Consider the following 115,343-nt stretch of genomic DNA (forward strand, 5'->3'; position numbering starts at 1 on the left):
GTGGCCGCGGCCCTGCGGACCGCCGCCACCGGCGGGGTCCTGCGCGGCGGCGACCGGCTGCCCTCCACCAGAGCGCTGGCCGAACGGCTCGGGGTGAGCCGAAGCGTGATCGCGGCCGCCTACGACCAGTTGCACGCCGAGGGCTGGATCGCGGGCAGGCGCGGCTCCGGCACCTACCTGACCGCCGCCCCCGCCGCCGCGCCCGAACGCCGTCCCACCGGACCCGGCGACGGCGCGCGTACGGCATCACACGATCTCGGTCCCGGCGCACCGTGCGTGGCGGCCATCGACCGGGCGGCGTGGCGGCGGGCATGGCGCACGGCGGCGGACCGTTCGCCGATCGTGCGCAAGGATCGCGGCGGGGACCCCGCGTACGTGGCGGCGGTCGCCGAGCATCTGCTGCGCCATCGCGGCCTGCGCGCGGGTGGGGACACCGTCGTCCTGGCGACCGCGGGAACCAGCGCGGCCGTCGCCGAACTCGCGGCCGCGCTGCTGCGCCCCGGCGACGCGGTGGCCGTCGAGAACCCCGGCTACCAGCGCGCGGTGGGCGCGTTCCGTGCCGCGGGAATCACGGTGCGGCCGGTACCGGTGGACGCCGCCGGGCTACGGGTGGATCTGATCCCGCCGGACGTACGCGCGGTGTATTGCACTCCGGCCCACCAGTTTCCGCTGGGTGCGCGCATGCCCGCCACACGCAGGGTGCAGCTGATCGAGCACGCCAGGCGACACGGTCTCTTCGTCATCGAGGACGACTACGACGGCGAACTGCGCTACGACACCGCGCCGCTGCCCTTGCTGGCCGCACTCGCGCCCGATGTGGTCGTGCATCTGGGCACGACGAGCAAGATCCTGTCCCCCGCGCTGGGCGTCGGCTGGCTGGTCGCGAGGCCGGAGGTCACGGACGCGATAGTGGCCCACCGCGAATACACCGGTACCACACCGGCACCGGCCGGGCAGATGGTGCTCGCCGATCTCGCCGGGCACGGCGACCTGGCCCGGCACCTCCGCCGCTTGCGCCGCATGGTGGCGCCCCGGCGCGAACTGATGGTCACCGCGCTGCGTGAGCGCGGGCTCGAGGTGCTCGGCGACGACGCGGGCTCCCACGTCGTGGTCCCGCTCCCCGGGGCGGCGGCCGAGCGCGCGGCGGTGCGCCTGGGCCGCGTCGTCGGCCTCGACCTCGACTCGCTGGGCCGCCACCACCTCCCCACCACCGCGCCCGGGCAGCACCATGCGCACGTCCGACTGCACGAGCCCGATCGGCACCGGCAGGCCGATCTGGGCTGGCAAGCTGACCTGGGCCGGGCGGCTGATCCGCACCGCGAGCGCCGCAACGGCGGACTCGATTCGCTGCGCGACACATGTCCCCGCGGTGAAGCGCACATCGAACCGCTCCGACTTCTCGAAGACGCTCCGCGCAGCTACGGCATCCCGCTCGGCTATACCGCGCCGGGCCTGCCACAGCTACGAATCGCGGCGAGGCTGGCAGCGGACTGCCTCGCCCGCGCCCGCGACGAACATCCAGGCGACCCCGCGCGCCGAGCTGACGGGCCCGCGTGAGGGCCGGAGAAACACGCTCGAACCGGCGGACGCCGTCCCGCGAGATGCAGACCTGCCGGTCCGTCCGGCAGCTGAAGCGGCCCCGAGGGGAACCGGATGCGGGCGTCGAACGTGGCACCGGCCGCGCCGATACGCCCCCGGCACCACGCGTCCGGATGCGACCGTGCCCTCGCCTCCTGGCCACGAGCACGGCCGCCTGGATCCGCGCGACGCGGGCGCGTTGTCCGTAGCATGGGAGCATGAGCGATCAGGATCTCCTGGCACGCATCAAGAAGCTCGTCGACGACGAACACCGGCTGCGTGCGAAAGCGGTTGCCGGTGAGGTGGATCCGGTCGACGAGCGCAAACGCCTGGCCGAGATCGAGGTGATGCTCGATCAGTGCTGGGATCTGCTGCGTCAACGTCGCGCCCGGCAGGATTCGGGCGGGTCGCCGGAAGAGGCGCAGATCAATTCCCCGCGCCAGGTCGAGGGATATCTGCAGTAGCCGAACGGCACCGCGTGCCGCAGGCGGACGAGTCTCCGAGCAGCCGCTGTGACCTCGCTCGGGAGCGCCACCGGTGGTTACCATCGACTGATGGTGGCAACGATCGACATCACGACCGACGACGGTGTAGTCCGGGGTCGACGGGGCAAGCGGGTGCTGCGCTGGCGCGGCCTGCCTTATGCCGCGCCCCCGGTCGGTGAGCTGCGGTTCCGCGCGCCGCAGCCGGTGCAGCCCTGGTCGGGTGTGCGTGACGCGACCGAGTTCGCCGCGGCCTCCTTCCAGCATCGGAGCGGCGCCAGGATCGGCGCGCGGGTCTACCAGCCGACCAGCGAGGACTCGCTGACACTGAATGTCACCGTCCCCGCCACGCCGTCGATCACCCCGCGCCCGGTGATGGTGTTCATCCACGGTGGCGGTTACGTGATGGGCACGTCGGCGCTGAACCTGTACTCGGGGGCTCGGTTGGCGCAGCGCGGCACGGTCGTGGTCACGCTCAACTACCGGCTCGGCGCGTTCGGCTACGTCGATTTCAGCCAGTTCGCCACCCCCTCCCGGCCGTTCGACCACAACCTCGGCTTGCGCGACCAGGTCGCCGCACTGGAGTGGGTCCAGCGCAATATCGCCGCGTTCGGCGGCGACCCGGGCAATGTCACCATTTTCGGCGAATCCGCGGGCGCGCACGCCGTGCTGTCGCTGATGGCGGTCCCGGCCGCGCACGGGCTGTTCCATCGGGCGATCGCCCAGAGCCCGCCGGCCGACTGGGGTCTGTCGGCCGAGGACGCCGCCGAGTTCGCCCGTCTGCTGGTCGGCAAACTCGGCATCGCCCCGGCCGATGCGGCGAAGGCCTTGCAGGAGCTGCCCGCCAACGAGATCCGCAAGGCGGCCGACCGCACGATTGCCGCCGCCGGGCGCCTGCGCCCCGGTTTCTTCCCGATCTGCCCGGTCGCCGACGGCGAGTATCTGCCGCAGGCACCGGTCGACGCGATCCGCGACGGCAACGCGGCCGCCGTGCCGTTGATCATCGGCACCTGCCGCGACGAAGGCGAACTGTTCGCCCGGTTCGCCGACTACCTGCCCACGAATCCCGAACGGCTGCAGATCCTGCTCGACGCCGCCGGTCCGGAGGTCGAGAAGCGCGTGCGCGCGGCCTACCCGCGGTACCCGGAGAGGCGGACGGCGGTGCGGATGGGCGGCGACTACGTCTTCTGGCGTCCGTCCGTGGCGGTGATGGAGGGCCACAGCAGGCACGCCCCCACCTATGCCTACCGCTTCGACTACGCCCCGCGCGCGCTGAAGCTGGCGGGCATCGGAGCCACCCACGCCACCGACCTGTTCCCGGTCTTCGGCGTCGGCGACGGCCCGATCGGGCGGGCGCTGACGGCGGCGGGTGGCGCGCGCAGCATGCAGGTCGTGACCAGGCAGTTCCAGGACAACTGGCTGGCGTTCGCACGCACCGGCGCGCCGCTGCCGTCGTGGCCGGCCTACACCGAGACCGACCGGCTCACCCTCGTCATCGACGACCCGGTCCGCGTACTGCCGGACCCGGACCGGCAGCGACGGCTGGCGTGGGCAGGCGTGCGGGCGCCGAGCCTGACCTGAGGATGTCCGATCGGCGCGGTGCGGCCCCGAACAGCGCCCCCGGCGGCTGAGGCTGCCCGCTCGCGGGAGCGCCACAGGCCGGTGTCTGCCCAGCTGCCCGGAGTCGCGCTTCCGTGTCGGCGCCGGTCGGCGGACGTGTGCCCCTCACTTGAGCAGCCGCGACATCCTGCGGTCGGCGAGTACCTTGCCGCCGGTCTGGCAGGTAGCGCAGTACTGGAAGGACCGTTCGGCGTAGGAGACCTCCCGGACGATGTCCCCGCAGACCGGGCACGGTTGCCCCGTCCTGGCGTGCACCCGCAGCCCGGAGCGCTTCTCGCCCTTGAGCCGGGCGGCGTCCTGACCCACCGACCGGGCGACCGCGTCGGCGAGCACGGTGCGCATCGCCGCGTACAACTCGGCGACCTTCTGCGGGGGCAGCGTCTTGGTGTTCGCGAAGGGCGAGAGCATGGCGGTGTGCAAAATCTCGTCGGAGTAGGCATTGCCGATACCCGCGAGCAGCGTCTGATCCACCAGCACGGTCTTCACCCGGCCCGAGGCCCCGCGCAGGATCTCCTCGAACTGCGGCTCGCTCACTGCCAGCGCGTCCGGCCCGAGCCGCGCGATGCCGGGCACCCGCGCCGGATCGTCGACGACGTAGACCGCGAGCCGCTTCTTCGTCCCGGCCTCGGTGAGATCGATCGCCGGGGTCGCACCCGCGGGGGTGAAGAAATGCACGCGCAGCGCCAGCGGGCTCTTACCGCCCGGCCTGGGCGGATTCGGGTTGGGTTCGTCGACCCAGCGCAGCCAGCCCGCCCGCGACAGATGGGTGATCAGCCAGCGCCCGGAACAATCCAGGCCGAGGAACTTGCCCCAGCGCGCCGCGCCCGTGACATCGCGGCCGGACAGGGAGGTCACCGGCGGGTCGAAGGTCTTGACCGCGCTCAGCGCGGCGACATCGACCCGGCCGACCACCGCGCCGACCGCGTGTTCCCGCAGGAACTGGGCCAGCGCTTCCACTTCCGGCAGTTCGGGCACGGAGTACCTCCGCTGGTTCGGCTGGTTCGGGCTCAGGCCCGAGGCTACCCGGCGACCCCGACACTTTCCGGCGCGCGACGCAGCAGGTAGATGTCCATGATCCAGCCTTTCTCGGCGCGCAACCGGGAGCGCACGTCGACGATGCGGTCGCGCACGTCGCGCAACCGCCCGGCGATCAGAGTCTCGTCGGGCATGCCCAGATAGGCGCCCCACCAGATGTGCGTGTCGCCGGGGACCTCGGTGAAGGCACAGTCGCCGTCGAGCATGACCAGCGTCGAGCCCGGCCCCAGTCCCTCGTCGCGCACTTTGCGCCCGGTGGTGATGTGCACGGGTTCGCCGATGTCGTGCAGCACTATGCGATGGCGCGCGGCCAATGCCTGGGCGCTCGTGACACCGGGGATCACCTCGTAGTCGAAGTCGAGCGTGCCGCGGCGCAGTACCCGCTCGATCATCCGCAGGGTGCTGTCGTAGAGCGAGGGATCTCCCCACACCAGGATGCCGCCGATGCCGTCGACCTCGGCGAAGGACTGTTCGAGCAGTTCCGCGCGGCGCTCGTGCCAGTCCTCGACCACGCCGCGGTAGGCGGGCGCGCTGCCGGGGGTGCGTTCCCGCGGCGGGTCGGCGATCTCCACGATCCGGGGTGCGGAGTCCAGATGGGCGCGCAATATCTCGGTGCGGACCTCGACGAGCTCGCGTTTGGCCTCGCCCTTGCCGATCACGAAGAACACCTCGACCTGCCGGATGGCCTCGACGGCCTGCATCGTCACCTGCCGCGGGTCGCCCGCGCCGATGCCGATCACGTAGAGCTTGCGCATCCGCCGAGCATGCCAGGATGCCCGTGACGGTCCCTGCTCGACCCGATCGAGCATGTCCTCGCGGAGCCCGATCCCGCTTTCGCGCGGACAGCCCGAATGGATTTCCCCACGCGCGGCCCGACTAAGCTCTCCGACGTGGAGACGGACACGGAAGTTCCACCGAATCGCCAGTACGAGGACCTCCTGCGGCTCGTGCTCGAGACCGGCACACCGAAGGGCGACCGCACCGGCACCGGCACCCGCAGCGTGTTCGGCCATCAGCTGCGCTATGACCTGTCGGCCGGTTTTCCGCTGATCACCACCAAGAAGGTGCACCTGAAGTCGATCGTCTACGAGCTGCTGTGGTTCCTGCGCGGCGACTCCAACGTGCGCTGGCTGCGCGAGCACGGGGTGACGATCTGGGACGAATGGGCCGCGCCCGACGGCGAGCTGGGCCCGGTCTACGGCGTGCAGTGGCGCTCCTGGCCGACCCCCGACGGCAACCACATCGACCAGATCTCGCAAGTGCTGCACACCCTGCGCACCGACCCTGATTCCCGGCGCATGATCGTCTCGGCCTGGAACGTCGCCGAACTGGACAAGATGGCGCTGGCGCCGTGCCACGCCTTGTTCCAGTTCCACGTCGCCGACGGCAAGCTGTCCTGCCAGCTCTACCAGCGCAGCGCCGACCTGTTCCTCGGCGTGCCGTTCAACATCGCCGGCTACGCGCTGCTCACCCACCTGGTCGCCCAGCAGGTCGAGCTCGAGCCCGGCGAGTTCATCTGGACCGGCGGGGACTGCCACATCTACGACAACCACGTCGAGCAGGTCCGCGAGCAGCTCACCCGCGAGCCCTACCCGTTCCCCCGGCTGGAGCTGCGCCCGGCGCCTTCGCTGTTCGACTACGGCTACGAGGACATCTCCGTGACCGGCTATCGCCATCACCCGGCGATCAAGGCTCCGGTGGCGGTGTGAGCACGATCGTGTCCACCCGCACCATCGGCCTGATCTGGGCACAGAGCCCCGAGGGCGTCGTCGGGTTCGAGAACACCATCCCCTGGCGCGTGCCCGAGGACATGGCCAACTTCCGCACCGTCACCTGGGGGCACCCGGTGATCATGGGGCGCAAGACCTGGGATTCGCTGCCGCCGAAGTTCCGCCCGCTGGCCGGTCGCCGCAATATCGTGCTCACCCGGCAGCCGAACTGGTCCGCCCCCGGCGCCGAGCGCGCGAGTTCGCTGACCGAGGCGCTGGCGATGACCGAGCCGGAATCGGTATGGGTGGCCGGTGGCGCGGAGATCTATGCCACCGCAATGGATTTCGCGACGGAACTGCTGGTCACCGTGGTCCAGGTCAGCGTCCAGGGCGACGCGCACGCCCCGGTCATCGGCCCGGAATGGCGGCTGCTGGAATCCGAGCCCGAACGGGTCTCGGCCACCGGACTGCGCTTCCGGATCGATCGCTACGTGCGCCGGACCCGAACCTGAGCGGGACCGACACGCGAGCGGTCGCGGACGGGTCGGCAAAGCGGACACGCCCGACCGAACGGTCCGGCATACTCCAAGGACACCGGTGGCGCTGCCCCGTCGCCGGCCGATCTGGACGCGACCGCACCTCGCGAAAGGCACTCCCATGGACAAGAAGTCGCTGACCGCCCTGGCCCGCCAGCAGCTCAAGCTGGCCGCCACCGCGTCGAGCGGACGCAGTTCGCAGACCGTCTACGGTGGGCACACCCACTCGCTGCGTCAGACTGTCGTGGCCCTCACAGCGGGGCAGAGCCTGGCCGAGCACGACAACAGCGGCGATGCCACCATCCATGTCCTGTCCGGCACGTTGACGCTGATCAGCGGCGTCGACGAGTGGAAGGGATCTGCCGGTGACCTGATCGTGGTGCCCAAGGCCAGGCACAGCGTGAAGGCCGACGACGATGTGGCTTTCCTGCTGACTGTCGCGATATAGCCCTAGGCTGTCGGGCATGGGTGAGCCGCAGCCGATCCTCGAACCGCTCACGCCCGCCGCCATCTTCCTCGTCGCCACCATCGACGACGGCGGCGAGGCGACCGTACGCGACCTGCTCGCGGATCTGCCGGGGCTCCGCCGGTCGGTCGGGTTCCGGTTACCCGGGGCGAACCTCAGCTGCGTGGCATCGCTCGGCTCGCGGGCCTGGGATCGGCTGTTCACCGGGCCCCGCCCGGCCGAACTGCACGTGCTGCGCGAATTCGCCGGGAAGGTCCATCGCGCGCCGTCCACCCCGGGGGATCTGCTCTTCCACATCCGCGCCGAGGTCCAGGACGCCTGCTTCGAACTCGCGATGGCCATCGCCGACCGGCTGGCCGGGGCGGCCACCATCGTCGACGAGACCGTCGGCTTCCGGTACTTCGAACAGCGCGACCTGCTCGGCTTCGTCGACGGCACCGAGAATCCCGAAGGACGCGAAGCCGTCGAGCACACCCTGATCACCGAAGCCGACGACCCCGCCTTCGCCGGCGGCAGCTATGTGATCGTGCAGAAATACCTGCACCCGATGCGCGAGTGGCGGGCGCTGTCGGTGGAGGAGCAGGAACGGGTCATCGGGCGCACCAAGCTCGACGATTTCGAACTGCCCGACGAGGTGAAACCGGCCGATTCGCACGTGGCGGTGAACTCGGTGGTCGACGAGAACGGCGCCGAACGCAAGATCACCCGCGCCAACATGCCCTTCGGCAGCGTGCGCGACGGCGAGTTCGGCACCTACTACATCGCCTACGCCGCCACCCCCACGGTCACCGAGACCATGCTGTCGCGGATGTTCGAGGGCACCGAGGACGCCCCTTACGACCGCATTCTCGATTTCTCCACCGCGATCACCGGCACCCTGTTCTTCACCCCGCCGCTGGACTTCTTCGACGACCTGCCCGATCCGCCCGGCACCGCCGCGACCCAGCAGGCCGACACCCAGGCGCGCCCGCTCGGCGCCAACTCCGACGGCTCACTCGGTATCGGCACACTGAAAAGGAGCACCCCGTGAACAATCTGCATCGCGAACTCGCGCCGATCACCGCCGAGGCGTGGGCGGCCGTCGAGGAAGAAGCGACCCGTACCTTCAAACGCCACATCGCGGGCCGCCGGGTGGTCGACGTGTCCGGTCCGCACGGCGTGGACTACTCCGCGGTCGGGCTCGGCCGCGCCACCTCCATCGAGGCGCCCGACGACGGCGTGCAGGCCCGTCAGCGCCTTTTCGCCCCGATGATCGAACTGCGGGTGCCGTTCACGCTCTCGCGCGAGGAACTCGACAATGTGGAGCGCGGCGCCGAAGACGCCGACCTGGACCCGGTGAAGGAAGCCGCCCGGCGCATCGCCTTCGCCGAGGACCGCGCGATCTTCGAGGGCTACGCCGCCGCGGGTATCACCGGCATCCGCGCCGCCGCCTCCACCACTCCCCTCACCCTGCCCGCCGAGTCGCGCCTGGTCCCCGAGGCCATCGCCCGAGCGCTGACCGCACTGCGGCTGGCCGGCGTCGACGGCCCCTACTCCGTGCTGCTCAGCGCCGATCTCTACACCGAGGTCAGCGAGACCTCCGACCACGGCTACCCGATCCGTGTCCACATCGAGCGCATGTTCCCCGACGGGGAGATCATCTGGGCGCCCGCCATCGACGGCGCCTACGTCGTCACCACTCGCGGCGGCGACTTCGAACTCATCCTCGGCCAGGATCTGTCCATCGGTTATCTCTCCCACGACGCCGACACCGTCGAGCTGTACTTCCAGCAGACTCTGCAGTTCCGCGTCCACACCGCCGAAGCCGCTGTCGCCCTGCGTCGATGAGTGACCTGCCTCTGACACCTCGCGGCACCGAGGCGATCGACGGCGGACGCGATGCGGGCGGGACAGCCCCTCCGGCCGAGGGCACGGTCGCGCGGGGCCTCGGCAGCCGAGTTCACGCACGGTTCGGTCAGGCGGCCGGTGCGCGGCTCGGTCTGCCGACGCGCGATGAGGCTCCGCGCTACGCCGATCTGACGTAGCCGGTCCGGGCGCGGGCGACTCCGCAGGATCGCCGGGGCCGGACAAGCGCATCTCCCAGGCGGTCTGCCCCGGGCGCCCCCTGGATCCAGGCGCCCACTCGTCGTCTTCGCGGGTGCGCCCCGATGCTATGAGCTCGACGGACGTCCGATACGAGGCCGGGGCCGGGACGCGGTAGCGTGGCGCTCGAGAAGGCGGGAGGCTGATCGGATGGCGATGGTTCGGGCCGGTGTGGTGCCGGGGCGACGCACGGCGATCTACGGCGGGATCGGGTTCGCACTGGTGGTCGTGGTGACGCTGGCGATGGTGGCCGGGTTCGGCTGGGGCCGGGTGTTCACCGGGTTGCTGGCCGGGATCGTCGTGGGGGTGGCGGCGCTGGTGGCGTTGTACAAGCGCGACGCGGTGGTGCTGACAGAGGAGGCCATCGAGTTGCGTACCCCCTTGACGCACCAGGTCGTCAGATGGGATCGGGTGGTCGCGGCTCGGTTCGCGCTCGACGAGCGGGCGCGGTGGTCACTGGCGCTGGATCTCACCGGCGGGGACGAGGAGCACGGGGAACTGGTGCTGTTGTCGATTCCGCCGGTGCGGCAGCCGGTGTCGGGCGCCTACGATATGCGCAAGCGTGAGCAGGTGAACGAGGTCCGGGAGTTCCTGCGTCGCAAGCGGATCGCGGTGACGGTGTTGCCGGAGATTGCGGGCGCGCTGAGCGAGCACTGGAAGATCGCACCACCGACGCGCTGAGACGGCCCCCGGATGCCCGGCCGCGCTCGGCATCCGCGTGACGGGTCGGTGCCCACTCGTATACGTTGGTTCGCGTGTCGATGATGAAGGGCGCCAATGTAGCGGTGCCGATGTCCGCGGTCCGCATCGAGCTGGGGTGGCAATCGGGTCCGGGTGTGCCGGACGCCGACGCGTCCGCGTTGTTGCTGGTGAGCGGGAAAGTCCGCTCCGACAACGACTTCGTGTTCTACAACCAGCCCACGCATCCCTCGGGGGCAGTCCGGCACGAGGGCAAGCAGCAGGGGCCGACAGTCCTCGACGTGCTCTCGGTGCAGTTGTCCGCCGTCGAACCGCAGGTCGAGACGATCGTGATCGCGGCGTCCACCGACGGCGGCACCTTCGGACAGTTCCACGGACTCTACGTGCGCGTGCTCGACGCGGCGAGCGGCGCCGAAGTGGCCCGCTTCGACAGCACCGGCGCGACCACCGAGACCGCGTTCGTACTCGGCGAGCTCTACCGCCGCCAGGGCGCCTGGAAGTTCCGTGCCGTGGGCCAGGGCTACGACTCCGGATTGGCCGGACTGGCGACCGATTTCGGTATCTCGGTCGACGAGCCCGCTCCGGCCGCCGCCCCGCGGCAACAGCAGTTCACCCCACCGCCGCCTCCGCCGCCCCCGCCGACGCAGCAGTTCACGCCCCCACCTCCGCCGCAACAGCAGTACGCGCCGCCGCCCAACCAGCAGTTCGCGCCACCGCCGCAGCAGTTCGCGCCGCCCCCGCCGAACCAGCAGTTCGCCCCACCGCCCCCGCAGCAGTTCGCCCCACCGCCGAACCAGCAGCAGCAGTTCGCGCCACCGCCGCCCCCGCAGCAGCAGTTCGCGCCACCGCCGAACCAGCAGTTCGCGCCACCACCCGCCGGTGGCGGCGCGCCGGTGAACATGAGCAAGATCTCGCTGACCAAGGAATCGCCCTCGGTCTCGCTCACCAAGCAGGGCGCCACCGGCGGCACCATGCGGATCAACCTGAACTGGACCTCCCAGCACCAGCAGCGCGGCGGCCTGTTCGGCCGCAGGCGCGGCGGCGGTGGTCTGGACCTGGACCTGAGCTGCTTCTTCGAGCTGGCCGACGGCCGGATCGGCTCGGTGCGCGCGCTGGACCGTTCCTTCGGCGCGCTGGATCGCCCACCGTTCATCCGGCTCGACCAGGACGACCGCACCGGTTCCAGCGCCACCGGCGAGAACCTCGACATCAACTTGGATTTCGCTCGCGAGCTGCGACGCATCCTGGTGTTCACCTCGATCTACGACGGCGCCAACGATTTCCGCGGCGTGCACGCCACCGCGACGCTGTACCCGCTGAACTGCCCGCCCATCGAGATGACCCTCGACGGCTGCGTGGACGACTCCCGTGACGCCGTGCTCGCCCACATCGAGAACATCAACGGCGAACTCGTGGTCCGCCGCGAGGGCACCTTCATCCGCCCGCCCGCCGGGCGTCCGGGCGGCGGCATCATCGAGATCGCCCAGCGCTACCACTGGGACTTCGGTTTCAAGGCGGGTCGCGGCAAGGACTGACCGGCATGTCACGCAGAACGGCCGTGTCGAGAATCCTCGGCGCGGCCGTTCTCGTGCACCGACCCGGAGTCCGGAAGTGCGTGCGCCGATCGGTCGGCCGGTTCAGTCCGGACGCAGCCCGCGCAGCACGATCGCCAGACCGCCGCGGAATTCCTCCTCGGCCGACACCGTCGTCGCCGACCGGGCGGTCGCGACCAGGTTCGGGAATTCGTCGGCGGACATCGCGGCCAGAGCAGCTGTTCCCTGCCCGTCCAGCGCGGCGTAGTGGGCGTTGTGCAAGAAGCCGAACAGGAAGCCGACGATGGTGCGCTGGGCGATCACACGATCGGTACCGTCGAAACCCGCGTCCGTGAGCACGGCCAGCATGGCCTCCATCCACCGCAACCCACTGCGCGCGGACTGCCGGTGCGCGAGGAGCAGCGGCACGGTCTGCGGATGCGCGCCGACCGCCGCGCAGACGCGCTCGGCCAGCGTCTGGATACGCCGTGCCCACGGCAGGCCGGCGGGCAGCGCGACATCGACCACATCGAAAACGCTTTCCACCACGAGCACTTCGAGGCCCTCGCGATCGGGGACATAGCGGTACAGCGCCATTGTCGCCATGCCCAGTTCGCGGGCGACGGCGCGCATGGTGAGCGCGTTCAGCCCGTCGCGGTCGATCACCGTGAGCGCTGCGGCAGCGAGATCGTCGCCGGTCAGGGAACGAGGACGGGGCACGGATTGACAGCGTACAAGATACGCGCATACTGATTTTAGGCGTACTGCGTACACCAACAAAGGAGTCAGTCATGCCCCTCATCTCGACAGTGCCCCCACGGACGCTGACCAGCATCACCGGCGCCGACGTGCCCGTCCCCGCCCCCGACAGGCTCGTTCACCTCCAGTTCCGCCGCTTCGCGGGCTGCCCGGTCTGCACCCTGCACCTGCGCTCGATCGTCGCCCGCGGAGACGAGATCGAAGCCGCCGGAATCCGCGAAGTGGTCGTCTTCCATTCCGGCGCCGACACATTGCGCAGGTACGAAGCCGACCTGCCGCTGGACGTGATCGCCGACCCGCGGCGAGTCCTCTACCGCGAATTCGGCGTGGAGACCGCACCGCGCGCGGTTCTCGATCCACGGGCCTGGCCCGGCATCGTCCGCGCGGTCGCTCACGCCGCTGTCGCCACGGCGCGTGGGCGTCGCCCGGTCCCGCCGCTGCGTCCCGACGGCGGCAGCCTCGGCCTGCCCGCGGACTTCCTCGTCGCGCCGGACGGCCGCGTGCTCGCGGCGAAACACGGCGCCCACGCCGACGATCAGTGGTCGGTCGACGAACTGCTGTCCTTGCCACCGGTCACCCATCCGATGCGGTGATCAGGCACCCATTCGAGGCGTTCGGCACCGCGACGGGTTCGCCCTGCCAGCCAGTGACCGGCGGAACCGTCGGCCAAGCCATCGACGGGCAACCCGCAATGGCCGCCACGACGACTCAGCGCTTGCGCCCGGTCACCGAGAGATAGGAATCGACCAGCACGGGAGCGCCGGCCTCGAAGCGGGCGCACCTGTCGAGATATTCGTCCAGCCGGGCACTCGCCCGGCGCCACCGATCGCACGCCTCCAGTCGCGTTCGCATAGCCGCCAGCGCCCCCATCCACTCGGTGACCTGATCACCGAGGCCACGCCGACCATCCAGCGGCAGCCGCAACAGGCGGGACCGAACCTCGATCGCTACCAACCCAGCTTTCGCGGCCGCCCGCTCGGCGGCGTCGGGATCGCTCCACACGGTCGGAAAGGACGGAGGCGGTGCGTTCAACTCGTGTAGTCCAGATACCCGAACGGCTGGATTGCCGCTACAGTCAAATTTAACTAGAGTAGCGCTTCAGTCAACTAGGATCGAGGCATGACGGGAAAGAGCTCCGGCGTACGGGCGGCCAGAACAACAGCGAACCGAGCCAAGATGCTCGCGGCTGCGCGGGAACTGTTCACCACCCGCGGCTACACGCAGACCACGATGAAGGCCATCGCCGATCACGCGGGGATGGCGGTGCAGACGCTGTACTTCACCTTCGCCACCAAACGCGCGATCCTGTCCGAACTCCTCGACATCGAGATCGCCGGCGACACCGAGCCGGTCGCCACCATGGACCGGCCCTGGTTCGCGGCGGCGCTCGCGGCGGCGCCCACCGAGCAGATCCGGCTCCAGGTCGCCGCCGCGGCGACGATCTACGCCCGCGTCAGCCCGCTGCTCGAGGTGATCCGGTCGGCCGCGTCGGCCGACCCCGAACTCGCCGAACTCTGGCAGACCAACATCGCCCAGCGGCACCTGGTCCAGCTCCGCTTGGCCGAGGCCCTCGCCGCCAAGACACCGCTGCGCGCAGGTCTCACCGCCGCCCGCGCCGCCGACATCGCCCTCGCTGTGCTCGCCCCCGAGACCTACCGGCTCCTCGTCCACGAGCGCGGCTGGACCGGCGCGGAGTGGGAGTCCTGGGCCACCGACGCGCTCGCGTTGCAGCTGCTCCCGGCGAAATCGTCCCGCGAGGAAGCCGTCGCGACGCCCGGTTCGGAGGAGGTCCGATGAGGGTCCTGGTGCTGGGCGGGTACGGAGCCGTCGGCGCTCACCTCGTGCGGCAGCTGCGGTCGCACGACATCCCGGCGCTCGCGGCCGGACGCGACGCCGCGCGCGCGGACCGGGTGGTCGACGTGACCGTGCCGGACAGTGTCGACACCGCGCTGGCCGGGATCTCGATCGTGGTGAATTGCGCAGGGGTGGAGGACATCCGGCTTGCCGAGGAGTGCGCCCGCCGCGGCATCGTGTTCGTCGAGATCTCGGCGACCTCACCATACGTGCGGGCATTGGAGCACGTCGAAGGACCGGTGGTGCTCGGAGTCGGGTTGGCGCCCGGTCTGACCACCCTGCTCGCCGTCGACGCGCTCTCCCGCGACCCCGGCCCAGTCGACATCATGATCGGACTCGGTTCCGGCGAGCAGCACGGCCCCGCTGCCACGGCCTGGACCTACGGACTGCTGGGGCAGCGCTTCACCGACCCCGACGGCACCGACATCCGCAACTTCACCCGGCCCGCGCGCTTCACGATTCCCGAACAGGCCGGGTACAAGCCGTTTCCCGCGTTGCGTGCCGACTTCGCCGATCAACACCGGCTCACCCGCGAATTCGCGGTCCCCGTGCGCACCTATCTGAGACTGGACTCCCGTCTGGCCACCGCCGGGCTGGCCGCGCTCACGTGGGCACCGGCGCTGCGGGCGCTCGCCCCGCGGCACATGCCGGGCAGCGACAGGTGGGTGGTACTCGCCCGGCCTGCCGACGGACCACCGCGGTGGGCCACCGGCCGCGGACAGTCCCTGGCCACAGCCGCGGTCGCCGCGTGCACGGTCCGGGAGATCACGCGTCGCCGAATCGCCGGACCCACCTGGATCCACCAGTTGCTCGAGATCGATTCGCTGCGGCACGACCTGTCGGCGGCAGGCATCAGGCTCTGACCTCAGAGCCCGCCGAACAGCTCCGCTACCAGCCGAAGAGTTCGGCGAGTTCGATGGATTCGTCGTCCCAACGTCGCTCGATGCACTCACGCTCGGCGTCGGGCAGCTCCGGTGACCACCCGCACCGACGCCAGAAATCCTCTCGGCGCCCTTCGGACATCCGCCACGGTTCGCTCACGGCGACCCCTCCTCTTCGCAACCGCCTGTGGGAGCGATGGTGCCGGAGCCCGGACGGCGACACGCCGTTGCGAACGCGCGCGTACACAATGCCGGAAACGACAGTGGCCGCTGCCGGTCACCGGCAGCGGCCACTGTCGTTCGTGCGCGCTCTACTTCGCGTGAATCACCCGTACCGCGTCATCGGCCGCGTCGGAGCTCTCACCGGCGGCGAGGAACCAGTGGGTGACCTCGCCTTCGGTCAGGTCGTCGGCGACCGAACCGGTCGGCAGCACCGAGAGCGCGCCCGCGATGGAGGTCGCGAGGAACTCGTTCAGCGCGGCCCGCCCGGTGTCGGCGGTGGTGTAGGTCGTCGACTCGTAGTCGATGTCCTCGCTGCGGCGCAGGCTGTCGCCGAGATCGAGCGCCTGCTCCTGGCTCAGCGGCACCGCGACGCCGTCGATCAGCTCCACGAAGGCCGGGTGCTCCTCGCCGAGCGGGCGGACCCGGTCGGCGTAGGACACCGGATGGCCCGCCGCGGCCGCGATCTCGTCACGCACCGACTGCTCGGCCAGGGACACCCAGGTGATTCCGGCGTCCTCGCGGGCCTCGCGGGTGACCCCGAAGCGAGCTCCCGCCGAGGCCAGTGCCGCCGCGTCGAGTCCGGCGGCGAACAGCACCGCCGCACCGGCCTTCTGAGCCGCCCAGACCGCGACCACCGAGTCCACCGACCGGGGCAGCGCCACCGCGACCACGTCGCCCGGGCCGACACCGCGCCCGATGAGCACCCGCGCGAGCTGCGAGGAGCGCCGGTCCAGCACGTGGTAGGCGATCTCGTTGTCGCCGTCGAGCAGCGCCGGAGCCTCCGGATCGGCTTCGACGACCTCGGCGAGTACCTTCGCGACGGTCCTGGCACCGAGGCGACCGGCCTCGGCGGCCTGGGCCGCACCCGGATCACCCAGCAGCGCAGCGCGTTCGGCCTCGTCGAGGATGTCGATGTCGCCGACCGCGCCGACCGGATCGCCGAGCAGCGCGTCGAGCACGCGCAACATGCGCGCGGCCAGGGTGCTGACCTCGTCGGCGGTGTAGCGGCTGGTCAGGTACTCGAAGGTGATCTCGAGCTTGCTCTCCAGCAGCACCTGCAGGGTCAGCGGGTAGTGCGTGGAGTTGCTGACGCCGACGCCGGTCACCGACATGCCGTCGATATCGGAGGCCGCGGCGATGGCCGCGCGATCCACCGGGTAGGACTCGAAGACGTACAGGGTGTCGAACTGCGAGGCCACCCCGGCGGCGCGCTGGATGTCGGCCAGACCGATGTAGTGGTGGTCGAGCAGATCGGCCTGTTCGCGCTGCATGCGGCGCAGCTGGTCGCCGATGGCAGCGTGCTCGTCGATGCGCATGCGCACCGGCAGGGTGTTGATGAACAGACCCACCATCGTCTCGACGCCGGGCAGCTCGGCCGGGCGGCCGGAGACGGTGGTGCCGAACACCACGTCCGAGCGGCCGACGAGCCGGCCGACCAGGATGCCCCAGGCCGAGGAGACCAGCGTGTTCACGGTGATCCCCAGTTCGGCGCAGTGCTTGCCGAGCCTGCGGGTCGCCTCTTCGTCGAGCTCGACGGTGACCTTGCCGGTTTCGTATTGCTCGACACCCTTGGCGGGCGGCGCGAACTCGGTCGGCTCGGACAGCCCCTCGAATGCCTGCGCCCAGATCCGCAGAGACGCCTGCGGATCGCGGCCGGCCAGCCACTCCAGGAAGGTCCGGTAGGAGGCCACCGGCGGCAGTGCGGCGACGTCGCCGCGTACCGCGTAGAGCACCAGCAGATCCTGCATGAGCAGCGGCATCGACCAGCCGTCCAGCAGCACGTGGTGGGTGGTGATGGACAGATGCCACTGGTCGGCGCCGGTGCGGTACAGGGCGTAGCGCACCAGCGGCGGGGTGGCCATGTCGAACCGTTCGGCCTGGTCCTGAGCCAGCAGCTTGCGCAGCTGACCCATCCGCTCGTCCTGCGGCAGATCGGTGAGATCCACTTCCTGCCACGGGACCTCGACGCCGTCGAGGACCACCTGCACCGGCTGACCGTCGGAGTCGGTGACGAACGCGGTCCGCAGGTTCGGGTAGCGGTCCAGGATCGCCTGCGCCGAGGCGTGCAGGCGGTCGGCGTCCACCGTGCCGGAGAGGTCGACCACGGCCTGCATGGTGTAGACGTCCACCGTGGCGGTGCTCATCAGCGCGTGGAAGAGCAGGCCGGACTGCAGCGGCGTCAGCGGCCACACCTCGGTCATGCCGGGGTAGGTCCGCTCCCACAGGTCGATGTCGGTCTGGCCGACGCGCACCAGCGGCATGTCCGACGGGGTGAACCCACCGGCATCGGGCCGCCGTGCGTGCGTGGCGAACGCGGCCAGCGCGTCGCTCCACAGGCTCGCCAGTTCGCGCACCCGGTCCTCGGTCAGCACGCCCGCGGGGAAGCCGAAGGTGGTGACCAGGTCCGAGTCGATCCACGCCGCCTCGATGTCGAGGACACCCGCGGCGGGCAGGTCGCCCGAGCGCGCGTCGACGATCTCGGCGGGCAGCTCGCCGCGATAGCGGAAGCCGACCTGGGCCGGGTCTGCCAGCCCGAGCCGCGCGTGCCCGACGCCGTGGCCGGGCACCGCCAGCAGCTGTTCCTTGACGGCCTTGACGAGCCCGCCGAGAGCGGAACCGCCCGCGAAGGCATCGTCGACCTCGGCGGCCGAGAACCCGGCCGCGGTCAGGTCCAGACGCGCCGGGTAGGCGGTATCGAACCAGCCGACCGTGCCCGCCAGGTGCGCACCCGGCACGGACTCCTCGGCGCGGCCCCGCGCGTCCAGGCGCAGCACCGGCAGTGCCGCCGTGCCGCTCCACCGCACCAGCGCCAAGGCGAGCGCGGACACCAGCACGTCGTGCGCGGTGCTGCGGTACTTGCCCGCGAGTCCGGCGGACCCACCGACCACCGCGGAGCCGTTGACGGTGCCGGAGTCGATCGCACCGCCGAGCACCGCGAGGCCGATGTCGGCGGGGGTCCGCACCCGCACCCGGCGCACGGTCGCGGCGATGTCGACGGCCGGGTTGAACGCCCGGGCACCGATCGGCGCCTCGTCGGTGGCCGAAACACCCTGCCAGTAGGGCAGTTCCGCACTGTGGTCGAGCTCGGCGGCGTGGTGTGCCCAGCGACGCAGTGTGGTGCCGGGCGCGGGCAGCTCCAGCGGCGCGTCGACACCGAGACGTGCGACCGCCTCGGTGATCTCGGCGCCGAGGATCCGCCAGGACGGCCCGTCCACCACGAAGCGATGCGCCACGACGAGCAGTTCGTCGGTGCGGTCGTCTTCGAAGGTGAACAGCACGAACTGGGTCATCACCCCGGCGGCCGGATCGAGACGATCCACCGCCGCGGCCAGCTCGTCCTCGCGCAGCCAGTCGCCATCGGTGCCGCGGGCCACCCGGACTTCCCGGACGAGCGGTTCGACATCGACCACCGCCATGGCCTCGAACGTCCAGTCGCCGCCGTTGTCACGCACCCGGGTGCGCAGCGCGTCGTGGCGTTCGAAGATCGCCTCGAGCGCTTCGAGCAACGTCCACCAGTCCAGAGCCTGCGGCATCTCCAGCGTCATGGCCTCGGCCAGCCCGTCGAAACGGCCCCGCGCCAGCAGCGCCGCCATCGCCGCAGAGATCGGGATCTCGCCGACGCCGCCGCCGGGCAGCTCCCGCAGCCCGGTGTCGGTGGCGCCGGTGAGGGTCGCGACCTCCGCCAGCGCCGCCACAGTGCGCTGGTCGAAGACCTCGCGGACACTGAACGCCGCGCCCGCGGCCTTGGCGCGAGCCACCAGCTGGATGGACAGGATGCTGTTGCCGCCCAGGGCGAAGAAGTCGTCGTCCGCGCCGATCCGGCCGGACTCGCTCTTCTCGATGCCCAGGACATCGGCGAACACCTCGGCCACGATCCGTTCGGCCGGGGTCGCCGGCGCGCGGAAGGCGGCCTGCTCGAAGCTCGGCGCGGGCAGCGCCTTGCGGTCGAGCTTGCCGTTGGCGTTGAGCGGCAGGGCGTCGAGCACCACGAAGGCGCTGGGCACCATGTAGGACGGCAGATCCTCCGACAGCGCCGACTGCAGCGCCCGCTTGTCGAATTCGCCGGTGACGGTGGACGCCGGGACCACGTAGGCGACCAGGCGATCGCCCAGGTTCGGGTCGTTGTGCGCCAGTACCGCCGCCGCCGACACCGAATCCCGGCGCAGCAGCGCGGCTTCGATGTCGCCGAGCTCGATGCGGAAACCGCGGATCTTCACCTGGAAGTCGGTGCGGCCCCGGTAGTCGAGTTCACCGTTCGCGGTCCAGGCGACCAGGTCGCCGGTGCGGTACATGCGTTCGCCCGCCGCGCCGAACGGGTCGGCGACGAACCGGTCGGCGGTCAGATCCGGTCGCGCGAAGTAGCCGCGCGCCAGCTGCTCGCCCGCCAGGTACAGCTCGCCCGCCACACCCACCGGCACCGGACGCAGGCGCGCGTCCAGCACATAGACCCGGCTGTTCCACTCCGGCGCACCGATGGACACCGAGGCGGTGTCGTGGTCGTCGACGCGGTGGCTGGTGATGGAGACCGCGGCCTCGGTGGGGCCGTACAGGTTGAACAGCTCGCCGGAGCCGGCCGCGCGGAAGCGCTGGGCGGTCGCGGCGGGCAGCGCCTCACCGATGGCCAGGACCCGACGCAGGGACGCGGGCGGCTGATCACCGGACTCGGTGAGCAGCGCGTCGAGCATGGACGGCACCACGTGCAGCGTGGTGACGCCGGTCTCGCGCATCAGCGTGTTCAGGTACGACGGATCGCGGTGACCGTCGGCGGTGGCGATCACCAGCGTGCCGCCGCTGACCGCCGCCGACCAGAACTCCCAGACCGAGAGGTCGAAGGTCGCCGCCGTCTTGAGCAGCACGGCGTCGTCCGCGCCGAGGCCGAATTCGGCGGTCTTCCACTGCAACTGGTTCGCGATCGCCGCGTGCGGCACCGCGACGCCCTTCGGCACACCGGTCGAGCCGGAGGTGAAGATGACGTAGGCGGTGTTCGCCGGGACCAGCGGGCGGACCCGCTCATCGTCGGTGATCGGTCCCTCGGCGTAGCCGGACAGATCCAGCTCGTCGATGCGCACCGACGGCGCGGCCTCGTGCTCGAAGCCGTCCCGCGCGGTGGTGAGCACGCGCACCGGTGCGGCCGTGCCGAGGATGTAGCCGACACGCTCGGCAGGCTGATCCGGGTCGATCGGCACGTATGCCGCACCCGCCCGAGCCACCGCGTACATCGCGATCACCAGATCCGCGCTGCGGCGGATCGCCAGCGCCACCCGGTCCTCGGTCCCGATGCCCGACGCGATCAGGTGCCGCGCCAGGCGGTTCACCCGCGAGTCCAGCTCGGCCCAGGTCAGGGTCACCCGCACACCGGCCTCGTCGGCGATCACGGCGACAGCACCCGGCTCGGCGGCCGCCACGGCCGCGTCGAACAGCGACACCAGGGTCGCCTCGAGGTCGGTCGCGTGCGCGGTGTCGTTCCACGCCCGCAGGATCCGCTCGGACTCGTCGGCGGCCAGCAGGTCGATGTCGCCCACCGGCACCGTCTGGTCGGCGACCACGGTGTCGAGCACCCGCAGGAACCGGTCCACGAAGCCGCGCACCGTCGATTCGTCGAACAGGTCGGTGGCGTAACCGAATTCGGCCACGATCTCGGCCGGGGCGCCGTCGGCGGCGTACCGGTCGAAGACGGTGACGTGCAGGTCGGTCTTGGCCAGCTGCGCGCCGAAGTCGACCGCGCTCACCGACAGGCCGGGCAGCTCGAACGCCTGCTCGGCGAGGTTCTGGAACGACAGACCCATCTGGAACAGCGGGTTGCGCGCGGTCGAGCGCACCGGGTTGAGCACCTCGACCAGGCGCTCGAACGGCACGTCGGCGTGCGCGAACGCCTGCAGGTCGCGTTCCCTGACCTCGGCGAGCAGGTCGGCGAAGCTGTCCGCGGGCCGGACCTGGGTGCGGAAGACCAGCGTGTTCACGAACATGCCGATCATGTCGTCGAGTTCGCGTTCACCGCGACCGGCGATCGGGGTGCCGACCGCGATGTCCTCGGTGCCCGACAGCCTGGCCAACAGCACTGCCAGGGCCGCGTGCACGACCATGAACAGCGAGGCGTTGTTGGCCCGCGCCACCTCGTGCAGCTTCGCGTGCTTGTCCGGGTCGATCTCGAAACGCACCGCGCTGCCCCGGAAGGACTGCATCGGCGGACGCGGCCGGTCGGCCGGAAGTTCCAGCTGATCGGGCAGACCCGACAGCGCGGACTTCCAGTACTCGACCTGCTGCGCTGCCACCGATTCCGGATCGTCCTCGGTGCCGAGCACTTCGCGCTGCCACAGGGCGTAGTCGGCGTACTGCACCGGCAGCGGCGACCACTGCGGCGCCTCGCCCGCCGCGCGCGCCATGTAGGCGGTCATCAGGTCGCGCGCGAGCGGACCCATCGACGCGCCGTCGGCGGAGACGTGGTGGGAGACGAAGGCGATCACGTGCTGATCGGCCGCCAGACGGTACAGCGCGACCTTCAGCGGCACCTCGGCGGTCACATCGAAGGTGGTGAGCACGAACTCGATCACCGTGGCGATCAGCTCGGACTCGTCGATGTCCACCGGCCGCAGCGACGGCGTCGACTGCGAGGCGGGCAGCACGACCTGCACCGGCTCGCCGTTCACCGTCGGGTAGACGGTGCGCAGCGATTCGTGGCGGGCGAAGATGTCGGCCACCGCGCGTTCGAGCGCGGCCACATCCAGCGTGCCGGTCAGGCGCACCGCGAAGGGCACGTTGTCGACCGCCGAGGCGCTGGTGTCGAACTGGTTGAGGAACCAGTAGCGCTGCTGCGCAGGCGAGAGCGGGATGTGCTGCGGACGCGGCCCCGCGGTCAGCGCGGGACGGGCCCGGCCGGTGCCGGACGCGCGTTCGGCCCGCGCGGCCAGCGCCTCGACCGTGGACGCCTCGAACAGGTCACGCACGGCGAGCCGGGTGTCGAGCGCCTTGCCCAGCCGCGCGGTGACCTGGGTGGCCACCAGCGAGTTGCCGCCGAGAGCGAAGAAGTCGTCGTCGGCGCCGACCCGTTCCAGGCCGAGCACGTCGGCGAACACACCCGCCACGATCTCCTCGATCGGCGTAGCCGGTGCGCGGAACTCCTTGCTGGAGAACACCGGTTCGGGCAGCGCCTTGCGATCGAGCTTGCCCGAGGCGTTGAGCGGGAAGGCGTCCAGCACCACGATCGCGGCCGGAACCATATAGGCGGGCAGCGATTCGGAGATCGCGGCCAGCAGCGCGTGCTGCTCGGCCACCTGCCCGGGTCGCGGCACCACGTAGGCCACCAACTGGTCGCCCAGCGACGACGGCACCACGAGCGCGACGGCCTGGCTCAGCGATGGCTGTGCCAGCAGCGCGGTCTCGATCTCACCCAACTCGATGCGCTGGCCACGGAATTTCACCTGGAAGTCGGTGCGGCCGATGTACTCCAGACGCGGCCGCTCGGCCCTGTCGGAACGCCACAACACCAGGTCACCGGTGCGGTACATCCGCGCACCCGGCACGAACGGGTTCGCCACGAAGCGGTCCGCGGACAGGTCCGGGCGCGCCACGTACCCGCGCGCCAGCTGCTCACCGGCGAGGTACAGCTCACCCGCGACACCGTCCGGAACCGGCTGCAAACGCGAATCCAGCACGTAGACACCGACATTCCACTGCGGCAGGCCGATCGGCGTCGTCCGCTCGTCTTCACCACGTGCGGGCCAGTAGGTGACCGAGACGGCTGCCTCGGTCGGGCCGTACAGGTTGTGCAGCACGGCATCCGACACCTGGTACCAAGCGGTGACCGTCTCCGGCGGCAACGCCTCACCGATGACGAACACATCGCGCAGGGTCGGCACCGAACCGGCCGCCAGGTTCGCGGCGAACACGCTGAGCATGGATGGCACGAAGTCGGTCATCGTCACCTGGTGGCGGACGATCATGTCCGCCACGTACGCCGGGTCGCGATGGCCGTCGTGGGTCGCCACGACCAGCTTGGCGCCCGTGCGCAGCGGCATGAAGTAACCCCACAGCGACACGTCGAACGTCGTCGCGGTCTTCTGCAGGTACACATCCCCCGGACCCATCGGGTACTCCGACAGCATCCAGCTGGTCTGGTTGTCGATCGCGCCGTGCGAAACCGCCACACCCTTCGGACGACCCGTCGAACCAGAGGTGAAGATCACGTAGGCCGGGTTGTCGCGCCGCACCGGGCGCAGCAGTTCGCCCGCCTCGACCGGCGCGGTCGAGTGGCCGCTCAGGTCGGCGGTGTCCAGCAACACCACGTCGGTGCCCTCGGGCACCGGCACGGCGTCGGCCGTGGTCGACAGCACGCAGGCGGGCTGCGCGGTGTCGAGGATGTGCGCGATGCGCTCCGCCGGGTGATCCGGGTCCAGCGGCACGTACGCGCCACCGGCGGTCACGATCGCGTACATGCCGACCACCAGGTCCAGCGAACGCCGGACCGCGAGGCCGACCAGCGATTCCGCGCCGACGCCGCGCGAGATCAGCAGGCGCGCGAGAGAGTTCACGCGCTCGTCGAACTCACGGTAGGTCAGCGAGGTGCCCTCGTAAGAGATCGCCACCCGGTCGGCGTGCTCGGCGACGGCCACGCGGTAACCGTCGAGCAGCAGCGCGGGTGCGAGCGGGTGAGCGGTGTCGTTGCGGCTGGAGACCAGCTCCAGACGCTCCCGCTTCGCCAGCAGCGGCAGATCGCCCACCGGGGTGGCCGGTGCCGCGATCACCGCGTCGATCAGGCGCAGGAACCGCTCGGCGAACACCTCGACGGTCGACCGGTCGAACAGGTCGCTCGCATAGGTGAACACACCCGCGATACCGGTCGGCGCGCCCTGCTCGTCGTAGGTGTCGGTCAGGATCAGATGCAGATCGAACTGCGACATCTCGGTATCGAAGTCCACCCCCGAGACCGTCAGGCCGGGCAGCTCCAGCGATGCCTTGGTCTGGTTCTGGAACGACAGACCCACCTGGAACAGCGGGTGCCGCGCCTGCGAGCGGGCCGGATTGAGCACCTCCACCAGCCGCTCGAACGGCACATCCGCGTGCGCGAACGCCTGGATGTCGATCTCGCGCTGTCGGGCCAGCAGCACATCGAACGGCTCGCCCGCGTCGACCCGGCTGCGGAACACCAGCGTGTTGATGAAGGTGCCGATCAGGTCTTCCAGCGCCGCCTCGCCACGACCGGCGATGGGCGTGCCGATGGCCAGATCCTCCGCACCCGACAGGCGCGAGAGCAGCACCGCCAGCGCGGTGTGCACGACCATGAACAGCGTCGCGCTCTCGCCCTGGCCCACGCCGATCAGCGCGCGGTGGGTGTCGGCGTCGATGCGCACCGGCACCATGCCGCCGCGGAACGACTGGGTCGCCGGGCGCGGACGATCCGTGGGCAGGTCCAACTGCTCGGGCAGATCGGCCAGCGCGGTCCGCCAGTAGGCGAGCTGACCGGACATCAGCGAGTTCGGATCGGCTTCGCTGCCGAGCAGTTCGCGCTGCCAGATGCTGAAGTCGGCGTACTGCACGGCCAGCGGGGTCCAGTTCGGGGCCTCGCCGGAACGACGCGCCACGTAGGCGGTCATCAGGTCACGGACCAGCGGCGCGAACGACGAACCGTCGCCGGCGATGTGGTGCACGACCATCGCGATCACGTACTCGCGCAGCGCGGATCCGTCGTCGTCGACAGCGTCGGTGATCTCGAACAGCGCCACGCGCACCGGCACTCGCTCGGTGACATCGAAGGGCAGCCCGACCAGTTCCACCACGGCCCCGGCGATCTCGGCCGAGCCGATGGCGTGGGTCTCCAGCGGCACCTGCGCCTGACCGGGGGCCAGGATGAGCTGCACCGGCTCGCCGTCGACCTCGGGGTAGACCGTCCGCAGCACTTCGTGGCGGGCGATCAGGTCGGCGATGGCGGCGCGCAGCGCGGCCGCGTCCAGCTCACCGGTCAACCGCACCGCGATCGGCACGTTGTAGGCGGCCGAACTCGAGTCGAACCGGTTGAGGAACCACATGCGCTGCTGCGCCAGCGACAGCGGGATGCGCTCCGGGCGCGGACGGGCGGTCAGGGCGAGCCTGCCCGCGCCCGCCTGCTGCTCGACCCGCACCGCGAGCGCGGCCACCGTCGGTGCCTCGAACAGCAACCGGACCGGGACACGGGTGTTCAGCGCAGCGCCCAGCCGGGAGGCGACCTGAGTGGCCAGCAGCGAGTTGCCACCCCAGGCGAAGAAGTCGTCGTCCAGACCGATCCGGGCGCTCTGGTCCAAGCCGAGCACCTCGGCGAAGACGGTGGCGACGATCTGCTCGATCGGTGTGGTCGGCGCCCGGAAGACCGCCTTCTCGAAGGTCGGTTCCGGCAGCGCCTTGCGATCGAGCTTGCCGTTGACGTTCAGCGGCAGCTCGTCGAGCTGCACGAACACCGACGGCACCATGTACGACGGGATCTCCGCCGACAGCGCGGCCTGCAGTGCGCGCGTGTCGATCTGCTGCCCCGCGCTCGCGGGCACCACGTACGCCACCAGGCGATCACCCAGGGCCGGATCGGTCAGCGCCAGCACAGCGGCCGCCGCGATCGAGTCCTGGCTCAGCAGTGCCGATTCGATCTCGCCCAGCTCGATGCGGAAGCCGCGGATCTTCACCTGGAAGTCGGTGCGGCCCCGGTAGTCGAGTTCACCGTTCGCGGTCCAGGCCACCAGGTCACCGGTGCGGTACATGCGCTCGCCCGGGGTGAACAGGTTGGCCACGAACCGGTCGGCGGTGAGGTCGGGCCGGGCGAAGTACCCGGTCGCCAACTGCACGCCGCCCAGGTACAGCTCGCCGGACACGCCGACCGGCACCGGACGCAGACGCGAATCCAGCACGTACACCTGGCTGTTCCACTGCGGCGAGCCGATGGACACCGCGACGGCGTCTTCATCGCTCACCTCGTGGGTGGTGATCGAGACGGCGGCCTCCGTCGGGCCGTACAGGTTGAACAGCGTCGCGGCGTTGTTGCGCCGGAACCGCTGCGCGGTCGCGACCGGCAGCGCCTCGCCGATGGCCAGGACGCGCCGCAACGTGGCGGGCATCCGGTCGCCGGACTCGACCAGCAGCGCGTCCAGGGCCGAAGGCACCACGAACAGGGTGGTGACGCCGGTGTCGGCGATCAGCGCGTTCAGATACGCCGGGTCCCGATGCCCTTCCGCGGTGGCCACGACCAGGCGACCGCCGCTGATCACCGGAGACCAGATTTCCCACACCGACACGTCGAAGGTGGCCGCCGTCTTGAGCAGCACCACGTTCTCGGCGTCGAGCCCGAATTCGTCGGTGACATAGGCCAGCTGGTTGGCCGCGGCGCCGTGCGGCACCGCCACGCCCTTCGGCCTGCCGGTGGAACCGGAGGTGAAGATGACGTAGGCGGTGTTGCCCGCGCGCAGCGCGCCGTTGCGGTCGGCATCGGTGACCGCGGTCGCGGGCAGGTCGTCGAGGTCGAGCGCGTCGACGGTGACCAGCTCGGCGACCTCGGTCTCGAAGGCGTCCGCGGCGGCGGTCAGCACCAGCGCGGGCGCGGCGGTGTCGAGGATGTACTCGACCCGCTCGGCCGGCTGGTCCGGGTCGATCGGCACGTAGGCCGCACCGGAGCGGGCCACCGCGTACAGCGCGATCACCAGGTCCAGCGAGCGGCGCATGGCCAGCGCGACCCGGTCCTCGGGCCGCACACCACGGGCGATCAGGTAGCGCGCCAGGCGGTTCACCCGCGCGTCCAGTTCGGCCCAGGTCAGACTGATCCGCGACCCGGCGGCCGGGTCCGTGTCCATGACAACGGCGATCGCATCCCGGTCGGCGGCGGCCACGGCGGTGTCGAACAGCGACACCAGGGTGGCGGCGCGGTCGGTCTCGTGCGCGGTGTCGTTCCACGCGCGCAGGATCCGCCGGGACTCCTCGGCACCGAGCAGATCGATCTCGGAGACCGGGATGTCCGGGTTCGCGACGACGGCTTCCAGCACGCGCACGAAACGGTCCGCGAAGCTCTGCGCGGTCGACTCGTCGAACAGGTCGGTGGCGTAGCTGAAATCGGTGACGATCTCGGCCGGGTCGCCGTTGTCGTCGTAGAGGTCGTAGAGCGTGACCGTGAGGTCGGTCTTGGCCAGTTGGGCGCCGACGTCGACCGCGCTGACCCGCAGACCCGGCAGGGTCAGCGTGGTCTCGGCCAGGTTCTGGAACGACAGACCCACCTGGAACAGCGGGTTGCGCGCGGTCGAGCGCACCGGGTTGAGCACCTCGACCAGGCGCTCGAACGGCACGTCGGCGTTCGCGAAGGCCTCCAGGTCGCGCTCGCGCACCTCGGCGAGCAGATCCGCGAAGCCCTGTCCGGGATCCACCTGGGTACGGAAGACCAGCGTGTTGACGAACATGCCGATCAGATCGTCGAGTTCGCGCTCGCCACGACCGGCGATCGGGGTGCCGACGGCGATGTCGTCGGTACCCGAGAGCCTGGCCAGCAGCACCGCGAGGGCGGTGTGCACGACCATGAACAGCGAGGCGTTGCGGGCCCGCGCCAGCTCGTGCAACTTCGCGTGTAGCTCGGCGGGCATGTCGAAGCGGACGGACTCGCCGCGGAACGACTGCGCGGGCGGGCGCGGCCGGTCGGCGGGCAGATCCAGCTGGTCGGGCAACCCGGCCAGCGCGGACTTCCAGTACTCGACCTGGCGGGCGGCCACCGAATTCGCATCGTCCTCGGTGCCGAGTACTTCGCGCTGCCACAGGGCGTAATCGGCGTACTGCACCGGCAGCGGCGTCCACTGCGGCGCCTCCCCGGCGACCCTGGCCACGTAAGCGGCCATCAGGTCGCGGGCCAGCGGGCCCATCGAGGAGCCGTCGGCGGCGATGTGGTGCACCACGAAGGCGACGACGTGTTCCTGCGCGCCGAGACGGAACAGGGTGACCGCCAGCGGCACCTCGGCGGAGGCGTCGAAGGTGGTCATCGAGAACGCGATGACCCGTTCCACCAGTTCGGATTCGGCGATCTCCACCGGCTCCAGGCGCGGCCGGGCGACCGGCAGGATCACCTGGTGCGGCCCCTCGGGCGCGCTCGGGTAGGTGGTGCGCAGCACCTCGTGCCGGGCGATGACATCGCCGATGGCCTGTTCCAGCGCCGCCACGTCGAGCGCGCCGGACAGGCGTACCGCGAGCGGGATGTTGTCCACCGCGGAGGTGGCGGTGTCGAACTGGTTGAGGAACCAGTACCGCTGCTGGGCGGGCGAGAGCGGGATGCGCTCGGGCCGCGGTCCCGCGGTGAGTTCCGGCCTGGCCCTGCCGCTTCCGGCGATCGACTCGGCGCGGGCGGCCAGCGCGACCACCGTGGAGGCGTCGAACAGATCGCGCACCGCGAGCTGGGTGTCGAGCATCTTGCCCAGGCGGGCGATCACCTGGGTGGCCAGCAGCGAGTTGCCGCCGAGGGTGAAGAAGTCGTCGTCGAGACCGACTCGGGCCACCCCGAGCACGTCGCCGAAGGTGCTCGCCACGATCTCCTCGACCGGGGTCGACGGCGCGCGGAACGCCTTGACCTCGAACACCGGAGCGGGCAGCGCCTTGCGGTCGAGCTTGCCGGAGGCGTTGAGCGGGAACTCCTCGAGCACCACGAACGCCGAGGGCACCATGTAAGCGGGCAGTTCACCGGCCAGTCCGGCGCGGACGGCCTCGGTGTCGATCGAGCGGCCCGCCTCGGGCACGAGGTAGCCGACCAGCTGATCGCCGAGCCGCTCGTCCGAGCGCACCACGACGACCGCCTGCGCGACGGAATCGGAGGCGGTGAGCGCGGCTTCGATCTCGCCGAGCTCGATGCGCAGACCGCGCAGCTTCACCTGGAAGTCGGTGCGGCCCAGGTACTCCAGCTCCCCGTCGGCCGTCCAGGCCACCAGGTCACCGGTGCGGTACATCCGCTCCCCCGTGCCGTACGGGCTGGCCACGAACCGGTCGGCGGTCAGATCCGGACGCGCCACGTACCCGCGTGCCAGCTGCACGCCGGCCAGGTACAGCTCGCCCGCGACGCCCACGGGCACCGGATGCAGGCGCGAATCCAGCACGTGCACCCGGGTGTTGAACACCGGCGCACCGATCGGCACGGTCACCGTGTCGTCCTCGGTGACCTCGTGGAAGGTCACGTCGACGGCGGCCTCGGTCGGACCGTACAGGTTGTGCAGGCGGGCGCCGGTCAGCTCGCGCAGCTTCTGCGCGGTGACCGCGGGCAGCGCCTCGCCGGAGGCGAAGACATTGCGCAGGCCGGTGCACGCGTCCGCACCGTCCTGCGCGACGAACACCGACATCATCGACGGCACGAAGTGCGCCGTGGTGATGCGCTGACCGCTGATCAACTCGATCAGGTAGGCCGGGTCACGATGCCCGTCCGGCTTGGCCACGACCAGGCGCGCGCCGATCTGCAACGGCCAGAAGAACTCCCACACCGACACGTCGAAGGTCGCCGGGGTCTTCTGCAGCACCACGTCGGTGCGCGACAGCTCGTACTCCGACTGCATCCACACCAGGCGGTTGACGATCGCCGCGTGGGTGACCGCCACGCCCTTCGGACGACCGGTCGAACCGGAGGTGAAGATCACGTAGGCGGTGTTCGACGGCCGCAGCGGGGCGCGGCGATCGGCGTCGGTGAGCGGTGTGTCGGCGTAGCCGTCCGTTGCCAGGCGGTCGATCTCGATCGTCGGGGTCGAGCCGCCCGCGTCGAAACCGTCACCGCTGGTGGTCAGCACGCACACGGGGGCGGCCACGTCGAGCACATAGGCGATGCGCTCGGCCGGGTGATCCGGGTCGAGCGGCACATACGCGCCACCCGCCGCGCTCACCGCGTACATGCCGATGACCAGTTCCAGCGAGCGGCGCATGCCGAGCGCGACCATCGACTCCGGGCCGACGCCCAGATCCACCAGATGCCGCGCCAGGGTGTGCACGCGGGCGGCGAACTCGCCGTAGGACAGACTCGTCCCCTCGAACGTCAGCGCGACGGTCTCCGGGGTCCGTGCGGCCTGCGCCTCGAACATCGAGACCAGGGTGGCCTCGGTGTCGACCGGGCGTGCGGTGGCGTTCCACTGCGCGAGCTGGGTGCGCTCGATGCCGTCGAGCAGTTCCACGTCGCCGACCGGGACGCCGGGGTCTGCGACCACGGCGGACAGCATCCGCACCAGCCGCTCGGCGAAGGAGGCGACCGTCGGCGCGTCGAACATGTCGGCGGCGTAGGCGATCTCGGCGGTGGTGGCATCGGCGGTGGTGGTGAAGTTCAAGTGCAGATCGAACTTCGCGGTGACCACGTCCAGCGGCAGGCCGGAGACCTCCAGGCCGGGCAGCTCGAAGCTGGTCTCGCCGGTGTTCTGGAACGACAGCATCACCTGGAACAGCGGGTGACGGGCCTGCGAGCGGGCCGGGTTGAGCAGTTCGACCAGCCGCTCGAACGGCAGATCGGCGTGCCCGAAGGCGCCCAGGTCGATCTCCCTGATCCGGGCGAGCAGACCGGTGAACGACTCGGCCGGGTCGATCCCGCTGCGCAGCACGAGCGTGTTGACGAACATGCCGATGGCGTCGTCGAGCGCGGCCTCGCCGCGACCGGCGACCACGGTGCCGACGGCGATGTCGTCGCTGCCGGACAGTCGCGACAGCAGTGCCGCGAAGGCGGCGTGCACGACCATGAACAGGCTGGCGCCGTGCGTGCGGCCCAGCTCGTCGAGCCCGCTCACCAGCTCGGCGGACAGCGCGAACTCGTGCACCGCGCCGCGGTTGGAGGCCACCGCGGGGCGGGAGCGATCGGCGGGCAGATCCAGCTGATCGGGCAGCCCGGCCAGGGTCTTCGACCAGTAGGCGACCTGCGCGGAGATGACCGACTGCGGGTCGTCCTCCGAACCGAGCACCTCGCGCTGCCACAGCGCGTAGTCGGCGTACTGCACGGGCAGCGGGGCCCAGCCGGGCGCCGCGCCGCGCGAGCGAGCGGCGTAGGCGACCATCACGTCGCGGGCCAGCGGGCCCACCGACCAGCCGTCGCCGGAGACGTGGTGCACCACGAAGACCAGCACGTGGGTCACCGGCTGCGAACCGTCCACCGAACCGGCGACGCGGAACAACGCCGCACGCACCGGCACCGCGGCGGTGACGTCGAAGCCGGTGAGCACCAGCTCGGTCACCTTCTCGGCGAGTTCGGCCTCCTCTACCGGAATCGGGGTCAGATCCAGCGCGTTGCCCGGATCGCCCGCGGGCAGGATGACCTGCACGCCCTGCCCGTCGGCCGTCTCCGGGTACACGGTACGCAGCACCTCGTGCCGGTCGATCACGTCGGCCACGGCCAGCCGCAGCGCCTCGGTGTCGAGATCGCCGACCAGGCGCACCGCGAGCGGGATGTTGTTGACCGCGGTGTCGCTGTCGAAGCGGTTGAGGAACCACATGCGCTGCTGGGCCAGCGAGAGCGGGATGCGCTCGGGCCGCGGGCCGGCGACCAGCGCGCGACGCTGCCGGGTGCCCGCCTGTTCGGCGGTACGGGCCGCCAGCGCGGCCACCGTGGGCGCCTCGAAGAGTTCGCGCACGGCGAGACCGGCGTCGAGCGCCTCGTTGACACGGGCCACCACGCGGGTGGCCAGCAGCGAATTGCCGCCGAGAGCGAAGAAGTCGTCGTCGAGACCGACCTCGTCGATGCCGAGCAGTTCGGCGAAGACGTTCGCCACGGCCTGCTCGACCGGCGTGCTCGGGGCGCGGAAGCTCGCCGTGGAGACGAACTCCGGCTCCGGCAGGGCCCTGCGGTCGAGCTTGCCGTTCGGGGTCAGCGGCAGCGTCGCCAGCACGACGATCGCGTCCGGGACCATGTAGGCGGTCAGGAACCCGGCGACCTGGTCGCGCACCCCGGCCGGGTCGACCGTCGCGCCGGTGTCGGGCACGACGTAACCGACCAGACGGTCACCGGCGTGCGCGTCCGCGCGGACCAGGACGACGGCCTGCCGCACGCCCGCCACCTGCTCGAGCGCGGCCTCGATCTCGCCGAGCTCGATGCGGAAGCCGCGCAGCTGCACCTGCTGGTCGCTGCGGCCGGCGTATTCGATGTTCGCGTCCTCGGCGCCGCCGGCCCAGCGACCGACGTCGCCGGAGCGGTACATGCGCGAGCCGGGCTCGCCGAACGGGTCGGCCACGAACCGGGCGGCGGTCAGGCCGGGGCGGCCCAGGTAGCCGCGGGCCAACTGCTCGCCGGTCACGTGGATCTCACCCGCGACACCGATCGGCGCGGGGGCCAGGCGATCGTCGAGCACATAGGCCGACAGGCCGGGCAGGGCGCGACCGATGACGCTGGCCGGGTTGTCGGCGATCGCCTCGTCCAAGGCCAGATACGACACGTGCACCGTGGTCTCGGTGATGCCGTACATGTTGACCAGGCGCGGTGCGTCGGCCGGATGGCGTTCGTACCAACGGCGCAGCCGACGCAGATCCAGGGCCTCACCGCCGAAGATCACGTAGCGCAGCGCGAATTCGTCCGCCGCGCTCGTCCGGGACGCCCCGGAGGAGTCGGACGCCGCGGCCGCGGCCCGATCGGCCTCCATGAGCTGGTAGAACGCCGAGGGGGTCTGGTTGAGCACGGTGACCCGCTCGCGAACGAGCAGTTCGCGGAACAGCTCCGGCGAACGCGAGGTCAGGTAGTCGACCACGACCACCGAACCGCCGTAGGCCAGCGCGCACCACAGCTCCCACACCGAGAAGTCGAAGGCGTAGGAGTGGAACAGCGTCCACACGTCGGAGGAGTCGAACCCGAACAGCGGCTCGGTGTTGGCGAACAGCCGCACCGCGTCTCGGTGGGTGACCGCGACGCCCTTGGGCACACCGGTGGAGCCGGAGGTGTAGATGACGTAGGCCAGGTTGTCCGGGCGCAGCGGGGCCAGGCGATCGGCGTCGGTCACCGGCGCGTCACTGCCCGCCTCGGCCTCGGCCTCGACCAGCAGGACCACCGGAACGTCCACGGCGGGAACGGATTCGGCGTCCGCGCCGGTGGTGAGCACGCAGACCGGGGCGGCGTCGCTGAGCATGAACTCCAGACGCTGCACCGGGTAGGTGGTGTCCACCGGCACGTAGGCGGCGCCGGTCAGCAGCACCGCGTACAGCGCGACCGGCAGTTCCTCGGTCCGCGAAACAGCCACGGCCACCAGCGATTCCGGTCCGACGCCACGCCCGATGAGGGTGCGCGCGATCCGGCTCGCCCGGCGCCGGAGATCACCGAAGGTGAGGCTCGCGTCGCCGAAGCGGATGGCGGTGGCCTGCGGCGCGCTCGCGGCGCGGGCCTCGATGAGCGCGGGCAGGGTCGCCCCGGCCGCGTCGGGATCGGCGACGCCGGGGGTGTTCCACGCGCGCAGCACCAGCTCGCGTTCACCGGCGGTCAGCAGATCGATGTCGCCGACGACGGCGTTCGCGTCGGCCGAGACCGCACCCATGATGCGGGTCAGCCGCTCGGCGAAGCCGCCGACGGTGGACGCGTCGAACAAATCGGTGGCGTAGGAGAACTCGGCCGAGATGCCGGCGGGGGCGCCGTCGGCGTCGAGGTTCTCCACCAGCGTCAGCTGCAGGTCGAACTTGGCGGGAGGGATCGCCGGATCCACACCGGACACCGTCAGGCCGGGCAGCTCGAGTTCGGTGGGCGTGGTGTTCTGGAAGGTCAGCGCCACCTGGAACAGCGGGTGCCGCGACGGCGAGCGCACCGGGTCGAGCACCTCGACCAGCCGCTCGAACGGCACGTCGGCGTGCCCGAAGGCGTCCACGTCGACGCGGCGCACCTGGCGCAGCAGATCGGCGAAGGCCACCGCCGGGTCGATCTCGGTCCGCAGCACCAGGGTGTTGACGAACATGCCGATCAGGTCGTCGAGCGCGCGCTCGCCGCGGCCCGCGATCGGGGTGCCGATCGCGATGTCGCGGCTGTTGGACAGACGCGCCAGCAGCACCGCGAGCGCGGCGTGCACGACCATGAACAGCGTCGAATTGTGGTCGGCGGCCAGCGCGCGCAGCCCGGCGTGCACCTCGGCGTCGATGGTGAAGCCGTGGATGTCGCCGCGATGGGAGGTGACGGCCGGACGCGGGCGGTCGGCGGGCAGATCGAGCTGCTCGACCAGGCCAGCGAGTTCCCGCTTCCAGAAGTCGATCTGGCCCGCGATCAGCGATTCCGGATCGGACTCGTCGCCGAGCACCGCACGCTGCCACAGCGTGTAGTCGGCGTACTGGACCTCCAGTGGCGCCCACGCGGGTTCGCCGCCCTCGACGCGCGCACCGTAGGCGATCATCACGTCACGGGTCAGCGGGCCCATCGAGAAGCCGTCGGCGGAGATGTGGTGCACCACCAGCGCCAGCACATGCTCGGTGGGGCTGATCTCGAACAGCCGGGCGCGGAAGGGCACCTCGGCGGTCACGTCGAACGCGGTGAGCACCAGTTCGGCGATGCGCAGGCGCAGCTGCTCCTCGGTGGTCTCGATCGGGGCGAGATCCGGGATGACCTGCGCGGTCGGGACCACCTGCTGGTAGCCGACGCCGCCGATCTCCGGGTAGTAGGTGCGCAGCGACTCGTGCCTGGCCAGCACGTCGGCGACGGCGACCTGCAGGGCCTGCCGGTCCAGCAGGCCCGACATCCGCACCGCCACCGGGATGTTGTCGGCGGCCGCGGCGAGATCGTGCTCGCCGCCGGTGCCGAGTTCACGCCCGTTGCCGATGTTGAACCGGTTGAGGAACCACATGCGCTGCTGGGCGAGCGAGAGCGGCACCCGCTCCGGCCTGCGCTGCGGAACGAGCGGCGCCCTGGTCCCGGCGCCCGCCCGCGATTCGGTGCGGGCGGCCAGCGCGGCCACGGTGGAGACCTCGAACAGCTCGCGCACACCGAAATCGGTGTTCAGCGCGGCGGACAGCCGCGCGGCGACCTGGGTCGCCGACAGCGAGTTGCCACCGAGGGCGAAGAAGTCGTCGTCGAGACCGACCCGCTCCACGCCGAGCACCTCGGCGAAGGTGCGGGCCACGATCTCCTCGACCGGGGTGGTCGGGGCGCGGAACTGCGCCGCCTCGAAGCTCGGCGCGGGCAGCGCACGGCGATCCAGCTTGCCGGAGGCGTTGAGCGGGAACTCCTCGAGCGCGATGATCAGCGCGGGCACCATGTAGCCGGGCAGCTTGGCGCCCAGATCCTCGCGCACCAGATCCACGTCCAGCGTGGCGCCGGGGGCCAGCACCACGTAGGCGACCAGGTTCTCGTTGGCGCGCTGGTCGACGTGGCGCACGACCACCGACTGCGCGATCTCGGGCAGCGCGGTGAGCGTGGCCTCGATCTCGCCGAGCTCGATGCGCAGACCGCGCATCTTCACCTGGAAGTCGGTGCGGCCCAGGTACTCCAGCTCCCCGTCGGCCGTCCAGGCCACCAGGTCACCGGTGCGGTACATCCGCTGACCCGCGGCGAACGGATTCGCCACGAACCGGTCGGCGGTCAGGTCGGCACGGCGAACGTACTCGCGGGCCAGCTGATCGCCCGCCAGGTACAGCTCGCCCGCGACACCCACCGGGCTGGGCCGCAGTCGCGCATCCAGCACGTACACCTGGGTGTTGAACACCGGCGCGCCGATGGGCACAGCCACCGAGTCGGCCTCGGTCACCTGGTGGTAGGTGACGTCGACCGCGGCTTCGGTGGGGCCGTAGAGGTTGTGCAGCTGCGCGCCGGTCAGTTCCAGCAGGCGGTGCGCGGTGCGCGGCGGCAGCGCCTCACCGGAGGCGAACACCAGGCGCAGCGACTCGCAGCCGGTCCCGCCGGTCGCCGCGCTCCGCTCGCCGAGGGAGACCACGAACACCGCGAGCATGGACGGCACGAAGTGGACCGTGGTGATCCGCTCGGCGGCGATGATCTCGGCCAGGTAGGCCGGGTCGCGATGCCCGTCCGGCTTGGCCACGACCAGGCGCGCGCCGATCTGCAACGGCCAGAAGAACTCCCACACCGACACATCGAAGGTCGCCGGGGTCTTCTGCAGCACGGCATCGGCCGGGGTGAGGCCGTACTCGGACTGCATCCACACCAGGCGGTTGACGATCGCCGCGTGGGTGACCGCCACGCCCTTCGGACGACCGGTCGAACCGGAGGTGAAGATGACGTAGGCGGTGTTCGACGGCCGCAGCGGGCGACGGCGATCGGCGTCGGTGATCGGCGTCGTCGGCAAGCCGCCGAGATCGAGCAGGTCGATGCGGACCTGCGCGGTGTCGACCGGGAGGTCGGTGCCCGCGGTGAGCACACACACCGGATCGACGGTCTCGAGAATGTACTCGGTGCGCTCGACCGGATGATCCGGGTCCAGCGGCACATAGGCCGCACCCGCGACCGACACCGCGTACATGCCGACCACGAGGTCGAGCGAGCGCCGCATACCCAGTGCCACATAGGACTCCGGGCCGACGCCACGCTGGATCAGCCAGCGGGCCAGCTGGTGCACCCGGTCGGCGAACTCGGCATAGGACAGACTCGTCCCCTCGAAGGTGAGCGCGGGCGCGTCGGGAGTGCGCGCGACCTGCGCCTGGAACATCGAGGGCAGGGTCAGCGCTTCGCGACCGGACAGGCCGGAAAGCAATGCGGCGGGGTCGATCTCGTGCGCGGTGGCGTTCCAGCCGGTGACCACGAGTTCGCGCTCGGCGGCATCGAGCAGCTCGATGTCGCCGACGGCGCGCGCCGGGTCGGTGGTGATGGCGTCGAGCACCCGCACCAAGCGATCGGCGATGCGGCGCACGGTCTGCTCGTCGAACAGCCCACCCTGGTAGCCGGCGCGGATGCGCAGGCGCGAGTCCAGCTGCGCGATCAGCGTGAGCGGGTAGTGGGTGGCGTCAGCGGCGTCGATATCGGCCACGGCCATGCCGTCGATGTCGGCCGCCTGAGCCTGGATGCCCTCGGCGTCGACAGGGTAGGACTCGAACACCACCAGGGTGTCGAACAGCGCCCCGATGCCGACGGCCGACTGGATCTCGGCCAGGCCGACGTAGTGGTGGTCGAGCAGGTCGGCCTGCTCGCCCTGCACCCGGACCAGCAGCTCACGCGCCGACTCGGCCGGATCGAAGCGCACCCGCACCGGGACGGTGTTGATGAACAGACCCACCATCGACTCGACGCCCGCCAGCTGCGCGGGACGGCCGGACACCGTGGTGCCGAACAGCACGTCCTCGCTGCCCGCCATGTAGCCGACCAGCACGCCCCAGGCCACCTGCAGCACCGTGTTCGGCGTGACGCCCAGCGAACTGGCCAGCCCGGTCAGCCGCGCGGTCGCGGCCTCGTCCAGCTCGAACAGGTACTCGCCGGAGAGCGCGGTGATCTCGTGACCGGCGTCCGCCTTCGCCAACAGGGTCGGCTCGGAGACGCGATCCAGCGCCGAGCGCCACGCCGCCAGCGAGGCGGCCTTGTCCTGGCGCGCGGTCCACTCCAGGAAGTGTCGGTAGCTGCGCACCGAGGGCAGGGCCGAGGCATCGGCGTGGGTGGCGTAGAGCATGAGCAGGTCGCGCATGAGCAGCGGCATGGACCAGCCGTCGAGCAGGATGTGGTGGTTGGACACCACGAACTGCCAGCGGTCGGCGGCCACCTGGATCAGCGTGAACCGGATCAGCGGCGGCGCGGTGAGGTCGAACCGGCGCATCCGGTCGGCTGCGATCAGGTCCCGCGACTGCCCGGAACCGACGCGGTCGTGCTCGGTCCAGTCGACCCGGACGCTGTCGAGCACCACCTGGACGGCGGCGCCGTCGTGGTCGGAGACGAACGCGGTGCGCAGGTTGTCGTAGCGGTCCAGCAACGCCTGGGCGGCCGCGCGCAGGCGGACCGAGTCGACGCGGCCGGTCAGGGTCAGCACCGCCTGCGCGGTGTAGACGTCGACCGAGTGCTCGGCCATGCGGGCGTGGAAGTGCAGACCGGACTGCAGGGCCGACAGCGGCCACACGTCGGTCAGCGTCGGGAAGCGCTTCTCCCACCCGTCGATGTCGCGCTGAGTGGCGCGCACCAGGGCGAAGTCGGACGGAGTGTGCCCGCCCGCGTCGGCCGAATGGGCGTGCCGGGCGATGGCTTCCAGCGCGGCGATCCACAGCTGCGCGAACTCTCGCACCTCGGCGGCCGACAGCAGCGTGCTGGGGAAGCCGATATTGGCGGTCAGCTTCTCGCCGACCACGATGGCGTTCACGTCCAGCGGGGCCATGGCGGGCATGTCGGCGTCGTAGGCGCCGCCGAGCGCGCCCAGTTCCGGCGCGGGGGTCCAGCCGAAGCCGCGCAGCGCCTCGGGCACGTCGCCCTCGGAGACGCGGCCCAGGTAGTTGAAGCTCACCTGGCCGGGCAGACCCGCGGGCAGTTCCGCGGCGGTCTGCTCGTTGAGGTAGCGCAGCAGGCCGTAGCCGATGCCCTTGTCCGGCACCGACAGCAGCTGCTCCTTGACGGCCTTGACGGCCCTGCCGACCGCGTCGCCGCCGGTCATCGCCTCGTCGATGTCCACGCCGGACAGGTCGAAGCGGACCGGGAAGATCGCGGTGAACCAGCCGACCGTGCGCGACAGGTCCGCGCCGGGCACGACCTCTTCCTCGCGGCCGTGGCCTTCGAGGCGGATGAGCACCGGGTCGGCGGCGGCCGCGCCGGTGCGACGGGCCCGCCAGGTCGCGGTCGCCAGTGCCAGCGCGGTCAGCAGGCCGTCGTTGACGCCGCCGTGGAACAACGCGGGCACCGTGGTGAGCAGCGCCTTGGTGACCTCGGGCGAGACCTCGACGGCGACCTTCTCGATCGTGGCGGAGACGTCCACGGCCGGATCCATCGCACGCTCGGTGAGCAGCGGATCGGCGGTGTGGGCCACCTCGCGCCAGTAGTCCAGCTCGGCGACCCGCCCGGGGCTGGTCGCTTCCGCGGCCAACGCGTGTGCCCAGGCCCGCATGGAGGTGGCCGGAGCCACGAGTTCGGGCTGTTGCCCGGCGCTGAGCTGACCCCAGGCCGCGACGAAGTCGGGCACCAGGATGCGCCAGGAGACGCCGTCGACCACCAGGTGGTGGGCCACCACGACCAGCCTGCCCATCCGGTGCGGGGCGGCCGGGTCCAGCCACACGAACCGGATCACCGCGCCGGTGGCGGGGTCGAGCCGGTCCAGCGCGGAATCCACCGCGGTGGAGGCGATGTCGAGCAGCTGCTCATCGCCGGCGTCGGCCGGGTACTCGACCCGCTCGACCAGCGCGTCGACGTCGACGGTGCCGGGCGCGGCGGTCTCGACGACCCACGCGGTGCGGTTGTCGACCGACGAGGCGTCGCCCCGGTCCGCCGTGGTGTCCCCGCCGGTCGGCACGGCGTCGGCGCGGTACAGGCGCGCGCGCAGCATGTCGTGGCGGTCGACGACCGCGCCGACGGTGGCGACGATGCCCGCGCGGTCGATGCCCGCGGGCAGCTCCAGCGCGAGGGTCTGGTTGAACCGCCCGAACGAGCCCGGCCGTTCGGCCATGAAGCGCACCACCGGGGTGAGCGGCATCTCGCCGACACCGCCGCCCGCGGGCTCGGCCAGCCTGGCCACGGTGGCCGCGCCGACCTCGGCGGTCTCGGCGACCGCGGCCAGACCGGCGACGGTCTTCTGCTCGAAGACGTGGCGCGGGGTGAACACCACGCCGCGCGCCTTGGCACGCGAGACCAGCTGGATGGAGACGATCGAGTCGCCGCCCAGGGCGAAGAACGAGTCGTCCACGCCGACCCGCTGAACGCCGAGCACCTCGGCGAACACCTCGGCGATGATCTGCTCGACCGGCGTGCGCGCGGCACGGAAGACCACCTCGGCCGCGAACACCGGCTCCGGCAGCGCCTTGCGGTCCAGCTTGCCGACCGGAGTCAGCGGCACCCGGTCGATCACCATGATCGACGAGGGCACCATGTAGGCGGGCAGGCGCTGCTCGACGTGCCCGGTCAGCGTCGCCACATCGATCGAACGACCGGGCGCGGCAACGACATAGGACACCAGCACGGTCGCGCCCGCGGCGTTGTCGTGGCCGACGGTGACCGCGAAGTCGACGCTGTCGTGCGAGGCGAGCGCGGCATCGATCTCGCCGAGTTCGATGCGGAAGCCGCGCACCTTGACCTGGAAGTCGGAGCGGCCCACGTATTCGACTTCGCCGGTGCGGGTCCAGCGGACCACGTCGCCCGTGCGGTACATGCGCGCACCCGGCTCGGAGCTGTCGCCGGAGAAGGGATCGGCGACGAAACGGTCGGCGGTCAGGCCGGGGCGGGCGTGATAGCCGCGCGCCAGCTGGATGCCCGACAGGTACAGCTCACCCGCGACGCCCACCGGCACCGGCCGCAGCCGGTTGTCCAGGACGAGCGAACGCATACCGCGGATCGGTCCGCCGATGGTCACCAGCTCGCCCGGGGTGAGGGCGTCGCTGATGTTGGTCATGATGGTGGTCTCGGTCGGGCCGTAACCGTTGTGGAAGGCCCGGATCCGACCGGTGTCGCCCAGCGGGACAGCCCACTTCGCGACCAGTTCCGGCGGGCACGCCTCGCCACCGGCGACCAGCACCCGCAGGGTGTCCAGACCGGCCGGGTCGAAGGTGGCCAGCGCCGCCGGGGTGATGAACGCGTGCGTGACCCGCTCGCGGCGGATCAGCTCGGAGAGCTCCTCGCCGCCGTAGACGCCCGGCGGCACCACGACCAGCGCGCCGCCCGCGCCGAGCGCCAGCAGCAGCTCGAGGATCGAGGCGTCGAAGCTGGGCGAGGCGAAATGCAGTGCGCGGGTGTCGGAGTCGATGTCATAGCGCCGCACCTGCTCGGCCCGGAAGTTGGCCAGGCCTGCGTGGGTGACCACGACGCCCTTGGGCACACCGGTGGAACCGGAGGTGTAGATGACGTAGGCGGGCTGCTCCGGCCGCGTCGGGCGCACCCGGTCCGCGTCGGTGATCGGGCCGCCGTCGAAGGCGCTGAGGTCGAGATCGTCGAGCACCAGCCAGCGGGTCGAGCCGGGCAGGCCGTCGAGCACCGAGGCCACGGTCAGGCCGATCGGCGAACCGGAGTCGGTGACCATGTGCGCGATGCGTTCGGGCGGGTAGTTCGGGTCCACCGGCACGAAGGCCGCGCCGGTCTTGGACACCGCCCACGCCGCGAACACCGAGTCCGCCGATCGCGGCACGCCGACCGCGACCAGATCCTCGGCGCCGATGCCCTCGGCGATGAGCAGCCGGGCCAGGCGGTTGGACCGCTCGTCGAGCTGGCCGTAGGACAGAGTTGTCCCCTCGAACACGACAGCGGGTGCGGCCGGATCGTGCGCGGCGGCCTCGGCCAGCAGCTCCGGCAGGGTGCGTGCGGACACGGCGGGCGCGCCGGTGCGGGCGATCAGGTCGGCCTGCTCGGCGACGTCGAGTACGTCGATCGCGCCGACGGCCGTGGTGGGATCGGCGGCGATGGCGGTCAGCACCCGCTCCCAGCGGCGCACGATCTGCTCGGCGGTGTCGGCGTCGAACAGTTCGGTGGCGTAGGTCAGCGCCAAGGTCATCGCCCCGGCACCGGCCTGGGCCGAATCGGCCCGCTCACCGGAATCGCCTGCGGCCGAGCCGTTCTCCGACAGGGTGAACTGCAGGTCGAAGCGGGCGACGTTCTCTTCCAGGTCGAGCGCGGCCACCGAGAGACCGGGCAGTTCCAGCGTGGCGCGGTCCAGGTTCTGGAAGGCCAACATCACCTGGAACAGCGGGTTGCGCGCCTGCGAGCGCTCCGGCGCCAGCAGTTCCACCAGCCGCTCGAACGGGACGTCGGCATTGCCGTAGGCGTCCAGATCGGCGCGGCGCACCCGCTCGAGCAGGTCGGTGAAGGACTCGGTCTCGTCGACGCCGGTGCGCAGGACCAGGGTGTTGACGAACATGCCGACCAGGTCGTCGAGCGCCGCCTCACCGCGACCGGCGATCGGGGTGCCGACGGTGATGTCGTCGGAGCCCGACAGCCGGGCCAGCAGCACCGCCAGCGCGGAGTGCACGACCATGAACAGCGAGGCGCCGTGCGCGCGGGCCACCGTGTCCAGCGCCGCCATCAGCTCGGCGGGCAGTTCGGTGCTCAGCGTGGCGCCGCGATGGGAGGCCACCGCGGGACGCGGGCGGTCGGTGGGCAGCGCCAGTTCGTCGGCGATGCCCGACAGCGCGCGCTGCCAGTGCGCCACCTGGCGCGCCATCAGCGAATCCGGATCGGATTCGTCGCCGAGGGTCTCGCGCTGCCAGAGCGCGAAGTCGGCGTACTGCACCGGCAGCGGCGCCCAGCCGGGCACGCTGTCGTGGGTGCGGGCGGTGTAGGCGGTCATCACGTCGCGGGTCAGCGGGCCCATGGAGAAGCCGTCGGCCGCGATGTGGTGTACGACCACGACCAGCACGTGCTCGGCCGCGCCGTCCTGGTTCGCGCCGTCCTGGTTCGCGCCGTCCTGGTTCGAGCCGTCGTCGTTCGCGACCGCGAAGAGCCTGCTGCGCAGCGGAACCTCTTCGGCCACATCGAAACCGGCGCCGACGAACTCGGTCACCGCCTCGACCAGCCGGTCCGCGCCGACCGTCACCGGGCGCAGCTCGATGTCGATCTGCTCGGCCGGGACCACGACCTGCACCGGGGTGCCGCCGTGCTCGGGGTAGCGGGTGCGCAGCGACTCGTGCCTGCGCACCACGTCGGCCAGCGCCAAGCGCAGCGCGGCCACGTCCAGCTCACCGGTCAGGCGAATGGCGATGGGCAGGTTGTAGGTCGCCGAAGAGGTGTCGTACTTGTTGAGGAACCACATGCGCTGCTGCGCGTAGGACAGCGGCACCAGTTCGCCGGTGTCGCGCGGGCGCGCGGTCAACGCGACCGCGGCGGGGCCGCCGGTGTGCGATTCGACGCGCGCGGCCAGCGCTTCCACGGTGGAGGCCTCGAACAGCGTGCGCACCGGCACCGTGGTGCCCAGCGCCGCACCGATCCGGGCCGCCACCCGAGTGGCGATCAGCGAGTTGCCGCCCAGGTCGAAGAAATCGTCGTCGACACCGACGCGCGGCAGGTCCAGCACCTCGGCGAAGACCGCCGCGACCGCCTCCTGCACCGGGGTGACCGGCGCGCGGAACGTCTTGGCCTGCATCGCGGGCGCGGGCAGCGAACGACGGTCCAGCTTGCCGTTGACGGTGAGCGGAATCCACTCCAGCCGCACCAGCGCCGAGGGCACCATGTAGGACGGCAGCCGCTCGCCCGCACCGGCGCGCACCGCGTCCAGATCCGGGGTGACACCCGGCTCGGCCACGACGTAGGCGACGATGCGCTGATCGCCCGGCTGGTCCTCGCGCACGACGACCGCCGCTTGGGCGATGCCGGGCTGTGCCAGCACGGCCGACTCGATCTCACCGAGTTCGATGCGGAAGCCGCGCACCTTCACCTGATCGTCGGCGCGCCCCAGGTACTCGAGTTCGCCCGACCGGTTCCAGCGCGCCAGGTCGCCGGTGCGGTACAACCGCTCGCCCGCGACGTCCGCGCCGGCCAGCGGGTTCGCCACGAACCGGACCGCCGACAGATCGGGACGGCCCAGGTAGCCGCGCGCCAACTGCGGGCCCGCGACATAGATCTCGCCCGCGACGCCCACCGGCACCGGCCGCAGCCGGTTGTCGAGCACGTAGAGCTTCAGGCCGGCGATGGCACGACCGACGATGCTGCCCGCGGCCCCGGCGATCGTCTCGGCGTCCAGCGCGCGGTAGGACACGTGCACCGTGGTCTCGGTGATGCCGTACATGTTCACCAGCAGCGGCGACGCATCACCGTGCCGGGCGACCCAATCCGACAGGCGGCGCAACTCCAGCGCCTCGCCGCCGAACACCACGTAGCGCAGCGCGAGCGGCGCCGCGTCCGGCGCGGCGGTGCGGTCCGCCTCGGCCAGCTGGTAGAACGCCGACGGTGTCTGGTTGAGCACCGTCACGCGCTCGGCGCGCAGCAGTTCCAGGAACTGCTCGGGCGAGCGCGAGGTGTAGTAGTCGACGACCACCACGGTGCCGCCGAACAGCAGCGGACCCCACAGCTCCCACACCGAGAAGTCGAAGGCGTAGGAGTGGAACAGCGTCCACACGTCCTCGGGACCGAAACCGAAATCGCGGTCGGTATTGGCCATCAGGCGCACCACATTGCGGTGCGCGACCGCCACGCCCTTGGGGCGACCGGTCGAACCCGAGGTGTAGATGACGTAGGCGACGTTGTCCGGGGACAACGGAGCGGTGCGATCGGCGTCGGTGATCGGCGCGTCGTCGGCGTCCTCCATGTCGCCGGTCTCCACGCCGTACCCGTCCACTTCCACCACGGGCAGGCCGGCGGGGACCTCCACCTCGACGGTCGAATCCAGCACGACGCTGGTGGGACGGGAATCCGAGAGCACGTAGGCGATGCGGTCGGCCGGGTAGGTCGGGTCCACCGGCACGTAGCCCGCGCCGGTCTTGACGACCGCGAGCAGCGCGATCACCAGATCCAGCGAGCGCGGCAGGATCACCGCGACCAGCGACTCCGGTCCCGCACCGTCCTCGATCAACCTGCGCGCCAGTACATTCGCGCGCCGGTCCAGTTCGGCGTAGGTCAGTGAATCCGCGCCGAAGCGGCCCGCGACCCGATCAGGGTGCGCGGCGACCATCCGGTCGAACAGCGAGGCCAGGGTCGCACCGGTGTCGGCGAAGCGGCCGGTGCCGCCGTCCGCGCCGGCCGAGACCCAGCGCTGGGACAGGTCGAGGCGCTCGATCTCACCGAGCAGGTCGATGTCACCGACCACCGCGGTGGCGTCCTCGGCGACGCCGCGCAGGATGCGCACCAGGCGATCGGCGAAGGAGGCGACGGTCTCCGGGTCGAACAGTTCGCTCGCGTAGTTCCACGACAGCGCCAGCGCGCCGTCGGCGCCTTCACCGACGGTCAGCTGGATGTCGAATTTCGCGGTGCCCGCGTCGAAGTCGACGATGTCGAGATCCAGGCCGGGCAGCGAGATGGTGCCCGCCTCGTTCGCCGAGGCCGCCTCGAAGGTGAGGCCGACCTGGAACAGCGGGTGGTGAGCCTGCGAACGGGCGGGGCTGAGCACGTCGACCAGCTGCTCGAACGGCACGTCGGCGTGCGCGAACGCGGCCAGGTCGGTGCGGCGCACCTGGGCGAGCAGTTCGCTGAACGTCGTGCCGGGCTCGACCTGGCTGCGCAGCACGAGGGTGTTGACGAACATGCCGACGATGTCGTCGAGCGCGCGTTCGCCGCGACCGGCGATCGGGGTGCCGATCGCGATGTCGGTGCTGTTGGACAGGCGCGCGGCCCAGGTGGCCAGCGCGGCGTGCACGACCATGAACAGGGTGACGCCGTGCGCGCGCGCCACGTCGTTCAGCGCGCGATGCAGTTCGGCGTCCACCGAGAAGTGGTGCAGTCCACCGGCGTTGGAGGCGATCTCCGGGCGCGGCCGGTCGGCGGGCAGCTCGATCTGGTCGGGCAGATCGGCCAGTTGGCCGGTCCAGTAGGCCAGCTGCGCGGCGGCCACCGACTCCGGATCGTCCTCGCTGCCCAGGACAGACCTCTGCCACAGGGTGTAGTCGGCGTACTGCACGTCCAGCGGGGCCCAGTTCGGGGCCTCGCCGCGGGTGCGCTCGGTGTAGGCCACGACGATGTCGCGCAGCAGCGGGCGCAGCGAGAAACCGTCGGCGCTGATGTGGTGCATGACCAGCACCAGCAGGTTGTTGCGCTGGTCGAGGGTCAGCAGGGTCGCGCGGAAGGCGATCTCGGTGGTGACGTCGAAGTGCGCGCTCGCCAGCTCCACCACGCGCCGCGGCGCGTCGGCGGCGGGCACCCATTCGGTGTCCAGGTCCACCCGCGCCTCGTCGGCGGGCAGCACGCGCTGGTAGCCCTGGCCGTCCACCTCGGGGTAGACGGTGCGCAGGGTCTCGTGCCTGGCCACCACGTCGCGGATCGCCGCGCGCAGCGCCACGGCGTCCAGCTCGCCGGTCAGCCGGACCGCGACCGGGATGTTGTTGACGGCGGTGCGGTTGTCGAAGCGGTTGAGGAACCACATCCGCTGCTGCGCGGGCGAGAGCGGCACCAGCTCGACGGTCGCGCCGTCGGCCAGGGTGACCGGCTCGGGCCGCGGCTGCGCGGTCAGCGCGGGCTTGCCGGGACCGCCGGTGGCGCTGTCCACCTTGGCGGCCAACGCCGCGACGGTGGATGCCTCGAACAGGGTGCGCAACGGGATATGGGTGTCCAGCGCGGCGCCGAGGCGGGCCGCCAGCTGAGTGGCGACCAGCGAGTTGCCGCCCAGGACGAAGAAGTCGTCGTCCAGGCCGACCCGCTCCAGGCCGAGGATGTCGCCGAAGGCGCTGGCCACGATCTGCTGCACCGGGGTGACCGGGGCCTGGAAGGTCTTGGCCTCGAACGCCGGTTCCGGCAGCGCCTTGCGGTCGAGCTTGCCGGAGGCGTTGAGCGGGAAGGCGTCGAGCACCACGAACGCGGCGGGCACCATGTAGGCCGGAAGCTGTTCGGCCAGCACCGCCTTCACCGCGTCCAGCCCGATGGTGAAGTTCGGTTCGGCGATCAGGTAGGCCACCAACTGGTCGCCGGTGCGCTCGTCGTGGCGGACCACGACGACCGACTGCGAGATCTGCGGCAGCGCGGTGAGCGCGGACTCGATCTCGCCGAGCTCGATGCGCTGGCCGCGCAGCTTGACCTGGAAGTCGGTGCGGCCCAGGTACTCCAGTTCCCCGCCGGGGGTCCAGGCCACCAGGTCGCCGGTGCGGTACATGCGCGCGCCGTGCGCGAACGGGTCGGCGACGAAACGCTCTGTGGTCAGGTCGGGGCGGGTGACATAGCCGTAGGCCAGCTGCGCGCCCGCCAGGTACAGCTCGCCCGGCACGCCGACCGGGACCGGCCGCAACCGCGAATCCAGCACGTAGACCTGGGTGTTGAACACCGGGGCGCCGATCGGCACGGTCACCGTGTCGGCGGCGGTGACCTCGTGGAAGGTCACCTCGACGGCGGCCTCGGTCGGGCCGTACAGGTTGTGCAGGCGGGCGCCGGTCAGCTCGCGCAGACGCTGCGCGGTGACCGCGGGCAGGCCCTCGCCGGAGGCGAAGACATTGCGCAGACCGGTGCACTCGGCCGCGCGCGGCTCGGTGACGAACAGCGACATCATCGACGGCACGAAGTGCGCGGTGGTGATCTGCTCGTCGATGATCAGCTGCGCCAGGTAGGCCGGGTCGCGATGGCCGTCGGGACGGGCGATCACCAGGCGCGCGCCGACCTGCAGCGGCCAGAAGAACTCCCACACCGACACGTCGAAGGTCGCGGGGGTCTTCTGCAGGACCACGTCGTCGGCGGCCAGCCCGTACTGGGCGTGACCCCAGACCAGGCGGTTGACGATCGCGGCATGGCTGACAGCCACGCCCTTGGGGCGACCGGTGGAACCGGAGGTGAAGATGACGTAGGCGGTGTTGCCGGTGCGCAGGGGCCGGTGCCGGTCGGCATCGGTCAGCGGCTCGTCGGAGTAGCCGGACAGGTCGAGCTGATCGATGCGGACCTGGCGCGCGAGCGTCACGTCGAGGTCCGAACCGGAGGTCAGCACGCAGACCGGTCCCGCGGTCTCCAGGATGTGCTCGATGCGCTCGGCCGGGTTGTCCGGGTCCAGCGGCACGTAGGCGCCACCGGCCGCGCTGATCGCGTACATGCCGACCAGCAGGTCCATAGAACGCCGGATACCGAGACCGACATACGATTCCGGGCCGACGCCGTTGTCCTTGAGCCAGCGCGCCAGGCGGTGCACCCGGCTCGCGAACTCGGCGTAGGACAGACTCGTCCCCTCGAAGGTGAGCGCGGTCGCGTCGGGAGTGCGCGCGACCTGCGCCTCGAACATGGCCACCAGGGTCGCCGCGGCGTCGACCACCGGCGCGGTGAGCGCGGCGTCGACGGCGAATTCGGTGTCGTTCCACTGCCGGACGACGAGATCACGTTCGGCGGCGTCGAGCAATTCCAGATCGCCCACCGCGGCGCGCGGCGCGGCCGCGATGCCGCGCAGTACGCGCAGGAAGCGGGCGGCGAAGGCCTCGGCGTAGCCGGCGTCGAACAGGTCGGTGGCGTAGACCAGCTCGGCATCCATCTCGGCGTCGGCGCCGGGGATCTCGCTGAGCGTCAGCTGCAGGTCGAACTTGGCCGTCGGCGGGTCGATGCCCAGTTCCTCGACGGTCAGGCCGGGCAGCTCCAGCGAGGTGCGGCCCAGGTTCTGGAACGAGAGCATCACCTGGAACAGCGGGTGCCGCGCCTGCGAACGGGTTGGGTTGAGCACCTCGACCAGCCGCTCGAACGGCACGTCGGCGTGCGCGAAGGCCTGCAGGTCACGTTCGCGGACCTGGGCGAGGAGGTCGGTGAACGAAGCCCCTGAATCCACTCGAGTCCGCAGCACCAGAGTGTTGACGAACATGCCGACCAGGTCGTCGAGCGCCTGCTCGCCGCGACCGGCCACCGGAATGCCGATGGCGATGTCCTCGCCGCCGGACAACCGCGACAGCAGTGTGGCGAAGGCGCCGTGCACCACCATGAACAGCGTGGTGCCGCCGGCGTGCGCGACCCGGTTGAGCTCGTCGATCAGCGCGCCGGGCACCCGGAAGCGGTGCGTGCCCGCCCGGTAGCTCGCCACCGTCGGGCGCGGCTTGTTGACCAGGCGCAGTTCCTCGGGCAGATCGGCCAGCGCGGTGCGCCAGTAGTCGAGCTGCTCGGAGATCAGCGAGGTGCGGTCGTCCTCGTCGCCGAGGGTCTCGCGCTGCCACAGCGCGAAGTCGATGTACTGCACGGCCAGCGGCTGCCAGCCCGGCTCGGTGTTGCCGGTACGGGCGACGTAGGCGGTCATCAGGTCGCGCACCAGCGGTCGCATCGAGAAACCGTCGGCGGCGATGTGATGGACCACCAGCGCCAGCACGTAGTCGCGTTCGCCGAGCTCGTGGATGCGCAGGCGCACCGGCGGCTCGGCGGTCACGTCGAAGCCGCCGTTGACGAATTCGTAGAGCTTGCCGAGCAGTGCGCGCTCGTCCACCTCGACCACGTCGAGCTCGGGGATGGCCCGGGCGGCGGGCAACACGCGCTGGTAGGCCACGCCGTCGTGGGACGGGTACACGGTGCGCAGCGTCTCGTGCCGCGCGATCACGTCGGCGACCGCGCCACGCAACGCGGCCAGATCGAGCAGGCCGCGCAGCCGCACCACGGCCGGGATGTTGTAGGTGCTCGCCGCTCCCGCCGACTCCGGGCCGGTGTCGAAGCGGTTGAGGAACCACATGCGCTGCTGAGCCAGCGACAGCGGCGGGTGTTCGGGCCGCTGTCCGGCCGTGAGCGCTTGGCGCACACCGGTTCCGGCGTGCGATTCGACCCGCGCGGCGAGCGCGCCGACGGTCGGGGCCTCGAACAGCGCGCGCACACCGATCTCGGTGTTCAGCGCTTTGCTCAGCCGTGCGGCGACCTGGGTGGCGACCAGCGAGTTGCCGCCGAGGCCGAAGAAGTCGTCGTCCACGCCGACGCGGTCCACGCCGAGCAGGTCGGCGAAGATGTCGGCGACGATCTCCTCGATCGGGGTCGCCGGGGCGCGGAAGGTCTTGGCCTCGAAGACCGGCGCGGGCAGCGCCTTGCGGTCCAGCTTGCCCGAGGCGTTGACCGGGAACTCGTCGAGCACGACGATCGCCGAGGGCACCATGTAGCCCGGCAGGCTCGCGGCCAGCCCGGACTTCACCGCGTCGAGGGCGAACGGGGTCTCCTGGTCGGTCACCACGTAGCCGACGAGCTGGTCGCCCGCGTGCGGATCGGTGCGCACGACCACGACCGACTGGGCGACACCGGGCTGGGCCAGCAGCGCGGCCTCGATCTCGCCGAGCTCGATGCGCAGACCGCGCAGCTTCACCTGGAAGTCGGTGCGGCCCAGGTACTCCAGCTCCCCGGCGGCGGTCCAACGCACCAGGTCGCCGGTGCGGTACATGCGCGCGCCCGCGCCACCGTAGGGGTTGGCCACGAAACGGTCCGCGGTCAGATCGCTGCGGCCCAGGTAGCCCAGGGCCAGCTGATCGCCCGCCAGGTACAGCTCACCCGCGACACCCGGTGCGACGGGGTGCAGACGCGCGTCGAGCACGAACACCTCGGTGTTCCACACCGGACGGCCGATCGGCACCGCGACGGTGTCGGCGTCGGTGACCTCGTGATAGGTCACGTCGACGGCGGCCTCGGTGGGGCCGTACAAGTTGTGCAGGCGGGCGCCGGTCAGCTCGCGCAGACGCTGCGCGGTGGGCGCGGGCAGGGCCTCACCGGAGGCGAAGACCTGCCGCAGGCGCAGCGCGGGCAACGACGCGTCGCCGTTGCCGGTGCTGTGATCGGTGCCGAGCGTCGAGACGAACACCGACAGCATGGACGGCACGAAGTGCGCGGTGGTGATGCCTTGTTCGGCGATGATCTGCGCCAGGTACACCGGATCGCGGTGCCCGTCGGGCTTGGCGACGACCAGGCGCGCACCGGTCTGCAAGGGCCAGAAGAACTCCCACACCGACACATCGAAGGTGGCCGGGGTCTTCTGCAGCACGGCGTCGGCGGCGCCGATCGGGTACTGCGCCTGCATCCACAGCAGGCGGTTCACGATCGCGGCGTGACCGACCGCCACGCCCTTCGGACGGCCGGTCGAACCGGAGGTGAAGATGACGTAGGCGGTGTTGCCCGGCCGCGCGATCGGTGCGGCGGCCGGGGCCGCGGAGATCTCCTGGCCGTCGGCGAGCAGGTCCTCGACGTAGTGCGTCGGCACGGTGGCGTCGACCACGTCGGCGAACCCGTCGCGACGGGTGGTGAGCACCAGCGCGGGCACGGCGGTGTCGAGAATGTGCTTGATGCGGTCGCCCGGCTGATCCGGGTCGAGCGGCACGTACGCGCCACCGGCGGCCAGTACCGCGTACATGGCCACAACCAGCTCGGTGGACCGGCGAATGCCCAGTGCCACCAGCGATTCCGGGCCGACGCCCGCGACGGTCAACCGGCTCGCGACGCTGTGCACCCGCGCGCTCAGCTCGGCGTAGGTCAGCGACTCGTCGGCGCACACCAGCGCGACCGCGTCGGGGGTCGCCTCGACCTGGGCCCGGAACAGCGACACCAGTGTGTGCTGCGAGGGCACGTCGTGGGCGGTGTCGTTCCAGCCCGACAGCACCTGATGCTGTTCCTGCGGGGCCAGCAGGTCGATGTCGCCGATCGGGACGTCGGGGTCGGCGATGACCGCGGCCAGCACCCGGTCCAACCTGCGCGCGAACGCCGCGACCGTCGATTCCTCGAAAAGGTCCAGGGCGTAGGAGAACTCGGCCGACATACCGGCCAGCTCGCCGCGCTCGTCGTGGGCTTCCTGCAGGGTCAGTTGCAGGTCGAACTTGGCCAGCCCGGCGTCGTAGTCGATGCCGCTGACCGACAGGCCGGGCAGCTGCAGGCTGGCCTGCTTGGTGTTCTGGAACGCCAGCAGCACCTGGAACAGCGGATGGCGGGCCTGCGAGCGGGCCGGGTTGAGCACCTCGACCAGTCGCTCGAAGGGCACGTCGGCGTGCGCGAAGGCCTGCAGGTCGGTCTCGCGGGCCTGATCGAGCAGGTCGGCGAAGCTCGCCGAACCGGATACCTCGGTGCGCAGCACCAGAGTGTTGACGAACATGCCGATCAGATCGTCGAGCGCGGCCTCACCGCGCCCGGCGACCGGGGTGCCGATGGCGATGTCGGAGGTGCCCGACAGCCGCGCCAGCAGGACCGCCAGCGCGCTGTGCATGACCATGAACAGCGAGGCGTTGTAGCGGCGGCCGAGCTCGACCAGAGCGTTCTGGGTCTCGCCGGAGATCACGAACGGGTAGGTGCCGCCCCGGTAGGAGGCGGCGGCCGGGCGCGGGTGGTCCGCGGGCAGCACCAGTTCGTCGGGCAGATCGTCGAGCTGGCGGGCCCAGTAGGCGATCTGGCTGGAGATGAGCGAGGCCGGATCGTCCTCGGAGCCGAGCACCTCGCGCTGCCACAGCGCGTAATCGGCGTATTGGACCGGCAATTCGGCCCACGCCGGAGCCTCCCACGAGGTGCGCGCCGCGTAGGCGAGCATCACGTCGCGGGCCAGCGGCACCATCGACCAGCCGTCGGCGGAGATGTGGTGCACGACCATGCCGAGCACGAACTCCGAGTCGTTGATCTCGAACAGCCGGGCGTGCAGCGGGACTTCGCTGGTGACGTCGAAGGCCACCGACGCCAGGTCGACCAAGTGGTCGATCAGGGTGTCCTCGGTGACGCGGTACGGGGTCAGGTCGGGCACGATCTGGGCCGCGTCGAGCACCACCTGCACGGGGCCGTTCTCGGTCTCCGGGAAAACCGTGCGCAGCGACTCGTGCCGGTCGATGACGTCGATGACCGCGACCTGCAGCGCGGCGATGTCCAGATCGCCGGACAGCCGCATGGCGACCGGGATGTTGTAGGCGACATTGGAGTCGTCGAACCGGTTGAGGAACCACATGCGCTGCTGCGACAGCGACAGCGGCACCTGCTCCGGGCGGTCCTTGGCGACCAGCGCCTTGCGCGCGCCGTCACCGGCCTGGGTCTCCACCCGCGCCGCCAGCGCGGCCACGGTGGATGCCTCGAACAGCATCCGCACCGGCACCCTGGTGTCCAGGGCGATGCCGAGGCGGGAGGCCACCTGGGTGGCGATCAGCGAGTTGCCGCCCAGGTCGAAGAAGTCGTCGTCGACGCCGACGCGCGGCAGGCCGAGCACCTCGCCGAAGATCTGCGCGACGATCTCCTCGATCGGCGTCGTCGGCGCGCGGAACTCGCGCACCTCGAACACCGGCGCGGGCAAAGCTTTGCGATCGAGCTTGCCGGAGGCGTTGAGCGGGAACTCGGCCAGCGCCATGACGACCGAGGGCACCATGTAGGCGGGCAGCCTGCGGCGCAGCGCGGTCTTGACGTCCTCGGTGTCGATCTCGTCCACCGGGGCCGAATCGCTCGAGCCCGAGCCGACCACGTAGGCGACCAGCTGGTCGCCCGCGACGGTGTCGATGACCAGTACCGCGGCCTGGGTGATCGCGTCCTGCTCGAGCAGCGCCGACTCGATCTCGCCGAGTTCGATGCGCTGGCCGCGGAACTTGACCTGGAAGTCGGTGCGGCCGATGTACTCGAGCACGCCCACCCCGGACGGCGCCGCACGGCGGATGTCGGCGACGACGGAATCGGAACCGCCGTGCTGGTCGACCTTCCAGCGCACCAGGTCGCCGGTGCGGTAGAGCCGTTCGCCCGGCGCGCCGAACGGGTCGGCGACGAAGCGCTCGGCGGTCAGATCGGGGCGGCCGAGGTAGCCGCGCGCGATCTGCGCGCCCCCCAGGTACAGCTCACCCGCGACACCGGCGGGCACCGGACGCAGCGCCTCGTCCAGGACGTACGCGCGCGCGTTCCACACCGGACGGCCGATCGGCACCGAAGAGCCGTTGGCGCCCACCCGCCAGGAGGTGGCGTTGACGGTGAATTCGGTAGGACCGTAGAGGTTGAGCACGGCCGCCGGGCTGAGCCGGCGGAACAGCGCCACCGTGGCGGGCGTGAGCGCCTCGCCGCCGACGAAGACCGCGCGCAGCGAGGTGCATTCGGCGGCGGGCGCGGTCGCTGCGAACACCGACAGCAGCGAGGGCACGAACGAGGTCATGGTGACCTGGTGCCGCCAGATCACCTCGGACTGGTACAGCGGATCGCGATGCCCGTCGGGCGCGGCGATGATCATCTCCGCGCCGACGATCAGGGTGGCGAACAGCTCCCACACCGAGGCGTCGAAGGTGAACGGCGTCTTGTGCAGCACGACGTCGGTCTCGTCGATGCCGCTCTCGGCGATCTTCCAGGCCATCTGGTTCAACAGCGCGGCATGGCTGACCGCCACGCCCTTCGGCCTGCCGGTGGAACCGGAGGTGTAGAGCACGTAGGCGGTGTTGTCCGGCCGCAGCAGCCCGCGCCGCTCACCGGCGGCGATCGGGGCGTCGTCGTAGGAGTCAAGCTCGACGGTGTCGACGTACACCACCGGGCAGGTCGCCGGATCCTGGCTTCGGACATCGTCGCCGGTGGTGGTCAGCAGGACCACCGGACGCGCGCCCGCCAGCACGTATTCGGTGCGCTCGGCCGGGTGATCGGGATCGATCGGCACGTAGCCACCGCCCGCGGCGACCGTCGCGTACACCGCGACCAGCATGTCGATGGAGCGGCGGATGCCGACCGCGACCAGCAGGTCGGGGCCCACGCCCAACTCGATCAGCTTGCGCGCCAGGCGATTCACCCGCGCGGCGAACTCCGCGTAGGTCAGCTCGCCCGCAGGCCCGAACTCACCGTCGGAGCGCTCGCCCGGATCGAAGACCAGGGCGGTGGCGGCGGCACGCCTGCGCGCGGTCTGGTCGAACAGTTCGAGCACGGTGGTGACCGCGGGTACCTCGTGCGCGGTGCGGTTCCACTCGGTGAGCACGCGCCGCTGCTCGGCCGGTTCCAGGATCTCGATATCGCGCACGGCGACATCGGCCGAGGTCGCGACCGCGCGCAGCACGCGCAGGAAACGGCGGTTGAACTCCTCGACGGTGGTGTCGTCGAACAGATCCGTGGCATAGGACAGCACCGCGGCGATGCCCGCGGGCTCCCCCGCGGCCGAGCGCTGCTCGGTCAGCGTCCACAGCAGATCGAACTTGGCGATCGGGACCTCGACCTCGGCGGCGCTCACCGTCAGGCCGGGCAGCTCCAGCGTGCCGTGCGCCATCTCCTGGAACGACAGCATCACCTGGAACAGCGGGTGCCGCGCCTGCGAACGGGTCGGGTTGAGCACCTCGACCAGCCGCTCGAACGGCACGTCGGCGTGCGCGAACGCCTGCAGGTCGGTTTCCCTTGTGCGGGCGAGGAATTCGGTGAACGGCTGCGCGCCGTCGACGTCCGAGCGCAACACCAGGGTGTTGACGAACATGCCGATCAGGTCGTCGAGGGCCTGCTCGCCACGACCGGCGATCGGGGTGCCGATGGCCACGTCACCGCTGCCCGACAGCCTGCCCATGAGTACGGCCAGCGCGGCGTGCAGGACCATGAACAAGCTGACGCCCTGCGCGCGGGCCAGCGCCGACAGTTCGGCGTGCAACGGCGCGTCGATGTCGAAATACGTTGTCGCGCCACGGAAACTCTGCACCGGCGGACGCGGGCGGTCGGTGGGCAGCTCGATCTGGTCGGGCAGGCCCGCCAGTGTGCGCTGCCAGTACGCGATCTGGCGCGCGGCCATCGATTCCGGATCGGATTCCGCGCCGAGCAGCTCACGCTGCCAGACCGTGTAGTCCTGGTACTGCACCGGCAGCGGCGCCCACTGCGGGGCCTGCCCCACGGCGCGCGCGAGGTACGCGGCGGCGACATCGCGCGAGAGCGGTCCGAACGAGAAGCCGTCGGCGGCGATGTGGTGCACCACGAAGGCGACCGCGTGATCGGGCGCGCCGTTGGTGGTGCCGCCGGTGACGGTGAAGATCCGTACCCGGATCGGCAACTCGCGCGAGACGTCGAAGCCGGTGGCCGCGAATTCGGCCAGCACGCCGGGCAACTCGTTCTCGTCGATGGCCTGCACCGCGATCGCGAGGTTGATCTCGTCGTCCGGGATCACCTGCTGGTAGCCGCCGTCGCCGGACTCGGGGAAGATCGTGCGCAGCGACTCCTGGCGCGCCATCACATCGTTGAGCGCCGCCTTCAGCGCGTCGATGTCGACGTTTCCGCGCAAGCGAACCACGAACGGCAGGTTGTAGGTCGGTGCCGTCGGGTCGAACTGGTTGATGAACCACATGCGCTGCTGCGCCGGCGAGAGCGGCACCCGGTCCGGCAGCGTCATGGCGACCAGCGGCGGACGCGATTCCTCGGTGGCCGAGGCGCTCTCGGCGCGCGCGGCCAGCCCCGCGACGGTGGGAGTCTCGAACAGGGTGCGCACACCCACGCGGGCGCCGAAGGCGGCGCCGACGCGCGCGACCACCTGGGTGGCGACCAGCGAGTTGCCGCCCAGATCGAAGAAGTTGTCGTCGATACCCACCCGATCCTGGCTGAGCACGTCGGCGAAGATGTTCGCCACGATCTGCTCGGCCTGGGTGCGCGGCGCCCGGTAGCCCGCGTCGGTGGCGAACACCGGCTCCGGCAGCGCCTTGCGGTCCAGTTTGCCCGAGGTGTTGAGCGGGAAGGCCTCGAGCACCATCACCGAGGCGGGCACCATGTAGCTCGGCAACTGCTCGGCGGCGAAGCGGATCAGCTCGGCCGGGTCGATGCTCTGGCCCGGCGCGGGCACCACGTAGGCGACCAGCTGCTGGCCGGTGGCGGTGTCGACCACGAGCACCGCGGACTGGCTGACCGAGGGATGGGCCAGCGTGACGGTCTCGATCTCGCCGAGCTCGATGCGCTGACCGCGGAACTTGACCTGGAAGTCGGTGCGGCCGATGTATTCCAGCGTGCCCGCGGCGTTCCAGCGCACCAGGTCGCCGGTGCGGTACATGCGCGAACCGGCGGGAGTGGTATCGCTTCCGCCGAACGGATTGGCGACGAACCGGTCCGAGGTCAGGTCCGGCCTGCCCCGGTAGCCGCGCGCCAGCTGGCGCCCGCCCAGGTACAGCTCGCCGGGCACGCCGATCGCGGCCGGACGCAGCCGCGAATCCAGCACGTAGACGTCGACATTCCACTCCGGGATGCCGATCGGCACGGTCACGGTGTCGGCCGGGGTGGCCTCCCAGTAGGTCACCGAGACCGCGGCCTCGGTGGGACCGTACAGGTTGTGCAGGCCCGCGGCCTGCCCGTTCGCACCGCTGGTCAGGGCGCGGAACTGCGCGGCCGTCTCCGGGGGCAGCGCCTCACCGATGACGAACACCGCGCGCAGGCTGCGCACCTGCTCCGCGGTGGCGTGCGCGACGAACACCGTGAGCATGGACGGCACGAAGTCGGTGACCGTCACCTGGTGCCGCTCGATCATGTCGGCGACATAGAGCGGGTCGCGATGCCCGTCCGGCGAGGCGACGACCAGCTCGGCGCCGACCATCAGCGGCAGGAAGTAACCCCACAGCGACACGTCGAAGGTGGTCGCGGTCTTCTGCAGGTAGACGTCGTCCTCGGTGAGCCGGTACTCGTCGAGCATCCACAGCTGCTGGTTGACGATCGCGTGATGGGTGACCGCGACGCCCTTGGGACGGCCGGTCGAACCCGAGGTGTAGATGACGTAGGCGGTGTTGCCGGGACGCAGCGGACCGAGCCGCTCCACGTCGGTCAGCGGCGCGGCGGCGAAACGCGCGACGTCCAGGGTGTCGATCTCGACGCGGCGCACCGTGTCCGGCAGTTCCAGCTCGTCGCCGGAGACCGTGAGCACGCACACCGGGTCGGCGCTGTCGAGGATGTAGGCGGTGCGATCGGCCGGATGATCGGGGTCGATCGGCACATACGCGCCACCGGCGGCGAGTACCGCGTGCATGCCGATCACCAGATCCAGCGAGCGGCGCATGCCGAGTGCCACCAGCGACTCCGGCCCCACGCCGTCGTCGATCAGGTACCTGGCCAGCCGGTTGACCCGGGCGGCGAACGCGCCGTAGGTCAGCGTCTCGCCCTCGAAGTGCAGCGCGATCCGGTCGGGCGTGCGCAGTGCCTGCGCGTCCAGCAGTGCGGTGAGGGTGGTGTCCGGCACCTCGGCGGCGGAGTCGTTCCACTCGACCAGCGTGCGTTCGCGCTCGGCCGCGCCGACGACCGGCAGGTCCCACACGGCGGCGTCGGCGTCGGCGGCCAGGAAACGATCGAAGAATTCCAGGAAGCGGCCGTGATGGGCGGCGGCCTCGGCCTCGGTGTAGAGGTTCGGGTTGGTCTCGAAGTCGATGTGCGACCGGCTGCCCGCCACCGACTGGTAGAAGTTGACGCCCAGATCCTCGATGCTGCCGGTGGACAGCACATTGAGCTGCCCCTCGGTGCGTCCCAGGGTCACCTCGCTGTGGAACAGCATGATGTTGACCCACGGGCCGAAGAATTCCGTGGTCACCACGCCGTCGCCCGCGGTGTCGCGGCGGATGTCCTCGTGGCGGTAGCGCTGGTGGCGCAGCGCGCCGGAGACGGCCAGACGCACCTGTTCGAGCAGGTCGGCGACGGTCGTGTCGTGGGCCACGCGCAGGCGCAGCGGCACGATGTTGGACACCGCGCCGCCGGAGCGGCGCATGGCCGCGGTGGTGCGCGCGGTGACCGGCAGGCTCAGGATCACATCCTCGACACCGGTCATCTGCGCCAGATAACCGGCGAACGCGGCGATCAGCAGTCCGGCCGGGGAGTTGTCGTGGCGGGCGATCGCCTCGGTCAGCCGGGCGTCCTGCTCGGGGCTCAGTGCGGCGCTGGTGACGCCGTTGGCCGGGGCGGGCGGCGCGGAGCGGCCGGCGAGGCTGGAGCCTTCCTCCAGGCCCGCGACCCGCTCGGCCCAGTACTCCTTGTCGCTGCCGAAGCGAGAGCTGTCGCGATAGGCCAGCTCGGACTCGTAGAGCGCGCGCAGATCGGTGGCCTTGGACGGGCTCGCCTCGGCACCGGTCACCATGGCCGTGTAGTGCTCGGCGATCCGGTTCTGGAAGGTCATCGCGCCGAAGCCGTCGAGCACGATGTGGTGGGCGCGCGAGTACCAGTACCAGCGGTCCTCGGCCAGCCGCAGCGCGGCGGCGCGGATCAGGCGGTCTTCGACGATGTCGAGGGGGCGGCTGTACTCCGCGCGCATCCACTCGGCGGCCGCGGCCTCCGGGTCGTCGGCCTCGCGCAGGTCGACGTATTCGAGAGTGGCGTCCAGGCTCGGATCGACGGTCTGCAGCGGCTCACCGTCACGCTCGACGATCCGGAGGAACCCCGAGCCCATCTCCAGGCCCGCGGCCGCGCTGGCACGCTCCAGCGCGTCCAGATCCAGCTCACCCCGGATCTCGACATACTGTGCGATATTGATCGGCACCTGCGGATCGACGTGCTGGGCGTACCAGATACCCAGCTGCGCGGGCGACAGTGGGAAGTACTCGCCACGTGCTTCGCCGTTCGCGCCGAAATCCCGCCGGTCCAACCGTAACCTCGCTTCCGGAACGCCACGCCGAGCGCTCCCAGACGACACCCGGACGCCGACCCCACGTCTGCGAGTCGTGGCGCCTGCGTCCCATGCTTGTAGTTCTCGAATCCCTGCCGTGCTCTGTGAAAGCTTCGGGCAAAGAAGTTCACTGGCACTATCTGTCTTCAGCCGACGTCGTTACATCGGCCGGACCGTGCCATCTGCCCACCGACCGGCCGAGCCGGGACGTTCGTTCCTGATCACCGGGACAATCTACCGTCGCGGTAGCCACCCGACCAACCAAGCCCCATAGCGACGAGCTATTACGCCTGGTAGCGTCGGACATGTCGGGCCCGAGGGCGGGTGTTGCGGACATCACACCGCGAACGCCCCGGTCAGATGGCGGACCGCTGCGGCGGGCGCCGATCGCGTGCCGGATCGTAGAGGTGCGAGGTGGTGCAGGTGATGGCCGGCGTGAGGGCGCGGCCGACGAGGATGACGGCCGCCTGCCGCAGACCGGCGGACTCCACCTGATCGGCGATATCGGCCAAGGTGCCGCGCAGGACGAGCTGGCCCGGCTGCGAGGCGCGGTAGACGACAGCGGCCGGACAGTCCGAGCCGTAGTGCGCCGCCAGCTCCTCGGCGAGGACGCGGGTGCGGGTGATCGCCAGATGCAGGACGAGCGTCGCCCCGGTGCGGGCGAACTCGCCCAGCGACTCCGACTCCGGCATGGCGGTGGAACGTTTCCTCGTGCGGGTCAGCACGACGGACTGGACCACCTCGGGAACGGTGAGCTCGGCGCCGAGCAGCGCGGCGGCCGCGGCATAGGCGGGCACACCGGGTGTGACGTCCCACGGGACGCCATGGGCGTCGAGGCGGCGAGTCTGCTCGGTGAGGGCCGAATAGAGGGAAGGGTCGCCCGAGCACAGCCTGGCGACATCCTTGCCTTCCCGATGCGCGGCGAGCAGGTGCTCGGTGATCTCGTCCAGGTCGAGGTGCTGGGTGTCGATCAGCCGCGTGCCGGGAGCGCAGTGCGCCAGCACCTCGGGATCGAGATAGGTGCCCGCGTAGAGACAGACGGGCGAGTCGCGCAGCAGGGTGACCGCGCGCACGGTCAGCAGGTCGGCGGCGCCCGGTCCGGCCCCGATGAAGTGCACGGTCATGACCGCGAGTCTGTCACGGCCGCGGATCCGCCGTCACGAGCCCGGTACAGGTCCGCGGCTCCGAGCCGGTCCGGCAGGCGCCGCGAGTCCGGCGTGTGGGCGGGTCCCGACCCCGAGCCGCCGGGTTCGGCGATTCAGGCGGTCACGTCGAAGGCAGCGATCACCTTGGCCGGGCGCAGTCGCACGACCAGTTCGCCCGGAACACCGTTGCGGCGACCGAATTCCTCGGCGCGGTCGGCGCCCATGTACCGCGCGCCGAGCGCGGTCGCGATGCGCAGGAGTTCGCCGGGATCCTCCGAGGTCCGCACCGTGCCCTGGACCTGTACGAAGGCGTAGGGCGCGGCCTCGAGATCCACGCACAGGGCCGCCCGCGGGTCCCGCGCCAAAGCCCTCGCCTTGCCGGTGTCCGCGCCGGTGGTGAAGACGATCTCCTCGCCCTCGACCAGGAACCAGATCGGCGCGACCACCGGACGACCGTCCGAGGCGACGAAGGCGAGTTTGCCGGTCCTGGTGCCGTGGGTGAGGAATTCGCGAACCCGATCGTCCGAGAGCGAGGTCATGGTCCTCACCCTAACCCGGCCGATCTCAGCGGGGCGCGACCGCGAGCGCGGACAACGCCATGTCGCGCAGCACGGGCCTGGCGCGCGCGGCGGTCGCCGAGGTGGCGCTGTGCGGGGTCGAGTTCAACAGACCGAACACCGCGTGCGCGCGCACCCTGGCCTGCTCCTCCGGCAGCGCGGGCAGCAACCGGCAGAGCACGTCCACCCAGATCTCGACGTACTCGCGCTGAGTCCTGCGCACCTGCCGCCGGGCGGACGCGGGCAGATTGTCGAGATCACGATCCTGGATGCGGATCAGTTCCGGCTCGCCGAGGGCGAAGTCGAGATGGAAGTCCACCAGCGCGGCCAGCGCCGTCTCCGCATCCGCCCGCGCACCACCGCTGTCCCGGTCACCGCCCCGGACACCATCTCTGTCGCAGCCTCGGTCGCCGTCTCTGTCGCCGTCCCCACGGAAGGCGACGTCCATCCGGCCGCCGCCCTCCCCGCGGCCGGCACCGCCCGCCGGGCCGCCCACGAAGGCGACGTCGGCCCGCCCGCCGTCGGCGCCCGGCCCGCCGTCGTGCGGATCGGCGTCATCGGAGGAATCGAGGTACTCGTCGACCACCGCGCGACCGCCCGCGAGCAGTCGCCGACTGATCCCGACCAACAGCTCGACGAGCAGCGCTTCCTTGCTGGCGAAGTGCCGGTACACGGCCGGCCCGCTGATGCCGACGGCCGCGCCGAGATCGTCGAGCCGGACACCGAGGAAACCGCGATCGGCGATCAGGCGCGCGCCCGCGTCGAGCAACTGCCGCCGTCGCTCGGCCTTCAGCTGCTCCCGTCGGGTCCCGACGACGGGCTCGGTATCGACCACGTCCTCGCCTCTCACTCGTTCGCTCTTCACCGCACCGACTCCCACCCGGCCACCGCGCCTCGGCACGGACCGGTTCGCGCGAACTCTGGACAACTCAGTTAATCGAGTTTAACCTGATTTCCAGTTATCAGCGACTAACTGGAACGCCCGAACCCGGACGCTCCACCGCATCATCGGAAAAGCGAGGCGGGATGACGATCAACCGCGAAGGCGGTACTCGCGAAGGCGGTGCTCGCGAAGGCGGCCACCGCGCGGCGCACCGGGCGCTCACCGCGCAGCTGCGCGAGCGATTGGCGACCGCGGCGCTCGGCGGGCCCGCCAAGGCCCGCGAGCGGCACGTGGCGCGCGGCAAGCTGCTGCCCCGCGAGCGGGTCGACCAGCTGCTCGACCCGGGCAGTCCGTTCCTGGAGCTCTCCCCGCTGGCGGCCGACGGCATGTACGACGACCAGTGCCCCGGCGCGGGCATCATCACCGGTATCGGCCGGGTATCCGGGCGCGAATGCGTGATCGTCGCCAACGACGCCACCGTCAAGGGCGGTACCTACTACCCGATCACGGTGAAGAAGCACCTGCGCGCGCAGGAGGTCGCGCTGCAGAACAACCTGCCGTGCGTCTACCTGGTCGATTCGGGCGGTGCGTTCCTGCCCCGCCAGGACGAAGTCTTCCCCGACCGCGAGCACTTCGGCCGCATCTTCTACAACCAGGCCACGATGAGCGCCAAGGGCATCGCCCAGATCGCGGCCGTGCTCGGTTCCTGCACGGCGGGCGGGGCCTACGTGCCCGCGATGAGCGACGAGGCGGTGATCGTCCGCGATCAGGGCACCATCTTCCTCGGCGGCCCGCCGCTGGTGAAGGCCGCGACCGGCGAGGTCGTCACGGCCGAGGAACTGGGCGGCGGCGCGCTGCACTCGCGCACCTCCGGAGTCACCGACCATCTCGCCGAGGACGACCGCGACGCGCTGCGCATCGTGCGCCGCATCGTCGACACCCTCGGCCCGCGCCCGAGCGCGCCATGGGAGGTCCGCGAGACCGTCGCACCCGCCCTGCCCACCGAGGAGCTCTACGACGTGGTGCCGGTCGACCCGCGCACCCCCTACGACGTGCGCGAGGTGATCCACCGGCTCGTCGACGGCAACCCCGGCGGCGGTCCCGACGGCGGCGGCTTCCACGAGTTCAAAGCCGAATACGGCACGACTCTGGTCACCGGGTTCGCGCGTATCCACGGGCATCCGGTCGGCATCGTCGCCAACAACGGCGTGCTGTTCTCCGAATCGGCCATGAAAGGCGCGCATTTCATCGAGTTGTGCGACAAGCGCGAGATCCCGCTGCTGTTCCTGCAGAACATCACCGGTTTCATGGTCGGCCGCGACTACGAGGCGGGCGGCATCGCCAAGCACGGTGCGAAGATGGTGACGGCGGTCGCGTGCGCGCGGGTGCCGAAGCTGACCGTGGTGATCGGCGGCTCCTACGGCGCGGGCAACTACTCCATGTGCGGGCGGGCGTATTCGCCGCGTTTCCTGTGGATGTGGCCCAACGCCCGGATCTCGGTCATGGGCGGCGAGCAGGCGGCCTCGGTACTGGCCACCGTGCGCGGCGACCAGCTCGACAGCGCGGGCAACCCCTGGTCGCCCGAGGACGAGGAAGCCTTCAAGGCCCCCATCCGCGAACAGTACGAACATCAGGGCAATCCCTACTACTCGACCGCACGACTGTGGGACGACGGCGTGATCGACCCGGCCGACACCAGGACCGTGCTCGGCCTGGCTCTGTCGGTGTGCGGGCAGGCACCGCTGGAACCGGTCTCCTACGGCGTCTTCCGGATGTGAGCGCAATGACTGAACCCACCCGAACGACCGCACCCGAAGCCACCCGCACCTTCGACACCGTGCTCGTCGCCAATCGCGGCGAGATCGCGGTGCGCGTCCTGCGCACCCTGCGCGCCCTGGGCATCCGCTCGGTCGCCGTCTACAGCGATGCCGACGCAGGCGCTCGCCACGTCCGCGAGGCCGATGTCGCCGTCCGCCTCGGTCCCGCCCCGGCCCGGCAGAGCTATCTGGACATCGACAAGGTGGTCGACGCCGCGCGGCGCACCGGTGCCCAGGCCGTGCACCCCGGCTACGGATTCCTGTCCGAGAACGCCGCCTTCGCCGCCGCGCTGGAGCAGGCGGGCATCGTCTTCCTCGGCCCACCCGCCCGTGCCATCGAGATCATGGGCGACAAGATCGCCGCCAAGACCACCGTCTCGGCCTTCGGCGTGCCCGTCGTCCCCGGCATCGCCCGGCCCGGACTCACCGACGCCGACCTGATCGCGGCCGCCGCCGACATCGGCTACCCGGTGCTGGTCAAGCCGTCGGCAGGCGGCGGAGGCAAGGGCATGCGTCGCGTCGACGATCCCGCCCAGTTGCCCGCCGCCCTGGTCGGCGCGCGGCGGGAAGCCGCCTCGGCGTTCGGTGACGACACGCTGTTCCTGGAACGTTTCGTCACCCGTCCCCGCCACATCGAGGTGCAGATCCTCGCCGACACCCACGGCGCCGTCGTGCATCTGGGCGAGCGGGAATGCAGCCTGCAGCGCAGACATCAAAAGGTGATCGAAGAAGCCCCGTCGCCGCTGCTCGACGCGCAGACCCGCGCCCGGATCGGCGCCGCCGCCTGCGACACCGCCCGCAGCGTCGACTACGTCGGCGCGGGCACCGTCGAATTCATCGTCTCCGCCGACCGCCCCGACGAGTTCTTCTTCATGGAGATGAACACCCGCCTACAGGTCGAGCACCCGGTCACCGAGATGGTCACCGGCGTGGACCTGGTCGAGGCGCAGGTACGCATCGCCGCGGGCGAGAACCTCGGCCTGACACAGGGCGACATCCGCCTGACCGGCCACGCCGTGGAGGCCCGCGTCTACGCCGAGGATCCCGGCCGCGGCTTCCTGCCCACCGGCGGAACGGTGCTGGACCTGCACGAGCCGAACGGCCCCGGCATGCGGGTGGATTCGGGCCTGCGGGTGGGCACCGTGGTCGGCAGTGACTACGACCCGATGCTGTCGAAGGTCATCGTGCACGCCCACGACCGCGCCGCCGCCCTGGCCGGGCTGGACCGCGCGCTGGCGGACACCGCCCTGCTCGGCGTAACCAGCAATATCGAATTCCTGCGCTTCCTGCTCGCCGACCCGGACGTCCGGGCGGGCAGGCTCGACACCGGACTGCTGGACCGGCGGGTCGACGACTTCGTGCCCGCCGTCGCCTCCGACGACGATTTCGTGGCGGCCGCCGCTTATCACTGGCTGCGCCGCGAGCCGGGGCAGCCGGGGACCGGAGCATCGCGGTCGCTGTGGGATGTGCCCTCCGGATGGCGGGCGGGTACGCCCGCGCCGACCCCGATCCGCCTGGCCGTCGGTGAGCGCGTCGAGCACGTCTACCTGACCGGCGTGCCGGAGGACGCCGTCGTCCGGATCGGCGAGGGCGAGAGCCGCACGGTACGGGCCGAATTCGAGTCCGCCGGATCCGGCCCCGCAGAGGGCGTCACGGGTGCTCGCGGCGTGCTCGCGCTGACCATCGACGGGATCCGCCGCACCTATCGGGTCGCCGAACAGGCCGACACCCTGTGGGTTGCCCGCTCCGGTGGCGTGACGACGCTGCGCGCGCTGCCCGAGGTCAGTGTGCGCGGCGACGCCGCGCACGTGGGTGACGCCGAGATCCGCAGCCCCATGCCGGGGTCGGTGATCGCGGTGCCGGTCGCCTCCGGCACGCAAGTCGCCGCGGGAGCCCCGGTGGTGGTCGTGGAGGCCATGAAGATGGAGCACACCCTCACCGCTCCCGTGGACGGCGTCGTCGAGGTGCTCGTCGAGGCGGGCGCTCAGGTGCGCCTGGACCAACCGCTGGCCCGCATCGTCACGACGCCCGAGGGCAGCACCGCTCCGGCGGGCGATACCGCAACCCCATCCGAATCCGCAGAGCGAGAAGGACTTTCCGCATGACCGACTTCCTGTCCACCGGCACCTTGCCCGAGGAATACCGCGATCTCGCGCTGACCGTCCGGGATTTCGCGCAGTCGGTGGTCGCGCCGGTCGCGGCCGAGCACGACGCCGCGCACACCTTCCCGTACGAGGTGGTGGCGGGGATGGCCGAGATGGGCCTGTTCGGCCTGCCCTTCCCGGAGGAATACGGCGGTATGGGCGGCGACTACTTCGCGCTGTGTCTCGCGCTGGAAGAGCTGGGCAAAGTCGATCAGAGCGTGGCGATCACGCTGGAAGCGGGCGTCTCCCTCGGCGCCATGCCCGTCTACCGGTTCGGCAACGAGGAACAGAAGCAGCGCTGGCTGCCCGAACTCACCAGCGGCCGCGCCCTGGCCGGCTTCGGCCTCACCGAGCCGGACGCGGGCAGCGACGCGGGCGGCACCAGGACCACCGCGGTGCTCGACGGCGACGACTGGGTGATCAACGGCCGCAAGCAGTTCATCACCAATTCCGGCACCGACATCACCACCCTGGTGACGGTGACCGCGGTGACCGGCACCACCGAGGGCAAGAAGGAGATCTCCACCATCCTGGTGCCCGCCGACACCCCCGGTTTCGTCGCCGAACCCGCGTACAACAAGGTCGGCTGGAACGCCTCGGACACCCACCCGCTCACGTTCACCGATGTGCGGGTACCGCAGGAGAACCTGCTCGGCGAGCGCGGCCGCGGCTACGCCAACTTCCTGCGCATCCTCGACGAGGGGCGGATCGCGATCGCCGCGCTGTCGGTCGGCGCCGCGCAGGGCTGCGTGGACGAGAGTGTCCGCTACGCCAAGGAGCGCCTGGCCTTCGGCAAACCGATCGGCACCTACCAGGCCATCGCCTTCAAGATCGCCCGGATGGAGGCTCGCGCGCACGCCGCCCGCGCCGCCTACTACGACGCCGCCGCGCTCATGCTGTCGGGCAAACCGTTCAAGAAGCAGGCATCCATCGCCAAGCTGGTCGCCAGCGAGGCCGCGATGGACAACGCCCGCGATGCCACCCAGATCTTCGGCGGCAACGGGTTCATGAACGAATACGCTGTCGCCAGGCACTACCGCGACAGCAAGATCCTGGAAATCGGCGAGGGGACGACAGAGGTGCAGTTGATGCTGATCGGGCGGGAGCTGGGACTATGAGTGAGTTCGCGGCACCTTCGGAGCTGCGTCGTATCGTCCAGCGCGGCTTGTGGTTCGAGGAGTTCGAGACCGATGTGGTCTACGAGCACCGGCCGGGCCGCACCATCACCGAAGCCGACAACGTCCTGTTCACCACGCTGACCATGAACACCCAGGCACTGCACCTCGACGCCGCGTTCAGCGACGCGTTGCCGCCGTTCAACCAGCGACTGGTGAATTCGATGTTCACGCTCTCGACGCTGGTGGGCCTGTCGGTCGCCCAGCTCACCCAGGGCACCATCGTGGCCAATCTCGGGTTCTCCGATATCGCCTTTCCCAAGCCGCTGTTCCACGGCGACACCATGTACGCCGAGACCGTGGTGATCGGCAAACGCGAATCCAAGTCGCGGCCGGGCGAGGGTGTGGTCACTTTCGCGCACACCGCGCGCAATCAGCACGGCGAGGTGGTCGCGACGGCCACCCGCAAGACGCTGGTCCGGTTGCGGCCGGACCAGCCGGGAACGGAGCAGTAGATGGCTGGCACGGGTAGCACCTGGAAGATGCCGGGTCCGGCGTGGCTGTTCTGCCCCGCCGACCGTCCGGAGCGGTTCGCGAAGGCGGCAGCCGCGGCCGACGTGGTGATCCTCGATCTCGAGGACGGGGTGGCCCCCGCCGACAAGGCCGCCGCCCGTGCGGCCCTGGTGTCCACCCCGCTGGACCCCGAGCGCACCGTGGTCCGGGTGAACGCGGCGGGCACCGACGAGCACGCCCTCGACCTGACCGCCCTGGCCGACACCCGCTACCGCAGGCTCATGCTGCCCAAGGCCGAGTCGGCCGAGCAGATCACCGACCTGGCCGAGTTCGATGTCATCGCCCTGGTCGAGTCGCCGCGTGGCGCGCTCGCGGTCGCCGAGGTGGCGCGAGCTCGCAATGCCATCGGCGTCATGTGGGGCGCGGAGGACCTCGTCGCCGGACTGGGCGGCACCAGCAGCAGGCATCCCGACGGCACATACCGCGACGTCGCCGCGCACGTCCGCTCCGGCACACTGCTGGCCGCCAAGGCCGCCGGCGCGCTGGCCCTGGACTCGGTCTACCTGAACATCCGCGATCTCGACGGCCTGCGCGCCGAGTCCGAGGACGCGGTGGCCTCCGGCTTCGACATCAAGGTCGCCATCCATCCGACCCAGGTGGAGGTGATCCGAAACGCGTACGCGCCGTCGGAGGAGGAGATCTCCTGGGCCGAGCGGGTACTCGCCGAGGTGCCCCACCATCGCGGCGTGTTCGCCTTCGAGGGCCGGATGGTCGACGGCCCGGTCCTGCTGCACGCCGAACAGCTGCTGCGCCGCGCCGGCCGCGACTGATCACCCCGGCATCGAGGAGCACCGCCATGCAACCACAGTGGACACCGACCGAGCGCGACATCGCCGAGGCCCGGATCACCCATTTCGCCCGGTTCGCCGCCGAGCACAGCAGTTACGATGCGCCCGACCAGACCGATTACCAGCGGCTGTGGGAATGGTCGGTGCGGGATCTACCCGGATTCTGGCGCGCCGTCTGGGAGTACTTCGACCTCGGCGCGATCGCGGGTGAGGTACTGGCCGACGACCGGATGCCCGGCGCGAACTGGTTTCCCGGCACCCGGCTCAACTACGTCGATCAGGTACTGCGCCAGGCCCGCACCGACCGCCCGGCGATCCTCGCCCTCGCCGAGGATGAGCCGGTCCGCGAGGTCTCCTGGGCCGAACTGATCGACCGGACGGCGGCCTTGGCGCACACCCTGCGCGGTCTCGGCGTGCGGCCGGGCGACCGGGTCGTGGGCTACCTGCCCAACATCCCCGAGGCGGTGGTCGCTTTTCTGGCGACCGCGAGCATCGGCGCGGTGTGGAGCGCCTGCGGCCAGGACTACTCCCCCAAAGCCGCCCTCGACCGGCTGGGCCAGCTCGAGCCCACCGTCCTGATCACCGCCGACGGCTACCGCTTCGGCGGCAAGACCCACGACAAGAGCGCCGATATCGCCGCGCTGCGGGAGGGCCTGCCCACGCTGCGCTCGACCGTCGTCGTGGACCGGCTCGGCGCGGTCGTGCCGGACACGATCGCGTGGACCGAGGCCGTCGCGGGCACCGGTGATACGCCGGAGCTCGCGACCGAGCAGGTCGGTTTCGACCACCCGTTGTGGATCGTGTTCTCCTCCGGTACCACCGGCCTGCCCAAGGGCATCGTGCACGGCCATGGCGGCGTCGTCCTCGAACACCTGAAAGCCGTTGCGCTGCAATCCGATATCGGCCCCGACGACACCTTCTTCTGGTACACGAGCCCGAGCTGGATGATGTGGAACTTCCAGGTCGCCGGGTTGCTGGTCGGCTCCACCATCGTCTGCTACGACGGCAGCCCCACCCATCCCACCCCGGACGGCCTGTGGCGTCTCGCCGCCGAGGTCGGGGCCACCGTCCTGGGCACCAGCCCCGGATATGTCCTGGCCTGCATCAAGGCGGGCGCGCACCCCGCCGCCGAGCACGACCTGTCGCCGCTGCGTCTGGTCGGCATCACAGGCTCCGCCCTGCCGCCGTCCTCGGCGCTGTGGTTGCGCGACAACGTCGGCGTGCCGGTCGCCTCGATCAGCGGCGGCACCGACGTGGTCTCGGCCTTCCTCGGCTGGGCCCGCACGGTCCCGGTGTGGCCGGGCGAGTTGTCGGTGCCCTATCTCGGCGTCGCACTGGACGCCTACGACGAGTCCGGCAACTCGGTGCGCGGCGAGGTCGGCGAACTGGTGGTCACCGCTCCGATGCCGTCCATGCCGGTCTCCTTCTGGCGCGACGAGGACGGAAATCGGTACCACGACGCCTATTTCGACATGTTCCCCGGCGTCTGGCGGCACGGTGACTGGATCACCCGCACCGACCACGGCAGCATCGTCGTGCACGGTCGCTCGGATTCCACGCTCAACCGTCACGGCATCCGGATGGGCAGCGCCGACATCTACCAGGCGGTCGAGAGCCTGCCCGAGATCACCGAGGCCCTGGTGATCGGCGTGGAACAGCCCGACGGCGGCTACTGGATGCCGTTGTTCGTCGTGCTCGCCCCCGGCGCGGAACTGAACGCCGAGCTGATCGGTCGCCTCCAGCAGGTCATCCGCACCGAGGTCTCCCCGCGGCACGTCCCCGACGAGATCCTGCTCGCCCCCGGCATCCCGCACACCCGCACCGGTAAGAAACTCGAGGTACCCATCAAGAAGCTGCTGCAGGGCGCCGACACCACCCGCGTCGTCGAACGCAGCGCGGTCGACGCTCCCGATCTGCTGGACTGGTACGCCGCCGTTCGACCGGGGTCGAATTAGCGCCGCCCGCGACGCGCTGCGACTGCCCGTATCGTGTCGATGCCGCCTGACCGGCCGGCGCCGCACCGGAGCGGCCCCCGCTCGCAGCACGCGCGAGGCGACGGACGCTCCTCCGCAACAGCAGCGTCGGCCATGGGCGCCATGGCAAGCTTGTGCGCGGCAGTCGATCGCCCCGACGAAAGCCCGAGCCCGGAGCGGGCACAAGCACGCCCGACAGGCGCTCGGCCTCGGCGACGGCCTGTGTCGGGAGGCGGCGCGAAAGCCTCAGCCGCGGGCGCGGCGCAAGACCCCGCGCCAGAGGGCGCGCTGGGTGCCACCGACCGCGCGGGCCAGCTCGCCCGGCGTGAACGCGCGGAGCAGTCGCGCCTGATCGGCCAACGAGGCGCGGCGCACGGAGATGTCGGCCTTGCTCGGGTGACCGGCGTCGAACGGTGGGTGTGGATCGTATTCGATGTCGAGCTGGATGGTCTGCGCCCGCTTCGGCCCCTCGATCTCCCCGACCAGCCACAGCGCCATGTCGATGCCCGCCGAGACGCCTGCGGCGGTGACGATTCCGGTGTCCGAGCGCACCACCCGTTCCTCGCGCTGCGGGCGCGCACCCATCATGGCGAGCGCGGATCGGGCGGCCCAGTGCGTGGTCGCGGGCTTGCCGTCGAGCAGCCCCGCGCCCGCGAGGATCAGCGATCCGGTGCACACCGAGGTGGTCCATTCGGCCCGGTCGTGCGCGGAGCGCAGCCAATCGAGAACACGCTGATCACCGGCGACGCCCGGGGCGGCGGGACCGCCGGGGACCACGATGATGTGCGGCGCGGGCGTCTCCTCGAAGGTGTGCGTCACTCCGAGAGCCAGGACACCGCTGTCGGTGAGCACGGGTCCGACGTCGTGGCCGACCAGCCGCACCTGCGCGCCGGGCAGGAAACGCAACACCTCGTAGGGACCGATGGCGTCCAGCGCGGTCATCCCCGGATACAGCACGATCGCCACCTGTCGCGCGCTCATCGGCACAACTCCTCTGTCGGACCCTACCGAAAAACGGTAGCAACGGGCACGACAGGAAGGATCCAACTCCGGCGCATCCGACCTGCGAAAATCATGCACGATCAGGCATCGTTACGATGTCTTCCATGAGTGTCGACAACCGCCGCACGGCGCGACCAGCGGTCGACGGCGACTCGGCACCACGTCCGATCCGGCGCAGGCCGAAGAACCGCCGGGCGCAGATCGCCGCCGCCTCGGCCGCCGCGTTCGGCGCGCTGGGCTATCACGGGGTCAGCATGGAGGACATCGCGTCGGGTCTGGGCATCAGCTCGGCCGCGCTGTACCGGCATTTCCCCAGCAAGTACGCCCTGTTCCGAGAGGAACTGCTCCGGGTGGGCACAGCGATGGCGGATTCGGTCGAGCTGCCGGAGCAGGCACGGGACTGGTCGCCCGAGGACAGGCTGCGCCAGGTCGTGCGGGCGGTGGCCCGCGCGGTCATCGACAACCGCGCCACCGTCACCCTGGTCCGCTGGGAGGTCCGCTATCTCGAGGCCCCCGATCAGGAGAAACTGGCACAGCAGCAGGCCACCGTCCTCGACGCGCTCGCGGCCGAATTGCGGGCACTGCGTCCGGATCTCGAGGTGGACGATGTGCGCGTCCTGCGCGCGGCCATGCTCAGCGTGCTCACCAGCATCGCCGATCACCACGCCACCCTGCCCGCGAAATCGCTGATCGAACTGCTCGACTCGGTCTGCTGGACCCTCGCGCGGGCCGAACTCCCCGCTGCCGCAGCGGATCCGGAACCAGTTGTGGCCGTGGACATCCCGGACTCCTTCAAGCACGAGCTGCTGCTGCGCAAGGCTGTCGAGCTGTTCCACGAGCGCGGCTACCCGAATGTCAGTGTCGAGGAAATCGCCTCCGCGGCGGGACTTTCCGCCGCGTCGGCGGTCTACCGCTTCTATCGCGGCAAATCCGATCTGCTCGCGGCGGCCTTCCGACGCGCCGCCGATCGCGTTTCGGCGGCGATCGGGCCCGCGGTCGCCGCCGCCGCGACTCCCGAAGCCGCCATGAGTGTGCTGATCGAGCGTTTCGTCTCCGGTTCGTTCGCCGAACGGGCGCTGACTTTCGTCTACTACACCGAATTCCAGCACGTGCCCGCCGAGGAACGGGCCGTGCTGCGCAATATCCAGCGACTGAATGTCGAAGAGTGGAGCAAACTCGTGCGCGATGTGCGCTCGGACCTCTCCCCCGCCGAGACCCGCTTCCTCGTGCACGCCGCTTTCGCCCTCGTGGTCGACCTGGGCCGCACCTTCGGCGCCGACCCCATCGCCTCTCAGTTACGGGTTCGCCGGCTGATGGAGCTCACCCTGTTCGGCCGACCCGTCAGCACCGGGTAAAACCCCTTTCCGAGCGCCGGAACGACCACTTGCATGTTAACGGATATTCCGATCCTGATGATTTGGATCGTGCGGGAGAGCAGCAGCGTTACGCCGTATTTGTGACCTTTGATTCAGTTTGATGCAGGTACTGCGACAGCCCCACGACCAAGCATCCGTTTGGGATAACATCGCCGAATGGACGCGCAACAGCGCCGCACTTCCGGCGGCACGGCAAGTCGCGATCAGGCTGCCGAGCGCGTGGTCCGCAAACGCCCCAGAGATCGGCGCGCGCAGATTGCCGCCGCATCGGCCGAGGCCTTCGGGCTGCTCGGCTACCACGGCGTGAGCATGGAAGACATCGCCTCTCGTCTCGGGATCAGTTCCACCGCTCTCTACCGGCATTATCCCAGCAAGTACGCGCTGTTCCGGGAAGAGGCGCTGCGGCTGAGCGCGCTGTGCGAGGAGGCCGTCACGCTGCCCGCCCGGCTGCGGGACGCGCCCGTCCGCGAACGCCTGGCGCACATCGTCGACGCCCTGATCGACCGCTCGATCGCCAATCGCCGAGGCGCGGCTGTGCTGCGCTGGCAGAGCCGCTACCTCGAACCCGAGGACTATCGCACGCTGATGGTCCAGTTGGCCGACGGCCAGGACGTGATCTGCCACCTGCTCGCCGAGATCCGTCCCGAGCTCGACGAGGAGGACCTGGCCGTGCTGTCCTCCTCGGCGCTCAGCGTGATCGGCTCCATCTCCGATCATCAGGTCTCCATCCCGGTACGCGCGCTGACCAAACTGCTGCGCGTCTCCGCCCACGCCGTGCTGGCCGCGGAGTTGCCGTCCGTGGATGAGACTTCCGCGCCCACCCGCGCCGCGGAAGTCCCGCTGACCTTCAAACACGAACTGCTGCTGAAGAATTCGGTGGAGCTTTTCCACCGCTACGGCTACCCCAATGTCAGCGTCGAGGACATCGCCAATGCCGCGGGCCTGCCCGCGTCCTCGGCCGTCTACCGCTTCTACCGCAGCAAGGGCGACATTCTCGCCGCCGCCTTCCGCCGCGCCGCCGACCGGGTCTCCGCCGCCATCGGCCCCGCCATCGCCTCCACCGGCAGCCCGGGCGAAGCCCTCAGCGAACTCGTCGATCTCTACGTGGACGGCTCCTTCGCCGAGCGCGAGCTGACCTTCGTCTACTACGCCGAGATCAGCAACGTCCCCCGCGAGGACCGCACCGTCCTGCGCAACATCCAGCGCCTCAATGTCGAGGAGTGGGCCAAGTTGCTCGTGCAGTCGCGCCCGGAACTTTCCCCCGCCGAAGCCCGCGTTCTCGTCCATGCCGCGCTGGCGCAGGTCGTCGACCTGGGCCAATGGCTGGGCCCGGACAATCCGATCTGTGATCGGACCCGGGTCGTCCACCTCATGCACACCATCCTCTTCGGCCCCGCCGCCTGAAGGCCCACGACCTCGGCAGACGATGACGTAAGTTTTTTTCGGCGGGGATGTCGAGAACGACCTACCTGCTCCGTCCCAGGGTGAGCGACCGACCAGGGCCGCGAGAACCGAAGGGAAGATGTCATGGCGAAGTACTTGCTTCTCAAGCATTACCGGGGTGCGCCCGCGGCGGTCAACGACGTGCCGATGGACCGGTGGACGCCGGAGGAGATCCAGGCGCACATCCAGTACATGCACGACTTCGCGGCGAAACTCGAGGCCACCGGCGAATTCGTCGACGGGCAGGCACTGGCGCCGGAGGGCGCGTGGGTGCGCTCGGACGGCGAAGGCAAGCCTCCGGTGACCGACGGGCCGTTCGCGGAGACCAAGGATCTCATCGCCGGGTGGATGATCATCGACGTGGACTCCTACGAGCGCGCGGTCGAACTGGCCGGTGAGCTGTCGTCGGCACCCGGCGCGGGCGGCGAGCCGATCCACGAGTGGCTCGAGGTCCGGCCGTTCCTGACGGCCCCGCCCACCGTCACCGAGTGATGGCCGCCGGCGCGGTGGACGAGGCGAAGCTGCGGGACCTGATTCCCGGAGTTCTGGCGGCGCTCGTCCACCGCGGGGCGGATTTCGCCTCGGCGGAGGACGCGGTGCAGGAGGCCCTGATCCGGGCCGTCGAGACCTGGCCCCGGCAGCCGCCCACCGATCCCAAGGGCTGGCTGATCACCACGGCCTGGCATCGCTTCGTCGACTTCAGCCGTTCCGAGGCCGCCCGGCGGCGGCGCGAAGTGCTGGTCACCGACGAGCCGCCGCCCGGGCCCGCCGTCGACGTGGACGAGACCTTGCGGCTGTATTTCCTGTGCGCGCACCCCAGCCTGCGCCCGGCCTCCGCGGTCGCCCTCACGCTGCGGGCGGTCGGCGGGCTGACCACCCGCCAGATCGCGCGGGCGTATCTGGTACCCGAAGCGACCATGGCACAGCGGATCAGCCGCGCCAAGCGCACCGTGAGCGCGGTCGGGCTCGATCGGCCCGGCGACCTGCGCACGGTGTTGCAGACGCTGTACCTGGTGTTCAACGAGGGCTACAGCGGCGATGTCGACCTCGCGGCCGAGGCCATCCGGCTGGCGCGGCAGTTGCACGCGAGCACCGGCGACCCGGAGGTCGCGGGTCTGCTCGCCCTCTTTCTGCTCCACCACGCCCGGCGCCCGGCCCGCACCCGCCCCGACGGCAGCCTCGTGCCGTTGGCCGAACAGGACCGCACCCGGTGGCGGCGCGACCTGATCGCCGAGGGCGTACGGGTGCTCCAGGCGGCGCTGGCCCGTGACCGGCTCGGCGAGTACCAGGCGCAGGCCGCGATCGCCGCCCTGCACGCCGACGCCCAGACCGCCGAGGAGACCGACTGGGTGCAGATCGTGGAGTGGTACGACGAGCTGGTGGCGCTCACCGACAGCCCGGTGGTGCGGCTCAATCGCGCTGTCGCCGTGGGGGAAGCGGATGGCCCGCGTGCCGGGCTGGCGGCGCTCGCGGAACTGGACCCGGCACTGCCCCGCTACACCGCCGCGTCCGCCTATCTCCACGAACAGGCGGGCGACCTCGACACGGCGGCGCAGCTCTACGTGGTGGCCGCCGCGCAGGCGCACAACCTCGCCGAGCGCAACCACCTCACGCTTCGAGCCGCCACCCTGCGCAGGCAGCGGGAAGCCTGAACCAGCCGGGCGGGTCAGAGTTTACCGACGAGCGCGGCCCCTCCGTTGGCGGACAACCGCCACCCCGCGCACGATAGTCGCCGTCGACGATGCCCGAGGTCCTGAATCACCCCGCAGGTCCGGGCGAGCCTGCGCCAATGGAGGTGTCGCTCGACAGCGGCCCATGCACCGGGCACATATTCATCATCCGCAGGCAGGACGCCGATGTGCCACACGCCGTGACATACCCTGTGGGGTGGCTGCTCATCCGCTCAACGCCCCGCGCGGGCGGCGAGGACTGAATCGTGAAGGCGCGACGAAAGCCTCCGGGCGACCCGACGGGTGCGGTGTGCTCGGTTGATCGGTCGCGGGGAAGGCCGGTAGCGTCGAGGTCTGTTGCGGGAGTGTCGTACTCCCTGTGACGGTTGGCCGAAGGGGAGGGTGTCGTGCGGGCCTCTGGCGTGGTGATGGTGGTGAGCGCCGCTTCGGTGCTGATGCTGGCGGGGTGTTCCACGGGTGGGGAGGCGGCGCCGGTGGTGACCACCACGACGGGCTTGCCGATCGCGGCGGAGGCGCCGGCGTCGTTCGATCCGTGTACCGATATTCCGCAGTCGGTGCTGGATTCGGAGAATCTGCGCCGCGGGGCGTCGAAGAACGCGAATTACGACGGTGGTCGGGGAATCAAATGGCGGGGATGCAGATATGTCGCTCCGGACAGTTATGCGGTGGGGATCACGACGACGAATCTGACGTTAGCGGTGGTGCGGGACAATCCCGACTTCACGGTTCGGCAGGAGTATGTGATCGACGGACGGGCGGCGATGGCGGTCGATCCTGTCGGTGAGACCGACCTGCGGGCGTCGTGCCGCTTCTATGTCGAAATGACAGGCGGCAGCCTGGAGTTGTCGATGGACAATCCGAGTTCGCGCGACAAGACCGGCCATCTGGATACGTGCGAGTTGGCGCGTGGTCTGGCGGAGAAGCTGGCGCCGTTGATTCCGGACAACTGAGCTGTCCGGGTTGTTCCGCAACGATGAAGGGGGATGGATGTGAGTGAGGATGATCGGGTTCGGCCGTTGGCGGGGTTGATCGAGCAGGCGCGTGAGGGCCGGTTGTCGGTGAACTTCGGGGTCGGGTCCGGTGATTCGGTGCGGGTGAACGCCGAAGAGTTCGTCGGCATCGATCGTGCTTGCGACAGTTTCCTTCAACTGATTCAGGAACTGCAATCGATGGCGGAGGACATCTCGGAGCGTGAGCGGTGGGATTTGGGGGAGGCGCATCCTGATCTGCTCTCCGGGCAGACGTTGGTGAGCCGGTTCCGTACCAAGGCTGTGGGGGCCGAGGACGGTAACGCGGTGCACGAGATCCTCGAGCAGCATTATCGGATCGTCGAGGATATTCGTCGGGTTCATCAGTTGATCGCTCAGCGGTATCTGGACACCGATGCGGAGTTCGCCTCCCGTTACAACGAACTCGTCGCCACGCTGCCGCCGCCGTCTCCGACACAGCTCGGCGCGGACCCCGGTGCGGTGAATCCGACGGGCGGACTGGCGGTGTGAGCGTGACCGGACAATTCTCGAATCCTCGGCAGGGGGAACAGTGACCGTCGAGAACGAACACACAAGATCACGACGGCATCGCCTCGACGAAGCGGATCAGTAGGCGCGCGAACTCGGAGCGTTCACGCATCGTCCAGCCGGTCATGGCGGTGTCGAAGGCGGCGCGGCGGCGCTCGTGCACCTGGTCCAGCAGCTCACGGCCGCGCTCGGTGAGGACGAGAACCGACCGCCTGCCGTCGGTTTGGTCGGCGACGCGGATGACCAGTCCGTCGGCGACTGCCGCGGCGACGAGTTTGCTGGCTCGCGGCTGATCCACGGCCAGCGCCGCCGCGACCGCCGAGACGGTGGGCTCGGATTCGGCCTCGATCACGTCGAGGACCTCGAAGGACTGCCCACCGGGAAGGCCGTCCTCGGCGAGCGCACGGCGGGTTTGCCTGCGCCTGATCGCGATCATGGCTCGTTCTACGCGCTCGACATCGTCCACAAGGAGATGCTACTGAGGACATATACATGTCAAACAACATGTATATGTCCTCAGGAATTTATCTCGACGGGAGCCTCCCATGACATCGCGCATCGCTCTTCTCATCGCCGTAGCCGCGGCGCTGCTTCCGCTCGCCGCCTGCGGCGGGTCGGCCGACGAGCCCGCCCCGCAGCCGACCGCGCCGACCGGCGAGAACCGCATGATCGGCTACCAGGTGAAGCGGCTCGATCAACTGATCGAATCAACCTTCGACCGACTGCTCGGTGACTCCGGAATCACCCGGCGGCAGTGGCAGACGATGAACACCCTCAGCGCGGGACCGGCCGACAAACCGCAGCTCACCGACGCCCTGCGCCCGTTCTGGGAGGTGAACGACGAGAGCCTCGACGCACTGATCACAGATCTGACCGGCCGAGGCTGGATCGTCGAGAACGCGGGCAGCTACTCGCTCACCGACGCGGGCCGCGCCGCGCACGCCGCCGCCGAGGAATCGGTGGGGCGCATCCGCGAACTGTCGGCGGCCGGGATCGGCGAGGAGGAGTTCGAGCAGATGATGGACGTCCTCGGTCGCATCATCGGCAACCTCGAACAGGCCGCCCCCTGACGGCCGCGATCACTGCTGCGGTGCGGGCAGGGGGGAGTCCACCTGGTTGACCAGCCAGCGGCCGTCGGTCTTCTCCATCCGCAGCACCATCGAGAGCTGGCCGGGTGAGGCCTGGCCCTGGGTGCCGACGCTGGTGATGGTCTGGCCGATCATGATGACGGCCTCGGCGGAGGTCTCGTCGCCGGTCTTGATGGCGCACTCCACGTGTTGCACCTTGGAGACCACCTGGCCCTCGGTGAGGACCTCGCGCAGTTCGCGGCTGGTGTCGTCGAACTGCTGGTGCCAGTCGCCGGTGGCGCCGTCGAGCACGGCGGCGAAGTAGACGTCGAGATTCTTCGCGTCGTAGTCGGCCAGGCGCGGAGCGTAGTCGCAGGCGGCCCGGCGGGCTTCCTCGTGCGCGGCCAGCAGGGCTTCGTTCCCGCTGTTCTGAACGAAGAAGTAGCCTGCCGCGCCGACCGCGGCACCGAGCGCGATCGCGCCGATCGAGCCGGCGGCGACGAGCTTGCCACGGCTCACGGCCGGGCTCGTCCCAGCGGACTCCGCGACCACGGCTTCGTCCGAGGACTTGCGTGTCTTCACCGTCTCCGCCGAGCCGCCCGCCCCGCCGGACGCGAGCTCCTGCACACCGGCGCCCGTGCCGGAAGAAGCGGCGTCCTTGCCGGGGGTGGCGGCGTCCTTGCCGGGGGTGGCGGCGGCCTCGGACGAAACCTCGTCGGCCGGAGTCGAATCGACGTCGTTGTCACTCATGGCGTGGGATTCCTTGTCTACCGAGGTACGGGTTGGGACAGCTCGTCGCCGGTCACGCCGGGCGGCGGGCCGGAGCCGTTGTCGGGCACGTTCGGCCGCGGGGCATTGGCGGAACCGCGGATCTGCAGGGCCGGGTCCTCGGTCACGCAGTAGTTGTAGAGGCGGACCCTGGTGTCGGTGGTCTCGACGACCGGGATCTTCGGGACGGTGGGGTAGTCGCAGGTCGGGCGAGGCCACGGGTCGACGAGAGTGTGGTAGGCGCCGTCGTGCGCGGGCACGCCGATCGCCGCCGAGCCCACGCGCAGGGCGGGGAACAAGGCTTCGATGGCGGGCTGGCGCAATTTCGCGGCGCGGGTGATGGCCACGAAATTGGTGGTGAGGTTGGTGATCGGGTCCTCGGTGTCGGCGATGAAACCGCCGATGGTGGCCAGCTGATCGGGGGCGAGGTCAAGGAAGCGGCGCAGTTCCTGGTCGGCCGCGGTGAGCTGCTCGAACAGCGCGCCCGCGCCGGTGGTCAGGGTGGTCAGGTCGGGCTGGGCGTGCGAGGTGGTCTCCGAGATGACCTGCAGGTTCTCGATCAGCTGCTTGGTCTGCGGGAGCAGGCCGTCGAGTCCGGCCATGGCCCGGCTGATGCCGGAGATCATGTTGCGCAACCGATCCGGGCCGCCCGCCAGTGCCTTGTCCAGCTCGTTGATGATCACATTGAGCCGGTCGGGATTCATCCCGCCGATCAGGCCGCTCATGTTGTTCAGCACCGACGGGACGGTGACCGGGGTGCGGGTCTGCTCGCGGCCGATCCGGTCGCCGTCGCTCAGATACGGGCCGCCCTCGGCGTCGGGACGGAAGTCCAGATACTGCTCGCCCGCGGCGGACAACCTGCCGACGGCGACGGTGCCACCGACAGGAACCTTTGTCCCGGCATCGATCTCGGCCTCGGCCAGCACCCCGACCTCACCGGCACGCACGTCGCGCACGATGCCGATGCGGCTGCCGCGGAAGGTGACGTCGTTGCCAGCCTGCAGGCCGCCGGAATTGTCGAGCTCGACGGTGACGACATAGGAACGGGCGAACGGATCGACCCGCAGCACCTCCGTGCCGAGGTAGACCGAACCGGCGACGAGCACCAGGATCAGGCCGATATTGGCCACCGCGACCCGACGGCGCACCAAGTAGTTCCACAGCGGGATGTTCATCGACCGCCCTCCTGCTGCTGCGGCGGACTGTTGAGCCTGCCGATCACCTTCTCGAGCACCTGCGCCAGACTGCCGATGAACAGCGGCACATCGTTGAGCTCGGGCGCGCGGCTACCCGAGGGGTCGGTCAGCGCGCCGATGCTCAGATAGGACACGGTGGCCGCGACGGCCAGCCCCTCGCCGCGGAACGAGGCCGCGACCGAGGGATAGAGCTCTTCGTAGCGTCGCAGCAGTTGGCCGAGGTCGTCGCCCATCTGGGTGAATCCGCCCATCAGCGCCTTGATGCTGCCGAAGAGGTCGACGAAGTCCGGGCCGGTGGTCTCGGTGAAGTCGCCGAGCGCGGACATGGTGACCGAGACCTTGCCCATCAGCGCCGAGATGTCCCGATTGTTCTCGGCCAGCAGGCCGAGCAGGGCGGGGAACGTGTCGGCGGCCCGGCCCAGCTGTTCCTTGCGGGTCGCGAGCTCGCCGGTCAGGACATTGACGCCGTGCAGGACGCTGTCGATGTCGGTGGTGCGCTGGTTGAGCGCGGTGATGGCGGCGCCGAGTTCGTTGAGCAGATGCGCCAGCTGCGGCGCCCGACCGGCGAACATCGAGTTCATCTCGGAGGTGATCTTGGCGGCCTGGTTGAGACCGCCGCCGTTGAGCAGCATCGAGATGGAGACCATCAGCTGCTCCACCGAGGCGCCCGCCGAGGTCAGCTCCACGCCGATGGTGTCGCCGGGGCGCAGCAACTCGGCGTTCGGGTCGGCCTCGGGCAGCGTCATCGCGATGAAGATGTCGCCGAGCGGGGTGGCCTGGCGCAGTTCGGCGGTGGTGCCGCGCGGCAGGTCGATGCCCTCGCGGATCTCGAGTTCGACCTCGGCGAGGAAATTGGTGGTGCTGATCGCCGAGACGACACCGATGTCGGTGCCGCCGATGCGCACATGGGCGCGTTCGGGCAGGTTCAGCGCGTCCTCGAAAACCGCGTTGATCTTGTAGCCGGGGCCGCCGATGCCCGGTTTGGGCAGCGGGACGTTGTCCACGGTGACCGCGCAACCGGTGGCGCCGGTGAACACGGCCAGGCTCAGCGCGACAGCGGCCAGGCGGGCGGTGAAGGCGCGGGCGCTCATGAGGTCAGTCCCAGCAGTGCCGCGGTGAGACCGAAATCGGGCCCCATGTCCATGATCTTGCCGGTGCGGCAGCCGTCGGCGCGCATCTGCACGCGCTCGCAGAAGGTCGACAGCCATTCGCCGTCGAAGACCGACTTGTCGAGCAGGCCGTGCAGGCGGATCGCGCGGTGCTCCTGGCTGGTGGCGTTGGCGAGGTTCTCGAAGAACAGCGGCGTGACGTCGATCATCTCGGTGAGACCGCGGGCATTGGCGCGCATCTGCTCGGTGATGGTCACGAACCGGGTGAGCGCGCCCGCCAGCTGGTCCTCGTTCTGGCCGACCACCGTGGCGGTGTTGGCGACGAAGTCATTGAGCTGGGTGAGCACCGCGTGCAGACCGGGCGACTGCGCGCCGAGCAACTGCACGAGTTCGGTGAGCTTGCCACTGAATTCGCGCACGGTCGCGTCGTTGGAGGCGATGACGTGGGTGATCTCGTTCAGCTTGATGATGGTGTTGGAGATCTGGTCCTTGTTGGCGAAGCTCACCTCGAAGGCGCCGGAGAGCTGGTCGAGGGTCTGGCGCAGCCGGTCGCCGTTGCCGTCGAGCAGGGGGAACAGCACCCGGCTGGCCATCGGTCCGTTCTCCGCGTCGCCCTTCAGCGCGGCGCCGAGCTGGTCGAAATTCTCCAGGATGCGGTCCAGCTCCACCGGGACGCGCGTGCGTTGCAGCGGAATGTGATCGCCGTCTTGGAGGACGGGGCCGTCGCCGGTGTAGGCGGGGGCCAGTTCGACGTGGCGGTTGGTGATCAGCTGCGGGGAGATCAGCGCCGCCATGACATCGGCGGGCACCTTCACATCGCGGTCGATGGACATGGTGACCTGGACATAGCTGCCCTTGGGAGTCACCGTGTCGACGCGGCCCACCGGGACGCCGAGCACGGCGACCTCGTTGCCCTCGTACATGCCCGCGACATTCTCGAAATCGGCGCTGACGCGCAGATGTTCACCGAGATACTGCTGTGGCAGGCCGGCGATGGAATCGGGCAGCAGCGAGCAGCCCGAGGCCACCCCCGCCGCCAGGCACAGCGCGGCCAGTTTGACCGCGGTACCGACACCGAATCTGTTGCGAATGGTCATTATTGGCACCCCGGAATCGCCTGGACCGCGCACAGCCAGTTGTCGGGCAGGATCCACGGCGCGAGCACGTCGCCGTAGGGTCCGTTGCCCAGCACATTGTTGAACTGCCGCATGGCCACGGGCATGGTCTCGTAGAGCCGGTCGAGATTTTCCTTGTTCTTCTCGAGGCCCTCAGTCATGGTGTTCAGGTCGTGGATCAGCGGCCCGAGCTGATCGTTGTTCTCGATGCCCATCTCCTGCAGCAGGGCGGAGAGGGCGGCGACATTGTCGAGCAGCTGGGCCAGCATCTGCTGGCGGACGGCCACCGCGTTGCCGATCGCCTCGCCTCGGGTGAGCAGCAGCAACACCGCGTTCTGGTTGTCGGCGACCAGGGTCGAGACCGTGTCCATACTCTTCAACAGCGAGTCGACTTCGTCGCGGCGGTCGTTGATGACCTCGGCCAGCGAGCCGATGCTGTCGAGCGCGGCCACGGTCAGCTGCGGGGAATCGCCCATCTGGTGATCGAGGGCGTCGAGGGCCTGGCGCAGCTTGTCCGGGTCGATGCGCTCGATGCGCTCGAAGGACGAGTTGTACTGGGTGTCCTGGATGACCTTGCCCAGGTTGTAGGGGACGCTGGTGTTCTCCAGCGCGATGGTGTCGCCGGGCAGGCCGCTGCCGTCGCCGGGGAACAGCTCGATGTGCAAGCGGCCCAGGATGGTCGACATCTTGATCGAGGCCCGCGCGTCGGGGCCCAGCCGCAGATCCCCGCGCACGCGCATGTCGATGACGACCCTGTCGCCTGCCAGTTTCACCGAACGCACGGCGCCGACCTCGATGCCGGAGACGTCGACCGTGGCACCCGGACGCATTCCCGCGGCCTGGGCGAACTCGGCGTGGATCGTCTTGTCCGACACACCGATCTGCTTGACCAGGCTGGACCCCACCAGCAGCAGCACCACGAACAGCGCCGCGGCCACGCCCTGCCAGAGGAAACGGTTGCCGGTGAGAAGAGTACGAATCCGTGCCATCAGCGGCACACCTCCGAATGCGAGTTGCCGCCGACCTGGGAGAACAGGCCGGGTGGCAGCAGCACGCCCCACAGCGAGACATCCAGACTGCAGAAGTAGGCGTTGCCGTAGGTGCCGTAACTGGTGAATCGGGCCAGCGAGTTGAGCAGACCGGGCAGCTGGACGGCCGCCTTGTCGAGCGCGGCGCCGTTGAGCAGCAGCAGCGCCACACCGGTGGTCGCCTCGTTCTGCGCGGCGGCCATGTCGGGCTTGACCTGGGCCAGCAGGCCCACCAGGGAGTCGGTGGAGGTGGCGACCTGGTCGACCGAGGACTTCAGCAGCTCACCCTCGGCGTAGAGGGCTTCGACCAGGGCCGTGGACTGGGTGATCAGAGATTCCAGCTCACCGCTGCGGTTGGCCAGGCCGGCCAGCACCGAGCTGAGATTGGCGATGACCTGCCCCAGGATCTCGTCGCGCTGACCGAAGGTGGCCGCGAGGTCGGCGGCCTGCACGATCAGCGAGGACAGCGAGACGTTGTCACCCTGCAACGCCTGGATCAGCGTCTCCGACAGGGAGTTGATCTGATCCGGTTGCAGCACCGAGAACAGCGGCTCGAAGCCCGACAGCAGCGACGAGACGTCGAAGGACGGTTCGGTGCGGTCCACCGGGATGTGCCCGCCAGGGTCGAGGGGTTCGCCCTCGCCCTCTCCGGGCACCAGGGCGATGTAGCGCTGGCCGATCAGGTTCTGATAGCGCACCAGGGCTTTCGTGGTGGTGGTCAGGTGTTGCCTGTCCTGGATGCTGAAGTCCACCCGCGCCAGGTACCCCTCGTCGAAGTCGATCTTGTCGACCCGGCCCACGCGGACTCCCGCCATGCGGACGTCGTCGCCGATCCGCACGCCCATGACATCGGTGAAGGTCGCCGAGTAGGAATGGGTGCTGCCCGGCACCGACCGTTGCAGCGTCGACCAGATGGTGAAGGTCAGCAGGATCGCCAGGATGGCGAAGAAGCTGAACCCCGCCAACGCTTTTCCGGATTTCACCTCAGGCACCCCCGTCCATCTCGTACATGGTCACCGAGCCGCCGGCCAGCACCGGCGTGAGCAGCAGCAGCTGTGCCGCCGTCGGCCTGCCGCCGACCACCGCCGCGACCGCCGCGTACCCGCGGCCCGAGGCGATGGGGCGCATGGTCGTCGCCGCGGCGGGAGCCGTGGCCGTCGGGTCCTGTGCCGGATCCTCGACAGCCGGATCCTCGACGTCGGCGGCGGGCGCGGTCAGTCCGGGGATCGTGGGCAGACCGGGAATCACGGGCAGACCGGGAATCGACGGCAGGCCCGGTGCGGTCACGCCGGGAATACCCGCCACACCCGGAATCGTCGCGCCCGCATCGGTTCCCGGCAGGCCGGGCACGACCACGGTCGGCGCGGGCCCAGCGGCGTCGAGCCAACCCGGACGCATCTGTTCGGGATACACCTGCTCGGGTGCTTCGGTCGGCACGCTCGGGCCGCCACAGCGCGGACCGGTCAGATCGCCGTAGCGGGGGCAGTCCTCGGCGGTGTACTGCTGGAACGGGGTGAAACTCACGTCCATCTTCCAGACCATCTGCTTCTTGGGGCCCCAGGTGAACACCGAGGCCAGCGCGCCCAGGGACTGATTGAGGTTGCGCGCGGTGTAGGGAATGGCGTCGGGGTCCTCGGCCAGGCCGCCGAACAGTTGCCCGAGACCGGGCACCAGATCCTTGGCGGCGTTCGGATTGCGAGCGAACAGGCTGTTGACCGAATCGATGGCGCCCGAGGCGTTGGCCAGCAGGGCGACCAGATTGCTCCGGCGCTCGGTCAGCGTCTGCGCGGCGGTGACCGATTCGGTGAGCACGCCGACGAGTTCGGGGGCGGACTGACTCAGCGCGGTAGTGGCCGCGCCGAGATCGCCGAGCAGTTCACCGATGCCGGGAATGGTCCTGACCTCGGTGATCCAGCGGTCCAGACGCTCGATCGTCGAACCAGGCACCCGCGCGGCCGGATCGAGCGCGGCGGCCAGCGTGGCCAGCACCCGGCCCAGCTTGGCCGGCTGGATGTTGTCGAGCACATCGCGCAGCACGGTCAGCGTCGTCTGCAACTGCATGGTCTCGGTGCTGGTGTCCTCGGCGATGGACGCGCCCTCGGTGAGCACGGCGCCGGAGCGGCCGTTGTCCACCAGTTCGATCGCGGAGACGCCGAAGATGTTGTTCGGAATGACCCGCGCGGTGACATTCGCCGGAATGGTCTGCGCGGCCACCGGCTCGAGGTAGATCTCCACGCGCTGGCGCTGGCCCTTGGCCACCACCTCGACATCCTCGACGCGGCCCACGACCATGCCGCGGAACTTCACGTCGGCCCGTTGCGGCAGGCCGTCACCGGTACTGGTGAGGTCGGCGCTCACCGCCACCTTTTCTTCGAAATAGCCGGTATAGCGCAGCGCGAGCGCGGCGAGCACCACGGCGAACGCGGTGAGCACGGCCAGTCCGGCCAGAGTGAGCTGGCGCGCGGTCGCGCCGCGGCCACTGGGATCGAGTAACACCTTTTCCCCTATCCCGAGATCCGGAAGCCGGGGTCGATGCCCCAGATCGCCAGTGTCAGGAACAGATTCGCGAAAACCATCACGACGATGACCATCTTGATCGCCTGCCCGGCGGCGACCCCGACACCTTCGGGGCCGCCGGAGGCGACATAGCCGTAGTAGCACTGGATGAAGGTCGCCAGCAGGACGAAGACCACGACTTTGAGCAGCGAGAAGAACACGTCGGTGCCGATGAGGAACTGGAAGAAGTAGTGGTCGTAGGTGCCCGCCGAGGTGCCGCCCAGGAACAGCACCGACAACTTGGTCGCCAGGTACGCCGTGGCCAGGCCGATGGTGTAGAGCGGGATGATGGTCAGCGTGGACGCGATCATCCGGGTGGTGACCAGGTATGGCAGCGGACGGATCGCGATCGACTCCAGCGCGTCGATCTCCTCGGCGATGCGCATCGAGCCGAGCTGGGCGGTGAACCGACAGCCGGCCTGGATGGCGAAGGCCAGCGTCGCCAGGATCGGGGCCAACTCACGTGTCGTCGCGAAACCGGAGATGGCGCCGGTCAGCGGGCCCATGGTGAGCAGGTTCAGCGCGTTGAACGACTCCATGCCGACGGTGATCCCGCCGAACGCGCAGAGGATCACGACCACGCCGATGGTGCCGCCGCCGACGACCAGCGAGCCGTTGCCCCAGCCGATGTCGGCGGTCAGCCGCAGCACTTCCTTGCGGTAGTGTCTGAGCGCGAACGGAATCGCGCCGAGGGCCTGGAAGAACGTGATCGCCTGGTGTCCGAGGCGTTGATTCGCCTTGTACGGCACGGCCAGCGCGTCGGTCGCCACCCGCACCGGCTTCAGCGCGGGCGGGGTGTACTTGGTCCCCACCTCAGACCACCTTCGTCGGGAAGAGCGTGTTGTACAGCTGGGTCAGAATGATGTTGGTGGCGAACAGCATCAGCGCCGAGGTCACCACCGCGGAATTCACCGCGTTGGCCACACCGCCCGGGCCCCCCTTGGCGTGCAGGCCGATATCGCAGGCGATGACAGCGGTCAGCGCGCCGAAGATCGCCGCCTTCACCAAGGCCACGATCAAATCGTCGGCCACCGCGAAGGAGGCGAACGAGCCGATGAACGAGCCCGGCGTGCCGGCTTGGGCGTAGACGTTGAACATGTAGGCGGTCGCGAAGCCGACGAACACCACGAACCCGCACAGCAGCATGCTGACCAGCACCGCGGCCAGCAGTCGCGGGGCGACCAGCCTGCGCACCGGGTCCACGCCCATCACCCGCATGGCATCGATCTCCTCGCGGATGGTGCGCGAGCCGAGGTCGGCGCAGATGGCCGAGCCGACCGCACCCGCGATCATCAGCGAGGTCACCAGCGGGGCGCCCTGGCGGATGATGCCCAGGCCGGCGACCGCGCCGATGAAGGTGGTCGCGCCGACCTGGTTGACCAGCGCGCCGATCTGGATGGAGACCACCACCGCGATCGGGATCGCCACGAACACCGTCGGCGCGGCCGAGACGTTGGACATGAACGCGCACTGCTTGATGAACTCGTGGTACGGGAACCGCCGGGCGACGATCGAGCGGACGAGCTCGATCACCGCGGCCCGGCCCAGGCTGACCTGACGGCCGAGGGTTTCCAGGGACTGCTGCGGATGCCGCTTCCATAGTCCCTTCAGATCGTCGACGGCACGTTCGAGATCGGTGCTCGCCGATGGGCGTTCGGTGGTTGTCACGCTGCCCGAGTTCCTTTCTGGGCTTTTCGCCGCTTGTCTCGCCGACCGGTGGCGGTCTTCCCTACGAGTGCGCGGAGCGTGTGCAGTCTCCCATAACGGAGATGCGCATCACAAGCCATAAGTGAATAACCATTCTTGGAGGCGAACCGCCCGGTTCCCCGACCGCCGCGATCCTCGGACCGCGGCCACATCGCACGAGTCGTCGCAGCTCACAGGTCCGAGGACCGCAGAAGCTGGATTTCTTTCCCACACCGCTCTTCAGCGGAGAAAGTTTCTAGAAATTAGGAGCCTGCACCAGAAGAACAGGAACGGCTCAGGCCGGATTGCTCAGATACTGCTGAAGGAAGTACAGTCCCGCGCCGAGCACCGCTACGCCGGCCGCCGCGGTGGCGAGCACCGCGATCCACAGCCCGAAGCGCAGCACCGGATTGACCTTGATTCCCCCACCCAAGATCCTGATTCCGGAGACCAGGATGTCGATGAGCCAGACCAGAAGCATCATGTCATCGTCACATTCGCGACCAGGAGCACCGGCCAGCAGACGATCGAGCCGAGGAACGAGATGATCACGTCGATGCCGCGCATCTCGCGCAGGTGCGAGGTGTGCGTCAGGCTCCACACGAGGCCGATCACACCGTACGGAATCGCGAGGATGATCAGTGTGCCGAGGAACTCCGACACCTTCATCTCATAACTGAATATTCGATCCAGTTTCTTCAACACTGAAGTGCTTCCTTTCCGCCACGCCTGCCGATCCGCCGCCGGCCACCAGGGCCGGCCGGAGCGTGCGGGCAGTATGTTACTCACGATTCACGCTGCAACGGAAGAACTTCGGCGGATCATCTGTTCGTTCGACCACCGTTTCCTCTGCTCACGACGGCCAAGTGGCCCTCGGAAGAAGTTACCAAATATTCTCGCCGGACGGGTTCCGCCCGCGAAGAATCGTCAGTAACATAGCATCGCGGAGCGGGGTGCAGTGCCGCATCACCCGACAACTCGGGCCTCGGCGCACCCCTGACCGCGTGGACGACAGGGAAGGACTCCCATGACCGCCGTAGCCCGGGACGATCACCGGCACGAACCCGCACCGCTGACCAAGGAACAGACCCGCATCCCCATCCCGACCGAGCACCGGCCGCTCACCAAGAAGCCGTTGAAACTGTCCGACGCACTGGACTTCTGGTCGTTCGCGGGCGCGGCAGCCAATGTCGCGATGCAGATGGCGCTTCCCGGCGTCGGCTACGGCGTGGCCGAGAGCAAAGTGGACTCGGGATCGCTGATGAAGCACCCGTGGAAGCGCGCGCGCACCACGACCACCTACCTCGCGGTCGCCATCCTCGGCACCGACGAGGAACGCGCGGCGTACCGGGAAGCGGTGAACGCCGTGCACCGGCACGTGCGCTCGGAGCCGGGCGCGAAGGTCAAGTACAACGCCTTCGACCGGAATCTGCAGTTGTGGGTGGCGGCCTGCCTCTACATCGGCTTCGAGGACACCTACCAGCTGCTGTCGGGCAAGATGAGCGACGAGCAGGCCGAGCAGTTCTACGCCACCGCTTCCACGCTGGGCACCACCCTCCAGGTCACCGAGGACATGTGGCCGGCCACCCGCGCCGAGTTCGACGACTACTGGAACACGGCGTGCGAAGAGGCGGTGCTCGACGACTATGTGCGCGAATACATCAATGCCCTCCTCGACCTGAAGATGATCGCCTGGCCGCTGCGGGTGACGTTCCGCTCTCTGCTGCGCTTCCTCACCACCGGCTTCCTCGCGCCGTACTTCCGCGAGCAGATGCAGCTCGAATGGACCGCCGCCGACCAGCGCCGCTTCGAACACCTGTTCATGTTCGTCGGCTTCGTCAACCGGTTCATCCCCCGGTTCATCCGGCACGCGGGCAGCTATGTACTGATCGGTGATCTGAAACTCCGCAGGCGGCGGCGCAAGTATCTAGTGTGAACGGATGCGCGTCGTGGACATGCACCGAACGATCGCAGCGCCGATCGGCGAGGTGTTCGATTGGATGACCGATGCCACGAACTATCACCGGGTACCGATGGTTCGTCGCGTCATCCTGGTCCGCCCCGGCGACACCCACGGGCACGGCGTCGGCGCCATCCGCGTCGTCAACACTCCCCTGTTCCGGATGACCGAGGAGATCCTCGAGTTCGAGCGGCCCACGTTCATGCGCTACTACATTCCCCGGTCCACGCCCCCGCTGCGCCACGACGAGGGGTACATGCGGTTCGAGGAGGTGCCGGGGGGTAGCACCCACGTGCGCTGGTATTCCCGCTTCGAGGTGAAGGCACCCTTCGCCTCCGACCTGTGCACGCTGATGCTGTTGCCGGTGATCGTGACCGGCTTCCGGCTGGCGCTCGACACCTGTGAGAAGGAACTGCGGCAGAACAAGAAGAACTGAGTATCCCGGCGCTACGGACGAAGCCCCCGCCCCAGGACGGGGGCTTCGTGCCGTTCGCGGTCACCGGTGCGCGTTCGATCCAGCCGTGCCCGGCTCAGGTCGGCGGGGCGGGCAGCGGAATCGAAATACCCAGGGGCAGCTTGATACTCGGCCCGGTCGGGGCGGGAGCGGGCGCCGCCGGGGCGGGCTGCAGCTGCGCACCGCCCGAGGGCGCAGCCGGAGCCGACTGGAGCGGCGCACCGCCCGGTGGCGCGGCCGGGGCGGGCAGCGACTGCGCAGGCGCGGGGGCGGGGGCGGGGGCGGGGGCGGGCAGCGTCTTCGGGGCGTTCTGGGTGCCCGGTGTGTCGCACAGCAGTCCGCACGAGACCGCGCCGATGCCCGGCAGATTCACCAGGACCGGCGGAGCCGGGTCGGGAACGGTGGTCGGAGCCATCGGCTGCAGGGTCAAGGGGCGCGACCGCGGTGCGGAGGCCAGCACCTCGGCGCCCCCGCCCGGACGCGACGGCGGGGGCGCGCTCGACGGCGGGACGAGGCCGGGAGCGATGGTGACCGGCCGGGGCGCGCCGCCGCTGCGGTAGGCCGCCGACCAGCTGAGCACGTCGGCGGCGTAGGACATGGAGTTGTTGTAGCGCAGCACCGCCCGCAACTCCTGTTCGCTGTCGGCGAGATTCGTCCCGCCCGAGCACAGGTACTTGCCCGCCGCCAGCGCCGAGTCGAAGACGTTCTGCGGGTCGGAAACCCCGTCGCCGTTGCCGTCGGCGGCATAGCGCCCCCAGGTCGAGGGCAGGAACTGCATGGGGCCGACCGCCCGCACGTAGCCGCCGTCGGCGGCCGCGATGATCTCGTTGCCCGGCAACGTCCCGTCCAGTGCGGGACCGAGAATCGGCGAGACAGCCGTACCGGCCGCGTCGGTGCGCCCGTTGTCGGCGTGCGCGGATTCGATACGGCCGATCCCGGCCAGCAGATGCCAGCGCAGCCCGCAGCCGGGCATCGAGGATTCCAGCGCCAGTTCGGCGTTCCGGTACGCCGCCAGGACGATTTCCGGGATGCCGAGCAGTCCTCCGGTGCGCGGCAGCGAGATCTCCCGCAGCGCCACCTCGGTCACGCTCGGCGATCCGTCCGCGGGCGGAGTGACGCTGCGCAGCGACCGCGGCGTGTCGGCGGCGACGGTCAGCAGGCCGACGGTGCGGTCGGCCCCTGGTTCGGGATGAGTGGACAGTTCCGGCCGCGCCTGGGCCGCGTCCGCGCCCAACGCCTCGGAACCCGACATGACCAGTCCCGCTGTCAGCAACGCCGACGCGGTGAGTGGAGCAGATCTACGCATACGACCCCCGGCCTGCCGCGTCCACGCGAAGAGACCCGCGCAGGCGGGCACCACGGCCAGGACAACGACGTCCACCGGCCTCGGGATGCCACCTCGACATCCTCCAGCCGCAACACCAAATGAGAACAGCTATTAACATACCGCACGAATGGCCTTGATGTAAGCCTCGTCACGCATGGAATGCTTAGTCACTTATGGGAAAGACGCCGGGCCAGACCTCCGTCCATCTTCGCCGACCGCGCGATGTCGGGCATCACACTTCCGACAGCAGTGAACTGCTCGGCGACCGGCTCGACGCGGTACCTGTCAGCCCGCGGCGCCGAAGGTTTCGCGGACCGCGGCGGCGACGGCCCGGTAATCCTTACGCAGAATCTTGTCGTGGTTGCTGTCGACCTTCGCGCTCACCCGCACGTTCGGATTGCGGGCGAGCACCGGATCCAGCGAGGCCCTCGCCTGTTCCATCTCCCCGTCGCCGGTGCCGAGACCGTCGCCGGTGGCCAGGATGAACCGCACCGGGCAGGTCAGCCGCTCGAGGACCGGCACACTGGCGGCGGCGACCTCGTTGGCATCGATATTGACCTCGGCGTGCTGGTCGGCGCTCATCCGCGCGGCCATCCCGAACGGGCGCGCCAGCGGGAGCACGAACCGCATCCGGCGAAACAGTTTCCGGATCCGCTCCCGGCCCTCTTCACCGGTCAAACCGCAGGGCGCCGCGTCCACGGTCACCACACCCACGACACGGTCAGGATGCCGGTCGGCCCAGTGCCACGCGAGGATCCCGCCGTAGGACCAGCCCACCAGCAACGGCCGCTCCACGCCCCTGGCCGCGAGGACCGCATCGACGTCGCGAAGGGCGGCCTCGAACGAGTAGTCCGCCGACCGCTTCGATCTGCCGCGCGCTCGCCCGTCGAAGGTGATGTGCCGAAAACCGTCACCGAGGTCGTCGATCACCGGCCGCCAAGGTCGACGGTCGGCGTAGGCGCCGTTCAGATACACGACCGGCCTGCCCGAGCCTCCGGTATCGGTGACCGCCAGGGCCGTGTCATCGACGGCCACCATGCCCGTCCACGTCCCCTCTGCGCGAGAGGTGCCGCTTCTCACCATCGGACGACCTACCCTTCCGCTGCGACGGCGCGCTCGACAGCGCTGTTCAGCCGCGCCCGTTCCCGATTGAGCCACGACTCCTCGTGGTAGTTCCGCGCGAACATCTCGATGAACTCCACAGGGTCCTCCCCGACAACCTCGCGTATGGGGGTCCCGGCGGCCGCGCTCTGCTCGAACAGGTCGACGAGGTCTTCGAGCATCGAGACGCCACCACCGGGCCCCGCGTACATCAGGTATCGCTCGAACGCTTCGGCCACTGTGCGGTAATTCGCGGGCAGTCGCCCCACCCGCGCCTTGTACTGTCGCCACCTCCGCTTGTCGCCGACTTCGCCGACCACCTTCGAGGTGAGATCCGAGATGTTCATGATTGCCTGCCTCCTTGCGCACGGAGCTGATCGAGCCGTTCCGCGAGGAAGCTCCACGTCCTCCAGAACTCATCGAGATATTCCTGTCCCTCGGCGTTGAGGGAGTACACCTTTCGCGGGGGCCCCTTCTCCGAGGGGACTTTCTCGACATCCACGAGCCCCTTCTTCTCGACCCTGACCAGCAAGGCGTAGATGGTGCCTTCGGCGATGTCGGAGAAGCCCCGCTCCCGCAGCCACGCGGTGATCTCGTAGCCGTACGCGGGGCGCCCGGCCAGGATCGCGAGGACGATGCCCTCCAACGTTCCCTTGAGCATCTCCGTCTCCTGCTTGCCCATGCACACCCCCTCTCACTACTAAGCGTCACTGACTACCACTAGATAGTAACACTCAGTAGCTGGCAGTCAAGCGATCCGGAGACTTCCTCGGTACCTTCTTCCGGTACATACCGGCACACGCGTTCGGCGAAGCATGGAATTACGCAGGGAGGACAGACACATGGGCGTGCGAGATCTGCTGTACGCTGCGAAACGCCGGATGTACAAAGACAATCGGGTCGGAGGGCTCGCCCGGGTACTGAACCGGGCATCGGAATGCATGTACTCGGCGGGCGTGCTCTCCCCCGGCTACGCCATGACCCTCGAGGTGATCGGCAGGCGCACCGGTCGCCCGGTGAAGCTGCCGATCGTGGTCGCCGAGTACGAAGGGCGGCGGTACCTGGTGTCGATGCTCGGGCCGGACGCCGGCTGGGTGCACAACGTCCACGCCGCGCACGGTCGCGCGTTCCTGCACCGGCGCGGCCGCGAAGCAGTACAGCTCACCGAGGTCGAGGTGGCGGACCGAGCGCCGATTCTGCGCCGCTATCTCGCCGTCGCTCCCGGCGCCCGCCCGCATTTCCCGATCGACCGCACCGCCGCGCTCGCGGAATTCGCCCGGATCGCGGACCGCTATCCGGTCTTCCGGATCGACCCCGCAGGCTGACAAGCCTGCCGCCCATCCCGGTCGCGCCCGCGCGCAATCACCGTGCGGGCACGGTGTCTACGGCGCTCGGCGCGGTCCGGCGACGGGATCGGGGTGGCGGGCGAGCACTGCGGCGGCGATGAGCGTGAGGATCGGACCGGCGCGGTCGTCACAGGTCCCATCACTCGGTGAGCGCGCGCTGTTCGGCCGGTTACCTTCGACGGCATGCCCGACTCCAGAGCATTTCGACCGGCTCGTATCCGCGTCCACCGCACATCCGAATGGGAGGTTCGGCCGACGTTCGTGCTCGTCCACGGCGCGCACGGCAACTCTTCGACGTGGTCTGCGTTGCTGCGGGAACTCGCACTACTCGGGCACCGTGGACTGGCCGTCGATCTGCCCGGCCACGGCCTCGACGCCGGTTTTCCGCTCTCGTATCAAGCACCTCAGGATATCGAAGCCTTCATCACACAACCGTCACCATTGGCGTCGATTACGTTGGCAGACAATGTCACCCACGTCGTGGACACGGTACGCCGAGTCGGCCGGTTCGGGCCGGTGATCTTGGTGGGCACCAGCGGCGGTGGCGCGACGATCAGCGGTGTCGGCAACTCGGTGCCGCACCTGCTGGCCGGAATCGTGTACATCTCCGCGTGGTGCTGTGTCGAACTTCCCAGCATCGCCGCCTATTTGGAAATACTCGGGCATCACGACGTCGCAGCGACGATGGTCAATTGGCGCTCTGCCGACCCGGACCAGCTGGCCGCGTTGAAGCATGGCCTGATGGCAGATGCCACCGACGATCAGTTCCTCGCCTGTCTCAACTTGCTCGAGCCGGCCGAATCACCCCAGGTCATCACCGCCGACAGCCGTGTGCGAGCTGCGACCTGGGGTCGGATTCCACGCACCTACATCCGCCTGTCCCAGGACCGAGCCATCCCGCCCGACATGCAAGACCGCATGATCGCCGAAGCCGATGCCCTCACCCCGCAGAACCCCTTCGTGGTCCATACCGTCGAAGCCAGCCATTTGGGCGCGTGCCTACACGCTGCTGAAATCGCCGCGATCCTGGACACCCTTTCAGGTTCGGAACCGTGACCCGGCAACCGGTACAGCGACGGTGAGCTCGGACCGGCGACAACACCACGGTCGGCCGAGGCGCCGGCGACAATCGGCGCTCCCGGCATCTTGGTTCCTCCTGTCCGCCGCGCCAGCACGATTCGGCCCGTCACCGCCGCATGGTAGCCACATGGCGCTCTGCGACGCCGGTCGCGAATCGCCGCTACGCGGCCTGCCCAGAGACACCGGGTGGGCGCCGATTTCCGCCCAGGGCATGCCTGGTGCCGGGCGCGGTCGACGATATGGTCGAGCAGCTGATCGGCTGGCCGCAACCTGTGCGCAGCGGAAATCACCGCTGCTGTCAAGTGATCCAGGCCACGGTCCGGTGTGGACCCGCTCGATCGGGGCGATCACGTCGCGTAGTGACACCTGGCGCCCCAATGCGTCAACCATAGGTTGACGACCGCCACTTCGTCAACTATTAGTTGACGATACGGCGACAGCTCGTGGATGGCTTTCGCCGACAACGGATCGATTCAGGAGTCGCACATGGAAGCTCGCGAGAACGCCGCGCACCATCGCGCCGAGACACCGGGCAGGCGGGCGACGGTCGTCGGCGCCGGTATCGCCGGTTTGGCCACCGCGTTGCGGCTGCATCGGCAAGGCTGGGACGTCGTCGTGGTCGAACGCGCGCCGGCTCGTCGCAGCAGCGGTTACCTGGTGAACCTGCACGGACCCGGATATGACGCGGCCGAGCGGCTCGGGATCGTACCGGCGCTGACTCCGCGTGATATCGGGTTCTTCACCTCGGTCCTCGTCCACGCGGACGGCCGGGAGAAGTTCCGGATACCGGCCGCTGTCGCCGAGGCCGCCGTCGGGAACCGGGCACTGAGCCTGTTCCGGGGCGACTTGGAGTCGGCGCTGTACGGCGCGGTGGCCGACCACGTCGACATCCGCTTCGGCACCACCGTGCAGGCCCTCGCCCAGACCTCCGGCGAAGTCGTGGCCACCCTCAGTGACGGCACCCGCCTGCGATCCGAACTCCTCGTCGGGGCCGATGGCGTGCACTCCCGAGTCCGCGAGCTCGTATTCGGTGCCGAGCCCGAGTATTTCGTGGACCTGGGCCACATGGTCGGCGCTTTTCCGCTGCCGACAGTTCCCGAGCACGTACCGGAAAACGTCGGCACCACCTTCATCGGGCCCGGACGCACGGCCGCGGTGATGAACCTGGGACCGCAACGGTCTTCGGCGTTCTTCACCTACCATTGCCCCGACACTGCCGCCGAACTCGCTCTCGGCGCCGCACCCGCGCTCACCCGAGCGTTCGGAGACCTCGGCGGCGGCGTCGCCGACGCCCTGCACCACCTCGAGGCCGACCCCGACCACGCCTACTTCGACTCGGTCGGCCAGATCGTGATGGACCGCTGGAGTCACGACCGAGTCGTTCTGCTCGGCGACGCGGCATGGTGCGTCACGGTATTCGCCGGCTACGGCGCCGCGCTCGCCCTCGACGGCGCCGACCGGCTCGGCACCGCGCTCGTGGCACACGGCGACGACATTCCCACCGCGCTCGACACCTGGGAGACGTCGTTGCGCCCGGAAGTAGACAAACGACAGGCACTGGCCCGGAAAGGAATCAGCCGATTCGCCCCGCCGTCACGCACACATGTGTGGGCAGGCGAACTGATGCTGCGGGCCATCCAGTTGCCCGGCATCCGCGGCCTGGTCCGACGCGCCATCCAGCGCGCCAACAACTAGTCGGGTGGCCCTTATTGCCAGGTCGCGGTGTCGGGGTCGATGCCGTGGGTGCGCGCGCAGGCGTCGATGCTTCGGCGTAACCAGGTGGCGAGGCCGGGGCGGACGGCGTCGTAGTGGGCGGCGAACGCAGGGTCGGACTCGTATCTGCGGCCGAGGCAGACCTGCATCTGCCTGCTCAGGGGGAAGTACGAATCGGTGAACACTTCGCGGTGTCGCTCGACGAGATGGTTCGCATCCCGGCTGCCGGGCTCGACACCGGCGTCCATCGCGTCGCCGAGGGCGCGGTCGAGGTCGGCGACGGTGTCGGCGACGGCCTGCCATTCCTCCGGACCGCGGGCGGACGCGCGTTCGGCGTACTGCTGCCATTGCGGTGTGTCACCGTAGTGCCGACGGGCTCGGGCAGGCGAGTCCGGGTCCCATCGGGGGCCGAAGATCGCGGCCTGTTGCTCGACGGTCAGCAGCAGGCCGCGCTCGTGGGCGTCGATCATCCGATCCAAGCCGGCGGCGAGTTGCTCGAGACGGCCGATCCGTTCGGCGACCTGGGTTCGCTGCGCACGCAGTGCGGCGGGCACGTCCGCGGTCGAGTCGTCCAGGATGGCGCCGATCCTGTCGAGGCCGAGACCGATCTCCCGGTAGACGACAATGCGGTGCAGCCGTTCCAGGTCACCTGCGGTGTAGAGCCGGTATCCGGCGGGCGTGCGAAGCGACGGTCGCGCCAGACCGATCTCGTCCCAGTGATGCAGTGCGCGGACGGTCACACCCAGCCGCGTCGAGACTTGACCGACGGTCAGGCCATCGGCGTCAGTGGTCTCGAGCATGCTGTCCATTGTCGCCGGGAGCGGAGTCCGGCGCGGTGATCCCGATCGCAGCGAGGTTGCGCGCTTCCTGGCTGGCCGGATCGAAGGGCTTCGCGGCGGTCAGGACGATCCGCGCGTTCTCGGGGGTGATCACCTCGACATCGCGGGTGTTCCACGGCGTGTCCCGTGGGCCGTCGACCGAGTGCGGACGCAGGGCACGACATGCCTCGGCGAGGACATCGACCTCGCCGAGCACGCAGGCGAAGGAGACGCTCATCGCCGGTGGTCGCGCGGGGACGTTCGCTTCCGAGACGAGCAGGACGTCCTGGAACGCCCACCGGCGCAGATGCACGAGCGTGCCGGGTATGCCGAACAGTTCGAAGAACCCGAGTCCGCGAACCCAGAAGTCCACCGACGCGGTCAGATCCGCGGTGGGGATCCTCACGAAGGCAGGCATTCCGTAGATGCCGCGAAAGGGCTCCGGCGCAGTCGCATCCGGGCCGGGAGTGGGGACGGGACTGATCTCGAAGGCGTTGTAGTAGTCGCTCATGCACGCCACCCTCCGGCCTGACGCAACGTGAGGGTCAAGCTGTTTCCGAGAAGACCTCGTCGAGAGTGGAGGCGGTGAGCAGGCGCTGGGCCCACGTCACCACCTGTGCGCCATCGGCGGCGTGGATTCGGTCGCTGATCCCGCGGGGAGTCGGGCCGAACCTCATGGACAACAGATAGAGCAAGAATTCGGCCCTCCCCTCCACCCTTCCTTCGGCCCGGAGTCGATCGGCGGTGGTCACGGCTCTGTGAAGACCTCGTCGAGGGTGGTCGCGGTGAGCAGGCGCTGAGACCAGGTCAGCAAGTGCGCGACATCGGCGCTACGGATGCGATCACGAATGTGAGCCGGGATCGGGCCGAACTTCGTCGACAACTGTCCCAGCAAGACTTCGACGTGTCCTTCAGTACGCGCTTCAGTGCGGCCTTCGGCGCGACCTTGGGCGCGACCTTCGGCGCGGAGTCGTTCGGCGGTTGTCATGATGACCTCCTTCGCTCGGGGGCCGAGCTGATCGATCACGGGGCCCAGATCGTCTTCGCTGGTCTCGCCCACAAGGAAAATGTACGTCACCAGGGATTGCAGGTCATCCAGGCCACCCGGGGCGGCCAGAAGATCGTGCAGGTCCACCAGCCACGGGGTCAGGTCCTCGCCCAGGGTGCGGTTGCCTGCTGCGATCTTGTGCAACACCAGCGTCAGCCGGGCCGCTGTTCCAGATAGCTGCCATGTATTCGACCATGCGCAGCGGCATGAACCGGTCGGGGCGGGTCTGATGCTCGACCAGGACGTAGATGAAGGTGTCGCGGTCACCGAGGCGGGTGGAGAAGAGCAGGTCGCTGTAGCGGGACCGCAGATGTGGGGAGACGAAGCTGCACGACTCGAACCGCAAAGCGGCCCAGTCGATGCGGTTGACGACGGCCTCGGGGAGGACGTGGCGTAGTTCCCCGGCGGCATTGTCGGGTCGGGCCATGATCCGCCGGAACAGAGCATCGTGCGGATTCGCCGGTGCTACAGACATGCGCGGCAAACTACTCGCACCCTCCGACACGAAAGTCGAAGGGGCGCACAGCGGTATCACGGGCCCGGCCGGGTCGACCGGGGCGGGAAGGACTACGGCGCGGTCATTCCCCCTGGGTCGCGGCGATGAGGGACAGCGGACGCATGTCGAGCCAATGGGCTTCGACATAGTCGAGGCAGGCTTCGCGGGAGGCCGCGCCGTGGGCGATCCGCCAGCCGGTGGGGACGGCGGCGAAGATCGGCCACAGGGAATGCTGGCCCTCGTCGTTGACCAGCACGTAGAACTCGGCGGTGTCGTCGTCGAACGGGTTGCTCATGGGATTGCCTTTCGGGAAACGGCTCAGGCGCGATGGGTGTCGGTCCAGGCGGTGGTCAGGACGTGGCCGATGCGGGCCAGGGCCTGCTCGGAGGTCATCCGCCAGTGGGTGGCGGCGACGGCGTGGTTGTGGACGGTGCCGTCCACGGCTTCGGCCCAGGTGGCGGCGCCCGCCGCGCCGGTGGGGTCGTCGTGGGCGGCGGTGAAGTAGAGCAGGTTGCCCTTGTAGCGGCGGGGGCGGTAACGGGCCAGCAGGTCCAGGGAGCGGGTGCCTTCGGCGAGCAGGCGGGTGAGGCGGTCGGCGCCGAAGGAGGCGAACGGTTCGGGCAGGTCGACGATCAGGTCCGCCAGGCGGGCCGAGTCCCAGTCGGCCGGATCGAGGTCGGTGCCGAGCACGGCGTCGAGTTCCGCGGTGTGTTCGCCCAGCAGGCCGCCCATCAGGTCGGCGACCGGCACCGTGGCGACGGCGACGGGCTCGACGATGCGCGGGCTGTCCATCATGGCCAGGGTCGCGACGTGCTGGCCCTCGTCCTGCAACTGGATGGCGATGGCGTGCGCGAGCACGCCGCCCAGTGACCAGCCGAGTAGATGGTAGGGGCCTTCGGGCTGGACGGCGCGGATCTCGCGCACGTAGCGGCGGGCCCAGTCGTCGAGCGAATCCGGCAGCGGCTCGGCCGAATTCAGCACGGGCGACTGCAGGCCGTAGATGTCACGATCGGTCCCGATGTGGGCGGCCAGACCCGCGAACGACCAGGCCACGCCGCCCGCGGGGTGGACGCAGAACAGTGCTTGCCCGCCGCTGCCGGTGCGCAGCGGGAGGAGCACATCGAACGCGGCGTCCTGATCGATGCGGCCGCGGTTCGCCCTGGCCCGCTCGAGGTGGGCGACCACGCCCGCGGGGGTCGGGGCGGAGAACAGCCAGATGACCGGCACCCGTTCGCCGAGGACTTCGGCGAGGTGGGTGGCCAGGCGGGTCGCCAGCAGCGAGTTGCCGCCACGTTCGAAGAAGTTGTCGTCCATGCCGACGCGGTCGGTGCGCAGCAGTTCGGCGAACACGGCGCAGACCGTGGTCTCCAATTCCGTCCCCGGCGCGCGGTATTCGCGTTCGCGCAGGTCGGGGCGTGGCAGGGCGGCGCGGTCGAGTTTGCCGTTGGCGTTGCGCGGCAGGGCGTCCACGGCCAGCAGGGCGGCGGGCACCATGTAGCTGGGCAGGGACCGGGCCAGGGCCGCGCGCAGGTCCTCGGGTTCGAGTGCGCGCCGACCGGTTTCCCGGTCGGCGGAATTCGCGGTGACCTGGACGGGCTCTTGATCCACGGACCGCGCGGCGTCGTCGAGCAGGGTGTAGTAGCCGACAAGCATGGCCTCCGCGCCGCCGGCATCGTGGGCGAGGACGGCGGCCTCGCCGACGGCCGGGTGGGCGCGCATGGCGTGCTCGATCTCGGCGAGCTCGATGCGGTAGCCACGCACCTTGACCTGGAAGTCGCGGCGCTGGACGAAGACCAGCTGGCCGTCGGCGGTCCAGCGGACCATGTCGCCGGTGCGGTAGAGGCGCTCGCCCGGCAGGCCGAACGGATCGGCCACGAATCGGTCGGCGGTAAGGTCCGGCCTGCCGTGGTAGCCGCGGGCCAGTTGGGCGCCGCCGAGATAGAGCTCGCCGACGACGCCGGTCGGTACCGGGTGCAGGCGGTCGTCGAGCACGTAGACGCGGGTGCCCGCCTCGGGAGTGCCGATGGGGGCGACCGGGCCCGGGTCGCCCGCGGCGGTGCGGTATCTGGTCACCGACACGGCGGCCTCGGTGGGACCGTAGAGGTTGTCCAGGCGGGCCTCGGTGCGGGCGACGGTGCGGTTCACCGTCTCGGCGGGCAGGGGCTCGCCGATCACCAGCAACCTGCGCAGGGCGGCGGGCAGCGCGCCGTCGCAGACCTCGGTGAGCATCGCCAGTTGCGAGGGCACCAGGGTCACGGTGGTGACCTCGGCGCGTTCGATCAGGTCGAGCAGGCCCTGCGGATCGCGATGCGCGCCTTCGGGAGCGAGCACGAGGGCGGCTCCGGTGCGCGGGGCCCACCAGAATTCCCAGACCGACAGGTCGAAGGCGGCGGAGGTGTGCAGCAGGACCGCGTCGTCGGTGGTGAGGCCGTATTCGGACTGCATCCACTCGAGCTGGTGGGTGACGGCGGCCTGCGGGACCACCACGCCCTTGGGGGCGCCGGTGGAGCCGGAGGTGAAGATCACGTAGGCGGCGTCCTCGGGTCGCGCGGGCCGCAGCAGTTCGTAGGGACGGACGGGGTGCGCGCTCAGCCCGGCGCCGACGACGGCGGCGGTGTCGATATCGAGCACGATCTCGTGGGCGCGCACGCTCTCGGGCAGCATGGGGCGGCTCGCGGAGATCAGCACCAGCGCCGGGTCCGCCGCCGACAGCACCGCGGAGGTGCGATCGAGCGGATGGGCCGGATCCAGCGGGACGTAGGCCGCGCCTGCCGTGAGCACCGCGTACATGGCGGTCAGCAGTTCGATCCCGCGCGGGATCGCCAGGGCGACAGTGGCATCGGGGCCGATGCCGCGTGCGATGAGTACCCGCGCGAGACGGTTCACCGCGGCGGCGAACTCGCCGTAGGTGAGCGCCCGGTCCCCCTCGAGCACCGCGAGGGCGTCGGGGGTGCGGGCGGCCTGGGCCTGGAATCCGGCGGCCAGGATGCCGGACGCGCAGTGCCGGTCGGGCTGGTTCCAGCCCAGGACGATGCGCTCGGATTCCGTCGCGTCGAGCAGCGGCAGGTCGCCCACCGGGGTCTGCGGGGCGGCGAGGACCGCGGCCAGCAGGCGGCGCAGGCGGCCGGCGATATTGGCGACGGTCGATTCGTCGAACAGGGCGGTCGAGTAGGTGATGGCGGCGTCCATGCCCGACGGGGTGCCGTCGGTGCCGTGCCGGTCGGTCACCACCAGGTGCAGATCGAACTGGGAGACCTCGGTGTCGAAATCGACCGCGGTGGCGGTGATCCCGTCGAGGTCGACATCGGCTTCGGCCTGATTGTGGAAGGAGAAGCCGACCTGGAACAGCGGGTGCCTGGCGGTGGAGCGCTCCGGGTTGACGACGTCGACGAGGCGTTCGAACGGGATGTCGGCGTGGGCGAACGCGGCCAGGTCGGCCTCGCGCACCTGGCCGAGGAGGTCGGTGAAGCTCGCGGCGGGGTCGACGCGGGCGCGCAGCACCAGGGTGTTGACGAACATGCCGACCACGTCGTCGAGTTCGGCCGCGCCGCGACCGGCCACCGGGGTGCCGACGGCGATGTCGTCGGTGCCGGAGAGCCTGGCCAGCAGCACCGCGAAGGCGGCGTGCACGACCATGAACGGGGTCGCGCCGTGGGCGCGGGCCAAGTCGGCGAGTGCGGCGTGGGTGGCGGCGTCGACGGTGAAGTCGACGTGCCTGCCCCGGGTGGAGGCCACCGCGGGGCGCGGGCGGTCGGTGGGCAGCGGTAGTTGTGCGGGCAGGTCGGCGAGGGTGTCGAGCCAGAACCGCAGCTGGCGGGAGACCAGCGAGTCCGGGTCGTCCTCGGCGCCGAGCAGGGCGCGCTGCCAGATGCTGAAATCGGCGTACTGCACGGGCAGCGGGGTCCACGCCGGGGTCCGGCCGCGACGGCGGGCGGCGTAGGCCACCATCACGTCGCGGGCCAGCGGTGCGAGGGAGGAACCGTCGGCGGCGATGTGGTGCATGACCACGACCAGGACGTGTTCGTCCGCGGGAGCGTCGCCGGTGCCGGTGAACGGGCGGAACAATCGGGCGCGCAGCGGCGGGGCATCGGTGACATCGAAGCCCGCGCCGACGAAATCGAGGACAGCCGTGGGCAGGTCGTCGACGGCGACCGGGATCGGCACCAGCACCGGAATGCCCGCTCGGTCGGCAGGCAGCACGACCTGCACCGGGCTGCCGTCGCGTTCGGGGTAGACGGTGCGCAGGACTTCGTGCCTGGCGACCACGTCGGCGACGGCGGCGTTGAGCGCGGCCACGTCCAGTGCACCGGCGAGTCGGACCGCCAAGGGGATGTTGTAGGCGGTGGACTGGTGGTCGAGGCGATTGAGGAACCACATGCGCTGCTGGGCCAGCGAGAGCGGGACGGTCTCGCCTGCCGAGCGGACGCGGGCCACCAGCCTGGGGCGGGCGCTTTCCCCGGCGTCGGCGACGGCGGCGGCCAGGGCGGCGACGGTGCCGTGCTCGAAGACCGTGCGGACGCCGACGGTGACCGACAGCGCCGTCCCGAGGCGGGCGGCGACCTGGGTCGCGGTGAGCGAGTTGCCGCCGCGGGCGAAGAAGTCGTCGTCGAGACCGACTTCACCGGTGGGCAGGCCGAGCACCTCGGCGAAGACCTCCGCCACCGCGATCTGCGCCGCGGTCTGCGGTGCGCGGAAGGCGGCGGCCTGGAAGACCGGTTCGGGCAGGGCGTCGCGGTCGAGCTTGCCGACGGGGGTGAGCGGCATGCGATCGAGGACGACGATGGCGGCGGGCACCATGTACGCGGTCAGCGAGCGCGCGGCGTGGGTGGTGAGTTCGGCGGGGTCGATGCGGTGTCCGGGTTCGGCGACCACGTAGGAGACCAGCGAGACCGTTCCGTCGGGGCCGGTGTGGCCCTGGGTGACGACCTCGCGCACGCTCTCGTGCGAGGCGAGCGCGGCGTCGATCTCGCCGAGCTCGATGCGCAGGCCGCGGACCTTCACCTGGTGGTCGGTGCGGCCGAGGTACTGCAAGGCGCCCCCGGCCGTCCAGCGCGCGAGATCGCCGGTCCGGTAGAGCCTTTCGCCCGGGGCGACGGAGAAGGGATCGGCGATGAAACGCTGCGCGGTGAGGCCGGGGCGGGCGTGGTAGCCGCGGGCCAGGCCCGCACCACGCAGGTACAGCTCACCGGCCACGCCGACAGGCACCGGGCGCAGACCGGCGTCCAGCACGACCGCCGACATATTGGCCAGCGGCACACCCAACTCCACCGGACGACCCGGCAGCAGTGGCGGGCTGACGGTGGCGACGATGGTGGTCTCGGTGGGGCCGTAGCCGTTGTGCACGGCGCGGCCGGCCGCCCAGGTGTCCACCGCGTCCTGGCCGAAGCCCTCGCCGCCGATGATCAGGTGACCGAAGGCGGGCAGGCGGGCCGGATCGAGGGTGCGCAGCACCGACGGGGTGATGAAGGCGTGGCTGACCTCGTGGGCGGCCATGAACTCGGTGAGTTCGTCGCCGCCGAACACCTCGGGCGGAGTGAGCAGCAGCGTGCCGCCCTCGACGAGCGCCAGCAGCAGTTCCAGCATGGCCGCGTCGAAGCTCGGGGAGGCGACACCGAGCACTCGCGCGTCCGCGGTGACGGCGTAACGATCGCGCTGGGTGCGCGCGACTCCGGCGATGCCCGCGTGGGTGACCAGCGCGCCCTTGGGCAGCCCGGTCGAGCCGGAGGTGTAGATCATCCAGGCCGGGTTGGCGATGCGCACGGGGCGCACCAGTTCGTCGGCGGCGATGCGGGCGGGGCTGGTGTGGCGCAGGCGGGTGGCCGTCGCGGGTGCGTCCAGCACGACCCATTCGGTGTCGCCGGGCAGGGCGGCGCGGGCGGATTCGACGGTGAGGCCGAGGACCGCGCCGGAGTCGGTGAGCATGTGGGTGATGCGCTCGGCCGGGTAGGTGGGGTCGACCGGGACGAAGGCCGCGCCGGTCTTGGCGACCGCCCACAGCGCGAGCTGGAAGCGGGCCGAGCGCGCGATCGCGATGGCGACGATGTCCTCGGCGCCGATGCCGTGGCCGATGAGCATCCTGGCCAGCCGCGCGGACTGTTCGTCCAACTCGCGGTAGGTCAGACGGGTGTCGCCGTCGACGACCGCGAGGCCGTCGGGGTTGGCGGCGACCGCGCCCGCCAGCATGTCGGCCAGCGTGCACGGCGGGGTGACCGGGCCGTGGCGGTCGAGCAGGGCGGCGCGTTCGCCGGGGGCCAGCAGTTCGGCCGCGCCGACCAGCTGGTCCGGGCGGCCGGTGAGCGCGCCGAGCAGGCGGCCGAACCGGCGCAGCAGGCTCGCGGCGGTGGACTCGTCGAACAGGTCGGTGGCGTATTCGAGTTCGACGGGCAGGTGACCGTCGGCGTCGGGCGCGTCGGCCACGGTGAACTGCAGATCGAAGCGGGCGACGGTCTCGTCGAAATCGACCGGGGCGAGTTCGAGGCCGGGCACGGTGACGGCGCCGGAATCGAGGTTCTGGTAGTTCAGCACCACCGTGAACAGCGGGTGACGGGCCGGGTTCGCGGTGACGCCCAGTTCCTCCACGACGCGCTCGAACGGAACCGTGGCATGTGAGAACGCGTGCAGGTCGGCGGTTCTGGTGGCGTCGATCAGGCTGTCGAAACTCTGGTGCGGCGCGAGATGGGTGCGCAGGGTCAGGGTGTTGACGAACATGCCGACGAGGTCGTCGAGCGCGGCCTCGCCGCGACCGGCGACCGGGGTGCCGACAGCGATGTCGTCGGAGCCCGACAGCCGGGCCAGCAGCACCGCGAGCGCGGCGTGCACGACCATGAACGGCGTCGCGTCGTGGCGGCGGGCCAGTTCGGCGATCCTGGCGTCGAGATCGCCGCCGAGCCTGCCGCGCACGGTCGCACCACGCTTGGACGCCGTCGCCGGGCGAGGGCGGTCGGTGGGCAGGGCCAGTTCCTCGGGCAGGCCGCGCAGCGCCTCGCGCCAGTAGGCGAGCTCGCGCCCGGCGACCGCGTCCACCGCCGCGGACTGCCACAGCGCGTAGTCGGCGTACTGGGCGCGCAGCCGCGGCCAGGCCGGTTCGGTCTGCATGACGCCCGCGAAGTAGGCGGCCACCAGATCGCGCAGCAACGGACGCATGGAGAAGCCGTCGGTGGCGAGATGGTGCAGGACGGCGACCAGTACGCGGCTGGTCGCGGTCTCGCGCAGCAGCACCGCGCGCACCGGGACCTCGGTGGTGACATCGAAACCGGCGCCGAGCAATTCGGCGATGCGGGCGTCGAGCCGGCCCGCCTCGACATCCTCGACGGCCAGCCGCACCGGATGGTCGTCGGCGGGCAGGATCACCTGGTGTCCGGTGCCGTCCGGGCCTTGTGGGTAGTAGGTGCGCAGGGATTCGTGGCGGGCGACGACGGCGGCGAACGCCTCGGTGAGCCGGTCGTCGCTGATCTCGCCGGTGAGGCGCGCGACGACCGGGATGTTGTGCGCCGGGGAGTCCGGGTCGAGGAGGTTGAGGAACCACATGCCGCGCTGCACGGGGGCCAGCGGCAGCACCTCCGGTCGCGGGCCCGCGACCAGCGGGACCACGATCGGGCCGGTGTCGCCGTCGGCGGTGAGCGCGGCGGCCAGGCCGGCCACGGTGGGCTCCTCGAAGAGCAGCCGCACGGGCACCCGCCTGCCGAGGCGCTCGCCGATGCGGGCCAGCACGCGGGTGGCGCTGAGCGAGTTGCCACCGAGGTCGAAGAAGCTGTCGTCGACGCCCGCGCGGTCCACACCGAGCACTTCGGAGAACGCTTGGGCGACAAGGCGTTCGACCGTGGTGACGGGGGCGCGGTAGTCGCCGGAGTCGAAGACGGGCACGGGGAGGGCGGAGCGATCCAGCTTGCCGGAGGTGTTGAGCGGGAACTCCTCGACCGTCAGCAGGACGGAGGGAATCATGTACCCGGGCAGTGCCGTCTGGGCAGCGGCCCGGGCCCGCTCGACAAGTCGAGCGGAGTCGATCGCGGCCGTGCTCACCGCAGCGTCGGCAGGCACGGCCGCGCCGACGGCAGCATCGCTGCGGGCTGCGGCGACCCCCACGGCGGCGGCGTTCCCCGTGGGCAGCAGGTAGCCGACCAAGTGGTCGTCGACGACCCGGGCGGCGGCCTGGGCGACGCCGGGCACGGCGGCCAGCACGGCTTCGATCTCACCGAGTTCGATGCGCTGGCCGCGGAACTTCACCTGGAAGTCGGTGCGGCCCAGATAGACCAGTTCGGCGGCGTCGCCCTGTGGTTCCCAGCGCACCACGTCACCGGTGCGGTACATGCGCTCGCCGGACGGCCCGAAAGGGTTGGCGACGAAGCGGTCGGCGGTCAGCGCGGCACGGCCGTGATAGCCGCGGGCCAACTGGACGCCCGCGAGGTACAGCTCACCCGCGACACCGGGCAGGGTGGGCCGCAGCCGCGAATCCAGCACGTAGACACGGCTGTTCCACTCCGGGCTGCCGATCGGCATGACGACGCGCCCGATCTCGCCGGTGACCTCGCGGTAGGTGATGCTCACCGCCGCCTCGGTCGGCCCGTAGAGGTTGTGCAGGGCGGCGGTGCTGACCGCGCCGAAGGCCCGCACGGTCTCGGCGGGCAGCGCCTCGCCGATCACGAACACCATCCGCAACTGCTCGAGCGCGGTGGTGTCGCCGGATTCGGCGATGTGACCGGCGAAGACGCCGAGCATGGTGGGCACGAAGTCGGTGACGCTCACGCCGTGGGCGGCCATCACCTCGGCGAGGTACGCGGGGTCGCGGTGGCCGTCGGGGGTGGCCAGCACGACGGTCGCGCCGACGCGCAGCGGCAGGAAGTAGCCCCACAGCGAGACGTCGAAGGTGGTGGCCGTCTTCTGCAGGTACACGTCGTCGGCGTCGAGCCGGTACTGCGACTGCATCCAGGTGATCTGGTTGACGATCGCGGCGTGGGAAACGCTGACGCCCTTCGGCTTTCCGGTGGAGCCGGAGGTGAAGATCACGTAGGCCGGATGGTCCGGCCGCAGCGGGGCGGGGCGTTCGTCGGCGGCGATCGGCTCGTCGGAATACCCCGCCAGATCGATGGTGTCGACGGCGACGACGGGCCCTTCGTAGTCGGCGGCGAGGCCGTCGCGCGCGGTGGTCAGCAGGGCGGCCGGGTCGGCGGTCGCCATGATGTGCGCGATGCGCAGCGGCGGGTGGTCGGGATCGATCGGCACGTAGGCGCCACCGGCCTTCAGCACCGCGTACATGGCGACCACGAGGTCCACCGAACGCCGGATGCCCAGCGCCACCAGGCTTTCCGGCCCGACGCCGAGGTCGACGAGGTGGCGGGCCAGCTGGTTGCCGCGCCGGTCGAGCTCGCCGTAGGTGAGCACGGTGGCGACCGAGCCGTCGTCGGGGACGTAGACCAGGGCCGGGTCGTCCGGAGTCGCGGCGGCCTGGGCCTCGAACTCGTCGAGCAGCAGTTCGGCCAGCGGGGCGGTGTGCGCGGAATCGTTCCACTCGGTGACCACGCGGTGCAGCTCGTCCGGGCCGAACAGGTCGATGTCGCCGATCGGCACGTCGCGGTCGGTCGCCACGGCGGCGAGCAGCCGCAGGTAGCGCTCGGCCATGGTGCGCACGGTCGACTCGTCGAACAGGTCGGTGGCGTAGGTGAAGCGCAGCGACCGCTCGGCGACGGTCAGCTGGAGGTCGAAGCGGGAGACCTCGTGATCGATGCGGTACTCGCCGACGGTGACGCCGGGCAGCTCCACCGCGATGGGCTCCAGGTTCTGGAAGAACAGCGCCACCTGGAACAGCGGGTGCCTGGCCTCCGAACGCGGCGGGTCGAGCACCTCGACGAGTCGCTCGAAGGGCACATCGGCGTGGGCGAAGGCGTCGAGATCGCCCTCGCGCACCCGGCGCAGCACGGTGTCGAAGGTGTCGGCGCCGGTGACCTCGGTGCGCAGCACCAACGTGTTGACGAACATGCCGACCAGATCGTCGAGTCCGCGGTGGCCGCGTCCGGCGACGGGCGCGCCGACGGCGATGTCGGCGGTGCCGGACAGCCGGGCCAGCAGCACGGCCAGCGCCGCGTGCACGACCATGAACGGGGTCGCCTCGTAGCGGGCGGCGACAGCGGCAATGGCGTTGTCGAGATGCTCGGGCAGCCCGACCACCACGCTCGCGGCCCGCTGGGAGGCCAGTGCCGGGCGCGGACGGTCGGTGGGCAGATCGAGCTGGGCGGGCAGGCCGCGCAGCCGTTCGCGCCAGAACCCGAGCTGAGCGGCGGCCAGGGACCCGGGGTCGGATTCGCCGCCGAGCAGATCCCGCTGCCACAGCGCGTAATCGGCGTAGTGGACGGCGAGTTCGGGCCAGGCCGGGGCTGTGCCGGTGACCCGCGCGGTGTAGGCGGCGGCGAGATCGCGGGCCAGCGGGCCCATCGAGTAGCCGTCGGCGGCGATGTGGTGCACCACGAGGGCGAGCAGGTGCTCGCGCTCGGACAGCCGCGCCAGGCCGACGCGCAGCGGGACCTCGGCGGTCACGTCGAAAGGCGTGGTCACGAAGGCGGTGAGCGCGGCCGTCGGGTCCGCGCCGTCGAGTTCGGCGATCTGCGGGCGGTGCCCGGGGGCGAGGATCAGCTGGTGGCCGACGCCGTCGCGGTCCGGGTAGACGGTGCGCAGGGTCTCGTGCCGGTCGACGATGTCGGCGACGGCCGCGGTGAGCGCCGCGCGGTCGAGGCGGCCGGTGAAGCGGATGGCGACCGGGATGTTGTTGGCCGTCTCCTGCGGGTCGAAACGGTTGAGGAACCACATGCGCTGCTGGGCGGGCGAGAGCGGCAGGGCGTCCGGGCGCGGGCCCGCCAGCAGGACCGGGCGCGGTGCGGCGGCGGTGAATTCCGCTGCCCGCGCGGCCAGCCCGGCGACGGTGGGGGCGTCGAAGAGCAGGCGGACGGGCAGATCGGCGGACAGTTGCGCACCGAGGCGGGCGAGGACCCTGGTGGCGCTGAGGGAGTTGCCGCCGAGAGCGAAGAAATCGTCGTCGGCGCCGACGTCGTCGAGGCCGAGCACCTCGGCGAAGACGGCGGCGACCGCGCGTTCGGCATCGGTGGCGGGGGCGCGGTAGGTGGCGGACTCGAACACCGGTTCCGGCAGGGCCTTTCGGTCGAGCTTGCCGGAGGAGTTCAGCGGGAACTCGGTGAGCGTCACGAAGGCCGCGGGGACCATGTAGGCGGGCAGGCGCGCGGCGAGCGCGGCGCGCACCGCGTCGATGTCGAGCACCGAATCCCGCGCCGACGCGGCGACAGTCGGTGCCATCTCACCGACCGGTGCGGGTTGGACGGCCGATGCCGGGTGGACGGCTGACGCCGAGGACGCGTCGAGTTCGCCGAAAGTGCGGCTCGGGTCGGGCACCATCGTGGCGGTCGGCGCATTGCGGGGCGCGGCGGCGACCACATAGGCGACGAGCATGTCTTCGCCCGCGGCGGAGCGGCGCACGACGACGGCGGCGCGATCGATGCCGGGGAGGGCGGTGAGCGCGGACTCGATCTCGCCGAGTTCGATCCGCAGGCCGCGCAGCTTCACCTGGAAGTCGGTGCGGCCCAAATAGTCCAATTCGCCTTCGGGGGTCCAGCGGACCAGGTCGCCGGTGCGGTACATGCGTCCGCCCACGGAGGCGGAACCGTCGGCCGTGAAGGGGTCGGCCACGAAGCGCTCGGCGGTCAGCTCGGGGCGGGCGACGTAGCCGAGGGCCAACTGATCGCCTGCCAGATAGAGCTCGCCGGGGACGCCGACGGGCACCGGGCGCAGGCGGGCGTCGAGGACGAGCAGGCGGGTGTTGAAGACCGGGCGACCGATCGGGACAGTGTCGACGTCGGCGTCGGTGACTTCGTGGAAGGTGACGTCGACGGCGGCTTCGGTGGGGCCGTAGAGGTTGTGCACACGGGTCCCCAGGAGCGACCGGGCGCGCTGGGCGGTGGGAGCGGGCAGCGCTTCGCCGGAGGCGAACACCCGGCGCAGGCCGCGGCAGTCGCGCGCCCTCGGTTCGGCGAGGAAGACCGCGAGCAGCGACGGCACGAAGTGCACGGTGGTGACCGACTCGGCGGCGATGAGACCGGCCAGGTAGGCCGGGTCGCGGTGGCCGTCGTGACGAGCCAGGACCAGGCGGGCACCGACCTGCAACGGCCAGAAGAATTCCCACACCGACACGTCGAAGGTGGCGGGGGTCTTCTGCAGGACCGTGTCGTCCGGGCGCAGGCCGTAACGGTCCTGCATCCACACCAGGCGGTTGACGATCGCGGCGTGCGAGACCGCCACGCCCTTCGGCCTGCCGGTCGAGCCGGAGGTGAAGATGACGTAGGCGGGGTGCTGCGGACGCAGCGGCGCCGTGCGGTCGGCATCGGTGAGCGGGCTGTCGCCGATACCGCTCAGGTCCAGGCGGTCGATGCGCACCTGGGGCGCGGCGCTGACGGGCAGGTCCGCCCCCGCGGTCAGCACGCAGATCGGTCGCGCGGTCCGCAGGACGTACTCGGTGCGTTCGGCCGGGTGCTCCGGATCGAGCGGCACGTACGCTCCACCGGTCAGCGTGACCGCGTACATGGCCGTGACCAGGTCGGCCGAGCGGCGGATGCCCAGCGCGACGTAGGCGCCCGGGCCGACGCCCTGGGTGATGAGCCAACGCGCGAGTCGCCTCGCTCGCCGGGCGAGTTCGGCATAGGTCAGCTCGGCCCGAGCGGACTCGGCGAGCGCGGCGTCGCCGTGCTCCGGAGCGAGAGGCGCGAGGTCGGCGCGGGTGTGGTCCCGGTCGCCGAGGACGGTGGGCTCGAAGGTGAGGGCCACGGCGGACGGGGTGCGGGTGACCTGACGTTCGAACAGCGAGGCGAGGGTGTCGCTGGGAGCGGCGACCGGGTGGGCGGTGTCGTTCCAGTGCGACACAACCAGGGCGCGTTCAGCGGGGTCGAGCAGTTCGATGTCGCCGACGAGGCGGGACGGTTCGGCCACGGCGGATTCGAGCAGACGGACCAGTCGCGCGCCGAACGAGGTGACGGTCGCCGCGTCGAACAGGTCGGTGGCGTACCGCAGGACCGCGCGCACGGCGGTGGCGGCGCCCTCCTCGGCGCCGTACTCGGCCAGTTCGAGGGCGAGATCGAACTGGGCGATGCCGTTGTCCAGCGGGTACGGCGCGACCTCGAGGCCGGGCAGGCGCAGGACGGTGTCGTCGCGGTGCTCATAGGTGAGCAAGGCCTGGAAGATCGGCGAATGCGCCTGCGAACGGACCGGATTCAGCGCCTCGACGACGCGCTCGAAGGGCAGGTCGGCATGGGCGAAGGCACGCACGTCGATCTCGCGGACCCGGGCCAGCAGGTCGGCGAAGGAGCGGTCGGCGGGGACGGGAGTACGCAGGACGACCGTGTTGACGAACATGCCGACGAGGTCGTCGAGGGCCTGTTCGGAGCGGCCCGCGACGGGGGTGCCGATGGCGATGTCGTCGGTACCGGCCAGGCGGGCGAGCAGCACGGCGTAGGCCGCGTGCATCACCATGAACGACGAGACGTGCTGCGCACGGGCCAATTCGGCGACGGCGGCGGTCAGTTCGGCGGAGAGGGTGAATTCGACCGTCGCGCCGCGCCCGGAGGCCACCGGCGGGCGGGGGCGGTCGGTGGGCAACTCCAGGACGGGGGCCAGACCGGCGAGTTCACCGCGCCAGTGCGCGGCCTGGCGCGCGAGCAGCGACTCGGGATCGGCGGGGTCGCCGAGCACGGCGTGTTGCCAGAGCGCGAAGTCGGCGTACTGCACCGGCAGCGGCTGCCACCGCGGGGGTGTACCCGCCGCGCGGGCGGCGTAGGCGGTCATCAGGTCGCGGGCCATCGGGGCGATGGACACACCGTCGGCGGCGATGTGATGGACGACCACGACGAGAACGTGCTCGCGAGGGGCGAGGCGCAGCAAGCGCGCGCGCACCGGCAACACGGTGCGCAGATCGAAACCCTCGGAGAGGATTGCGAGCACGGCGCTCCTGGCGTCGGCGGCGGCCGAGTCGCGGGATTCCGCGCCGTCAGCACTCGAACCTTCAGCGCTCGACCCGGCGGCATTCGCACTTTCGGCATCCGCCCCGAAGGCGTTCGAACTCCCCGAGACCGAACTCCCGGAGACCGAGCCGACGGCATCGGCGCCGGACAGGTCCAGCGGGGTGAGGTCCAGGTGCGGGGCCCGCTCCTGGATCACCTGGTGCGGGCCTTCGGCATCGGCGGGGAACAGCGTCCTCAGCGACTCGTGCCGGGCGAGGACGTCGGCGAGCGCGGATTCCAGTGCGGCGGTGTCGAGATCGCCGGTCAGCCGGATGGTGAGCGGGATGTTGTAGACCGGCGAATCCGGGTCGAGGCGGTTGAGCAGCCAGATCCGGGTCTGGGCGTGCGAGAGCGGGATACGCGCCGGGCGCGGCGCGGCGACCAGCGCGGGACGCGGGCCCGCCGAGCCGGCGGCCAGGACGCGGGCCGCAAGCGTGGCCACGGTGGGGGCCTGGAAGATCTCGCGGACGGTGAGGGCGGTGTCCAGCGCGGCATTGGCGCGGGCGACCAGTCGCATGGCCAGCAGCGAGTTGCCACCCAGGGCGAAGAAGTCGTCGTCGGCCCCGACGACTACACCGCCGCCGCCGCCGGCACCGTCTCCCAAAAGGTCCGCGATCAGGCCGGCGAGCATCGTTTCGACGCCCGGGCGCGGGGCACGGAAGGGCGTGGTGGCGGTGGTGAACTCGGCGGGCGGCAGCGCCTTGCGGTCGAGTTTGCCGACCGTGGTCAGCGGCATCTCCTCCAGCACGACCAGGTGGGCGGGCACCATGTACCCGGGCAGGTGCGCGCGCACGGCGTCGAGCACGGCTTCGGCGGTGAGGTCCGCCCCGCTGACGTAGCCGACGAGCGCGTCACGGCCCGCCGCGTCGGTGGCGACCAGCACGGCGGCGTTGGTCACGCCGGGGACGGCGGCCAGCGCGGCCTCGATCTCGCCGAGTTCGATGCGCTGACCGCGCAGCTTGATCTGGAAATCGTTGCGGCCCAGATAGACCAGATCACCGTCGGCGTTCCAGCGGACCAGGTCGCCGGTGCGGTACATGAGCCGCCCGGGCACACCGAACGGGTCGGCGACGAAACGTTCAGCGGTGAGCCCCGCACGGCCCTGGTAGCCGCGCGCCAGCTGATCACCGGCCAGATACAGCTCGCCTGCCACACCGGTCGGCACCGGCCGCAGCCGGGCGTCGAGCACGTAGACGCGGGTGTTCCAGCAGGGCCGCCCGATCGCCAGTTCCCGTGCCTCGGCGCCCTCCTCGGGCAGGTCGGCGTCGGTGAACTCGTGGTAGACCGCCGAGATGGCGGCCTCGGTGGGGCCGTAGGCGTTGTGCACCGCGCCGTCGAACACCCCGCGGATGGCGGTGAGCAGGTCGGGGGTGAGCGCCTCGCCGCCACAGTGCAGGTGCCGGAAGGAGGACAGGGCGTCGCCCATGCCCTCGCCGATGAGCGCGGCCAGCACCGAGGGCACGTATTCGGCGATAGTGATGCGGTGTTCGCGCAGCAGGCCGGCGAAGTAGGTGAGGTCCAGGTGCCCGCCGGGCGCGGCGATCACCAGCGGGGCGCCGACCGCGATCGGCAGGAAGCATTCCCAGACCGAGACGTCGAAGGTGAGCGGGGCGCGCTGCAGGATGCGGTCGGCGCCGGTCACCTGGTAGCGGTACTCGAGCCAGCGCAGCTGGTTCATGATGGCGCGGTGGGTCACCGCGACGCCCTTGGGGCGGCCGGTGGAGCCCGAGGTGAACAGGATGTAGGCGGTGTTGTCCGGGCGCAGCGCGGCGCTGCGGTCCTCGTCGACGACCGGGCGGGCCGGGTAGCCGGACAGGTCGAGATCCGCGAGGGCGACCGCGCGCACGCCGGGCAGCGACGGCAGTTCCGCGCCGCCGACCACGAG

Annotated in this window: 64 protein-coding genes and 2 pseudogenes (2 of these 66 cut by a window edge); 32 read left to right on the plus strand and 34 right to left on the minus strand. The window is 70.4% G+C overall.

The window, feature by feature from the left end; all coding sequences use genetic code 11:
• From IU449_RS13570 to IU449_RS13580, 3 genes are all read left to right on the plus strand, one after another.
• Positions 1-1,557, plus strand: the 3' portion of a protein-coding gene (locus IU449_RS13570) for a PLP-dependent aminotransferase family protein (RefSeq protein WP_324188221.1). The gene continues 60 nt to the left of window position 1, outside the view; the window shows 1,557 of its 1,617 coding nt (coding positions 61-1,617); the start codon falls outside the window, past its left edge; it ends in the stop codon at positions 1,555-1,557.
• A gap of 239 nt (positions 1,558-1,796) precedes the next feature.
• Positions 1,797-2,042 (plus strand): DUF2630 family protein, encoded by a 246-nt coding sequence (locus IU449_RS13575; protein ID WP_195002127.1) that lies wholly within the window; start codon positions 1,797-1,799, stop codon positions 2,040-2,042.
• 90 nt (positions 2,043-2,132) lie between these two features.
• Complete coding sequence (locus IU449_RS13580; RefSeq protein WP_195002128.1) at positions 2,133-3,641, plus strand: carboxylesterase/lipase family protein; 1,509 nt, start codon at positions 2,133-2,135, stop codon at positions 3,639-3,641.
• Between the two features lie 144 nt (positions 3,642-3,785).
• Here the strand turns inward: IU449_RS13580 and IU449_RS13585 are convergent, their stop codons facing one another.
• Together IU449_RS13585 and cobF are read right to left on the minus strand one after the other, a co-directional pair.
• The gene (locus IU449_RS13585) at positions 3,786-4,655 is read right to left on the minus strand and encodes an Fpg/Nei family DNA glycosylase (protein WP_195002129.1); all 870 of its coding nucleotides are present in this window, start codon (positions 4,653-4,655) and stop codon (positions 3,786-3,788) included.
• Between the two features lie 44 nt (positions 4,656-4,699).
• Entirely contained in the window at positions 4,700-5,470 is a 771-nt protein-coding gene (gene cobF, locus IU449_RS13590) for a precorrin-6A synthase (deacetylating) (RefSeq protein WP_195002130.1), read from the minus strand.
• Positions 5,471-5,605: 135 nt separating this feature from the next.
• Between cobF and IU449_RS13595 the strand changes: the two genes are divergently transcribed.
• From IU449_RS13595 to IU449_RS13630, 8 genes are all read left to right on the plus strand, one after another.
• Positions 5,606-6,424, plus strand: coding sequence for a thymidylate synthase (locus IU449_RS13595; protein ID WP_195002131.1), 819 nt, complete (start codon positions 5,606-5,608; stop codon positions 6,422-6,424).
• A gap of 8 nt (positions 6,425-6,432) precedes the next feature.
• Positions 6,433-6,936, plus strand: coding sequence for a dihydrofolate reductase (locus IU449_RS13600; protein WP_195002560.1), 504 nt, complete (start codon positions 6,433-6,435; stop codon positions 6,934-6,936).
• A 145-nt stretch (positions 6,937-7,081) separates the two neighbouring features.
• Positions 7,082-7,408: a cupin domain-containing protein gene (locus IU449_RS13605; protein WP_195002132.1), complete on the plus strand. Its 327-nt coding sequence runs from the start codon at positions 7,082-7,084 to the stop codon at positions 7,406-7,408.
• A 16-nt stretch (positions 7,409-7,424) separates the two neighbouring features.
• Positions 7,425-8,456: a Dyp-type peroxidase gene (locus IU449_RS13610; RefSeq protein ID WP_195002133.1), complete on the plus strand. Its 1,032-nt coding sequence runs from the start codon at positions 7,425-7,427 to the stop codon at positions 8,454-8,456.
• A complete protein-coding gene (locus IU449_RS13615) occupies positions 8,453-9,253 on the plus strand; it encodes a family 1 encapsulin nanocompartment shell protein (protein ID WP_195002134.1) in 801 nt (266 codons plus the stop codon). The genes IU449_RS13610 and IU449_RS13615 overlap by 4 nt, the downstream gene beginning before the upstream one ends.
• Positions 9,250-9,450, plus strand: a complete 201-nt coding sequence (locus IU449_RS13620) for a hypothetical protein (protein ID WP_195002135.1) — start codon at positions 9,250-9,252, stop codon at positions 9,448-9,450. Before IU449_RS13615 ends, IU449_RS13620 begins: the two co-directional genes overlap by 4 nt.
• A 208-nt stretch (positions 9,451-9,658) precedes the next feature.
• Positions 9,659-10,189 (plus strand): PH domain-containing protein, encoded by a 531-nt coding sequence (locus IU449_RS13625; protein ID WP_195002136.1) that lies wholly within the window; start codon positions 9,659-9,661, stop codon positions 10,187-10,189.
• 80 nt (positions 10,190-10,269) lie between these two features.
• Positions 10,270-11,742: a TerD family protein gene (locus tag IU449_RS13630; RefSeq protein WP_195002561.1), complete on the plus strand. Its 1,473-nt coding sequence runs from the start codon at positions 10,270-10,272 to the stop codon at positions 11,740-11,742.
• Positions 11,743-11,844: 102 nt separating this feature from the next.
• On the opposite strand, the gene IU449_RS13635 is transcribed toward IU449_RS13630, so the two are convergent.
• Positions 11,845-12,459, minus strand: coding sequence for a TetR/AcrR family transcriptional regulator (locus IU449_RS13635; RefSeq protein ID WP_195002137.1), 615 nt, complete (start codon positions 12,457-12,459; stop codon positions 11,845-11,847).
• Positions 12,460-12,530: 71 nt separating this feature from the next.
• Here IU449_RS13635 and IU449_RS13640 point away from each other — a divergent pair, with 71 nt between their 5' ends.
• Positions 12,531-13,091 (plus strand): peroxiredoxin-like family protein, encoded by a 561-nt coding sequence (locus IU449_RS13640; RefSeq protein WP_195002138.1) that lies wholly within the window; start codon positions 12,531-12,533, stop codon positions 13,089-13,091.
• 115 nt (positions 13,092-13,206) lie between these two features.
• On the opposite strand, the gene IU449_RS13645 is transcribed toward IU449_RS13640, so the two are convergent.
• Entirely contained in the window at positions 13,207-13,500 is a 294-nt protein-coding gene (locus IU449_RS13645; RefSeq protein WP_195002139.1) for a hypothetical protein, read from the minus strand.
• A gap of 117 nt (positions 13,501-13,617) precedes the next feature.
• Here IU449_RS13645 and IU449_RS13650 point away from each other — a divergent pair, with 117 nt between their 5' ends.
• Complete coding sequence (locus IU449_RS13650; protein ID WP_195002140.1) at positions 13,618-14,295, plus strand: TetR/AcrR family transcriptional regulator; 678 nt, start codon at positions 13,618-13,620, stop codon at positions 14,293-14,295.
• Positions 14,292-15,215, plus strand: coding sequence for an NAD-dependent epimerase/dehydratase family protein (locus IU449_RS13655; RefSeq protein WP_195002141.1), 924 nt, complete (start codon positions 14,292-14,294; stop codon positions 15,213-15,215). Before IU449_RS13650 ends, IU449_RS13655 begins: the two co-directional genes overlap by 4 nt.
• A 25-nt stretch (positions 15,216-15,240) precedes the next feature.
• On the opposite strand, the gene IU449_RS13660 is transcribed toward IU449_RS13655, so the two are convergent.
• From IU449_RS13660 to IU449_RS13685, 6 genes and pseudogenes are all read right to left on the minus strand, one after another.
• Positions 15,241-15,393 carry a hypothetical protein gene (locus tag IU449_RS13660; RefSeq protein WP_195002581.1) on the minus strand — a complete coding sequence of 51 codons (153 nt, stop codon included), beginning with the start codon at positions 15,391-15,393 and terminating at the stop codon, positions 15,241-15,243.
• A gap of 151 nt (positions 15,394-15,544) precedes the next feature.
• Positions 15,545-59,497, minus strand: coding sequence for a non-ribosomal peptide synthase/polyketide synthase (locus IU449_RS13665; protein ID WP_195002142.1), 43,953 nt, complete (start codon positions 59,495-59,497; stop codon positions 15,545-15,547).
• A gap of 377 nt (positions 59,498-59,874) precedes the next feature.
• Positions 59,875-60,642: a precorrin-4 C(11)-methyltransferase gene (gene cobM, locus IU449_RS13670; protein ID WP_195002143.1), complete on the minus strand. Its 768-nt coding sequence runs from the start codon at positions 60,640-60,642 to the stop codon at positions 59,875-59,877.
• 134 nt (positions 60,643-60,776) lie between these two features.
• Positions 60,777-61,202, minus strand: a complete 426-nt coding sequence (locus tag IU449_RS13675; RefSeq protein ID WP_195002144.1) for a PPOX class F420-dependent oxidoreductase — start codon at positions 61,200-61,202, stop codon at positions 60,777-60,779.
• A 25-nt stretch (positions 61,203-61,227) separates the two neighbouring features.
• A pseudogene (locus IU449_RS13680) lies at positions 61,228-61,554 on the minus strand (TetR/AcrR family transcriptional regulator); the annotation flags it as partial.
• A 243-nt stretch (positions 61,555-61,797) separates the two neighbouring features.
• Positions 61,798-62,070 (minus strand): annotated as a pseudogene (locus IU449_RS13685) (helix-turn-helix domain-containing protein); the annotation flags it as partial.
• 176 nt (positions 62,071-62,246) lie between these two features.
• Between IU449_RS13685 and IU449_RS13690 the strand changes: the two are divergent.
• The 6 genes from IU449_RS13690 to IU449_RS13715 are packed head-to-tail and all read left to right on the plus strand — an operon-like array spanning position 62,247 to position 70,495.
• Positions 62,247-63,881 (plus strand): carboxyl transferase domain-containing protein, encoded by a 1,635-nt coding sequence (locus IU449_RS13690; protein WP_195002145.1) that lies wholly within the window; start codon positions 62,247-62,249, stop codon positions 63,879-63,881.
• Positions 63,882-63,886: 5 nt separating this feature from the next.
• A complete protein-coding gene (locus tag IU449_RS13695; RefSeq protein ID WP_195002146.1) occupies positions 63,887-66,025 on the plus strand; it encodes an acetyl/propionyl/methylcrotonyl-CoA carboxylase subunit alpha in 2,139 nt (712 codons plus the stop codon).
• Positions 66,022-67,182, plus strand: coding sequence for an acyl-CoA dehydrogenase family protein (locus IU449_RS13700; RefSeq protein ID WP_195002147.1), 1,161 nt, complete (start codon positions 66,022-66,024; stop codon positions 67,180-67,182). The genes IU449_RS13695 and IU449_RS13700 overlap by 4 nt, the downstream gene beginning before the upstream one ends.
• Positions 67,179-67,694: a MaoC family dehydratase gene (locus IU449_RS13705; RefSeq protein WP_195002148.1), complete on the plus strand. Its 516-nt coding sequence runs from the start codon at positions 67,179-67,181 to the stop codon at positions 67,692-67,694. Before IU449_RS13700 ends, IU449_RS13705 begins: the two co-directional genes overlap by 4 nt.
• Positions 67,695-68,522, plus strand: coding sequence for an HpcH/HpaI aldolase/citrate lyase family protein (locus tag IU449_RS13710; protein ID WP_228803959.1), 828 nt, complete (start codon positions 67,695-67,697; stop codon positions 68,520-68,522).
• Positions 68,523-68,548: 26 nt separating this feature from the next.
• A complete protein-coding gene (locus tag IU449_RS13715) occupies positions 68,549-70,495 on the plus strand; it encodes an acetoacetate--CoA ligase (protein ID WP_195002149.1) in 1,947 nt (648 codons plus the stop codon).
• Positions 70,496-70,759: 264 nt separating this feature from the next.
• Here the strand turns inward: IU449_RS13715 and IU449_RS13720 are convergent, their stop codons facing one another.
• Entirely contained in the window at positions 70,760-71,494 is a 735-nt protein-coding gene (locus IU449_RS13720; protein ID WP_228803960.1) for a DJ-1/PfpI family protein, read from the minus strand.
• 125 nt (positions 71,495-71,619) lie between these two features.
• On the opposite strand from IU449_RS13720, the gene IU449_RS13725 reads away from it, so the two are divergent.
• The 6 genes from IU449_RS13725 (at position 71,620) to IU449_RS13750 (ending at position 77,524) form a co-directional block, all read left to right on the plus strand.
• Positions 71,620-72,870 (plus strand): TetR/AcrR family transcriptional regulator, encoded by a 1,251-nt coding sequence (locus IU449_RS13725; RefSeq protein WP_195002151.1) that lies wholly within the window; start codon positions 71,620-71,622, stop codon positions 72,868-72,870.
• A gap of 177 nt (positions 72,871-73,047) precedes the next feature.
• A complete protein-coding gene (locus IU449_RS13730) occupies positions 73,048-74,295 on the plus strand; it encodes a TetR/AcrR family transcriptional regulator (protein ID WP_195002152.1) in 1,248 nt (415 codons plus the stop codon).
• A 123-nt stretch (positions 74,296-74,418) separates the two neighbouring features.
• Entirely contained in the window at positions 74,419-74,826 is a 408-nt protein-coding gene (locus tag IU449_RS13735) for a YciI family protein (RefSeq protein ID WP_195002153.1), read from the plus strand.
• Complete coding sequence (locus IU449_RS13740) at positions 74,826-75,986, plus strand: RNA polymerase sigma factor (protein ID WP_195002564.1); 1,161 nt, start codon at positions 74,826-74,828, stop codon at positions 75,984-75,986. Before IU449_RS13735 ends, IU449_RS13740 begins: the two co-directional genes overlap by 1 nt.
• Positions 75,987-76,390: 404 nt before the next feature.
• Positions 76,391-76,975, plus strand: a complete 585-nt coding sequence (locus tag IU449_RS13745) for a DUF3558 domain-containing protein (protein WP_228803961.1) — start codon at positions 76,391-76,393, stop codon at positions 76,973-76,975.
• Between the two features lie 144 nt (positions 76,976-77,119).
• Entirely contained in the window at positions 77,120-77,524 is a 405-nt protein-coding gene (locus IU449_RS13750) for a hypothetical protein (RefSeq protein ID WP_324188222.1), read from the plus strand.
• Between the two features lie 67 nt (positions 77,525-77,591).
• Here the strand turns inward: IU449_RS13750 and IU449_RS13755 are convergent, their stop codons facing one another.
• Positions 77,592-78,008: a MarR family winged helix-turn-helix transcriptional regulator gene (locus IU449_RS13755; RefSeq protein ID WP_324188223.1), complete on the minus strand. Its 417-nt coding sequence runs from the start codon at positions 78,006-78,008 to the stop codon at positions 77,592-77,594.
• Between the two features lie 79 nt (positions 78,009-78,087).
• On the opposite strand from IU449_RS13755, the gene IU449_RS13760 reads away from it, so the two are divergent.
• Positions 78,088-78,612, plus strand: a complete 525-nt coding sequence (locus IU449_RS13760; protein WP_228803963.1) for a helix-turn-helix domain-containing protein — start codon at positions 78,088-78,090, stop codon at positions 78,610-78,612.
• Positions 78,613-78,621: 9 nt separating this feature from the next.
• Here IU449_RS13760 and IU449_RS13765 read toward each other — a convergent pair whose 3' ends face one another.
• The 11 genes from IU449_RS13765 to IU449_RS13815 all read right to left on the minus strand — a co-directional run bounded on the left by IU449_RS13765 (position 78,622) and on the right by IU449_RS13815 (position 88,772).
• Positions 78,622-79,359: a hypothetical protein gene (locus IU449_RS13765; protein ID WP_195002155.1), complete on the minus strand. Its 738-nt coding sequence runs from the start codon at positions 79,357-79,359 to the stop codon at positions 78,622-78,624.
• A 17-nt stretch (positions 79,360-79,376) separates the two neighbouring features.
• Complete coding sequence (locus IU449_RS13770) at positions 79,377-80,552, minus strand: MCE family protein (RefSeq protein ID WP_195002156.1); 1,176 nt, start codon at positions 80,550-80,552, stop codon at positions 79,377-79,379.
• Positions 80,549-81,664, minus strand: coding sequence for an MCE family protein (locus IU449_RS13775; RefSeq protein ID WP_195002157.1), 1,116 nt, complete (start codon positions 81,662-81,664; stop codon positions 80,549-80,551). Before IU449_RS13775 ends, IU449_RS13770 begins: the two co-directional genes overlap by 4 nt.
• Positions 81,661-82,779, minus strand: a complete 1,119-nt coding sequence (locus tag IU449_RS13780) for an MCE family protein (protein WP_195002158.1) — start codon at positions 82,777-82,779, stop codon at positions 81,661-81,663. The genes IU449_RS13775 and IU449_RS13780 overlap by 4 nt, the downstream gene beginning before the upstream one ends.
• A complete protein-coding gene (locus IU449_RS13785; RefSeq protein WP_195002159.1) occupies positions 82,779-83,786 on the minus strand; it encodes an MCE family protein in 1,008 nt (335 codons plus the stop codon). The genes IU449_RS13780 and IU449_RS13785 overlap by 1 nt, the downstream gene beginning before the upstream one ends.
• Positions 83,786-84,808, minus strand: coding sequence for an MlaD family protein (locus tag IU449_RS13790; RefSeq protein WP_195002160.1), 1,023 nt, complete (start codon positions 84,806-84,808; stop codon positions 83,786-83,788). Before IU449_RS13790 ends, IU449_RS13785 begins: the two co-directional genes overlap by 1 nt.
• 1 nt (position 84,809) lies before the next feature.
• A complete protein-coding gene (locus IU449_RS13795; RefSeq protein ID WP_195002161.1) occupies positions 84,810-86,321 on the minus strand; it encodes an MCE family protein in 1,512 nt (503 codons plus the stop codon).
• 8 nt (positions 86,322-86,329) lie between these two features.
• Positions 86,330-87,193 (minus strand): ABC transporter permease, encoded by an 864-nt coding sequence (locus tag IU449_RS13800; RefSeq protein WP_195002162.1) that lies wholly within the window; start codon positions 87,191-87,193, stop codon positions 86,330-86,332.
• 1 nt (position 87,194) lies between these two features.
• Positions 87,195-88,049, minus strand: coding sequence for an MlaE family ABC transporter permease (locus IU449_RS13805; RefSeq protein WP_195002163.1), 855 nt, complete (start codon positions 88,047-88,049; stop codon positions 87,195-87,197).
• 313 nt (positions 88,050-88,362) lie between these two features.
• Positions 88,363-88,551: a hypothetical protein gene (locus IU449_RS13810; RefSeq protein ID WP_195002164.1), complete on the minus strand. Its 189-nt coding sequence runs from the start codon at positions 88,549-88,551 to the stop codon at positions 88,363-88,365.
• Positions 88,548-88,772 (minus strand): hypothetical protein, encoded by a 225-nt coding sequence (locus IU449_RS13815; RefSeq protein WP_195002165.1) that lies wholly within the window; start codon positions 88,770-88,772, stop codon positions 88,548-88,550. Before IU449_RS13815 ends, IU449_RS13810 begins: the two co-directional genes overlap by 4 nt.
• A gap of 322 nt (positions 88,773-89,094) precedes the next feature.
• On the opposite strand from IU449_RS13815, the gene IU449_RS13820 reads away from it, so the two are divergent.
• Positions 89,095-90,003, plus strand: coding sequence for an oxygenase MpaB family protein (locus IU449_RS13820; protein WP_195002166.1), 909 nt, complete (start codon positions 89,095-89,097; stop codon positions 90,001-90,003).
• 4 nt (positions 90,004-90,007) lie between these two features.
• Positions 90,008-90,463, plus strand: coding sequence for an SRPBCC family protein (locus IU449_RS13825; protein WP_195002167.1), 456 nt, complete (start codon positions 90,008-90,010; stop codon positions 90,461-90,463).
• A gap of 94 nt (positions 90,464-90,557) precedes the next feature.
• Here the strand turns inward: IU449_RS13825 and IU449_RS13830 are convergent, their stop codons facing one another.
• The 4 genes from IU449_RS13830 to IU449_RS13845 form a co-directional block, all read right to left on the minus strand.
• Entirely contained in the window at positions 90,558-91,862 is a 1,305-nt protein-coding gene (locus IU449_RS13830; RefSeq protein ID WP_324188224.1) for a lytic transglycosylase domain-containing protein, read from the minus strand.
• 231 nt (positions 91,863-92,093) lie between these two features.
• Positions 92,094-92,846, minus strand: a complete 753-nt coding sequence (locus IU449_RS13835; protein ID WP_195002168.1) for an alpha/beta fold hydrolase — start codon at positions 92,844-92,846, stop codon at positions 92,094-92,096.
• A gap of 53 nt (positions 92,847-92,899) precedes the next feature.
• Positions 92,900-93,256, minus strand: coding sequence for a DUF1048 domain-containing protein (locus IU449_RS13840; RefSeq protein ID WP_195002169.1), 357 nt, complete (start codon positions 93,254-93,256; stop codon positions 92,900-92,902).
• Entirely contained in the window at positions 93,253-93,591 is a 339-nt protein-coding gene (locus tag IU449_RS13845; RefSeq protein WP_195002170.1) for a PadR family transcriptional regulator, read from the minus strand. The genes IU449_RS13840 and IU449_RS13845 overlap by 4 nt, the downstream gene beginning before the upstream one ends.
• Before the next feature lie 160 nt (positions 93,592-93,751).
• Here IU449_RS13845 and IU449_RS13850 point away from each other — a divergent pair, with 160 nt between their 5' ends.
• The 3 genes from IU449_RS13850 (at position 93,752) to IU449_RS13860 (ending at position 97,030) form a co-directional block, all read left to right on the plus strand.
• Positions 93,752-94,234, plus strand: coding sequence for a nitroreductase/quinone reductase family protein (locus tag IU449_RS13850; protein WP_228803964.1), 483 nt, complete (start codon positions 93,752-93,754; stop codon positions 94,232-94,234).
• Between the two features lie 204 nt (positions 94,235-94,438).
• Positions 94,439-95,311, plus strand: a complete 873-nt coding sequence (locus tag IU449_RS13855) for an alpha/beta hydrolase (RefSeq protein WP_195002171.1) — start codon at positions 94,439-94,441, stop codon at positions 95,309-95,311.
• A gap of 510 nt (positions 95,312-95,821) precedes the next feature.
• A complete protein-coding gene (locus IU449_RS13860; RefSeq protein WP_195002172.1) occupies positions 95,822-97,030 on the plus strand; it encodes an FAD-dependent oxidoreductase in 1,209 nt (402 codons plus the stop codon).
• A gap of 11 nt (positions 97,031-97,041) precedes the next feature.
• On the opposite strand, the gene IU449_RS13865 is transcribed toward IU449_RS13860, so the two are convergent.
• The 7 genes in view from IU449_RS13865 to IU449_RS13895 are tightly spaced (at most 34 nt apart) and all read right to left on the minus strand, a layout consistent with a single transcriptional unit that may run on beyond the window.
• Positions 97,042-97,848 (minus strand): MerR family transcriptional regulator, encoded by an 807-nt coding sequence (locus IU449_RS13865; RefSeq protein WP_195002173.1) that lies wholly within the window; start codon positions 97,846-97,848, stop codon positions 97,042-97,044.
• Positions 97,832-98,377: a VOC family protein gene (locus IU449_RS13870; RefSeq protein ID WP_195002174.1), complete on the minus strand. Its 546-nt coding sequence runs from the start codon at positions 98,375-98,377 to the stop codon at positions 97,832-97,834. Before IU449_RS13870 ends, IU449_RS13865 begins: the two co-directional genes overlap by 17 nt.
• 34 nt (positions 98,378-98,411) lie before the next feature.
• Entirely contained in the window at positions 98,412-98,582 is a 171-nt protein-coding gene (locus IU449_RS13875; protein WP_195002175.1) for a hypothetical protein, read from the minus strand.
• Positions 98,583-98,614: 32 nt separating this feature from the next.
• A complete protein-coding gene (locus IU449_RS13880) occupies positions 98,615-99,061 on the minus strand; it encodes a hypothetical protein (protein ID WP_195002582.1) in 447 nt (148 codons plus the stop codon).
• Complete coding sequence (locus tag IU449_RS29850) at positions 98,958-99,557, minus strand: Rpn family recombination-promoting nuclease/putative transposase (RefSeq protein WP_416382143.1); 600 nt, start codon at positions 99,555-99,557, stop codon at positions 98,958-98,960. Before IU449_RS29850 ends, IU449_RS13880 begins: the two co-directional genes overlap by 104 nt.
• A complete protein-coding gene (locus tag IU449_RS13890; RefSeq protein WP_195002177.1) occupies positions 99,493-99,705 on the minus strand; it encodes an MbtH family protein in 213 nt (70 codons plus the stop codon). The genes IU449_RS29850 and IU449_RS13890 overlap by 65 nt, the downstream gene beginning before the upstream one ends.
• Before the next feature lie 23 nt (positions 99,706-99,728).
• Positions 99,729-115,343: the 3' portion of a non-ribosomal peptide synthetase gene (locus IU449_RS13895; protein ID WP_195002178.1), read on the minus strand. Its footprint extends 10,632 nt past the window's final position; the window shows 15,615 of its 26,247 coding nt (coding positions 10,633-26,247); its start codon lies beyond the right edge, outside the window; it ends in the stop codon at positions 99,729-99,731.

Source organism: Nocardia higoensis (genome assembly GCF_015477835.1).
Lineage (GTDB): Bacteria > Actinomycetota > Actinomycetes > Mycobacteriales > Mycobacteriaceae > Nocardia > Nocardia higoensis_A.

Bases quoted from the DNA above. Each gene is read 5' to 3' on its own strand.
- IU449_RS13575 (WP_195002127.1), top strand. From the start codon at position 1,797: ATGAGCGATCAGGATCTCCTGGCACGCATCAAGAAGCTCGTCGACGAC.
- IU449_RS13580 (WP_195002128.1), top strand. From the start codon at position 2,133: ATGGTGGCAACGATCGACATCACGACCGACGACGGTGTAGTCCGGGGT.
- cobF (WP_195002130.1), bottom strand. From the start codon at position 5,470: ATGCGCAAGCTCTACGTGATCGGCATCGGCGCGGGCGACCCGCGGCAG.
- IU449_RS13605 (WP_195002132.1), top strand. From the start codon at position 7,082: ATGGACAAGAAGTCGCTGACCGCCCTGGCCCGCCAGCAGCTCAAGCTG.
- IU449_RS13610 (WP_195002133.1), top strand. From the start codon at position 7,425: ATGGGTGAGCCGCAGCCGATCCTCGAACCGCTCACGCCCGCCGCCATC.
- IU449_RS13620 (WP_195002135.1), top strand. From the start codon at position 9,250: ATGAGTGACCTGCCTCTGACACCTCGCGGCACCGAGGCGATCGACGGC.
- IU449_RS13625 (WP_195002136.1), top strand. From the start codon at position 9,659: ATGGCGATGGTTCGGGCCGGTGTGGTGCCGGGGCGACGCACGGCGATC.
- IU449_RS13630 (WP_195002561.1), top strand. From the start codon at position 10,270: ATGATGAAGGGCGCCAATGTAGCGGTGCCGATGTCCGCGGTCCGCATC.
- IU449_RS13640 (WP_195002138.1), top strand. From the start codon at position 12,531: ATGCCCCTCATCTCGACAGTGCCCCCACGGACGCTGACCAGCATCACC.
- IU449_RS13650 (WP_195002140.1), top strand. From the start codon at position 13,618: ATGACGGGAAAGAGCTCCGGCGTACGGGCGGCCAGAACAACAGCGAAC.
- IU449_RS13655 (WP_195002141.1), top strand. From the start codon at position 14,292: ATGAGGGTCCTGGTGCTGGGCGGGTACGGAGCCGTCGGCGCTCACCTC.
- cobM (WP_195002143.1), bottom strand. From the start codon at position 60,642: ATGACCGTGCACTTCATCGGGGCCGGACCGGGCGCCGCCGACCTGCTG.
- IU449_RS13675 (WP_195002144.1), bottom strand. From the start codon at position 61,202: ATGACCTCGCTCTCGGACGATCGGGTTCGCGAATTCCTCACCCACGGC.
- IU449_RS13690 (WP_195002145.1), top strand. From the start codon at position 62,247: ATGACGATCAACCGCGAAGGCGGTACTCGCGAAGGCGGTGCTCGCGAA.
- IU449_RS13695 (WP_195002146.1), top strand. From the start codon at position 63,887: ATGACTGAACCCACCCGAACGACCGCACCCGAAGCCACCCGCACCTTC.
- IU449_RS13700 (WP_195002147.1), top strand. From the start codon at position 66,022: ATGACCGACTTCCTGTCCACCGGCACCTTGCCCGAGGAATACCGCGAT.
- IU449_RS13705 (WP_195002148.1), top strand. From the start codon at position 67,179: ATGAGTGAGTTCGCGGCACCTTCGGAGCTGCGTCGTATCGTCCAGCGC.
- IU449_RS13710 (WP_228803959.1), top strand. From the start codon at position 67,695: ATGGCTGGCACGGGTAGCACCTGGAAGATGCCGGGTCCGGCGTGGCTG.
- IU449_RS13715 (WP_195002149.1), top strand. From the start codon at position 68,549: ATGCAACCACAGTGGACACCGACCGAGCGCGACATCGCCGAGGCCCGG.
- IU449_RS13720 (WP_228803960.1), bottom strand. From the start codon at position 71,494: ATGAGCGCGCGACAGGTGGCGATCGTGCTGTATCCGGGGATGACCGCG.
- IU449_RS13725 (WP_195002151.1), top strand. From the start codon at position 71,620: ATGAGTGTCGACAACCGCCGCACGGCGCGACCAGCGGTCGACGGCGAC.
- IU449_RS13730 (WP_195002152.1), top strand. From the start codon at position 73,048: ATGGACGCGCAACAGCGCCGCACTTCCGGCGGCACGGCAAGTCGCGAT.
- IU449_RS13735 (WP_195002153.1), top strand. From the start codon at position 74,419: ATGGCGAAGTACTTGCTTCTCAAGCATTACCGGGGTGCGCCCGCGGCG.
- IU449_RS13740 (WP_195002564.1), top strand. From the start codon at position 74,826: ATGGCCGCCGGCGCGGTGGACGAGGCGAAGCTGCGGGACCTGATTCCC.
- IU449_RS13760 (WP_228803963.1), top strand. From the start codon at position 78,088: ATGACATCGCGCATCGCTCTTCTCATCGCCGTAGCCGCGGCGCTGCTT.
- IU449_RS13765 (WP_195002155.1), bottom strand. From the start codon at position 79,359: ATGAGTGACAACGACGTCGATTCGACTCCGGCCGACGAGGTTTCGTCC.
- IU449_RS13770 (WP_195002156.1), bottom strand. From the start codon at position 80,552: ATGAACATCCCGCTGTGGAACTACTTGGTGCGCCGTCGGGTCGCGGTG.
- IU449_RS13775 (WP_195002157.1), bottom strand. From the start codon at position 81,664: ATGAGCGCCCGCGCCTTCACCGCCCGCCTGGCCGCTGTCGCGCTGAGC.
- IU449_RS13780 (WP_195002158.1), bottom strand. From the start codon at position 82,779: ATGACCATTCGCAACAGATTCGGTGTCGGTACCGCGGTCAAACTGGCC.
- IU449_RS13785 (WP_195002159.1), bottom strand. From the start codon at position 83,786: ATGGCACGGATTCGTACTCTTCTCACCGGCAACCGTTTCCTCTGGCAG.
- IU449_RS13810 (WP_195002164.1), bottom strand. From the start codon at position 88,551: ATGATGCTTCTGGTCTGGCTCATCGACATCCTGGTCTCCGGAATCAGG.
- IU449_RS13820 (WP_195002166.1), top strand. From the start codon at position 89,095: ATGACCGCCGTAGCCCGGGACGATCACCGGCACGAACCCGCACCGCTG.
- IU449_RS13825 (WP_195002167.1), top strand. From the start codon at position 90,008: ATGCGCGTCGTGGACATGCACCGAACGATCGCAGCGCCGATCGGCGAG.
- IU449_RS13835 (WP_195002168.1), bottom strand. From the start codon at position 92,846: ATGGTGGCCGTCGATGACACGGCCCTGGCGGTCACCGATACCGGAGGC.
- IU449_RS13840 (WP_195002169.1), bottom strand. From the start codon at position 93,256: ATGAACATCTCGGATCTCACCTCGAAGGTGGTCGGCGAAGTCGGCGAC.
- IU449_RS13845 (WP_195002170.1), bottom strand. From the start codon at position 93,591: ATGGGCAAGCAGGAGACGGAGATGCTCAAGGGAACGTTGGAGGGCATC.
- IU449_RS13850 (WP_228803964.1), top strand. From the start codon at position 93,752: ATGGGCGTGCGAGATCTGCTGTACGCTGCGAAACGCCGGATGTACAAA.
- IU449_RS13855 (WP_195002171.1), top strand. From the start codon at position 94,439: ATGCCCGACTCCAGAGCATTTCGACCGGCTCGTATCCGCGTCCACCGC.
- IU449_RS13860 (WP_195002172.1), top strand. From the start codon at position 95,822: ATGGAAGCTCGCGAGAACGCCGCGCACCATCGCGCCGAGACACCGGGC.
- IU449_RS13865 (WP_195002173.1), bottom strand. From the start codon at position 97,848: ATGCTCGAGACCACTGACGCCGATGGCCTGACCGTCGGTCAAGTCTCG.
- IU449_RS13870 (WP_195002174.1), bottom strand. From the start codon at position 98,377: ATGAGCGACTACTACAACGCCTTCGAGATCAGTCCCGTCCCCACTCCC.
- IU449_RS29850 (WP_416382143.1), bottom strand. From the start codon at position 99,557: ATGTCGAAGCCCATTGGCTCGACATGCGTCCGCTGTCCCTCATCGCCG.
- IU449_RS13890 (WP_195002177.1), bottom strand. From the start codon at position 99,705: ATGAGCAACCCGTTCGACGACGACACCGCCGAGTTCTACGTGCTGGTC.